Below are 115,343 nucleotides of genomic sequence, written 5' to 3' on the forward strand. Positions count from 1 at the left end.
ATGCTCGCCCTTCCCGTCGACTTCTCGCTGTACCTCGACGGGACGGAGCTGACCGGACGAGGCGAAGCGTATACCGTACGGACGGTCGCATTGGACGCCTTCCCCGATCCGCGTGCGTCTACCGTCGTGTGGGTCGATGCGAATAGCCGGCCTCATTACATCCCGTCGACCTTCCGTCCGACCGAGAACGGAGGCGGCGAAGCGGAATTTTACGCGCCGCATAACAGCCTGTACACCGTCATTCGAACGGAGCGGACGTTCTCCGACGTCCAAGGGCATTGGGCTCAAGACGACATCGAGCGGCTCGCGAACAAGCTGATCGTCGCGGGAGCGGCGGAGAACGCATTCCGTCCCGAGGATCCGGTCACTCGCGCCGAATTCGTCGCCTTGCTCGTTCGATCGCTGGGGCTGACCGAGTCGACGCGCGGCGCGCGCTTCGCCGACGTCTCGACGCGCGACTGGTACGCCGGGGCGGCGGGCGCGGCGGGCGAAGCGGGGCTGCTGACCGGGTACGAGGACGGCACGTTCCGACCGAACGCCCCGGTGACGCGGGAGCAGATGGCGGTCCTGCTCGACCGGGCGATGGCGTTCGCTTTCGGCGACGCGAGCCCGACAACGTCGTCGATTTCGGCGGCGCGATTCAAGGATGCCGAAGACATCTCCGGCTGGGCGGGCGCCTCGATCGCGAGGCTGGTCGAAGCGGAAGTGCTGCAGGGCGGCCCGGACGCGCTCTTCCTGCCGCAAGCGACGGCTACGCGCGCGCAGTGCGCCGCCGCGCTGCGGCGTATGCTGCTGACTCTTCAATTTATCGACGCGGAATAAACATAGAAGCGGGGCTGCAGGCATCATGCGGCTCCGCTTTCTTTCATGTGTAGGTCAAACCGGAGACAATGTCGTATATATCGACTTCACGTTGCTATATAATGGAAAGGACGATCAAGAGGTTAGGAGGGTTCGCCATTGGATTGCAAACGCCACCCGGGCGTCGCCGCGGCGCATGCCTGTCGGCAATGCGGAACGCCCCTGTGCGAAGGCTGCTTCGATCCCGCGACGGGCGCCTGCCGGGACGGCTGCAAGCGTACCGGCACCGCGGGGGGAATGATTCCCGGACGTAACGTCTGGGTGAAGACGCTCGTCTCCATTCTTGCCATCATCGGCGCCATTACAGTGCTGCTTCTGGCGTTGTGCGCCGGAATCCTCTTTACGAATTTAGGCTGAGTTGGAGGCGGATCGGTTGTCGTTCCCTGTATACATCGCCATCGGCTCGTGGCAGCTGCATCCGCACGTCGTCTTCGAGTCGCTGTCGTACTTTATCGGCTTCCGGGTGTATTTATGGACTCGGACCAAAGGCGGCATCCCGCCGCTGATCGGCCTGCAAATCATCGCCGGCGCCATGGTCGGAGCGGCGGCGGGCTCGAAGCTGCTGTTCTGGCTGGAAGATCCGCTGCTGACCGTCTCGCACGCCGCCGCCGGCGATTGGACCGCGCTGCTCGCGGGCAAGACGATCGTCGGAGGGCTGCTCGGCGGGCTGATCGGCGTGGAGCTCGCGAAGAAGCTGGCCGGTTGGAAGTCGTCGACCGGCGACGACTTCGTGCTGCCGCTCATCGTCGGCATGTGCATCGGGCGCGTCGGCTGCTTCTTGACCGGGCTCGAGGACGGCACGCACGGCACGCCGACGAGTTGGCCCATCGGCGTCGACTTCGGCGACGGCGTCCCTCGCCATCCGACGCAGCTCTACGAGATCGCCTTCCTGGTCGGGTTGGGAACGGCGCTGCACGTTATCCGCGGACGCATGCGGCGCGGCGACGCGTCTCTCCCTCCGGGAGCGGCGTTCCAGCTGTTCATGGCCGCTTACTTGCTGTACCGATTCGCCATCGATTTTATCAAGCCCACGCCTCACTTCTATCTGGGGCTTAACAACATTCAGCTCGCTTGCGCGGCGGGGCTGACGTACTACGCCGCGCTGCTGTCCAGATGGATCGATCCGAAGAAACGGGGGATACGCCATGCCCGCTAATCGACCTTATGTATTCCACGAACTGACGAACAGCATCTGCTCGACGTGTTTCCGGAAGGTAGAGGCTAAGATCGTTATCGAAAACGAGAAGGTGTTCATGCACAAGCGCTGCTTGCGGCATGGGCCGGAGAAGGTGCTTCTCTCGATGGACGTCGAGTACTACAAGCGGTGCCGCGACTTCAATAAGCCGTCGGAGATGCCGCTGCAATGGAACACTCCGATCCGTTACGGCTGCCCCTACGACTGCGGGCTGTGCCCGGATCACGAGCAGCACAGCTGCCTCACCTTGATCGAAGTCACGGACCAATGCAATCTGCAATGCCCGATATGCTACGCGGAATCGGGACCGCATCGGGCGACCTACCGCTCCCTCGAGCAGATCGAAGCGATGTTCGACAGGGTCGTCCGTAACGAAGGAGAACCCGACATCGTGCAAATCAGCGGCGGGGAACCGACGACGCATCCGAACTTTTTCGAAATCCTCGATCTTGCGAAGAAGAAACCTATCAAACATCTGATGGTGAACACGAACGGCATCCGCATTGCGCAGGACCGCGAGTTCGCCAAGCGGTTGGCTTCCTATATGCCGGGATTCGAGCTGTATTTGCAGTTCGACAGCTTCGAGGCGGATACGCTCAAGGAGCTGCGAGGCGCAGACCTGCGAGGCATCCGCGCGAAGGCGATCGAGCATTTGAACGAGTTCAACGTCTCGACGACGCTCGTCGTTACGCTTAAGAAAGGGCTGAACGACCGGGAAATCGGCGATATCATCCGGTACGGACTGAAGCAGCGGGCGGTGCGGGGCGTCACCTTCCAGCCGATCCAGGCGGCCGGGCGCCTCGACGAGTACGATCCGTCGAAGGACCGACTGACGCTCAGCGAGGTGCGCCGCGGCATTATCGAGCAATCCGGCGTCTTCCGGGAAGAGGATATGCTGCCGGTGCCCTGCCACCCGGACTGTCTGGCGATGGGCTACGCCCTGAAGCTCGGCGACGAGGTCGTTCCGCTCACCGGCATGATCGATCCGGCCGTTCTCCTCGAGGGCGGGCGCAACACGATCGTGTTCGAGTCGGACGAGACGCTCAAGTCGCACATCTTCAAGCTGTTCTCGACGGCGCACTCCCCGGAATCGTCCGCGCTGTCGCTGAAGAGTCTGCTCTGCTGCCTGCCGATGGCGGCCGCGCCCGACGCGATCGGCTACGACAACGTATTCCGCGTCATCATCATGCAGTTTCTAGACGCGTATAACTTCGACGTCCGATCCGTCAAGAAGTCGTGCGTGCACATCGTCCACCCGGACGGCCGCGTCATTCCGTTCGACACGTACAACATGTTTTACCGGGACGATAAAGAGCAGCTTCTTGCGGAACGAAAGGCGGAAGTCGCCGAGGCGTTCGGGCTTGCCGCTCCGAAATAAGACGATGATCGCCCCTTACGGACAGCTCGCGGCTCAGCTCGCGGTCGTGCTATTCTTCGTCAACCTGAGCTTGGCGTTCCTCTTCTTCGTCATTAAGCGGAGCGCTTGGAAAGCGGTCAAGGTCGCCTCCGTGAAGCTCGCCAGAAAGCTCATGAAATCGCATATCTACGTCGGCATCGCCGGCACGGCGCTCATCGTTATTCACGCAGGCGTTATGCTCGCCCAGCTCGGACGTTACGTCGGTTATGTTCATCCGAAAATGGTCAGCGGCTACGCGGCGATTCTGCTGCTCGCTATAACGGTAGCGGCAGGGTACCTGCGCAGCCGAAGGGCTTCCGGCTTCCGCCGGAAATTCCACTTAACGGCTGCGCTCGTCTTCGCCGGATTGTTTCTGGCGCACATCTTCGTCCGCTAAATCGAAAACGCCCCCGTCCGGACGCAAGTCCGGCGGGGGCGCTTCCTTTTCCAAATCTACCTTACACGCTTTGCCCGAAATCGCTTCCACTGAAAATACATAAAGCAGCCGACGCAAAACCCGCATAACGCGGCGACCACCGCGCCGGTCAGCATCGCCAGGCTCGCGTAAGCGACCGCCTTCGCTTGCAGCAGCCAGGCGATCAGCGCCGTCGCAAGGAAGAGAATCGCCAGCAGATTATTGAATCGGAGGAGCTCTCGGCTTTCCGTTCGGGTGCTCTTCGGGAAGAGCGGGGACAATAAGCGAACGAAAGGATTGTACCGAATGCCTGCCCAACGTCCGATCAGCTGCACCGCTAACGGAATCGCAAGCACCCACGCTTGCTGAGTAAGCACGCTTGCGACGACGCTGAGCAGAATGCCGAGCTGATTCCCTCGAACCCGATGCAGCGGAACTTCATCTATGCAGTCGTAAGCGGATGCGGCGTTCTTGGACATGGCGAAGCTCCTTCCCGAATATTGCCGTTTGCGGTTATTGTACCACAATTCCGAGTATTACTTCTTGCCATCGTCGCCGCCGAGCTGCAGCTTCTTCAGCGCCTCGGCGAGCGCGTTGTTGATCGGCGCTTCTTCCTTCTCCTGAGATTGGAGGAACTTCTGCACCGACCGCTTATCCATCTTGCCGCCGCCCGTCTCCTTGGCCCGCCGCGCCTCGAACGCCGACAGCTTCTCGCGGTAACCGCAGCCGACGCCGACGCAGACGAAAATTTGCCCTTCGCCCTCGCCGCGAAGCTCCAGCTTCTTCTTGCATTGCGGACAACGGGCGTTCGTCACGCGCGAGACGTTCTTCCGCTTGCCGCATTCGCGGTCTTGGCAGACGAGCATCTTCCCCTTCTTCCCGTTCACCTCGAGCATCGGCTTGCCGCAATCCGGACACGCCGTCCGCGTCACGTTGTCGTGTTTGTATTGCTTGTCGCTCCCCTTGATTTCCGAGACGACGGTCTTCGTGTATTGCTTAATCTCGCTAATAAAGACGTCCTTCTTGAGCTGCCCCTTCGCGATCCGTTCCAGCTTCCGCTCCCATTCCCCCGTCAGCGCCGGCGATTGGAGATCGGCCGGGACGAGCTCGAGCAGCTGCCGCCCCTTATTCGTAAGGTAAATCTCCTTGCCGCCGCGCTTCTCGATCAAGAACGAGTTGAACAGCTTCTCGATAATGTCCGCTCGCGTTGCGACCGTCCCGAGACCGCCCGTCGACTTCAGCGTCTCGCTAAGCTGCTTCTGATCCTGCGCCAGGAACGGCGTCGGATTTTCCATCGCGGACAACAGCGTCGCTTCGTTGAATCGGGCCGGCGGCTTCGTCTGGCCCGACGTCTGAGCGATCAGGCGGACGGAGAGCGTCTGCCCCTTCTCGATCCGCGGGAGAACCTGCTCCCGGATGTCGTCCGGCGCGTCCTCGTCCTCGAATCTAGCGTCGTATACTTCTTTCCAGCCCGCCTGCAGCACCGTCTTGCCCCGCGCCGCGAACGACTCGCCGCCGATCGCCGCGTGCACGGTCAGCTGCTCGTACTCGAACGCCGGGAACAGCACCGCGAGGAATCGCCGCACGATCAGGTCGTAAATTTTCCGCTCCTTCTCGCTCATCGCGGACAAATTCACCGGCTCCTCCGTCGGCACGATCGCGTGGTGGTCGCTCACCTTGCTGTCGTCGATGAACGCGGCCGACGCCGACACCGGCTTATTCCAAACTTTCGCCGCGAGCGCGCGATACGGTCCGACGCCGCAGCCCCGCAGCCGGTCCGGAATCGTGCCCGCCATATCCTTGGACAGGTAACGCGAATCCGTACGCGGATAGGTCACTGCCTTGTGCTGCTCGTACAGCTTCTGCATGATGCTCAAGGTTTCTTTCGCCGAGAAGCCGAACAGCTTGTTGCCGTCCCGCTGCAGCTCCGTAAGGTCGTACAGCGCCGGCGCATGGGACTTCTTCGGCTTCCGATCGATCGACGTCACGACCGCGTTCTGCCGCCCGAGCTTGTTCACGATCGCGGCGATGCGCTCCTGGTCGAAGCTCCGGCTGTTCCCGCTCGCATCCTGCCACGTCAGCGTTACGTTGTCGGTCGTGCGCGCTTCGATGCCGTAATACGTCTTCGGTTGAAAACGATGGATCTCCTCTTCCCGCTGCGCGATGATCGCCACCACCGGCGTCTGGACGCGGCCGCAGTTCAGCTGCGCGTTGAACTTCGTCGACAGCGCCCGACTCGCGTTCAGCCCGACGTACCAGTCGGCTTCCGAACGAGCGACCGCCGAGTGGTAGAGGTTCTCGTAGTCTTTCCCCGGCTTCAGCTGGCGGAATCCTTCCAGGATCGCCTTGTCCGTCACGGAGCTGATCCACAGCCGCTTGATCGGCTTGTCGACCTTCGCCTTCTCGAGAATCCAACGCGCGACGAGCTCGCCCTCGCGTCCGGCGTCCGTCGCGATGACGATCTCGTTCACGTCGCCGCGGGTCAGCTGCGACTTCACCGCCGCGAACTGCCGGCTCGACTGCTTGATGACCGTCAGCTGCAGCCGCTCCGGCATCATCGGCAGATCCTCCAGCCGCCACGTTTTGTATTTGTCGTCATACGCTTCCGGGTCCGCCAGCGTCACCAAGTGACCCAGCGCCCAAGTGACGATGTCGTTCGCCCCTTCCAGGAAGCCGTCGCCTTTCTTATCGCATCTCAGCACCCGCGCCAGATCGCGCGCCACCGAGGGCTTCTCCGCCAATACCAACCGTTTCGCCATGATGAAACACTCGACTCCTTTTCCGAAGAACTATGAACACTATATCATAATTCGCTTGCATAGACCGGGGGCGCCCGATGCGACCGTGGGAAGCTGAAAGCCCGCTATCGCACCGAACGCGCGATAACGGGCTTCTGTAATACTTCCTTAGGGGATGGTCACGGCCAACGCGCGGACATCCGCATCAAGGATGCTGCGCGCATGTTCCGTAATTCGGTCGGCCAACGGTTGATGATTCAAGTGCATGAGGAACCGGTCGAGATGGAATGCAGCCTGCTCCGAATCGCCCAAGTTCACGAAATGGGAGGCTTGCTCCAGCGAATTCGTAAGCTGAGAAGACATCGCGTCGGAGATATCGCCAGTCCCGATGAATTGCTGCAACCGGCCGCTCACCGAATCGAGCGTCGCAACGACGGACACATGCGCCCGGTTGCTTTCGTAGGTAACGCCGTTGAAGGTAAACTCGCTCCAAACCTCGGCCGAACCCGGATTCGCCGCTATAAACTTGCCGTTATCGACTCGGACGACAGAAGGGTCGCTCGAGAAGTATTGCGGGTTCCTCCTCTCCAGCTTATCGACCGCCCCGTCCTTGGTAAGCAGCAGCTTCACCGAAGGCGCAGCGGCCTGATCGCGGACCAGCGACGCCGAGGAAAGCGCGAGTTCCAAGCCGACCGGTTGACGAACCAGCTCCGGAATCGTAATACGCAGCAGGCTCGACTCTTCCGTCAAATAGAAATTGCCGAAATCGTCCATCGCCATCCAGTTCCGAATGCCGACATCCCGGATGACCGTCATTTTCTTCGTTACCGCGTCGATGACGAAAAATTTGTTCGCCTGTGCGCCGTATACGTTGCCATCCGTTCCGATGACGAATTGAGCGTCGCGCCATACCGCTCCCGAATAATTCCGAGGCATCAGCGTTTGGATATGAATGACTTGGCGGGTATTCGGGTCGAAGATGAAGAGTACGCCTTCCGCCGAACCCCAGATGTTACCGTCCGGACCGACGATCAACTCGGTAATCCCTTTCTTCCCCGGGACCGGAACCGTCTCGAACACCTTCTCCCGCTTCTCCATATCCCAGATGAACAGCTTCGCTTCCGTCTGCGTCGGATCGACGCCGAGCCCGCCCCAGATGTTGGAACCGGCGTAGATCAGCCCGTCCTTGTAGGTCACCGCCGTGACGCTCTGCTGGTCGATTACATTATAGTAAGTTTCGCGTACGTTCGTCTCCAGATCATAGATGATCAGGGCACCGCCCAGTTTCCCGTACTTCGGAACCGTACCGATGACGAGCTTGCCTGCCTCCTCGATCACCGTCCCTGCAAGGCCTCGGTCCTGTTCGCCCGCGTCGAGCGCGGAGAACAGCAGCTTCGGGTTCGACGCGTTCGGATCCGCCGTGCGTTCCCATGGCTGATATGGGTCGAACTCGTAAACCTCCATATTCGGGTAAGCCGCATAATAGATTTTATCCTTATAGCTATAGATCCGGTCCGTCTGCGGCAGCTTCTGCCCGAGGCCCATCGTTTCGTTCGTGTATTCTTCGCGCTCGCCGGTCAACGGGTCGTAGATCGCATTCCCGCCCGACAAATATCCGCTGACATGCATACGGCCGTCATTGCCTAAGGCGACCATCTGCAGCTGGGTAGGCTCGCCTTCGATCGGGAGGACCGTATATTTGGACGCCCCCGTCTGAGGGTTGTATTTAAACACGCGGCCTTCCCTAGTAATCGCAACTAACGAAGATCCCGGGTAATCGGAATCGGAAAGCTCGGCGAAAGTAAAGCCGTACGCCTGACCGTCCGTATCGATATGCTCCATCACCGCATATTGCCGCGTGTTCGGATCGTAGTATCCGAGATGAGAATGGGACGTGAAATACACCTTGCCGTCGATCGGCGACGCCGGGGAGACGAGCCTGGACAGCTGGGCGCCCGATGCGACGAAGACGTTCTCCTCGAACCGGCCGCTCGCTAAATCGTAAACTACGACGCCGCCCGGCGAGAAGTACACGAACAGCTTATCCCCCGCGACCGCCATATCGAAAATAAAGTTCGTTTCCGCGAACGGAGCCGGTACCGCGATTTCGGTTTTGACCCCGGTTTCCCGATCCAGCTTCACCAATCGGGCGTTCGCGCCCATCCCGAAGTAAATATCGTCTCGGACGCCGTCATAGGCGACGGAGTATGCATACTGTTCGTCATCCAGCACTCTGCCTAGACTCTTATACTCTCCGGTGATCGTGTTATATTCGAAGGCTTCGCTTTGGTTGTAGGAGCCCCCGATTAAAATACCGTCCGGACCGGCCTTCATATCGAACACTTGGGAGCCCGCCACTCTGCGCACATACTCTACTTCCGAAGCGCCGGGCGCATATTTGAACATATAGCTCGGCGAACCGGCCATATACACCGTGCCGTCGGGCTGAACGACAAGACCTCGGACGTATGTAGAAGAATATTCCGTGCCGTTCACCGTGTCGCGGATCGGAATTTGAGCGATCAACGTATCGGTTTCCACATCGATCACCAAGAGATTGGCGGGAATCCCGACCATCGTCGAGTAAGCGAGCAGCCGGCCGGAAGCATCTCTGCCGAATGCCGCCCGATGCGTGTTGATCGTATGTACCATGGAACCTAGGTTTGTCATTTCGTACTCGATGCCCCCTCCTTGATCGGCGGGCTTGAGACTAAGGTGCAGGTCATCGAAGTAGGCGGCGCCTGTCGTCGCCGATGTCGTGTAAAGCAACACTCTCGCATAGTTCGCTTCGGCCGGGGCGGTTGCCTCGAGCGGCGTCTCCATCCACGTCGGGGAAGGGGAAAGCGCGACGAAGTTCGCCCTTGGGATATAGCCTGAAATGACGTTGTCCGTCGCTTGCTTGTAGTACCGCAGGCCGACGTAGATCGTGCCGCGGGCGTCCTTCGTCTTGACGGTCAATCGATAGGTTTGACCCGCCGTGACTTCGATCGGATCGCTGTACAAGACAATGGCTGCATTCGTTAGATCGTCGGCAAGGTATAGGCTCCTGCTTCCGGAGCTGGCGGCCTCTTCGGTAACCTCCGCCGCAAGCCCGGGCTTGAGCGCCGCCGCGCCGCCGTTGATCCTCCAATTCGGGATGGCGCCGTCGTCCTCCGACACCGCCTCGAAGCCGGGGTTGGCCAATAAGTTCGGCAGCGGTCCTTCCGCATATGCGGATGGCGCCGGGAAGTACGAGGTCGACATCGCGATCAGGGCGAGGAGCAAGCAGATAGTTTTCACGAAACGCTTAGCCACGCGATAACCCCCTTGGGAAGAGATGGATGGGTCGATATCGAATTACCCCTTCTCGGAACCGAGCATGACGCCTTTGGCGAAATACTTCTGCGCGAACGGATAAATGATAAGAACCGGAATCATGGAAATGAAGATCGTGGCGTTCTTTAAGGATTCCGGGGTGAGCGCCTTCGTTCCTTCCACCTGGGTTTCCTCCGCGTAGGCGAAAATAAGCATCTCTCGCAGGACGACCTGCAGCGGATATTTTTCCGTATCGTTCAAATAAATCATCGGAACGAAGTAGCTGTTCCAATGGCCCATAAAATAAAACAATCCGATGGATGCGAGAGCCGGCTTGGACAGCGGAATGATGATGCTCCTCAGAATGCGGAATTCCGACGCGCCGTCGATCACGGCCGACTCCCGCAACGATTCCGACATGTTTTCATAGAAGCTCTTAAGGATAAGGAGTTCAAGCGTCCAGATGGCGTTCGGCAGGACGATCGCCCAGATGGAGTTGATCAGCCCGAGCTTCTGCACGATGATATACGTCGGAATCATGCCGCCATTCAGAAACATCGTCAGAACGATGGCGATAACCCAAAATTTACGCCCGAACAAATGAGTGCGGGATAACGGGTATGCAGCTACGGCGGTCATCAATAAGTTGATGAAGGTCCCTACTGCCGTATAGAGAATCGTGTTCAAATACGCGCGAGGAATGCGGTCTTCAGAGAAAATGTGTTGATAAGCATCCAAGCTGAACCCTACCGGCCATAAAAACACTTTCCCTTGAGCGACGGCGGTCGTATCGCTGAACGAAATGGAAACGATGTAAATGACAGGGTAGATCGTTACGACAGCGACTAAGGTAAGGATGATCGTGTTCAAGACGGTAAACAGGGTGATTCTCTTCTCTCCTACCATAGGCTCTTACCCCCGAATCTTCTGCTCAGCACATTGGCTCCAAGCAGCATGATCAATGCAATCAACGCTTCGAAAATGCCTACGGCAGCCGCATAGCTGTAATCTCGCTCTAAGAGCCCTTTCCGGTAGACGTAGGTAGAAAATACGTCCGCAACTTCGTACGTCATCGGGTTGTATAGCAATAGAACCTTCTCGTAACCGATCCGGAACATCGATCCCGCTTTCAAAATGAACATAACGAGAATCGTCGGGAGGATCGCAGGGACCGTAATGTACCGCATCGTGTGCCACCGCTTCGCGCCGTCCACCTTCGCCGCTTCGTAGAGCGTGGGGTCGATTCCGGCGATGGCCGCCAGGTATATAATGGCTTCATAGCCCATGGAAGCCCAGATGTCCGATGAAATAAAGATCGTTCGGAACCATTCCGGAGCGATCATAAAGTAGGTCTTTTCGAACCCGAGGAACGAGATGAACTGGTTGATCAAACCTCGACTCGGGGACAGAAAATCGATCACCATACTGCAGATGATTACGATCGACAAGAAGGCGGGAAGATAACTGAACGTCTGAATCGATTTCTTGAAACGCTGGTTTCTTACTTCATTCAGAAGAATCGCGAAGACGATCGGGAACGGAAAACTCCATAATAAATTATAAAGGCCAAGCAGCAAGGTGTTCTTAAAAAGAAGCCAGAAATCAAAGCTGTTAAAAAATTTCCGAAAGTGCTCCAATCCTACCCATTCGCTGCCTAATATGCCGTCATATACGCTAAAATCCTTAAAAGCGATAATCAAACCATAGATCGGCCCGTAACGAAAAATGGCGAAAAACGCGATGCAGGGGAGCAGTAAGAGCAAAAATTGGCGATCTCGTTTGATATGCTGCAGCATGGAGATCCACTTCGACGTTTGGCCCCGCTTCGGATTCAGCATAGCAGTGTTCATCTCCGGATTTGTCAACGCCGCGATTCCTCCTTGAACGAATGAGGCAGTACACCGGATTCGAGTTCGTCGCGTCCGGATGTACTGCCGTCTGTATTTGGTTTAGCAGCCTTTATTCGGCGTCGAATCGAGCCTGCGCAGCGTTGTACGCGCCGACGAAGTCGTCTTCGCCCAGCTTTTTCGCTTGCTGGAGCCATGCATCCCATTCGGCTTGACCGTAAGAATCCGTAAGGACGTACTTCGCGCTGAATTCTTCGCCCGCCTTCTGCAGCGTCGCGGCGAGGTCGGCGATCGTCGAGTTTTCCTCATCCGTAAATTTCAATACGGGGTCCAGCGGAAGCTTCATGTCCTTCATCATGTCTTGCGCTTCTTGTTCCTTCTCCGTGTAGTTATAGTACACGCTGCGACGGTCGGTACGCGTGTAGAATCCTTGTACCCACATGCCGTACTTATCTTCCAGCACTTTGATCTCGATCAAATCAAGATCCTTCAGCTCCGGATATACGACTTTGCCGTCGGCTCCCAGCTCATAATTTTCGCCTTGTTGGCCCACCGTCATGAGCTCGGCGCCGGACGGGCTGGTAAGGTAGTCCATCAGCTTCATCGACACTTCCGTATTTTCGTTCTTCGCGATCGCGTGGCCGTAGCTGGAGATCATCGGCAGGCTGCGAATTTTGAATTCCGGTCCGACCGGGTTGCCGTAACGCAGGTCGTATTCCGGATTCGTCTCTTTCACTTGGTTGTAGAACATATCCAATCGGCCGATCCAGTCGAACGTGACGAACGATTGATCCGTCGTCATCTTCGCCGTCCAGTTGGCCGAGGTGTCGGTCACGAATTCCGGATCGAGCAGTCCTTCTTGGCGAAGCTTCTTCATAAAGTCGAGCATTTCTTTATATTCCGGCTTCGTGAACGCCAATTCCCATTTGCCTGTATCTTCATTGTAATTGTGCGGATAACCGGCGATGTTCCAACCGTATCCCCAATCCCGGAAAATCCAGGCTTGCGTCTTCGAAGCGTAAGGAATCGAATCCGGATAGAGCTCTTTCAATTTCTTCAAGGCTTGGTAGAACTCTTCGGTGTTCGTCCATAACGGAATGTTATGTTTATCGAAAATATCTTTGCGGTACAGGAAGCCGTGGTTCACCTCGCGGTTCAGTCCGTAGATCGGCCACGTATAGATGTTGCCGCCGTCGTCCGAATACGATTTCATGACCCAGTTGTTTTCCGCGTTATCTACGTACATCGCTTTAAAGTTAGGCAGCTGATCGAGGTAATCGTTAATCGGAGCGAAGGCGCCTTTGCCTCCCAATTCGTTAATTTCCGCGAGGCTCGGCCCGTGAATAATGTCCGGAAGGTCTCCGGAGGCCATGATCACTTTGAGCTTTTCCGCATAAGTCGCAGTAGAGTAAAACTGGAGATCCACTTTCACGCCGGTTCTTTCTTCCAATTCTTTCACGACCCACTTGTCGTTCAGATTGGAAGCATCGCTGGAGACAAGCATTTTGATCGTGGTCGGTTTGTCTACAAGCGGTAGCTTGAGGCCGCCCGTATCGCCGTATTGGGCGGACAGGTCTTCTTCAGGGGCTTTCTCGGATCCCTGAGCCGGAGGGGTTTCGTTTCCGGATGTGGCAGGCGGAGTTTCGTTCCCGTTGCCGTCGGTGCTGTTTCCGCCGCTACATGCCGCAAGCGTTGTAGTGACAAGTACAGAAGCTAGAAGCGTTGCTAAAACCTTTCTTGACATGCGTTCTCCTCCCTTTTTTGGAAAAAAGTAATACCCTGAGAGCAATTGACCATTTATGTGGCGGTGCACTCCCATCCCCGAAAAACAAATCGGCGAAACCAAAGAGGTGTCGGACGATGTCAACTTTATGAATTAGATATGTAACACAAGTTGTAATCCGCATGGGTTGACACCGCTTACCTTCTAAAAATAAAATGGTGTTGTCAATTAGATAATATGCAGGACGCTTTCGTATGTCAAGATAAAAAAAGGGGGGCGGCGGGTAATTTTATAGGAACCACCGTGTTTTTTAAGGACCGTACACGCGAAACAACGAAGGAAGAGGAGGAAAATAAGTTGGCGAAATGGCTCAAAAAACTTAAGTCGTTCATTTGCCTGCTGATTTTTATTAGCCTTGCGCTCTCGTCTTTGCAGCCGGCATTAGCCAATCCGTTAGAAGAACAAGACGAATTCGATCGGCTTCGAATGAAGTGGCGGTACTATCTTACAGGCGAAGATCGGTATGAGCTGCCCGTAACCGATCCCGATCTGGCGGCCCGGATCGACGGAATTACAAGCAACGGCCAGTCGGCCTGGAGCACCATGAACAAGGAGGCGGATCGTACCTATTTATGGGTCGATGCCGTCCCGTCTCGTTTTCCGGATTCCTCTTATATCTATGAAAATATCAAACGGTTGTACCGAATGGCGTTGGCTTACACGACCAAAGGATCGTCGTTGGAAGGGAACCCGGAGCTGTTGAACGACACGATCCAGGGCCTGGATTGGGTATATGAGAATCAATACAATGAACGGTTGGACTGGAAGGTCAACTACCATCATTGGGAGATTAATATTCCTACGACATTATCCAATATATCGACGCTTCTCTATGACCGCTTGGGAGAAGCGAGAATTTCGAACTATATGAATGCAGTGCACAAGTTCGCGAACGATCCGACCACTTATGCCCTGTCCACCGTTCCGTCCTACGGGGCCAACCGGCTCTCCGAATCCCTCCCGATCGCGCTCAGAGGCATTCTGGTCAAGGACCGAAGCCGTCTGGCGCTCGTCCGCGACCGCTTAGGGGATTTCGAAGCGTTGATCTACCCGTTCGTGATGGACGGCAACGGCTGGTATCGGGACGGTTCCTTCATCTCCCACGATCGTCATGCCTACAACGGAACCTATGGGTTGGAGCAGTACAGCATACTCATCTCGCTTATGTATTTGCTGGACGGCTCTTCATGGGAAATTACCGATCCTCGCGTGGACAATGTATATCAGTGGACGAACGACGGGTACCTTCCGCTCGTACACCGAGGGCGGATGATGGATATGGTGAACGGGAGATCGATCGCGAGGCCGGGCTCCAGCGACCATGTTCAAGGCAACAAATTGATCGATTCTTTGTTGATCTTAAGCGAATTTGCGGACCCGCAAAATGCGCTCCTTTATAAGCAGGTCATCAAGGAGTGGGTCCAGGGGAAAACGGGGACCGGCTACGATTACCGCAAGGGCGCATCGATCCCCATGCTTCTCCGAGCGAACGCCATTCTGAAGGACGATACGGTTACCGCAGCCCCCCCACTCTCCTATACGCAGTATTCGGGGATGGACCGGGCGGTTCAACAGCGGCCGACATACGCTTTCGGCGTAAGCATGTTCTCGAACCGGGTGTATGATTTCGAAACGGTGAACGGCGAAAATCTGAAAGGATGGTACACCTCCTCGGGAATGACATACGTCTATGATCGGGATATCTCGCAGTACAACGAAAATTATTGGACGACCGTCAATATGAAGCGGCTGCCGGGAACGACGGTGGATGCGGAATATGGCCGACCGGAAGCCGACAGCAATAAGCTGAGCACGAAAAGCTGGGTAGGCGGGGTGGAAATCTCCGACCTGTTCGGCGCCTCGGGCATGGAGCTCGAGGGGTACAGGACGACTCTGAACGCGAAGAAATCCTGGTTCGCCTTCGACGACGAAATCGTCGCTTTAGGTTCCGACATCGACAGTACGGACGACCGGACGATCGAGACGATCATCGAGAACCGCAGATTGAAGGCCGAAGGAGAACATCGGCTCACCGTAAACGGGGAAGTCCTGCCGACGTCCGACGGGTGGAGCGCGGAGCTGGGCGGCGTACGCGACATTCATCTCGAAGGCCGGACGGAAGGCTCCGATATCGGCTACGTGTTCCCGGACGGCGGCGCAACGGTCCAAGCGCTTCAGGAGGTAAGAAGCGGAACATGGAGCGACGTATCCAGACTGGCGACGGATCCCAAGGTATATTCGAACCGCTTCTTGAATCTATGGTTCGATCACGGCAAGAGCCCGGCAAACGCGAAGTATTCTTACATCCTGCTCCCGGACCGAACGGCGGAAGAGGTTTCCCGATACTCCGCGCAGCCGGATGTGACGATCCTCGAACAGAACGAATACGTTCATGCCGTTAGAGAGAACGACTTGAACGTGACTGCGGCTTTATTCTGGAGCGACGTAAAGCGTACGGTGGATCGACTGATCACGGCGGACAAAAAGGCGGCGGTTGCGGTTCGCGAAACGGACGGCCGGCTGGAAGTGGCGGTTTCCGATCCGACGCATGAAAACCGCGGGATCATCGAGGTCGAAATCCATAGAAGCGCCGCCGGCGTGGTCGAATCGGACGCTTCGATTAAGGTGCTGCGGCTTGAGCCGACGATCCGGTTGGCGGTGCAGACGAACGGCAGCCTGGGCCGGACGCAGAGCATTCTCTTCGATCTGGTCAACGAAGAGAAGCCGTCCGCTCTCATTCTGTCGCCGGTCGCGGACGCTTCCGTTCACGGCGGCGACGCGGCGACCGAGACGTTCGGCGCCTCTACGACCATGTCGGCGAGAGATGCCGGGGATGCCTCGAAAAACCGGAAATCGTACGTAAAATTCGATTTGGCGTCTGTGGAGACGGTCGACCGCGCCGTACTGCGGGTCAATACCTTCCATCCGTCCGGCGCCTTCGCCGTATTGAACGCATACGGGGCCGGGAACGGTTGGACCGAGCAGGACATCCGTTGGGACAACGCGCCGGCCGCCGAAACCGGAGCGCTCGATTGGACGTTCGTGAACGGCATGGAGCGATATTACGAGTTGGACGTCACGGAATATGTCCGGGGGAAAGCCGCCGACGTCGGGACGGCGACGTTGATGGTGGCGGGAACGGATTATGAAGACGTCAATCTCGCGTTGCACAGCAGGGAACATTCTTACCGCGGACCGCAGCTTGCGATCGAAGGAACCTTCGCATCGGGGACGCCGGTCGCGGTTCCCGACTCGCCATCCTACGGGAACGCAACGACCGTCGCGGCCGATGAAAGCTTTGACGGCGACGCGACCGGCAGTATGCCGGAAGGGTGGTCCGTCCGGCCGATCGGCGGGCAGGCGGCCGTATATGAGCAGCCCGGCTCGATGAATGACCGGGAACTGCTGCTGACTTCCGACGCAGAAGGATTGACCGCCTCCTTCCCGTTCGAGCCGCAGCAAGGTTTGGTTTTTGCCGAATTCCGGGTGAAGGCGCAATCCTCCGCGGTACCGTTCGAGATCGCCCTTCTGGAATCCGCCGGCGAAGAAGCGGCGGTCAAGATCGCGCTGAACGGCAAAGGGCGAATCACCGCAACGGACGGAGGCTCCGTCTCTTATCTTCAATCGTATGCCGCGAACGTCTGGTACAAGATCAAGCTGGTATTGGATACGCAGACGGACGCGTACGATATCTACATCGACGAGGCCAGGAAAGGGGCCCGATTGGAACTGACGCGGCCCTCGGAAGCCTTAAGCGCGATCCGATTCGCGGCCGCGCCGACCGGTCGCTTCTACGTTGACGATGCGACGGCGGGAATCGCAGACGCTATGGAGCCCGCGCCGACGGAGCGGGACATTCTGAACCGCGACGCCGCCGACGCCGTTCTGCCTCAGTACACCGTTAACGATCATTTCAACGTTTCCGGTACGGACTCGCTTGTCGGGTGGGCGTTCAACCAAGCGGGCGGTACGGTGCGTCTGACCGACCAGCCGAACGGGGTGAACAAAAGCCTAAGCATCGTCAAGTCGGGGACCGGGCAGACGGCAGCCACGAAGTCCTTCGGAGCGTTAGGCGGAAAAACCGCCGTTGAATTTTGGCTAAGGCCGGAGCAGACCGATCAAACGTTCGGCGCGCCGTATGTCAGAGACGCGGGCAACCGGGACATCGCCATCGTTCTATTCGGTAATAACGGCAACATCACTGCATTTCACGGATCGTCCGGCGTTAGCATTATGCCTTATCAAGCCGGCGAATGGTACCATATGAGGCTTGAGATCGACCCAATCGGGAAGATGTACGACCTTTATATCAACGGCAAGCTGGCGGCGGACAATTACGCGTACCGGAATGCCTCCGCTTCGGGTGTGAGCAGGCTGCTCTTCTTTAGCAACGCAACGTCCGGCGCGCTGCAGATCGATAACGTCCGGGTCGTCTCCGAGGAAGACGAGATGGCGTCCCCGGCTCCCGGAACGACTCCCTCCATTACGCTTCAGGCGCCGGAGGAGGCGCGTCCGAAGGAAGCGGTTCAAGTTCGGCTGGACCTGCAAAGCATGGGATACGAAGTCCGGCCGGAGCGGATCGTCGTCGCCTACGACGAAGGCGTCCTGTCTTTCGAAGGCTTGGAAGGCGGAGCGCCGGAAGCTTCCTACGTCGTCGCCGCCGAGAATCCCGGCCGGCTCGCGCTGACTTGGACGGAAAGCGTACCTATTGCGGATAGCGCGGATCTCCCCCGCTTGAATTTCAGGGTGAAGGATCAGCCTGACGCGGAGCGCGCGAGAATCGAATTGTTTACGGCCGAGATGTTCTTGCTTCCGGACGGGGTATCGGTAAGGACGCCGCGGGAAGAGGCGGTTATTTCCATTCATGCCGACGTAACGTCGTTTTACACGGTTAACGACGATTTTAACGGATCGGAATTGCCGACAAGCTGGCTGTATAACGAAGCAGGCGGGACCGTTCGTCTGTCCGATATGCCGAACGGCGCGAACCGCAGCTTGAGCATCGTCAACGCTCGATCCGGCCAAACGGCGGCGATCCGGGAGTTCGATTCGCTTACCGGGGAAGTGACGGTGGAGTATTGGGTGAAGCCGGCGCAGCGGAACCAGACGTTCGGCGCGCCGTATGCGAAGGACGCCGCAGGGCGCGATAATGCCGTGATTCTGTTTCTTAACAACGGCACGATTCAGGCGTTTAACGGGAGCGCGCCTTCCGCGACGGTCCTGATGTCGTACCAAGCCGACGAGTGGTACCATATGAGGCTGGTCCTCGATACCGATTCGAAAACGTATGATTTGTTTATTAACGGAATGCCGGCCGCCGATGACTTCGCTTTCCGGAACGCAAGCAGCGCGGGAATCGGCAGGCTCCAGTTCTTTAGCAATGCAACGGCGGGAGCGCTGCACCTCGATAATGTTCGGGTGATCTCGGAGGCGGACCTGTCGGCAGGCCCGAATCCTGCGGAAGTTCCCGCACTGACGCTGCAGGCGCCGGAGGAAGCGCCGATCGGCGAAGCGTTCCACGTGCAATTGAATATGGAGAACAGAGGTTATGAGGTTCGACCGGAGCGAGCGATTCTCGCTTATGATCCAGGGGTATTTACCTATGAAGGCCTTGACGAGACGGTATCGTCTTCGGTCTACGACATCAATGACAGTACCCCGGGGTACATTGCTTTCACTTGGCTCGACGCGGCTGCTTTCGCCGCGAACGAGCCGCTGACGCGACTGAATTTCAAGGTGAACGAAGGAGCGGCGGCGGAAGCGGGAAGCATCCGGTTGTTTGCCTCCGAGTTATATCTGCTCGCCGAAGGAGCTTCCATACGTACGGGCCATGATGACGCCACCGTCAACGTCTTGAGAGATACGACGGCGCCGGTGTCTTCCGCGACGCTTTCTCCCGAATCCCCGAACGGAGGAGACGGATGGTACACCGTTCCGATGAGCGTCCGTCTTGAAGCGGTCGACGACTTGTCGGGACCCGACCGGATTGAAATCCGGTTGAACGGCGGCGTTACATGGGATGTGTATCGCGCCGATTCGGTCCATCTCCTCTTCGCCCAAGACGGCGAATACACGCTGGCCTATCGGGCGGCCGATAAAGCGGGCAATGTGGAGGAGGAGCGCTCGATCGCATGGAAGCTGGACCGTACCGCCCCGGAAATCGACTTCGGTATCATTCCGAATGCGGTCTATTCCAATACGGGAGAACTTACGTTGCAAGTCTCCGTAACGGATCAAGGATCCGGTGCGGATGCCGGGCAAACCGTAATCATGCTGGACGGCCTGCCGGCGGAGCCGGATGCGGCGATCCCGCTGTACCGTCTTCCGCCGGGGGCGCATACGCTTACCGTCAGCGCGAGCGATCGCGCCGGGAACACGTCAAGCGGCGCCGTTACCTTCTATACGGAGACGAGTCTACAGGCTTTGAAGGAGCTCGTCGAGCGCTTTGCCGAAACCGGCGCGATCGAGAATAGAGGCATTGCCGTCAGCCTGCTTCAGAAGCTGGAGGCGGAATCCTTGCAGTCGTTCGTGAATGAGGCGAACGCGCTGAGAGGCAAGCATATCGCGACCGAGGAAGCGGAGATTCTGATTCGCAACGGAATATACCTTTTGAATCAATAGTGAATTAGAATAGAGTTTATAATGTGTTGACAGTACTCGAAATAAGTAAATATAATAGCTTATGTAAATTAGATGTCATGTACAGAACAAGTTGGATCGGATCGGAGGAGTTTTTATTGATGCGGAGCGTCGTAAGTCATGAGCAACAGGTCAAGGTGATTGATAAGGAACGCCCTGTCATTCAGCCTAACTACGTCTTAATGCATACCCGGTACTCCATGGTCAGCCCGGGAACCGAATTGACCTCGATCCGAAGAAGCGGATCGGTTCCTTCTTCCCTCGGGTACAGCGCGGCAGGGATTGCAGTGGAGGTCGGAGAACAGGTCGACCATATTCGAATCGGTCAGCCCGTTGCATGTTACGGAGCTCCTTATGTGAATCACTCCGAATATTTGTTGGTTCCTAAGCACCTGGTCACCCCGGTGCCGGATCACGTCCATCTCAAAGAAGCGGCGTCGGCCGGGCTCGGAGCCATCGCCATTCACGCATTGCGACAGTCCGGGTTAGTCTTCGGCGAAGTCGCAGTCGTGATCGGACTCGGAATCATCGGTCAGCTTCTCGCCCGCATTGCGCATGCGGCCGCCATGAAAGTGATTGCGCTTGACCTGATCGAAGAACGCAGGAATGCGCTTCGGGAGGTGTCAGGGATCGCCGTATGCTCCACCAATTCCGAATTGGAGGAAGCCGTTGCCCGGATGACGGGCAATATCGGTGCGGACGCCGTATTTCATTGCGCGGCGGGCCGGCAGAAAGAGCTCCTTGACGGCAGCTTCGACTGGATTCGAGATCGAGGCAAGATCGTGATCGTCGGCGACATGGTCATGGAATTTACCCGGTCGCAGATGTTCAAGAAGGAAGCCGACGTCATCATCTCCCGGGCCGGGGGTCCGGGTCGATATGACGCCTCCTATGAGAAGGAATGCCGCGATTACCCGATCGGCTATGTTCGATGGACGGAAGGAAGAAATACGCAGGAATACGTCCGCCTCTTATCCGAACGGCGGATAAGCGTAAGTTCGTTAATTACGAGGCAGGCCTCCTTGATTGACGTAGCGGAAATGTACCGCGATTTTGTAGATAGACCGCAGCAAATTTTGGGGGGCGTCATTTCCTTCGACGGACCGTAAGTACCGCCCCCTATTCGAAAGAGGCGTCTTACGTTCGGCGCCTCTTTCCTGTTTATTGAAAATGAGATCAGGATTGTGTACGATGCTAATTGAACAAAGGAATGGAGGCAAGCTAAGGTGTCCGATAAGCAAAGCCGGAAAACGTTTCGCCATCGATTGGAAGAAATGATCAGCAAAATACGGGAACAGATTCTGTCTGGCCATTACGCCGTCGGCGATTACTTGCCTTCCGAATTGGACCTTAGCACAGCCTTCCAGCTGAGCAACAATTCCATACGCAAAGGATTAGACGTGTTGGTAGCCGAAGGTCTCGTCGAGAAAATCCCGAGAGTCGGCAATCGGGTGAAGGCTCCCGACGAAGATGCGCAGACCGTCATTCGGTTCGGGTATCATCCGATTTTGGATTCTCAGACGGAGCTGCCTTCCTTGTTGGCCGAGTTCCAAAGAAAACATCCGCATATCCGGGTTCAAACCGTACAAATCAACAACTCCCAAGGATATGTCCGGAATTTCTTGGAGAACGAGCTGATCGATCTCTTCACGGTGAATTATTATTTGTTCCAGGATCTCGTAGAGAATGCGCTAGATTTGCTAGAACCCCAGGAACCGTTCGAGGAGATGTATCCTTTTCTGCGGAGAGGGTTCGTTCAGGATGGGGTGATGTACGCCCAGCCGTTCGTTTTTTCGCCTGTCGTCCTATGTTACAATCGCGAGCATTTCTCCCGGCAGCAGGTCCCGGAACCGGACAGCAGCTGGACGTGGGATGATTTGCTTCATAATTCGTCTAAGCTCGCCATTAAGAATGAACAGTTCGGGTTTTACTTCCATCTGGTGAATCAGAACCGTTGGGTCATCTTCTTGCTTCAGAGCGGAGCCGCTTTCGAGAAGGACGAGAAGGGACGTTATCGAGTTCAAGGAACCAAGCTGCTGGACGGAATCGAGAAAGTAAGGGAGATCCTGTATACTCCCGAGGTGTATCCGCTCATGCTTTCCGCAAGCAATGCGGATGCCGAGCGACTGTTCCGGGACGAACAGGTTTCCGTCATTTTAACGACGTATTTTGCTATGAATCAGTTGAAGGACGTAAAATTCGAATTCGACGTCGCGCCGATTCCCTACTTGCATAATGTCAGTACGCTTCTCGTAACGATCGGCTTGTCCATTCACAGACAATCGAAGGTCAAGTCGGCGGCCAAACAGCTCGTGGAGTTTCTCGTCTCCGAAGAGGCCCAGAGGGTGATTCGAAGAAAAACGTACACGATCCCCGCAAACAAGCAGATGTCCCAACGGCTGGAAGAGATGGAGCTGAACCGGCCTTCCCGTTATCAGATGTATAAAGAAATCATTCCAAGCTTCCGATTATTTACGGAGACGAATCTCACCTTGAAGCAGCTGGACGATGTGCTCGCCGAGTGTAAGCTGTACTGGTCGGGATTACGGAGCAAGGAATCGTTGGCCAAGAACCTTGAACAAGTACTAAACCGGGAAGCGGAGTGAACGGGATGGACGGCTTTCGCGCGGAATGGTCGAGCGCTGAACTCACCTTCTATAAGCGGCACCTCGAAGCCCGAATTCTCCCGTTCTGGAATCGGGCGATCGACAGCGTGTACGGTGGCGTATTTACCTGTTTCTCCAATTCCGGCGAACGGCGGATCAGCACGGATAAGTTCACATGGTCGCAGGGGAGATTTCTGTGGTTATGGTCCAGATTGGCCTCATGCTGTTCGCGAGGACTTGTCGGAGGGGACGCCGAGGAGTACAAGGCAATCGCCGCGAAGACGTTTGGCTTCATCGACCGCCATGCGTTCTTGCCGGACGGGAGCTGCAGCTTCCTGCTGACGCGAGAAGGGAAACACAAGGAAGCTATTCCGGGCTTAGGCTATGATATAAGCTTCTACGCGGATTGCTTCGTCATTTTGGGGTATACGGAGTTTGCTCGAGTTACGCGGGATGCAGACGTCTTAGAAAAAGCTCTCGCTCTATATCGTCATGTCGAAGGTAGATTACAGTCGGGGAGCGTTCGCAGCGAACCGTATCCGATCCCGCCGGGTTACGAGGCGCACGGCTTCTCCATGATCATGCTGAACGTCAGTCAGGAGCTGGCCGATGCATTGGAGGAGATCGGCGACGCAAGGCATGCGGTCATCCGCGGCCGAAGCCTACAGTTCATGGACGACATTCTGGAGCGGTTTTGCGGCGCGAACGATCTCGTCATGGAACTGATCCCAAGCGACGACAAGGTTCCTTCGGCATCCGATTCGCTGCTTGCCAGACACGTCAACCCAGGCCATACCTTGGAGTGCATGTGGTTCGTCCTGACGGCGGCGAAGAAGCTGCAGCGGGAAGATATCATCGCCCGGGCGACGACCGTAACGGCGAAGGCGATGGAGATCGGCTGGGACCGGGAGTACGGCGGGTTGTTCCGATATGTCGATCGCGAGGGCGGCGCGCCTAAGGGCTCATTGACGGAGGGGGATCGGCGGTTCGAGAAGCTGGTCGCCGAAACCTGGGACATGAAGCTGTGGTGGCCGCATTCGGAGGCGCTCTACACCACATTGCTTTGCCATCGCGTTACAGGCGATTCCGCATTCTTAGATTTGTATTCCCGATTGAAAGACTATACGTTCCGCACGTTTCCGCATCCTGATCCTTCGGTCGGAGAGTGGGTGCAAATCCGCGACCGGAAGGGCAACCCTGTCGATGCCGTGGTCGCGCTTCCCGTGAAGGATCCTTACCATATTATGCGTAATTTGTTGTTGCTTATCGAAGTACTTAATGAATAAGGAAGAATAAGCCCCCCGGCAAACCGCAGCCTAAACCGGAAAACCTCCCGTCTATTTCGGTCATCAAGCGCATCTTTCGCGTTTGACCCCGAATAAGCAGGAGGTTTTCCCGTTCAATCGTCGATTGTTCGTTTGTGGTCGGACATAAGCGGGAGGTTTTCCCGTTCGCGCCGCGAGCGCCGGATTACAGTCTCGCCATCGCCAGCAGCGCAGCACGAATTTCCGCTTCGACCGCCTCGCCCACGATGTCGCGGTGCGGGTCGTAGCCCTCGTCGACCGCCGTCGAGTCGCCGTCCAGCGCCAGGATGGCGCCCGCGCGCATCCCGCGCAGCATCGCCACGACGTACAGCGCGGCGATCTCCATCTCCACCGCGAGCACGCCCGCGCGGCGGTACGTCTCGTGCGGAAGCTCCACGACGCCGCTGAAGAACGCGTCCATCGTCAGCGTGACGCCCTTCCCGATCGAGCCGGGCGCGCCGGACTCCAAAGCCGCTTGATACAGCGCCTCGGTTACGGCGCTGTCCGCCACCGCCGGGAACGCGATCGGCACCAGCTGCTTCGTCAGCCCCTCTTCCCGGACCGCTGCCGTGCTAATGATGAGGCTCCCCGTCTTATGCTCCGGCGACAGCGAGCCGGCCGTGCCGACGCGAATAATCGTCTTGACGCCGGCCTTCGCCAGCTCCTCGAAGCAGACGGCCGCGCCGGGGGAGCCGACGCCGTGGCTGACGACGGCCAGCCGAACCCCTTCGTATGTTCCTACGAACGTACGGTACTCTCTCGCATGCGCCAGCTCGACCGCATCGGTCAGCTTCGCGGCGATCGCCGCCGCTCGGAACGGGTCTCCGCATACGATCGCGCGATCCGGCATATCGGCCGGGTCGACGCGCAAAATCGGCAGTAGATTCATTTTCTAATCGAACTCCTTCCGTACCCACTCGTCTTCGGGAATCGGCAGCGCCTCGCCGGAAAACCGCTCCTCGCGGAACGGATCCGCCACGTTGTGGAAGCCGTTCCGTTCCCAGAACCCCGGGCGATCCTCGCTCATAAACTCGATGCCGCGAATCCACTTCGCGCTCTTCCAAAAATACAGATGCGGCACGACCGCCCGCAGCGGGAATCCGTGCTTGTCCGTCAGCGGCTTGCCGTCGTACCCCCACGCCAACAGCACGTCGTCGCGGAGCAAATCCTCGAGCGGAACGTTCGTTTCGTAGTTCTCGTCTGCGTGGAACATGACATACCGGGCCTCCGGCTTCACATCCAACAACGCTAAGAAATCTCGAAAACGAACCCCCTCCCAAGCCGTATCGAACTTGGACCACCGCGTCACGCAGTGAATGTCGCACACGACGCGGGTTCGGGGCAGCGCCTGCAGCTCCTCCAGCGCGAAGGATCGCTCCGCGCCGACGAGACCGAACACGTTCAGGCGCCACGCGCTCAAGTCGTATTCCGGAACCTCGCCCTCATGTAAAATGGGAAATCGATCGGTCAACATCTGACCGGGCGGCAGCCGGTGCTTTAATTCGTCGCTGACGGCGACTTGCGGAATTTTCGACTTCTTCAGCTTCTCCGCCTTGTCGTGCATAGCCATCTTCCTCTCTTACTGTCCGCCGATCCGGCCGGATTGACGTAAGTATGCTTTGTCCTTAAACAAGAACATGACGATAATCGTCATGACGTACGGGAGCATCATCGTGAAATGGGTCGGCAGCGCCAGCCCCTGCAGCCGAATGCTGATCGCGTCCGTGAAGCCGAACAGCAGACTCGAGGCGGCGACGCCGAGCGGATTGTTCTGTCCGAGCATCGCGGCGACGAGGGCGATGAAGCCGCGGCCGGACGTCATGTTTTCCGCGAACAACGTCACTTGCCCCAAGGACAGCTGGGCGCCGGCCAAGGCGCACAGCACGCCGCTCGCCAGCACCGCGCCGTACTGGTACCGCTTGACGCGAAGGCCGAGGCTGCCGGCCGCGGACGGGTTCTCGCCGACGGCGGTCAGCCGGAAGCCCGGCACCGTGCGGTACACGACGTATTGCAGCGCGATCGCGAGCAGGAAGGCGAGGTATACGAGCGGCGAATGCCCGGAGAGCAAGTCGCCGAGTACCGGAATGTCCTTCACGATCGGGATATGCCATACCGGCAATCCCTTCATGTTCGGGTCGTAATATTGGCCCTTGTTGCCGAAAATGACGAACAGCGCGAACGCCGTCAATCCGAGCGCTAAGAAGTTAATCGCGATTCCGACGATAATCGCGTTCGCCTGCAGATGGACGCTTAAGTAAGCGAACAGCAGCGCGACGACGCCGACGCATAGACAAGAGAACAGCACCGCGACAAGCACGTTGCCGAACAAGTAGTTGCCTAGGATCGCGCTGAAGGCGCCGATCAGCATCATGCCCTCCAGCGCGACGTTGAACAGTCCGACGCGGGCGCAGAGCGCGCCGCCGAGCGCCGCCAGCAAGAGCGGCGCGACGATGCGGAGCGTCGAGCTGAGCAGATTGAGGTCAAACAGCGTTTCCATCGGCGTCCCTCGCTTTCCTGCGTCGGATGAATGTGAACGTAATTTTCGCCGAGACGAACAAAATCAATGCCGCTTGAATAATGTTGGAAATTTCCAGCGGAATCTCCGTGTTCCGCTCGACGCCCATGCCGCCGGTTTGCAGCGCGGCGAGCAGGATAGCCGTGATCGCGGTTCCGATCGGATTCGAGCCGGCGATGAGCGCGGCCATAATGCCTGACCATGCGAAGCCCGGCGAGCTTAACATGTTGTCGATGTATCGGTACTGCGTGCCCAACACCTCGAACGTGCCCGCGAGGCCGGCGAACGCGCCGCTCGTGATCATGCTCAGCAGCATGACTCGGCCGCGGCGAACCCCGCCGTAGGCGGCGAAGAGCGGATTGCTGCCGAGCATGCGAATTTCGTAGCCCTTAACCGTGTAGCGCAGAAACAACGCCAGCAACATCGCGGCCAAGGCCGCGACGGCGAACCCGACGTGCAGCGTCGAGCCGGAGAGGAGCTTCGGCAGCCACACGTCGCTTGCGATCATCGCCGTCTGGGCCCCGCCCGAGCCGCCCTTCTCCTTGAACGGGAACGACACCATGTACCCGGCGAACAGCACGGCGATATAGTTGAACAGCAGCGTCGTGATGAGCAGGTTCATCCGGAACCGCGTATCCAGCCAGCCGGCGAACGCCGACCACAGTCCGCCGACGAGCATGCCGGACAAGAGCGCAAGCAGCAGCTTCAGCGCGGCGGGTCCGGGCGCATGCAGCGCCACGAGCGCCGCGGACAACGCGCCGAGAACCATCTGCCCTTCGGCGCCGAGGTTGAACACGCCGGCGCGGAACGCCAGCGAGACGCCGAGGCCGATCAAGATGATCGGCGTCGCCCGGGCCAGCGTGCTGGCGGCGAAGAACGAATTGCCGAACGCGCCCTTCCACATCTCCGCATACGTCTCCGCGACGGAGCCGCCGATCGCGGCGATCAGCACGGCGCCGACGAGGAGACCGAGTACGATGGCCGTCAACGGCTGCAGCAGCGCTTGAAGAAATAAGGTTCTCTTAAGACGGCTCATTACGCGTAACTCCTCCCGACATCAGCATGCTGATCCGCTCTTCCGTCGCCTCGTCCGCCGTCAATTCGCCGGCGATCTTACCCTCGTACATGACGAGGATGCGATCCGACAGCTGCAGAATTTCCGTCAGCTCGGACGAGACGAGCAGGACGGCGCCGCCTTCGTTGCGCCGGCGGAGCAGCGCTTCGTGGATCGCCTCCATCGCGCCGATGTCGACGCCGCGCGTCGGCTCCGCCGCTATGAGGAAGGGCGTGCCGTGCGCCATCTCGCGGGCGACGATCAGCTTCTGCATGTTGCCGCCCGACAAATGTTTCGCCTTCGTCTCGAGCGAGCCCGCTTTGATCTGGAACGAGGCGATGAATCGCTCCACCGTCTCCCGGATTTTCCCTTCCCGGAGAATCCCTCTGCCGCTGTGCGAGCGCGCGTGCCCCATAATGCCGTTGTCCGCGACGCTCTCTTCCTTGGCGGAGCCCCACATGTACCGGTCCTCCGGAATGTGGGCGAAGCCGGCTCTCCGGACGTCGAGCGGCGGCGCGTTCGTAACGTCGTTGCCCTGAATGGAGATGCTGCCGTCATCGACGCGTCGAAGTCCCGAGATCGCTTGCAACAGCTCGGATTGGCCGTTCCCCGAGATCCCGGCGATGCCGACGATCTCCCCGGCTCTGACGCGGAAGTCGACCCGGTCCAGGAGCGGCTTGGCCCCCTTCTCCCCGCGCACGGTGACGTTCCGAACGTCCAAGATGTCCCGGCCCGGTTCGATGTCCGTCTTCGTCCTCCGCTTCAGCTCCCGGCCGACCATCAGCCGAGACAGCTGCTCGACGTCGGTCTCGCCGGCGTTCATCACGCCCGTAATGCGGCCGTCGCGGAGCACCGTGATCCGGTCGGCCGCTTCCATGACCTCCTGCAGCTTATGGCTGATCAAAATAAAGCTGATCCCTTGCTTCGCAAGGTCCCGGATCGCCTTCAGCAGCCATTCCACCTCGAGCGGCGTCAAAGCGCCGGTCGGCTCGTCCAATATGACGATCTTCGCCCCTTGCCCCAGCACCTTCAAAATTTCCACGCGCTGCTGAATGCCTACCGGACAATCCGAAATTTTCTGCCACGGGTCTACGGGCATGCCGTATTGTTCCGATAACCGCTTGACTCGTTCGGCGGCCGCCTTCCGATCGAAGGAGAGGCCGGCTGTCGGTTCGCGTCCGATGACGATGTTCTCGGCGACGGTGAACGCCGGGAACAACATGAAATGCTGGTGGACCATGCCGATCCCCGCTTCGATCGCGTCCGACGGGGAGGCGAATTTCTTCTCCTGTCCGTTCAGGACGATACGGCCCGAAGTCGGCTGCTCTTCCCCGTACAGCATCTTCATCAGCGTCGACTTCCCGGCCCCGTTCTCGCCGACGAGCGCATGCACTTCGCCCTCGGCCAACGAGAAGCTCACATCGTCGTTCGCGGTCAGGGCGCCGTAGCGTTTCGTAATGTGTTCCATCTGCAGCAGCAACTGCTCCGCCTCCTCGCTATTTCCCCGCCCCTGCCTTATGGAAGGCGGAAACAAGAGAAACCGGCTGCGGGAAGGCAACCGGTTTTTCGTTCTTTTCGCTTATTGCGCCAACGGGTTAACTACTTCGATCGCGCCCGAGACGATGTCGTCGCGAATTTTCTTCAGCTTGTCCACGTTGTCTTGACCGATGAAGTCGCTCAACGGGGATGTCGATTCCGCCGTAACGAACGTCAGGCCGACGCCGTTCTCTTTAAGACCGTAGCTGACCGGACCGTACGTGAAGTTGCCTTCCGCGAAGTCCTTCGCCGTCTCGTAGGCGACCGTATCCGTCTCTTTCAATTGGGAGAGGACGACGTGTTCCGGATCTTCCACCGTGCGGTCCGTATCCTGGCCCGCCGTGTAGAAGCCCTTCTCCTTCGCCGCTTCGAAGACGCCGTTGTCGCCGACCGCCGCCATGCCCGCTACGAAGTCCGCGCCTTGCGACTGCTGCAGCAGCGCGAGCTCCTTCGCCTTCGCCGGGTCCGTAAAGCCGCCGACGTAGTTCACCAAGAACTTCGCGTCCGGGTTCACCGACTTGAGGCCTTGCTCGAAGCCCTTCGTATACTTCGACAGCAACGGCACGTCCATCGCCACGACGGCGCCGACCGTGTTCGTCTTCGTCGAGAGGCCTGCGGCCGCGCCCATCAGGTACGCCGCCTCGTGCTCGCGGAACTCGATGCTGCGCACGTTCGGCGCGTCGACGACGACGTCGATGATCGCGAACGCTTGGTCCGGGTTCTCCGCCGCGACCTTCGTCAAGGCGTCGGCGGCGCTGAACGCGGCCGTGATGATGAGGTCGTAATCTTCTGCGATGGCTGCGCGAAGGTTTTGCTCGACCTGCGTCGGATCCGCGGACTCGATCACCTTCGTCTCCAGGTTAAACTCTTGTCCCGCTTTCTCTAAGCCTTCTTGCATCTGGGTGAAAAATTGGTTGACGCCGATCTTCTCCGGCGTAACCAGGACAACGCGCTGCTTCTCGCCGGAAGCCGCTTCGCCGCCCGTCGCGCCTTCATTCGCGGCGTTGTCTCCGCCGCCGCCGCATGCCGCCAGCAAGCCGGTCATCAGCAGAGAAACGACCGCAAGGATGGTCCATTTTTTCAATTCCGTTTCGCCCCTGTCGAATAATAGTGTGACAATACTCACAATTCTAGTTGCGGTTGCGCTTTCATGTCAATTGATTTCTGCGCGTTTTCGACATGTTTCGCGACGGTTCACCAATGTGCCTTCATCCCCAAGTTTCTCCAACTTTCGGGGGAGGAAACCCTCTGTCTCGCCGCACGGAGCCGGGGCGCCGGATGGAACTTCTTTTCCTTTGTCGTCGTCTACTTTAGTAAGTGATGAAGAAAGTTCATCGAAAGCGAAAGCGAGGTGGCGGAAATGAATCTTTACTTTCGGGATAACTTTTTCAGTGCGGGCATGACGGAAATTTTGAACGAACGGGAACAACGCGTCGGTCATGTAGATTTGAAGAGCGCCTTCGGCTCATCTATTGAAGTATATGGACAGGACGGCCGGCTGCTGTATCAAGGGAGTTTTCCGATATTCTCGAACAAATGGCAGGTCACCGATGCCAACGGCGGGCAGGTAGGCGTACTGAAGAGCAGACTTACGTTTTTTTCGAAGAAATACACCTATGACACAGCCGGTCGGGGCAGCTATGAGATTGTGTCGCCGGCATTCTCGAGGGAGTACGACATTACCGACGGATCCGGCATGGTCGCCCGCTTCGAGCAGGTGAACGGTTGGTTTTCCTCGGGGGCGTTTCTTCTGAACAACCGATGCGTCGACTTGGATTCCTACGAACTCGTGGCGGTCATTCTGGGCATGCATGCGATTCAGAAAAGGCAGCGGTCGGCCGCAAACTAACCGCGTTTCGACGGCAGCTGCCGCAAGCGTTCAAAGAAAAAGCCGTCGTTGCCGCCCAAGGTCTCGGTCTCATTTCGGGCGGCAAAGACGGCGCATTTCATATTTTTCGGTTCAGTTTTCCTCGTCCCCTGCCGGAAACACCGACAGCTCCCGAATTTTCGGCTCTCCTTCGCTTTCCAGGATCTCCAACGCCACGCCCCGAACCTTCACGGCCGGAAGGCGTATGATCCGCTTGTGTCCGATGCTTCGGCCTTCGTACAAGCGAATCCGCCGCCTCGTCTTCGCGGTTACTACGGTCAATACGAAGCTCCGCACGCACTCCCCGTCCGTCAAATCTTCCCCGATGACGATATGCTCGATGAGCCGCGGTTCGCGCAGCGTGACCTCCCACTTCCCGTCGCTCTCCGCGAAGTCGGGCAGCGCGGCGATCGGAGCTCCGAATCGGCGGCGAATTTCCGCGCCGAACGCAAGGAGACGGTCGGTATCGGCGGGCGGCAGACGCCCTTCCCGGTCCGGTCCGATATTGAGCAGCAGGTTCGCTCCGCGCCCGACCGAGAGGGAATAGAGACCCATCAGCTCTCTCAAGCTCTTGAGCGTATGCAGGTCGTTGTCGCTGTAAAACCAATTCGACCGCAGCTGCACGTCGCATTCGGCCGGCAGCCACAGCCGCTCGGCCAACCGATCCGCTTCGTCCGTCAGGATGGAAAATTCGGTGGCGTCCACCGTGTTCCAGCACGGATCCGGCGCGATCCCGTCCTCGTTCCCGACCCATCGGAAGTCGGGATCGCCCATATTGAAAATGAGGATGTTCGGCTGCATCCGGCGGATTTCGCCGATGATCCGCGGCCAGTCGTACTCGTGATCCTCCGAGCCGCAGCCGTCGAACCATAAAATATCGATATCTCCGTAATTCGTCAGCAGCTCCGTAATCTGATTGACGAAGTAGTCGTCGTACGCCTTAGCGTCCTGCGTATAGAAATCCGCCGAACCGTCGTAAGGCGAATAGTAGAGTCCGGGCTTCACGCCGTATTTCCGGCAAGCGTCCGTAAATTCGCGGATGACGTCCCCCTTGCCGTCCTTCCACGGAGAATGCTCCACGGAGAAGGTCGAGTAACGGGTCGGCCAATTGGAAAAACCGTCGTGGTGCTTGGCGGTAAGCACCGCATAGTTCATGCCCGCTTCCTTCGCCGTGCGAATCCATTGTTCGCAGTCCAGAAGCGCCGGTCGGAACGCGGAGGGCGACATCGGCCGCTCGTCGAAGTCGACGTAGCCTTCATAGAAAGTGCGCAGTCCGAAATGCAAAAACAATCCGAACTCCCATTGCTGGTACTCCAGCTGCCGGGCCGTCGGTTTGACTCGGATCGGATCGGTCATAGGTAATCCCCCCTGCTAAAATAATCCTGTTCAAAGCGAGGGCTGTCCTCGGGCTTCGCGCCGCGGGACAGCCCCGTCGAACTTATTGGTTCGCGTCGATCGCCTTCTGATGAATTTCCAAGTATCGAGCCGCGTTCAAACCTTCGAACCCCTTCACGTACGCGTCCCAATCCTTCTCGATATTCTTGCTTCCCGTAATGAATTGGGCCATATTCGAACGCACGTAGCTGGCGATGTTCGTCTGGAGCTGCGCCGCTTCGCTCGCGTCCTTCGAATCGATGAACACACTGCTCGGATACACTTGAGTAGATTTGTACGGCTCGTATTTCTTCGACTCCAAATACAATCTAAGCTCATAGCCGCCTTCCGCCAGCGGATCCTGCGGCACGGCCCACGAAGCGCGGTATTCCGCGGTCCGGAGGGACGGACCGATCTGCTCCCAGCCGTCGTTGTGCGTCGGCGGCGCCGGTTGATCGCTCGTGATGCGCGCGTACTTCGCAGGCTGCCCGTCAAGGCCGAGCTCTCCCGCTTGCGCTTCCCGCCACTTCTCGTCCTTGGGGCCGAATTCCTGCCGCGCCACGGCTTCTTCCGTAAACAACAGATCGACCAAGCGCATCGCGGCCGCCTGCTGCAGCTCCGACGCCTTATTCGTAATCGCGAATTGCGAGTTGCTCACCCCGCCGTAATAGCCGGCTTGCTGCACGCCGTTCGGCCCCTTCAGCGGCGGAACGGTCGCATATTCCTTGTGGACGGGATGCTTGTCGTCCGGGGAGTACGCGTAGCTGATCAACGCCGTCGTAATGGAGCCCAAGACGTTCGGATCGCGGTTCGCCAGCTGGGATACGGCGTCGGCGTTTTGCGTGAACGCCGCCTTGTCGATCAAGCCTTCCGAGAACAGCTTGTTCATGTATTCAAGCCCTTGGCGCCATTCGTCCTTATTCGCCGCCAGCTCGACCTTGCCGTCCTTCACCATCAAATACTTGGTCCCGTCGTTATAGATGAACGGCGCCATGAGATAGCCGTCGATATTGCCCTCCCACATCGTCTCCAGCGTCGCGCCGGTCAGCGGAATTTCATCCGCCTGTCCGTTCCCGTTCGGATCCTTCTCCTTGAACGCCTTAAGCACGGTATACAGCTCATCCGGCGTCGTCGGCATCTGCAGGCCGACCTTCTCGATCCACTTTTCGTTAATCCAGTATTTCTGGGCATAGGTGCAGTGGAAGCATTCGTTAATTTGCGGAATCGCATAAATATTTCCGTCCGGCGCCGTGATCGACTGCTTCAAGTACGGAATGTCTTCCATCGCCTTCTTTACGTTCGGCGCGTACTTCTCGATCAAGTCGTTCAACGGAAGGAATACGCCTTGCTGGCCGTATTTCATCTGCTCTTCCTTCGTCAGATTGCCGTGCAGAATGACCTCCGGATAGTCGCCGCTGGCCATCATGAGCTGCTTCCGCTCGTTCAGCGCGTCGTTCGGCGCCAGTTCGAAGTCAAGGTCGATATTCGTCTTCTCTTCGATCCACTTCGTGTACAGGTTCGTCTCCATATCTTCGATGGACGGATATTGCGGCGCGAATACCTTCAACTTCAGCTTCTCGGCGACGATCGGGTATTGTCCCGGCGGCGAGACGGCCGGCCCCTCGGCCGCGCCCTTGCCTTGATCTCCGTTCCCGCTCTCGCCGGACTCGCTTACGACGCTCGGCTCTTCATTCGAACCGCTGTCCCCGCCCGTCGAGCAAGCGCTAAGCGCCAGCATCGCCGCAAGAAGCGGCAACGCCATCGTACGAATCGACCATTTCTTCTGAATCACATAAACCCCTCCCGTTTGATTCGCATCCTTTTCCGTGTTCCAACTAAGAGTCTTCATATATCCAGTCCTAGAGGCCGGTCAGCCCTTCAACGAACCGATCATCACCCCTTTGACGAAGTGCTTCTGCACGAACGGATAAATCATTAAGATCGGAAGACTCGCGACGACGATCAACGAATATTTCAGCAAATCCTTAAGCCCCGTCTGCGCCAGCATCTGATCCGCGTTCGACAGCATCGTCGGATCGACCGTATTCAAAATCAGGATGTTCCGCAGGACGATCTGAAGCGGGAACAGCTCCTGGGACTTCAGAAAAATCAAGGCGTCGAAGTAGGCGTTCCAGTGCCCGACCGCGTACATCAACGTCATGACGGCCAGGATCGGCTTGGATAACGGCAGGACGACACTAGTCATGAATCGGATATCCGAGCACCCGTCGAGGGACGCCGCCTCCCAGATTTCCTCCGGGAGGGAGCTTTGGAAGAACGTCTTCGCGATGATGACCTGAAATACGGCCAAGGCGCCCGGAACGATTAACGCCCAACGCGAATCGATCATGCCCAAATCCTTGACGAGCAAGTAGAACGGGATGATTCCGCCGTCGAACAACATCGTGAACACGAGCAGCATCATGATCAGATTCCGCCCGTAGAACGTGCGGCGCGACAGCGGGTACGCGATCAGCACGGTGAGCAGCACGTTCACGAACGTCCCGACGACCGTGTAGTAGACGGAATTCGCGAAGCCGCTCCAGATGCTCTTGCTGTCGAACACCGCTTTATACCCCTCTAGCGAAAACTCGACGGGGAGGATCCACACCTTCCCGGATACGACCGCTTGCGGCGAGCTGAAGGACGAGCTGACGATATGCAGCAGCGGAAGCAGCACGGCGAGAAGCACGAAGACAAGAAATGTGTAGACTCCTAGTAAAAACAACCGGTCGCCGGCCGATTCCCGGATTCCTCTTACGGACAGCATGTTTTTCGCTCCTTCCCTGCTACCATAGACTGCTTCCGGACAACCGCTTGGCTAATGCGTTGACAAGAAGCAGCAAGACGAGATTGATGACCGAGTTGAACAATCCGACGGCGGCGGAGAAGCTGAAGTCCGCGCCGATGAGCCCGACCTTGTACACATAAGTGGAGATGACCTCCGAGGTGCTTAAGTTCAACGGATTTTGCATCAAGTAAATTTTCTCGAAGCCGAGCTTCATGACGTTGCCGACGTTCAGGACGAGCAGCACGACCGTGACCGGAACGATCGACGGAAGGTCGACGTTCACGATTTTCTGAATGCGCGACGCTCCATCCACCCTAGCCGCCTCGTACAACTCCGGATTCACGCCGCTGAGGGCGGCCAAGTAGATGATCGCTCCGTACCCCGTATGCTGCCAGACGTCCGACCACACGTAGATCGATTTGAAGAAAGCGGGAATCCCCATGAAATTGACGGTTTCCCAGCCGAACGCCGTATACAGCTTACTGACCACCCCGACATTCGGCGACAAGTTCACGATCAGGATCGATACCATAATGACCGTAGAGATAAAGTACGGGGCGTACGTAACCATTTGCACAGACTTCTTAAACAGCCCGTTGCGAATCTCGTTGAGCGCCAACGCGAGCAGGATCGGCGCCGGGAAGCCGACGGCGATGCCGTATAGGCTGATGCCGAGCGTATTTTTGATCAGCAGCCAGAAGTTCGGATTCTGAACGAAGCTTCGGAAATGCTCCAGCCCGACCCACTCGCTTCCCCAAATCCCTTGGATGACATTAAATTCCTTGAACGCGATTTGGACGCCGATCATCGGGTAGTACTTGAATAGCAAGATGTAGATCATCGACGGCAAGACGACCAAGTACAGCTGCCAATGCTTCTTTATTTTTTTCACCGCAACAGACAATCTCGTTCCTCCTCTTCTCCGGGCTTGTCGCGAGGCTTCGATGCCCCTTCAGCGTAATCGTCTCCGCCGGCGCGCGCCACACGCAAAAATCATCGGATGTACGATTTTCTCTTCCCCGTCGTCGCGCAAAAAGAAAGCGCGGCGCTCCCGGATCGGGAATGCGCCGCACGGATTTCCGTTTCGGGCAATATTCAATTTTCTAGCGTGACGCATTTTTCACCGCGTCGTACCTCTGCCGATTCCGATATTCGCCCGGGGGCACGCCGACGGATTGACGGAACGCCCGATTGAACGAATTCATATTCGCGTATCCGACCCGCTCCCCGATCTCCTTCACGCTCATGCCCGGCTCCTCCAACAGGAGCGTCTTGGCGCGGCGCATGCGCAGCTCGACGAGGAAGTCGATGAAATTCATGCCGAGCGCTTCTTTGAACAGCTTGCTTACATATTTGGAATTCAAGCCGAATTGCTCGCTTAACCGCTGCAGCGACATATCCGGCTCGGTCGCATGTCGCTCGATGTACTCTCTCACGTTCCGCATCAGCTCATGGCTCGCCCGCTTGCTGCGCTGCTCCTTCATCCTCTCCAGCAGGACGGCGATCGTCAGCGACACGTGCTGCTCCAGCTCGTCGATCGTATCGAAGCTCGCAAGCGCCGCGCTCCAGCCCGCGGCGCCTTCCTGCCGCCACCCCTGGTACAGCTCGGGCGAGATTTCCATCATGACGCGATCGATTTGATACGCCAAATAATTCGCCAGGTTGACGATATCCTCGCGGCGCATCATCGTCATGCGCATCTGCTCGAATAGCGTTCGCAGCCGTTCCGCCGCCTCGTCGTCGCCCATCCGCAACGCATCGACGAGAGAATGAATGTGTTCGATATGGGGCTGCCTCTCGTATTCCGCTCCTTCGGTCTCCTCGACGCTGATGAATCGATTGCTCCCGATGACGGCTTTATAATGAAGCGCCTCGATCGATTGTCGATACGAACGGGCTAATCCGCCGACCTCGCTCGCGATCCCTCCGGCGCCGATCGTTACGGTAAACTTGAGATGCTTCGCCACCCATTCCCGGTACGATTCGAACAGCGCGAAGACGGCTTGATGCGTGAGCTCGGCGTCCGACGGGAAGTGCACGATGCCGGTCAGCCGATTTCGTTCCGTCCATTCCGGCCACGCCCACGCCTCCGATTTGCCTGCGACTTCTTGCGCCACGCTGCTTAATATAAACTTCAACAGGAATTGATCCCGATCGTCGTACCTCGACTGGAAGTCGGCGTAATGGTCGATCTCCAGCATAAATACGATGCCTTGCCGAAACTCCTCGGGCTGGCCGAGCTTGGTCATCATCTCCCGCCACTGCTCGGCGCCGATGCCGCGCTCTCCGGCGAGCAGCTCCCGAAACCAATACTTCTTGCGTAACCCGACGTCCTCTTCGAATTGCGTCTGGTTGCGGTTCGATTGTTCGATCAGATGGTCGAGCGCGGCTCCGATGAAGTCGAATTCATTCCGGTGCTGACTGCCGAACATGTGGCTCCTGCGCTCCGCCGCATAGCGCTTAATGTTCGAGACGATATGGTCGATGGGCTCGTAGTGCTTCCAAGTAATGAAGACGAGGGAGAGCAGCCCGAGCAACACGATGACGACGCCGATATAGGTCCACGCTTGATTGAACTCCAGCAGCAAGCCGATCACCGGCTGCAGCATCATGCCGCTCTCTACCGTCCAACCGGTATAGCCGGATACGTAGGTCGCCATTCTCTCCTTCTGCAGCGTAGGTTTCTCCCGTAACGCGCTCCCGTCCGCCGCATTCATCAGGTTCGCGCCATTACGATCGTACAAGTTGACGAAGCTGACCTCGGCGTGATACAGCTCGTTAATCTGCATCCGCAGTCGTTCGACGTTCACGTTAATGACCACCAGGCCATGAGTGCCTCTCGAGAAGGGAAAGCCTCGAACGAGACTTACGACCTCTCTGCCCGGCTTGGCCGGAAACTCTTGGAACGTTCGAACGTCGGACCATTGGCTGTCCTTGATCGGGAGTTCATCCCCCAGGAACGCGCGATCCGGGTACGTTCCGAGCGGGCTGGAGGTTCTGTTGCTAAGGACATGCCCGTCCCGGTAGCGTACGAAATAGATGGAATCGATCAACGGATAGCTGACGGTTAAGTCTTGCATCAGCTTGACCGAGCGAATGTCGGTATACACATGATTCGGGTCGTTCTCCTCGAAGAAGAGCCGATACTCTTCGTTCGTTAACAGCTCGCGGGTCAGCCGTTCGTCGATCGACTTCAAGGAGAATTCGACCGCCCGGATCGCTTGCCTGGCTAACGTCTCGCTCATCGTCACCGCCTGCCGTTGGCTGTGGAAGCTTAGCACTTGGAAGAAGGCGAAGCACAGGAAGGAGAGTACGACGATAAACACCGGAAGGTACGTCAGCAGCATCCGGTAAAACCCTTTTTTCTTCATGGCTACCCTCCCGAAACATTCGTTCTCTTAGCTTAAAGCGCTTACATAAGAGTTGGCAATACCTTGTTCTTGGGAGTTGTCGAGCGAATCGACGCGATCGAAACTGCTTGCAAAACAGCAAATGCTCCGGACAGAAAATTGTCGCAGAGCATTTGCTCTTACAGCCTTATCCGTTCTTGCGGGCGGCGGCGATCTGTTGATGGAAATCCGGCGTCGCGCTCAGCAGCCAATTCCGGTGAAGCACGGCGGTATCGTCCTGCTCCAACGGACCGTAGCTCCAGCTCCCCCCCGAACCTTCCACATATTCCTTCATAATGATCAGGAAGGCGTTGCTCCAAGAGCGGTATTCCTTGACCGCGGGTACGAGGGGGTAATACTCGTCGTAAGCGCTTCGGATGACGGTGTGCACGACTTCCTGCAGAATGCCGGGAAGATCGGCTTCCTTCACCTTCGCGGCCAGCGCTTCCGGCAGCTCCTTCTCCTCGGTAGCGGCGAAGCGTTCGTACTCCTCCGCCGCCACCGCGCCTTGCTCCTTGGCCATCCACAGAAGCATGCGATCCAAGGCGGGCTTGTACGACGCAGGAACCGAGATCGTAAGCTCCGGCTTCGGCGCGTTCAGGTCGACGACGAACGATTCGCCCATCTTCTGAAGGCGCACATTGCCGCGCACGCCGAGCCATCGCAAGGCGAGCAGCGCATGCGTTCTCATTTTCCCCGGGATTCCTTCGTCTCGACATACCCGGCGCAGCAGCCGTTCGCTCCGCGGATCGGGCAGCAGGCAGAGCATGCGGACGGCCGACAGCACCGTGCTCTCGTCCTTGAGCCATTCCTCCGCTTGGGCGAAGAGCGCGTCCGCCGCTCCCTTCAGCGCCAGGTCCAACTCGATGACCCTTGCGGCGAACTCCTCGAGCGTCAGCATCCCTTGACTCTTCAGGACGTCTTCCCCGCGCTCCTCGACCATCTTCCGATAAGATTCCTCGATATCCTGCGCCATCGCCTCGAACGACTGCCGCTCCTGCGGGGTGACGCCGGGGCGGTTCGCGATCGCACGCGTCCATCCGACCATCGCCGGCGGACTGTTGCGGAACATCATGAACGCGATCGGCACCATCTGCTTGTCGTAGGGAAGCTGCGGCTGCAGCGCATACCTCGCCAAGATCGTCTGCGTGTCGTGTTCCCTGCGCATCAGGCTCAACGCGAGCACCAGCCCGTTCCATGCGCCCGGGTTCGCCGGTTGCTCCTGGATCGCCCGGTACATACAAAATGCTGCAACTCCGTAAGAATCGTTCTGCAGGTGACGGCGGCCTACCCCGCTCATATCTTGGCTCATGTATGCTCATCCTCTTGGCAGTTTTATTCATTACGCCTAGTATACAACATTATCGGGCGCGAGCGGCATATTCATGCTAACGAAATAGACGGCTCACTTCCGCAATCAGTCCTTCGAAAATGAAAGAGCGAGCCGACTCGCCGAGCCTGTACGTCGCGTTGTCCGCGATTTCCTCGTCGGCGAACCGGAACACGGTCACTTCCTTCGCGAACGGGTTCACGATCCAGTATTCTCTCACGCCGCACTTCATATATAGGTCGCACTTGCGAATCATATCCTTGCCCCTCGTGCTCTCGGACAAAATCTCTACGAGCAAAGACGGCACACCCTTGTAATACCCGTCGTCGGAGAGGTGCTCTTCTAGATCGCAAATCATCATCAAGTCGGGCTGTACGACGTTCGCCTGATCTTGCCGCTCCGAACGGCGCAGTTCGATATCGTATGGCGCGACGAACGGCCGGCACGGCCGACCTTCGGACCAACGGTGGAACATGACGGCCAACTCCATTAATGCTACCTGGTGGTCGGTCTTCGGCGACGCGAGGTTGTATATTTCGCCGTCGATATACTCGAACCGTTCGTCTCCCTTGCCCTTCCTAAGCGATAGAAACTCCTCGAACGACGCCTTCCGTCCGCCATAGTTGCCGATAAGATCGTACGGCACCCCGCGTTCCGCGACGATGCCCGCTCGGCTCCGTTCTTCCACCGCCGTCAACTTCGCGATCGCCCGACCGTTCCGCGTCACGATGACGTCTTCCTGCGCAGCGAGGAGTAAATATTTCCCGAAGTTGTTCTGTACCTCCGTCGAACTGACCTCCATGGCCTCACCCCCGGAAACGAATCGACCGATTAGCTAATTTAGCTAATTTCAGAATATCATTCCCTGCGATTCGAAACAAGGTGCGTCCGCTGCGACTTGTCCAGAAATTCCTTCAGCACCCGCGCGTGATTCCACTCGCCGGTATTGGCGGCATAGAGCAGCGTGACCTTCCCTTCCTCGGCCCATGTCCGCAGCCGCTCCAGCGAGCCGCGCATCGATGCGTCCGCTAATTCCGCCTCGTACCGCGCCTTGAACGTCTCGAACCGATCCGCCATGTCCTCCGGCTGCCGGTGGTACCATTCGCGCAGTTCCGCGCTCGGAGCGACCTCCTTCATCCAGAGCGTCAGCTGCGCACGGTCCTTCGACACGCCTCTCGGCCAGAGACGGTCGACGAGAATGCGCCGCCCGTCGGCGGCATCGACAGCATCGTAGATTCGCTTGACGGCGATCTTCTCCATCTTTCCACTCCTTCAGCGAAAAAGACCGCCCGCCAAGCCAGTCGGTCACGGTCTTCCCCTGCACAAACTACATCCCTAATACAAGAACGGAATCAGCTTCTTCGTCCGAGCCGCGTACGCCCGAAACTCCGCGCCGTACTTCGCTTCCAAGTATCGATCCATCGAGGGAATGTGAACCCCTATAAACATAATCGCCATCGCCAAGGGAACCCAACCGGTCAGCCACTGCCCCGCGATCAGGCACATGCCCGCGAAGAGCGCCAGATCGCCGAAATAATTGATGTGCATGGAATAGCGGAACAGTCCCCCGGTATACAGCCGCCCCTTGTTTTCCTCCCGGCGCTTCCACCGATGCCTCAACCATTCCGAGCCGGTATTGAGATCCGAGCCGACCAGGTAGAGCAACGCCCCGGCCCATACCCATCCGTCCGCTTCCGCCGGATTCGCGGCGCCGAGGACGGCGAACGTGGCATGAATGAGGAACACCCAAGCCGACACCCCGAATACTTCCTTCCAAGGCATCGCGCGCCGCAGCAAATACAACGTCGTAAAGCAAATCCGGAAGAAATACAGCCATAAGCAGGCCGTCAGCAGCCCGGCTCTGATCGGCGCCGCGCCTTGCGCGGGCGCGTCCTGCAGCAGCCACAACGTCGCCAGTCCGACGGAAACGAGATGAAGCAGCAGGAAGACGATCCGCTGCCGGTACGAACGCTCGGTCAACGCAGACATGGGCATCCCCCGATCCCTTGGTTTGCATCCCGTCCCGACTGGAACCTTGCTCGCATCCTCGGCCCGAACGCGTGCGAACGGGAAAACCTCCCGCTCACTCCCGCCCCAGACGTCCGAAACGATCCTCGAACGGGAAATCCTCCCGTTTATTTCGCCGCATTCGACGGTTTTCTGCCATTTCCCGCCAATAAGCCGGAGGTTTTCCCGTCCATGAGGCGGATGCCGGCCCGAACGAACCGATAAGAGGGAGGATTTCCTTTTCGCGTTGGAAATTCACAAGAAACGGAATGCTTTCCATCATTGTACCGAAGGGGAATCCCCGAGTCGAGTCATTCCTCCGCCTCCTCCGCTTCCTACGCTTAAGCTTCCTCCCACAATCGGCGCAAGTTGTCCATGGCGATCTTGGAGGCGGATTTGCACTCCTCCATACCTTCGAACTCCACGGTAATGTTCCCGTCGTAGCCCGACGCCTTCACGAGCCTCACGATCTTGCGGATCGGGAGATCGCCGTGCCCGACGATCGCGCCCCGCAGGAAGTTGTCGTTCGCCGTTCGGAACCAGACGCCGTCGCCCGGAGGCTCGTCGAACGGACGAATGTAGAAATCCTTGAAGTGAACCAAAGACGCGTAAGGCAGGTTCTTCTTGACGCCGATGACCGGATCCTCGTCCACGCACAGGAAGTTGCCGATATCGAGCGTCGTCTTGAAGTTCGGACGGTCGACCGCCTGCAGCACGCGCTGCACGCGATCGCTCGACTGCACGCTGAAGCCGTGGTTTTCGATCGTCGTCGTAATGCCGTACTGCGCGGCGTAATCGGCGATGATCCGACTGCCCTTGACGATCAAGGGCAAGCTCTCCTCGAACCAGCGGATCGTCATCTGTTCCTTCGGCAGCGTGAACGCCGTCACGTCGTGCCGCATATGCTTCACGCCCATCCGAAACACGACGTCGACATGCCGCTTCACCCGCGCCATCTCCGCCTCGAACGCCTCCTCGGTATCCTGCACGAAATTCGCGGGCATGGAATAGTTGGACAGCTCGATGCCGACCGCCTTCGCCTTCTCGCGAATCGCGTCCGCCAGCTCGGGGTTGTCCTCCACCGTGTACCCGTAAGGAACCATCTCCATATGTTCGCCGCCGTTGTCCGCGATCCACTCGATCGCGTCCAGCACCGTCATCTCGCCGGACTTCAACGCGTTCAACAAGCTGTACGTGCTTAACCCTACTTTCATCGCCTACAATCGCCCCTTCCTCGAAAATGAAAACGAATCACCGCAGCGCGCCCCGCACGACGGCCATCTTCCTTGCGTCGATCCGGGTTCGGAACGTGCCGTCCTCCCGAACCCCCGACCCGAAATGAACCTCGGCCGCCCCGGTCTCCCGCACGAACGCCTCCAGCCCTTCCGGCGTCAGGCCGTGCCCTGCAAGAATCCGCAGATGGGTCCGAGCGGCCGCGTCGACGAGCTCGCGGATGCGAGGCATCGCCCGCGGGGCCGGCGCTAAGCCTCCCGACGTCAAGATGCGGGAAATCGAAGGGAACGCGGATAACGCCTCCAACGCTTCGAAGAGGTCCCTCGCCTCGTCGAACGCCCGGTGGAACGTCGCGTCCAATCCGGCGCTGGCCGCTACGAGCCGCTTCACCGCATACGCGTCGACCTCGCCCCCCGGCGTCAGCGCCCCGAACACGACCCCCGCGGCCCCGGCGCGGCGCACGAGCTCGATGTCCCGTTCCATGACGGCGAGGTCGAATTCGTCGTAGACGAAGGAGCGAGCGTGGGGCCGGATCATGACGTTCACGGGAACCGCGCCGGCCACCTTCACCGCCCCCTCGACGAGGCCGGCGCTCGGCGTCAGCCCGCCTTCGCCGATGCCCGTCACCAGCTCGATCCGGTCCGCCCCGAACCTTACGGCATCCCGAACGTCCGAGACGCTCACCGCGATCACCTCTAAGAGCACGAAGCTTCCTCCCCCGTCGTCCGCAGCCGGAAGACGCTGCGATTTTCTCCGATAACAACCCCATTGTCATTGAAAATGTCCTTCGGTCCGATGCGCCGCATCCTTCGAATCGTCTCTTCGTTGCCGTAGCCGATTTGCTCGAGAATCGACGCGACGATCGAAGGCCACTCCTCCTCGGAGCCGTCCGTCACCTTCAGCGCGAACGCGAGCCGCTCCTTGCGCAGTCCGAAGCAGTAGATGCCCTTGGCGCCGCCCTTCGCGACGATGTTCGGGTCCTTCAATAAGTTCGGACAGATGAGATAGTCGGCCGAGATCAGATCCGGGTTCGCGTTCATGAGCGCGCCGACCCGCTCCGCCGCGCGCCGCAGCGCCGCGTCGGCGATCAAGTCCGGGCAAGCGAGCCTCAAGAACGCGTTCGCCATCGCGGAGAGCGGCATCCCGAAGACGGGGAAGCCGCAGCCGTCCGTGCCGATGACGATGTCCTCGACGCGGCACCCCGACAGCTCGGCGGCCAGCCGCAATATCCGCTGCTGCGCCGGATGCTCCGACCGCTCGTAGCCGTCCGTCGGCAGCCCCGTCGCGATGCAGTACGCCAGCACGCCGAGATGCTTGCCCGAGCAGTTATGGTAGACGCGCCGCGGCCCGGAGCCGCCCGCGACGAGCGCATCTCGGGCCGAAGCGTCGAGCGGGTACGTCGGCTTGCAGACGAGCGACTCCTCGCTTAGCCCGAGCTTCCGCAGCATCCCGTCCAGCGCCGTCACATGGTACGGCAGCGCCCGGTGCGACGCCGTCATGACCGTCAGTTCCTCGTCCGCGAAGCCGAGCTTCTCGTCCAGCCGCTCCAGGAAGAAGGGCAGCGCCTGGATCGGCTTCGCGGCGGAGCGCAGGAACGTCGCGTACGCCGGGTCGCCGACCGCATAGCGCACACGCCCGGTTTCGTCTACGCCGCAGATGTGGCCGTAGTGGACATTTTCCAGCATCCCGCCTCGAAACTCTTGGACTAACGCCTCCGTCATGGCAGCAGCTCCAGCTCGATGACCGTATCCCAATCGTCCGGCAGCTCCGCTCCCTTCAGCGTAATGAACGCGCCGCTCTCGATATCGGAATAGTGATCCGCCATCCACGGCACCGACACGATCAGCTCGCTGCCGTCCTGCAGCAGCCGGGCTTTCTTGATCTTCCCCTTCAGCCCTTGGAAGTAGATCGGCCCGACGCCCCGGTCGAACACATGCGCGTACAGCTTGTTCCCGTTCTGCGTGTACCGTCCCCACTCCGGCTTCGGCAGCGCCGACGCCCCGCAGCCGTAGATGCTGTCGCCGTTCCGGCGCAGCCATTCGCCGACGCCCTCGAGGATGTCGAGCGAAGGCTTCGGAATTTCCCCCTTGGCGTCCGGGCCGACGTTGAGCAGCAGGTTTCCGTTCTTGCTCACGCATTCCACGAGCGTCCGAACGACCTGCTTCGGCGACTTGTACGCGCGGTCCTCCGAATGATACCCCCAGTTGTCGTTCAGCGTAATGCAAGCCTCCCACGGGATCGACTTGCCGTTCTCGTCGACGATGCCGCCCGGCGGAATGATCTGCTCCGGCGAGTAGAAATCCCCCGCGTACACTTCCGGCTCCGCCGCCTTGATGTTGCCTCCGAGCCGATTGTCGATAATGATGTTCGGCTGAATCGATCGGATCATCTGCACGAGCTCCGTCGCTTTCCACTTTTCCCCGGTCATGTCGTCGTAAGAGAAATCGAACCACATAATGTCGATCGGGCCGTAGTTCGTCAGCAGCTCGCGGACTTGGCCGTGCATGTAGGTCAAATACCGTTCGAAGTCGATCGGCTTATCCTTGAACGCCGGATTGTCCCGCTCCGGATGGATGCGGTCGCCGTACGCCGGGTAATCGTCGTGATGCCAGTCGATGATCGAATAATAAAACCCGACGCCGAGCCCCTCCGCCCGGAACGCGTCCACGTATTCTCGCACTAGATCGCGCCCCGCCGGCGTATTCGTCGCCTTGTAGTCCGTCAGCGCGCTGTCGAACAGACAGAAGCCGTCGTGATGCTTCGTCGTCAGCACCGCATATTTCTGCCCCGCTTGCTTCGCCGCGCGCGCCCACGCCTTCGGGTCGTACCGGCTCGCGTCGAACTCCTCGAAGTAAGGCTGATACGCTTCGTTGCTGATCTTCTCCACGCTTCGAACCCATTCTCCCCGCGCGGGAATCGCATACAGCCCCCAGTGAATGAACATGCCGAACCGGTCTTGCAGAAAATGCTCCACGCGCTCTTCCCTCGTACTCATCGTCGAAACGCCTCCCTATTCATAATGGAAGGACCCGTTCGAAAGAACGGGTCCGCCCTGCGAGCCCACGAATTACTGCATCGCCGTATAAGCTTCTTGGTAAATCTCCAGCAAGCGGTTCAAATTCATCGTCTCGAGCGTCTTCACGTACGTGTCCCACTCCGCTTCGATGTCGGCGTCGCCGATAATGAACCGCGCGAGCATCTCGTCGACGTAGTCGTTCACCGTCTTCGCGATATCGGCCGATTCCGTCGCTTGCTCGTTCGTCATGAACAGCGGCGGCACGGTCGCGACGTCCTTCGGCAGGTACGGCTCGTAGTTGTTCTTCGTTTCATTGTACAGGATTACCTCCAGATCGTCTTCGCCCTTGCTGACCGCGCTAAGGCGGAAGTCGTTGGAGCGGAGCGCCGGGCCGGTCTGCGCCCAATGCACGTTCTGCACCTCGCCGAACGACTTCAGCTCCGACCACTTCGCCGGCTGGCCGTTAATGCCGAGCTCGCCGTCCTTCGCGTCGCGCCATTCCGAGTCCGGGCGGCCGTAGTTACTGCGCAGCGTATGCTCGTATTCGTACAAGCCGTCCGCCCAGCGGAGCGCGACCTCCGGGTTTTGCGCTTTGTTCGTAATGATGAAGGTGCCCGTCGTCATGCCCGTCGGATCGTTCGGCGCGTACTGCACGCCGTTCGGCCCTTTAAGCGCCGGCACCGTCACGTATTCGGCCCAGCGTCCGCTCTCGCCGAGCAGCTGCGTGAACACCCCTTGGTGACCGCCCGTCGACGCGCCGAGGAGAACCGTGTCCGGATTTTCCCCGACTTGGATCAGCTGATTATCGTCCTGCGTGAACGACTCCGGCGTCAGCAGCCCTTCGGCGTACAGCTTGTTCAGATACTTCAGCCCTTCCTTCCACTCCGGCTTGTTGAACGCGGCGTCGAGCTTGCCATCCTTCACGTACAGGCGCTTCGTATTGCCGTAGGCCGGGTTGTAGATGAAGGCGTTCATCAAGAAGGCGTCGATCGAAGAGCGCCACGACTTCGGCGAGATCGAGAGCGCAATTTCGTCCGCTTGGCCGTTGCCGTTCGGGTCCTGCGTCTTGAACGCTTTCAACACTTCGTAGAACTCGTCCGTCGTCGTCGGCATCGACAAGCCGAGCTTCGTCAGCCACGGCTCGTAGATCCACATCTTCTGGCTCTGCGAGCAGTGATAGCACTCGTTGATTTCCGGCAGCGAATAGATGTTGCCGTCCGGCGCCGTGATCGCCTCTTGGATGTCCGGGCGGTCTGCGAACAGCTTCTTGGTCTGGGACCCTTGCTTCTCGATCAGTTCGTTCAGCGGGAGGAAGACGCCCTCCGAGCCGTAAATCATCTCTTGCGCGGGCGATACGTTCAGCCCCATGATGACGTCCGGGTAATCGCCGCTCGCGAGCACGAGGTTCAGCTTCTCCTGCATGCTCTGCTCCGGCACGACCTCCCACTCGATATGCACGTTCGTCTTCTCTTCGTACCACTTGGTGAATTCGTTCGTGGCGAAGTCTTCGACGAGCGGGTTGCCGCGCACCATCACCTTCAGCGTCGTCTTCTCGTTCACGATCGGGTACGTGCCCGGCTCGGTCAGCAGCTCTTGAGGCGCTCCCGCCGATTCGCTCGACGCCGGCTCGGCGCCGCCCTCTTCGCTCGCCGTGCCGGCGCAGCCCGCCAGCACCGCGGTCGCAAACAACGTTAACGCGAGTATGCCGATCCCATATCTTCTCTTCATGGATGGATATCCCCCTTATTGAATCATGCGTATGTCATGTACCTTCTTGTACCTAACCTTTAATCGAACCGATCATAACGCCCTTCACGAAGAACTTCTGCACGAACGGGTAGACGATCAACAGCGGGACCGACGTCACCACGATAAGCGAATACTTGAGCAGCTCCCTGAGACCTTGCCGCGCGGCCGCCGTCTTCGCGTCGCCCAGCATCTCGATGTTGACCTCGTTCTGAATGAGAATGTCCCGCAGTACGAGTTGAAGCGGATACAAATCTGGGTTTTTCAAATAAATCATCGCGTTGAAATATTGATTCCAATGCCCGACCCCGTAGAACAGGGCGATGACCGCCACAATCGGCCCGGATAACGGAAGCACGATCCGGAGCAGGAAGCGGAAGTCGTTGCAGCCGTCCAGCTGCGAAGCCTCCAACAGCTCGTGGGGAATCGTGGTCTGGAAGTACGTTCGCATGATGATCACGTTCCACACCGACAGCGCCGTCGGCACGATCAAGGACCATATCGTGTCGAGCATTGACAGCTCTTTGACAAGCAAATACGTCGGAATGAGGCCCCCGTTGAACATCATCGTGAACACGAGCAGCAGCATGAAGCCGGCCCTCCCGCGGAAGTCGCGGCGTGACAGCGGGTATGCCGCCAGAATCGTCATGATGACGTTCAACAGCGTGCCCGCGGCCGTGTACAGGAACGTGTTGGCGAACCCGGTCAGGACGTTGTTGTTTTTGAAAATCGCCTTATATCCTTCCAGCGACGGCTCGACCGGCCATAACCATACCTTGCCGGACATGACCGCATACGTGGAGCTGAAGGAGGCGCTGACCACGTAAACGAGCGGGTACGCCACGATGATCAGAACGAGCGTTAACAGCAGCGTGTTGGCGACGTTGAACCACCGGTCGCCGCCGGATTCTTTCATGACGGTACGACTCATCGTTGCGCCCCCCTCACCATAAGCTCTCCTGACCCATCTTCTTCGCGGCTCCGTTGACGACGACGATCAAGACGAAGCCGATGACGGCTTTGAACAACCCGATGGCGGTCGCGTAAGAGAAGTTAAGCGCCTGCGAGATGAGGCCGACCTTGTACACGTACGTGTCGATCACTTCGGACGTCCGCAGATTGAGCGAATTTTGCATGAGCAATATTTTCTCGAACCCGGTTTCCATAACCGTCCCCGTGTTCAGAATGAGCAGGATGACCGCGATCGGCATAATGCTCGGAATGTCGATATGCCAGATCCGCTGCAGCTTGCTTGCGCCGTCCATGACGCCCGCCTCGTGCAGGGAAGGATCGATACCCGCCAGCGCCGCCAAATAGATGATGCAGGCGAACCCGACGTTCTGCCACACATGCGACCATACGTAGATCGACTGGAACATCGACGCTTCGGCCATGAAGTTGATCGGTTCGACCCCGAACCATCCGAGCATCGCGTTCAGAATGCCGGTCCGCGGATCCAAAAATTGCAGGAGCAAGCCGACCAAGACGACGAGCGAGATGAAATAAGGCGCGTACGTGACCATCTGCACCGTCTTCTTGAATCGTTCGTTCTTGGCGTAATGCAGTCCGATGGCTAACAGGATGGGGAAAGGGAAGCTGGCGATCAACGTATAGAAGCTGATCGACAACGTATTGCCCAACAGCCGCCAGAATTCGTACGAGCCGAAGAACCGCTCGAATTGATCGAACCCGACCCACGGACTGCCGAACAACCCTTTCGTTACCGAAAACTGTTTGAAAGCGATCACATTTCCTAACATAGGAACATACTTGAACAGAAGGACGTAGATCAGCGGCAATGCGAACAATGCGTACAGCTGCCAGCCCTTCCTTAGATCTTGCAGCGTTCTCAGGCGACGCCCCCCTCTCGTATCTCTCCTCACCCGGCCGGTGTGATTCGAAGTATAGGATCGATGAGGGGCGTCCGTAAATATGATAAATTCCGGCGTTATGCCGAAGTTTAGATCGGGGGAGTTCGGCGCATTATGCACGAATTATGCATTGTGCAATGCTTTAGAAGCCGCTTCCGTCTTGGGGTTTCCGGGATTTGCGGTATTCGGTGGCGCTGAGGCCGTTCGCCCGTTTGAAAGCGCGGCTGAACGTGTTCAGCGAATAATAGCCGACCGCGACGGCGATCTCGTTGACCGGCGCGTCGCTCCCTTCGAGGAGGGTACGGGCGTGCGTCATGCGCAGCCGCTCGAGATAATCGGAGAAGTTCACCCCGGTTTGTTCTTTGAAAAAGTAAGAAATATACGCCTCCGACGTCTGCGTATGCTCCGCCAGCTTGCCGAGACTTAGATCCGTACGGTGGTAATTCTCTTCGATGTACCGGATCAGATCGTCCTTCAGCTGCAGGTTGTGGCTCTTCTTCCGGTCGTTCTGACTCCGGCAGATCGAGAGGAAGGCGCCCGCGATCTCGTCGAACGCGGCCTTCGGCGGCTTGCCGGTTTCCACCGCCAGCAGCGCGCGCTCGATCTCCTCGCGGTGCGGATCGAGGCCGGAGCCGGCCTCCCCGATGCACTTGAGCAGCGTCCCGGACAGCTCGCCGAGCAGGATGCGGCCGACCGCCGCGGGCAGGCTCTGCCGCACTAGGTTGTTGTCGCGGATTTGTTCTAACAACGCGTCCGTCTCCGTCACGTTGCCGGAGGCGACCAGATTGACGAGCCGAAGCTCCACGTCGGGCGGGTAGAAATACGTCGGCATCGCCGGGCTCGCATCGTCCTGGAAGACGATCGCGCGCTCGCTCGACCAGCTCTCCCGCTGCATCAGCAGCCGCGCTTCCTCGAACGAACGGCTGATGTCCGTCAGTCGGCGGCAGCAGCCGCCGACCGAGACGTGCACGGCGACGTGAAGCTCGTTCGCGAACCGTTCGCGGAGCTCGCCGAGAATGCGGCGCAGCTTGTCCATGAACGCCGCCGCGGAATCGGCGTCCCCGTTCATGAGCAGCGCGATCTGGTTTTCGCTTAGGTCGTGAGCCGCGATCGTCCGGCCGTAGCTCTTCGCCAGCACGTCCCGTACGCCGAGCTTGCGAATATCGAGCTCTCGCAGCATCTCCTCGTTGTAGCCGCCGTCGTAACCGGAGATCTCCAGCAGTCCGACGGCGTGGAACTCCCCTTCCCAGGAGACGCGCGCATGCTCCATCGCGACGGCGATATCTTGATTCGAGGCGTAGTAGCCTCGCAGCAATCTGTCGTAAAATCCGCTGCGGAGCAGCGGCATCTGCAGCTCGAGCTTCTCCTCGAGATCGCCGTTGCGATGCACGAGATTCGTCACGGAGGAGCGAATCTCGTCCCAGGCGTTCCGCGCCGGCGCCGCGGTTTCCGAGCCCGCCGTCCGTCCGGCCGTCGGCAGCGTCCGCAGCAGCATCCAGAGCGGCCGGCTGTTGCGGTACGCGAACAAGAGGGCGGCCGCCATTCCCGCGAGCAGTCCCAACGCCAGAATCGTCGAGAGGAGGCGTCTTAAGTACTGCACCTTCTCCAGCACGGCCGCCTCCGGCTGCGCGGACACGTACGTCCAGCCGTTGTAGTCCGACGTCGACCGGGTGACCAGCATGCGCCGCCCGTCGATGTCCGCCTCGGAGAAGCCGTCGCTTAAAGCTTCGGACCACGACGTATCGCCGACGACGCCGGATTGGCTGATCGTCTGCCCGTGCTCGTCCTGGATGAACGCGAAGCCGCCGTCGCCCGAGCTCAATCGGCGCAGCATGTTCTGGATTTGCGTGTTATCGATCAGAAACAGAACGAGCGCCGGGTGCTCCTTCGTGCCGAAGGAACGCAGGTACGTCACGACGGAGTGCTGCTTCCCCTCGTACGTGACGATCTGCCCCTGCAGGAACGCCTTCGAGCGGTACCGATCGGCGAGCGCGCCGACCCACGTCTCGTACGATTGTCCCTCGTATCGGAATTTCAAATCGTAAAACTGCCGCAGCTTGTACATCGCGTTCGGCGATACGATCATCTCGCTGTCCGGGTAAACGACGAAATAGTCCAAGATGAAGTGGTTGAACAGCGGGTAGTCGAACAAATCCTTATGAAGCTCGAGAATGCGCACCGGGTTCGTCCCCGCGAACGGCTGCTCGACGTATTGGAACGACCGCGCCTTCGTGCCGCCGGCCACCTGCTCCGCGATCGTCTCGATCTCCTCGAAGCGCCGATCCAGAATGTCCTTCGTCTGTTCCATGACGGTGAAGGCCGTCTCTTTCGTTTGGCTTTCGATGAGCTGCGACGTTCGTTCATACGCGTAATAGCCCACGCTCAAGAACCCTACAAGCAACAGGGCGTAGGGGATAAAGAAATGAAGCAGCACCTTTAGATCCTTGCGGCTGCTTCGGAATGACCCTTTTCTAGTAAGCATATGTGTGTTCATCTCCATAGGTGTTCGGAATGCCGAAGAAGTGAAACCGTTTACTTAACAGTGTAAAGGAGTTAGGGGAAGGTGGCAATGTTTATGGCCCAGGAAATATGTGTCCGTAGGACGATCAACAAACAAAACCTCGACGTAGGCCATCCGATTCATATTTTATGTAGGCATGCGGCCCCCTACTCGCCTTATTCCTGGTACAATAGTAATATTTGTATAGGAAGGGGATGTCCGACATGTTCAAGCGGCATCCGCAGATGATTCTGCCGCTCTGTACCTGCGAGAATGGAACGGGACGGAAGGTGCACAGCAAAGTCTCTTCTTAGGGGGTAAGCATGAGGGCTACATTACACGTAAAACATTACAAGCAAAGTTTGGAAGGCTATTTGTTGTACAGAAAATACTTGGATTGGATCGTAATGCTAGAAGCCATGGCCAAAGCCGGAGATCTGACGGGGCCGAAGCTCCACGAACATATAAGAGGAAACTATGCAGTGGGGCTGCTCGAAGACAAGACCCTGGGGCGTCGGAAATTTTATTATTCGACCACCATGGTGAAGACCGAAGGCAAATACAATGCTTTCATCAACCGGGTGAAAGGAAGTAAAGCATATGCCTCCTGGTGGGAGGGGATGCTCGCCGATCTGTATTATAAGACGCCCGAGTTTTACCAATACATAGAAGTCGATCGTTCAAGAGGCGTTCGTACGCCGGGGGCAAAGAGAAGAGTTCATGACAGCGAATGCATCATTCTCGAAAATATTAGCGAATTCATCCACCACCAACGATTACATGATTACAAAGTATACATTTATTCGCATAAAGAACCCTGTCTGAATTGCGATCTGGTGTTCCAACAGTTCCTAGAGCGGCATTCCCAGTCCGAATTAACGATCTTTTATCATCATACCTATCATCAGCCGCTGCCGTCGAAGTACAGTTGGAGGTATTAGGAATGGAACGAGAGCCGAATGTAGAGAAATTGATAGCATCCATTCAAGCCGACGAGAAACGGGTGGCATTGGAGAACCTGTTCAACGACGATGAATTGATACAACACACTATCGAAGAGATCCAAACGAAGTTAGCCGAGTACGAGCGACATGTCGTGAAAGCGCTCGATGATACGATCGAGTCTATGCACTTGTTATATCACGGAACGCTCAAGACTCGCTTTATCCTCGTCGCCGCTTGTACCTACACTTTGCTCGCGCGCGTCGATCCAGAGGCATTTTCCAACTTCCAGTCCGGTCACATCCGAACCGACCGCAAGCGAGTTACCAGTACGAATACCGTATTAACGTTCTTTACCAAATACGCCAACGGACGATCGCAGCGGCGAATCGCAATGGAGAAGCGCGACGATTCTCATGAGTTCGACTATCTCTTGCAGTTGATCGACGAATTGCTGCCCCTGCTCCCCAAACGAATGAGCAACAGCTTTCGAGAGTTGAACGAGATGGTGTTGAAGCCTATCGGGGAAGTCTTTCCTAACGACCTCGTATAGCCCGCGTTTGTTGCCCTTCCATAAATATCGTTGATCATTGAATTGGGGGATGAAATCCATGGGATTTTGGGATATTGTCGGCAAAGTGGCTTCTACCGTTATAGAAATCGGAGCAAGATCGCATGCAGACTTTCAGAGGAATGCGGGCGAGAAAATTCGCGATTATGAACGGAAGCTTGCCCAAGCCGAAGGATCATCGCGAATGAGAGACCCTGAATACGCCAAGAAGGTCGAGGCCGCTAGGCAGAAGTTTGAGGCCGGGAAGCAAAAGTTTTATGGTGTTTCCTCACCTAATACTGTAGTTAAGGATGGCGTTACCTTAATAGGCGGTTTATCGGTGGATCAATGGGATTCCCGATGGCAGAGACTTGGAATACTGGGAAGTCTTACTTTAAGCGATCTAAGTAGATACAATCAAAGCATAGGGCTATATAAAGCGGAGTTAGGCGGAAAAACCGTCTACATCGGCAGAGCGGTCGAATATAATAACGGCGGCTTCAGGAAACGGCTGAGGGATTATCTCAGAAGCAGCGACAGCGGTCGCACCCATACCTCCGGGGGAAAGATGAACCAATATGCGGACCGTATCACGTTATCGATCCTAGTCGTGGGCACATCAGAAAAGGAAGTCGGCCTAGTCAAAGAGCTGGAAGTAGCGATGATTATGAAACACGGTCCCGCGTGGAACGTTCAATTCCGCGCGTAGTTTAGAATGGCCGGTATGCTCCGCCGCAAACCGGCCATCGACCTTGCCTACTAACGACGGATCTTTTCCAGTTCCTCCCGAAAGGCAGGTTTTCTCGGAAACTTGAACAAGAGTCGTTTCACGACCTCGAGAGCTTCCTCCTGCCCTCCGGCCTTTTGCAGCAACGGAATGATTCGGCATACGTTCACGTAAGCTTTCCTTTCCTTGGATTCATCCGCCCGATGCTCGATAAGGATCAGGAGTAGCGCTCTGACCTCATCGGGGTAATGCGGCAGCAATGTGCCGTAGAACGATTCGATACGATAAGGCTCCGTGCGGACGAAATCCAAAAGGCGAGCGAACAGCCTCTCTTCCAATAGACCCAGCTGCCGCAGATGCTTGACTTGTCCTGCGAGATGATAAGCTTCGAATTGATGCTTCCTCCAGCGATGGACAAGTCCTGGCAGCCCCCTCGCTAAGTCCTGGGCTTCCCCCGACTCCGCCAATCGAATCGCTTCCTCCGTATCGCCGCGCTCCAGCGCCGCTCGGATCGCAACCTCTCGAAGCTCCGGGCGTGCAGATGCTCGTTTAGATACGTTCTCGCTTGTTCTGCGCCGACGGTTTCCGTAATCCGATCGTACCGAAGCACGGCGACTCTCTCGTCTACGTACTCCAGTCAAGACTCGATCACCATGCCTACGCCGCCGTCCGAATCGCCTGCCGATTACAGCAATTCGGTCATCTCTTCGATCACGCAGCAGTGAATGTCCAATCCTCGCAACCATTGCTCTTGATCGAACGCTTTGTTCCCCTTCTCGGCAACCGCAGTGTATTTATTATCGCTTTACGCCCTCAAGATTTTTACGCGACCTTCTACCGCATATTCTTTGCCTCTCGATAGTATGACGCTATCGATAGAGCCGGAGAAATCAGCAGATTCATGCGAGCCGCTCCCCCTTCAAATAGTTGCAACATGAAAGCAGCCCATCACCGACTCAGGGGATGGGCTCATTATGAAGAAACACTTCGTTCTACGACGCGAACTCCTCCAACTCCGCGATCATTCGCGGAGGGTTTGCTAGCGTTCGAATGTTTTCGGCGCCTAGCACGTTCAAGTGGGCGAGCCAATTCCGAATGCGCCTTAGTTCGTTGACGTACGATACCAGCTGCGGCGGGTGGTGAGCGCCGCCTCGGCTCAGGAAATAATAGATATGCCGAAACTCCAACTCGAACAAATCGTTCACCGCATAGCCCTTCTCGTCGTAAACCGGAAGCGCAATTTGCGGACCGATCAGCTCCAACAGCTTATGACGGAGCAGCTCCAAGTGCGGGAACAACACGGCTACTTGCGCGGCCCACATTCTTCGCCTCAGCTGAGCCAGGTCGCCGTTCATCGCAAGCCACGCCGAGTGCCATTCCAGGCGCTCTTCCACGCGGAAAGCCATTCCCTTAGACCAGGCCAGCTCGAGGTCGACCGCGCGCGGCTGCCAGCCCCTCTCGCCCGCGTACTCGACGAGCGCGCGTTCCGGATGAAACAGCTCCTGCTCCGACCGGCCAGCCAAAAACAAGGCCAAGTCCCGATCCCATAACGATAATTCCGCCATCAAGTGACGGGCTACCTGCTGCTCCAGCTTCGACTCCCCGTACGCTAGCTGTAGAGAGCCGATATACATCTGCATATCCAAGCGTTCCACCGTATCGTTCCAGCGCACGGTCGAGGCGTAGGGCGTGTTTTTCATTTTTCGATGCGCGCCCCAAGCGGCGGCGTCCGGCACCAGGAATACCGGATGGTGCCAGTCGGGGTTCGAACGGCAGAGCGTGCCGTACTTTTCGAAGAAATCCGCCCATGCGGGGGCATCCCCCTCCGCGATTTCCTCAACCCATACGATCAACATGCTGAATCGGTCCCCGGTCGGCAAGCTTTCCATTGTGCGAAGCGCGGACGGCGGGTGATCCGGAAGGAACAGGTCGTACATAAGATCGAGCGGCTTGTCGTCGGACGCAAACAGGTCTTCCCAGTGCAGCGACGACTCCGAGAACCGTTCCGCGACGGCTTCCCGCAACCCGCTCGGACGCTCCAGAGGCAGCTCCAGAAACACCGAATGGCCGTCCCGAACGTCCCGTTCCACTCGATCCACGAACCGAGACGGACCCGGCAAGTTCCACCAATGCTCCTTCATCCCATTCGCTCCTCCGCGTTAACCAGGCGCCGGACGAACGGATCCATTACCCAGGCATCCTTGCCGTTCATGCGCACCAAGCAAATCTTCTCCGCCCAGCGCATGTACCGGCGCACCATCTCCTTCGGGAACTCGTCGTCCGCGAGCTGAGACAAAGTCGCGTTGCCATCCGCGGCGAGTAGCTGCATCATGGTTTTGATTTCTTCCCTCAGGCCGAAGTCCTGCCATGTTCGGACGACCCACTCCTTATCCTGGAACCGTTCTTCCAGCTGCGTCATCGAAGAGCGAGCCTTCGAACGCTTCGCGGCGCGGTAATCGTACAACAGCTTAGGCCAGTAGCCCGTGGTGTCCATCAACTTCGCCATATTCGTATCCGACACCGTGTCGAGGTTCTGTTCGTCCATCCACTTTTTGACCATGCTGTCGTGCCACGGGCTCAACGACAATTGCGGAACGCTATCCAGCAGCTCTAGGACCGCCTCGTCCTTCTCCAGCGACCACGTCTGGCCCGGATCGCTGACGAAGACGATATGGAGCAGCTTCTGTAACGGCTTTTGTTTCGCCATCAGCTTCTGGGCGGCCTCGATCCACTTCTCCGACCAACAGCTCGTATGGGAAACCAGAACGTAGACCGGAGTGTCCGTCGTTTTCTTCGCAATTTTTTGCAGCTGCTTATCGAAATCTTGCAGGGTCGTCGTTTCCTCCCCGATGACGACGGAAGAGGAGACGCCCGCCTTCGGCAAGCTGTCCTTCATATCGTCCAGTCCGGACGCCGCGGTGCCGTGAACGATCGAAATCAAATGGTTCCGAAGCAGCTCCGCTTGTTGGACCGTAAGGACGCTTCGCTTATAAGGAATCCCATCCGCCTCGGCGCCGATCGTTGGCCGGTAGAGGGCAGGCTCGTATACCGTCGCTTTCGTACGGCTTCGCGTCAGCTTCTCCTCGATGATCTCCTCGGAGCCCATCAACGAAGCCAAGCTGAGGCTGCGCAGCGTGAAGCCCCCGCTCGACGTCTCGCGAAGGATGCCTAGTCCGACCATCTCGCCGAGCAGAATGCGGAAGTCGTCCATGTTGAGCTCGGCTAGCCCTTCCGGCCACCATGCCGTTGCGAACTCTCGAATTTGCGCCACCTTGAAGCCTTCGTTGTACACCCAGCGCTTGTCGAGAGCTTCGTGAGCGATGGAATACGCGATGACTTCGTAGCGGTCGTCCAGTTGGAGCGTCCAGTTGATCCGCTGCGAGATTTCGCGCCTTAAGTCCTTGTCCTCGTATGCGCGGTCGATATGCTTCCCGTTTAACTTGAACGGCGGGCACCGCTTCGGGTCGAAGCCCGCCCGACGGTCCAACACATGATATAAGAGCTGTTTGCAGTACAGCTGGATCAAACTCGGATAGTAATTCGTCTGCGACAATATCCGCGTGACCAGATCCTCGGACTCGAATCCGTATCCGCCGAGCTGCATCGGAAGCGTGACTAAATCACGCGCCGTCGTCCACTCCTCGTGGAGCGGACCGATGCACAGCGCCGCGCCGAAGTGGGCAAGCGGATTGTTCTCGTTGCGCGTCGTCCGCTGAACGTTATGCAATCCGGCAAAGACGACGTGGAATCGGCGGCGAGTCACGTCCATCAGGTTCTTCAGTAAGCGGCAACGATGGAAACCGACGCGATCGTCGCCGGCCTTGTTGCCGCCACCTAAGAAGTCCTTCCCGTCCAGCTCCAGGAACCGGTCGGATTCGTCGAGCAGCAGCAAAATATTCCTTTGGTCGTCCGCATCGAGCCATTGCTTGATTTCTTCGAGCACTTTGTGATTCCACTTGGACTTCCGCTGCAGGATGCCGGCCGACGATAACCTCTCCCCGACGACATTCCAAATATAGTCGATCTCCGTAAGATCCGTCCCCTGAAGGTCGATCCAATAGGCATGGTTTCCATCTTCGGGACGATGAAACTGCCGCTCCGCCTCCCGAAGCAAGGCCGTCTTGCCGAGTTGGCGGCCGCCGTAAATAAAGCCGGCTTGGCGGTTCATGATTAACTGGATTTCCCGCTTCCGACCGAAGAACATCTCCGGCGCGACCACGCCCGGCTGCGACGTGTACGGCTCGATATACGTGAACGGCAGCGCGCACTGGAACAGAACCGGCATCCTGTCGTTCCGCACGCCGCATAAGTAAAACATTAGCAGCTCGTCGACGATCAGCGCCGTCCGCCGTCGTTCCCGGCACTTGTTCGCAAGCTCTCGGGCTTTCGCGGCGGTCATCCGACCGAAGTGGAACGCGATCGTCGCCGCTTGGCCGTGCGTCTCCCCGATCGACTCGAGGATATGATCGCTCGTCTCGCGATCCCAGAAGCAGAAGATTCGATATTTCCCGTTCGCCTCCGACCCGAACGCCGGCAACGGACAACGAATCGCGTCGATGATCGGATTGCACTCCGCTTCGAAATAGTGGACGTTGGCCCGCTGCTTGACCGTCACCGACTTGACGATAAAGCCCAATTGCTCAAGAATGATCTTGGCTTGAGCGGCCGTCTGCGGACTCGTCGTCTTCTTCGTCTTCATCGCGTACCAAGCGGCCATCATATTCGAGGCGTTCTGCGCCTGCTTGCTCGACACTTGATTCAGGTTGAGCGAGATCGGACCGAGGGAGCCGCGATTCTTTACGTTTTCGATGACGTAGTTGGCGCTGCGGCCGTTCCCCTCTACCGAAAACTTATACAGTGCTTCGTATTTATCTTCGAAGAAGTCCGAGAAATAGTTGTGCCTCTCCTCGATTTCGGGCAGCTCGTTGTTTTCCCGGAAGTAGTTCAAATATTCGTCCGCGGTCGGAATGTCGCCCTTGTCGAGCACGGCGCGGAACCGGCCGAACCTCTCGTTCGATACGTCGATGCCGGCCTCGCCGAGCGTCTGGAGGAAATGCTCGACCTTCTCCTCCCGCTTCGCGTTCAGATGAACATCGATGTCCCGAAGACGTGCACGTGGCTCGACGAATCGCTCCATTTCCTTGATGCGTCCCTGCAGCTCCTCCAGCTCGTCGATGAGGTTGAATCGCTCGTTTTCCGAAATCCACGTGAATCCGTACGCTTGTTCAATCTGCTTCACGGAATAATCGTGCGTGCGCTGCATCGCTTCGCGATGCTGGTACAAACGCTCCTGGAGCGCCTGCATCGCCGCATCGATCGCGCCGGCTTCATCCTTCTCTTCTTGCGGAACGTTGTCCAACACCCGGCGGGCCGCGCCGAGGTCCTGGAACTCTAAGAAATATTCGAAGAGCTCTTGCCAGCCCCATTCGCTTCGCGACACGATCTGGTCGATGTGGGCCTCCTCTACCGGGGCGAGCGGCTCCCACGAATCCGGATCGAGCGGGGCGTCGGACCGGACCAGCGAGGCGTTCAAGGCCGCGTGAAGCTGCGGTTCGTTGATGTGTCGCGCGTCCGAGTTCCGAATCAGCTGATGTAAGCCGTCTAGGGCGTTCGTCAGGATCGTCGCAGCGATCGAAGCCCGTTCCGTGCTTTGCGCGGCGGCGTAGGCGACGACCTCCTCGCATGCGGCCGGAAGCAGCGTGTTAAGATTGCTTCGCAGATCGTCGATTTGCTTCTGTCGATAGCCGCTCGCGCCGTTCGTACGCCTTGAGGCCAGCTCGTACCAACGATGGTAGAACTGGAGCGCGGCATCAGACTTGTTCCGGAGCTGCACGATCGCCTTGCTCCGGATGTTGCTTCCCCGCGTTCGGCCTAAGATCTGGGAGTCGGTCTTATCTACCTCGACGACGAAGCCGCCCTGGTCCGCGAACCGCTCGGCGAAAGCGAACAACGCCTCCTCGTCGATGTCGACTTCTTCATGCAGGATCGGTTGAAGCAATTGGAATACGGCCCCTTGCGGCTCGCGTACCCAGTACCGCCAGACGTCCGTCGCCGGCTGGAAGCACGTCGTCGCGATATAAGCCTGTTGGAGCCAAGCCTGAACTTCTTTCCGAAGCCTTGCCAACTCGTCCTCCCAGGAGGACGCGGATTGGATCTGGGAGATCGCGTACGAGCTAAGTCCCATATTTTCGCTGGAGAACCGCACTACCTTGTCTCGAATCGTCTCTAGTCGTTCCAGCCCGTACAGAGGGATTTGCTGCAGCAGCATCGGCGCGCCAGTCGTCGGAGCGAAGAGCGTCGGGGCGAGCGTGGCGGCCGCGAGCAACAGCCGCATGGCCGAATCCTCTTCGATCGCCTGCTGCAGTACAGGGAACTGATCGTTCAACTCGTTCCGCAACGCGCGGGAAAGCTCCCCTGTAGCCGAGCGCAACGGGGCGCCGATCAAGACGGCTCGAAGCAGAGCCGAGTTCGGTCGAATCGAGCCCGGGCCGCACTCCGCTTCGGCCAAGCTCGCCATGCGGTACGCCGCTTCCAGGTGCCCTTCTTTCATTAAGCTCCAAATTCGGTCGTTAAATCGCGCCGCGTCGGCCGTCCCGGCTTTTCGCAGCGGAACGACCTTCTCGACCGCAGCCATCGGTTTGTCCGGCGCCGGCGCCGACTTCTTCGGCGTCACGGGCGGCTTAGGAGGGAGCGTCTCGGACGAGCCGGCGGCGGTTTCCTTGTACGCGGCCTCCGCCTCCGCCGTCGAAGCGACCGAGGCGATGTCCGCCTTCCCTTGTCGAACAGGCTGCGGGTCAGCCACAAGCTCTGGCTCAGGCTTAGGTTCAGGTTCAAATTCTACCGCAGGCTCAGACTCGTGCTCCGGTTCAGGCCGATCGGTTCCGCCCTCGCCCGCCGCGACCGACGGCACGGCCTTCGTCGGGTAGGCTTGCTTCTTGAACGTAGCTTTCACTTCCGCCGCCGGACCCGACGCTTTCGGCAGAAGGAGCTCTTCCCCCTTCGGCAGCCGAAGCGAGATGTCGAGAGGACGTTGCTTTAATTGTTCTTTGAACGTTCGAAGCGGATCCCGCACTAAGGCCGGCTCGAGCCGAGCCTCGTCTTCCTCGTCCCGCCCGGAACGCGAATGTGACTCCCTCTTCGACTTCGGCTCCTGTTCCTGCTCTTGAGAAGGCTTCTTGGGCTTCGACGCCGGTACGAGATCGGCATCGGGACGCCGCTCCGTCGACGCTTCGGAGGCCGGAGCTTCCCCGACCGAAACCTTCGCTTCCTCGACCGTCTCCGCGACGGGGACGAATTGAATTTTATTGCGAAACAACGCCTTTTCGACGTCTCGATTGTACCGCTGCACTTCGTCCCGAAGCTCGTCCGTCAGCTCCTCGTTGTCCAGCACCTCGGGGATCGTTAACCGGTACACGGCCGACCAAAACGAGGCCGTTAGCGCAGCCGGTTCCGGCTCGACGCGGAAGGCATCCAATTTCCGCTTGGATTCCTCCAGCAGAGGCGCCCACCACTCGGGCTCGGGATCGGCAAGCAAACGTACCTGTCGAAGTAACTTATAAGCTTCCTCGAATTTCTTCGCTTCTTCCAGTTCGACCGTAAGCCACCCGGTCAACGCCCCGATCGTACCTTCGTACTTATCGTTCCAAGTAGGGACGGCTTTCGCCGCGTCCAGCACCGCTTGATACGACTCCTTCAACGCCGGCAGCGCACGAGCCGCCGCATCGTCGGGCAAGAAGCCCGCCTCTAACCGTTCCAGCGCCGCCGCAAGCGCTTCTTTCGCTTCCTTCGCATGAAGCTCTACTCGCTGCAACAAAAGTAAGAGATTGTTGTTCTGTTTCATCCCGAATCCCTTCCGCGTGAACAATTTGTCCTATCATTACATTCGATAGTATGAAAGCACCACCCGAAAAATGGTACATCTTAACTATGATTCAACATAAAAACATAAAAAACCTGCTCCATGATCCGCGGCAATCCTACCAATTTTTTCCCCACAATCGAGAATAAGCGCCTTGCCTCGTACGGGAGAGGCGCTCGGGCAACCGTACATTCAGTTCCCTCTGTCTCGGTATGCGACGCGCAAGCCGACCTCGGAAGCCTAACCCCCGGATGGAACGGCTGTCTTCGATCCGGACGAACCTTAGATTAATAAATAAAACATTATAACGTTATATTGATTAATCAGAATGGTATGGTATCGTAAGAGTAGAATCGAAGGGAAGCGGGGGGGGCGCGTGGGGGAGAAACTTCTATTACATAACTTGAAAACGATGGACGATCGCGTCGTCGATATCGCGATCGAAGACGGTCGGATCTCCGCCGTAACGGCAACGGCGCCAGGGATCGTCCGCGGGGCGCCGGCGTTCGACGGATCGGGGTTGTACGTCTCTAGCGGCTGGATCGACCTGCACGCGCACACCTTCCCCGAATTCGATCCGTACGGGGATGAGATCGATGAAATCGGCGTTCGCCAAGGCGTCGCCACGGTCGTAGACGCCGGAAGCTGCGGGGCGAACCGGATCGCGGAGCTCGCCGCCAGCGGCACGCATGCGCGAACGAATCTGCTCGCGTTCCTGAACGTCTCCCGCATAGGGCTCGCGCGGATCGACGAGCTGTCCGATCTCGCCTGGATCGATGAGGCAGCCGCGGTCGAAGCCGTTCGACGGCACCCGGACTTCGTCGTCGGGCTGAAGGCGCGCATCAGCCGAAGCGTCGTTGGCGGCAACGGCATCCAGCCGCTTCGCCTCGCGCGCAAGCTGTCGGACGCGACGCGTCTGCCGCTCATGGTGCACATCGGCTCGGGACCGCCGGCAATCGGAGACATCCTGCCGCTGCTTCGCCAAGGCGATATCCTGACCCATTATTTGCACGGCAAGCCGAACCGTCCGTTCGACGCTCTGTCCGGGCCTCTGCACGCGCTGCGGGAGGCGGTCGAACGCGGCGTGCGGCTGGACGTCGGCCACGGTACCGCGAGCTTCTCCTTCGCGGTCGCCGAAGCCGCCCTTCGCCACGGCATCGTGCCCGATACGATCAGCTCGGACATTTACCGAGGCAATCGGATCAATGGCCCGGTGTACAGTCTCGCGAACGTGATGACGAAGTTTCTTGCGCTCGGGTACCCGCTTCGGGACATCGTCGCGGCCGTCACTTCGCGCGCTGCCGCAAGTCTCGGACGACCCGAGCTCGGCCGGATCCGCGAGGGGGACGCCTCGATGCTCACCCTGTTCGAGGTCAAGCGGGAATCGATCACCTTATACGATTCCGAAGGCGCCGTTAGAAAGGCGGAGCATCGAATCGAACCCAAAGGAGTTGTCATTTATGGATCATTCTTTCCTTGCGAAATACGGGCTTAAGCGTGTCGTGAACGCCAGCGGCCGCATGAGCGTCATCGGCGTGTCGGCGCCCTCCGACACGGTGATGGACGCTATGAAACTCGGCGGGCGGCAGTACGTGGAGATGGCCGAGCTGATCGAGGCGTCCGGGGAGCATATCGCCCGAACGCTCGGGGCGGAATCGGCCGTCGTCGTCAACTCGGCGTCGAGCGGCATCGCGCTGTGCGTCGCGGCCGTCGTCACGCGGGGGGACCGGCGGAAGAGCTTGCGCCTGCACCAAGAGCCGCTCGCCCGGAACGAAATCCTCTTGTTCAAGGGGCATAACGTGCAGTACGGCGCTCCTATCGAGACGATGGTGTACCTCGGCGGCGGGCGCGTGAGAGAGATCGGGTACGCCAACGAAGGCCGAGCGGAGCATCTGGAAGAGGCGATCTCGGAGGAGACGGCCGCCGTCCTGTACGTGAGGTCGCATCATTGCGTCCAGAAGAACATGCTCTCCGTCGAGGAAGCTTGGGAAGTCGCAAGCCGGCGCGGCGTGCCGCTCATCGTCGACGCCGCGGCGGAGGAGGATCTCCGCAAGTATCCGGCGTGCTCGGATCTCGTCATCTACAGCGGTTCGAAAGCGATCGAAGGTCCGACGTCCGGCATCGTCTGCGGGAAGCGGACTTACGTCGAGTGGGTCAAGACGCAGCTGTACGGCATCGGCCGAGGCATGAAGGTCGGGAAGGAAGCGATCTTCGGCCTGCTTCAGGCGCTCGAGGAGTACGTCGCCAAGGAAGACACAAGCGAGCGGGAAAAGGAGGCGCTGCAAGCGTTCCTCCCGCTGAACGAGCTGCCGGGCGTCGGCGTGACGATCGTGCAGGACGATTCGGGCCGCTCCATTTTCCGGGCGCGGGTGCGGATCGATCCGGAGTCTGCGGGCACGACGGCCGAACGCATGGCCTTCGCGTTGCGGACCGGACCGGTCGCCGTCTACACGCGCGATTACGGCGTCAAGCAAGGGTACTTTGATCTGGATCCCCGGTCCTTGCAAGGGGACGACATTCAAGTGATCGCGGCGCGGATCCGCGAGCTGGCAGGAGGACGCTGACATGGCGGATATCGGAAAGCGATTGTATAGAAACCGGGCGGCGCTCAATGTGCTCGCGAACGGCCCGGACAACGCCGAAGAAGTGTTCCTCGCCGGGGACGGCTTCGTGTTGGTCGGCATGTTGTCTAAGAACTACGCAACCGTCGAGGACGCCGTCGCCGCCATGCGCGAAACCGGGCGCCGCATCGACGGTGCGGTGTCCATCGGTCTCGGCGCGGGAGACAATCGGCAGGCCGGCGTCGTCGCGGAGATCGCGAAGCACTACGCGGGCGCCCATATTAACCAGGTGTTCCCCTCCGTCGGCGCGACGCGCGCCAACCTCGGCGGACGGGAAGGCTGGATCAACGCGTTAGTGTCGCCGTCGGGCCGGCCCGGTTATGTCAACTTGTCGACCGGACCGGCGAGCGCCGCGCACCCCGAGCCCGCCGTCGTCCCGGTCAAGGCGGCCATCGCGCTCGTCCGCGACATGGGCGGCAACGCGTTGAAGTTTTTCCCGATGGGGGGTCTCGCGATCGAAGACGAGCTGCGCGCCGTAGCGAGAGCGTGCGGCGAAGAACGGTTCGCGCTCGAGCCGACCGGCGGCATCGACCCGGACAACTTCGAAGCGATCCTCCGCATCGCGTTGGAGGCCGGCGTGCCTCAAGTCATTCCGCACGTCTATTCGTCGATCGTCGACGGCGCGACCGGCCGCACGAAGCCGGAAGACGTCAGGAAGCTCGCGGATACGATGATGGCTTTGGTGGATCGCTATGCCTAAGACAATTGCTTGCTTCGGCGAAGTGATGATGCGACTGCAGGTGCCAGGGCATGATCTGCTGACGCAGGCCGACACGCTGCGGTATTCGTTCTCGGGCACGAACGTCAACGTCGCTTCTGCGCTGTCCCGCTTCGGCCATACGGCGCACATTGTCACCACGCTGCCCGCAAGCCCGCTCGGCGACGCCGCGCTCGCCCATATTCGCAAGCTCGGCGTCGCCACATCGCTAGTGAGGCGCGGCGGCCGCTGGCTCGGTATGTATTTCCTCGAGACGGGCTTCGGTCCGCGGCCGAGCCGCGTCACGTACGCGAACCGCGCGGAGAGCAGCTTTAACACGGCGCCATCGGATGCCTATGACGTCGAGAGCATCGTCCAGGCAGCGGACGTCGTCCACTTCTGCGGCATCTCCCTCGCGATGAACGACGTCGTCCGGGCGCAGACGAAGGCGCTCGCGGCCGCGGCCAAGGCGGCGGGCCGCCTCGTGTCGTTCGACTGCAACTACCGTCCTTCGCTCTGGGGGGAGGACGGTTATGCCTCGGCAAAGCCTCACTATGCCGACATGCTGCGTCTCGCCGACCTCGTCTTCATGAACGAGAAGGACGCCATGCATATTCTGGGGATGACTACGTCGCGGCAAGACCGGCGAGAGCGTCTGCTCGAGCTCATCCCCGCCGTCGCGCGGACGTACGACATTCCCGTCATCGCCGGAACGCATCGGACCGTTCATCCGGATTCCACGCATTCGCTGCAAGGGTATTTGTACAAGGAGGAGGCCTTCGCCTTTTCCAAAAAGCTCTCCTTCCCCGTCTATGATAGAATCGGTGCAGGCGATGCGTTCGCCTCGGGCATCCTGCACGGCGTATTGGAAGACCGCGCGCCCGAGCGCATCGTGAATTTCGCCGCCGCGGCCGCGATGCTCGCGCATACCGTCTCGGGCGATTCGCCGATGGCGTCGGAGCCCGAAGTCGAGCGCGCCCTCGCGGAAGCGACAGACGATATAGAAAGGTAGCTGCTGCCGAGATGACTCTCTCCCGGAACAAGCGCCCGTTGTATTTGCAAATCAAGAACATCTTAAAGGATCGCATCCTGCACGGCGTCTACCCGCTCGATACGAACATCCCTTCCGAGCCGCGGCTCGAGGAGGAGTTCGGCGTCAGCAAGATCACCGTCCGCAACGCCGTCAAGGAGCTCGTTCAGGAGGGCTACCTCGAGCCGAGCAGCGGCCGAGGGACGCGAGTCGTCCGCAATACGGCGACGACGAAACGCTCCACCTGGCAGCGGTTCACGGAGGTGCTCGTGGAGGAAGGCCATCGGATGCGCAAGCGGCTGCTCGGCGTCAAGACGATCCGCTGCGAGGAAGGAACCGAGCCGTACCGGCGCTTCGGGCCGGAGTGCCTCCGCGTGGAACGGTTGTACTTTCTCGACGACGTTCCGTATATCCATTACTTTCATTACCTTCCCTCCCGGTTCGCGAACGCGGAGTCTTCCATTCTCGACGCGCAATCGCTGTACGAGTGGCTCGAGGAGCAGGACGTCGCGCTCATTGCGTTCCGAGACGAGTTCGCCGCGGCGTTCGCCCCCGCCGACGTCGCCGCGACGCTCGCGCTTGAGGACGCCCGCTCGCCGGTGCTAAAGCGGCTTCGGTTCGCCGTCGACGCGTCCGGGCAGACGGTGGAATACAGCGAGGGCTACTACAATACAGCGCTGCAGCATTATATCGTCAAGTCCGATGCGTAACCCGCCATAGGGAACAGCAATGTCCCTATTTCGCTCGGAAGTCTTGTTTCGGACCGATTCTACCGAGAATAAGGAACCGGCGAGGACGGCGGCAACGCACGCGGATTCGGCGGCGGGCGAAATAAACCGCGCAGACGACCTCACCCTTTAGCACTTGTACGCAAGCATCTCCTGTTTCCATGATTCGAGTCTTTTTCGACCCAAATCAAGAAAATCCTTCCTATTTCTACATCATTCGAAAAATCTCGACACAACCCATTCCCGCCGCCGATCAATTCCATCCTAAGGCAGCACGACGCTTGCATGGTACAGCAGCGTAAACCGCAGCCCGTCGCGCAGCTTCCGTTCAGTTCGGTTGCCCGTCGCGATTGTGTCCACCAACTCGTCCCAATACGGAATCTCCCGATGAAGCCGCGAGAAGATCTGTCGTACGTAGACGGAAGTGACCGGACTCCCTCGCGAGGTCGCCGGGAGCCCTTCGGCGAGCTCGCCGCCCTGCAGGAACTTGTCCGATGAGAACAGCTTCCGCAGCACGAGGAACGACAGCTTGTCGAGCTGCACCGGCCGCATGGACCCGAACTGCAGTTCGAACGCTTCCTCCTCCGCGCATAAGAGCACTTCGTCCCGCGGCGCCTTCACCCGATACTCGTCATATTGGTCCCTTGAGAGATATTCCGTCGCGCCTTCCGTCGTCTTGAGGAACATGTGACGTTGGAGCATCTGTTCGCTCTCGATCAGCATCCGCTCCTCATACCGTTCGACCACATCCAAGTCGTAATCCGCGTGTTCGTTCCCGCTCAGATACTCGATTTCCCGCATCGCTTCTCTCGCGATCAGTACCCCGCAGTTAACTAGGAAAATGTTCGCGATATACGACTGCTGATCGTTCAACTGCAGCGTCAGCGTAGGCGTAAGCGACTTGTGGAAATGCATCGCCGCCTCCGCGTATGCCTTCTCTTTATAGAGGAGATGCGCGTAGCGGTAATTCGCGACCGGATGCTCGGGCTGCAGACGCAGCGCTTCCCTGAGGCAGGTCATCGCCAGCGAGGGGTCCGGACGGTCGCCGAACTTGTATGTCTCCCCGTGGTGGACATACAAGGAAACCAACCGCTCCCGCCATCGGTCGGCCTCCGCGAAGTCGCGCTTCGCGAGCGCCTCCTTCCGCCGTTGCTTATATACCCTCGCCTCATTCGAGGGAATGAACGATTCCTCTACTTCTTCCCACATTTCCGATCCCGCTCCTCTTCTTCGCCGTGACAGCCTTTCACGCTTCGGTTTGTATGCTAGGTGCATATCATCCGAAAGGGGCAAATCTTCTATGAACACAGTTACAGCCGCAGTTCCAGTAAACACGCTCTTATCCCGTTACGGCTTCCGCGCCTCCGACCTGGTAACACCGGACTCTTCTTACGGTGCACTGCTCGACCGCGCGCTGCACGAAGCCGGTATCGGCTTGGATGAACTTCCTTCGATTTCGGAACAGGACTGGCAGCTCGCCCTCCGCAAGGCCCGCGACCGTTTCGACGGCCCCGGCGGCGAGACGCTCGTCGACCCGCGCCGCGCCCCGCTCCCATTGTCGAGCATCGACTTCTACATGGCGGGCGTCGTCCGCTGGATGAACGAGCTCGGCATTCATACCTACTCCTGCTGCGACGGGCACGGCAAGCGGCTGCCTCACGCGAATATGATCTCGTATCTCGGCACCCAGCAAAAACACATCCTGCAGGTTAGCGCTCCGGAAGGGATGTCGCTGCGCGCGCAGGGGCGCCGGGTCCAATGGGAGATGAATCCCTCCGAGCCCGAGCGGCTGCTTCAATTCGCAGAACGATTATACTGCATCGTCTCCGAACCCGCCACGCTGTTTCGCTACGAGGCGGATCGGTTCGCGGAAGGCTTGGTGGAGCTGTTGGAGATTCCGGGGGAGAGCGGCTCCGAGGAGCGGATTCGACGCGCGGCGATCGCGAAGCTGCGTCGGCATGCCGACGATCTGTTCGTCGATCGCGCGGGGAACGTATGCGCCGCGATCCTCTGCGGCGAAGGTCCGACCGTGCTGCTGTCCGCTCATATGGACGTCTTCAGCGAGATCGAGCCGGAGCGGCGTATCGTTCGCCGCGGGACGGAGCTGTCCAGCTCCGAGGGGATCCTCGGCGCCGACGACCGGGCCGGGATGGCCGTCATCCTGGAGCTGTGCCGCCGCGTGCACCGGACGAACTTCAACGGGACATTGAAGGTAGCGCTCACCGTTCGGGAGGAGATCGGACTGGAAGGTTCCCAAGCGTTGGACGCGGCATGGCTGGAGGACGTGCGTGGCGCGATCGTCGTCGACCGCCGCGGCACCCGAGACATCGTCACCTCGTGCGGCCGGGTAATTCCGTTCTGCAGCGAAGCGTACGGCCGATTGTTCGAAGCGGCCGGCGCCCTCGCCGGCATGCCCGACTGGCGCGTCACGCCGGGCGGCTCCAGCGACGCCAAGGTGCTGGCAACGGAGTTCGGCATCCCGTCCGTCAATCTCTCGGCGGGGTACCGCCACGAGCACACGTCCAGCGAAACCGTCGATTACCTCGCGACGTACCAGACCGTCAAGCTGATCGAGTGCGTGCTTCATCGGAATATGATTCAGTAAGCACGAAGTTACGACAAATAGACCGCGACCGAATCTTCCCCACGTCGCGGTCTATGATTTATTTTACGAACTTGCTTGGCTCATCTTCCGCAGCAGCTCTTGAATCCGCTCCTGATCGTTGTTCGCCATCGCTTCCTGCAGACGTTCGTTCAACTCGTTCAGCGAGCCGTGACTCTCTCGAATGCGCTGCGCGGCCTGCGCCTCGAACCGTTCCCGCTCCCGATCCAACGCTTGAATGACTTGTTGCTCGGTCCGATGGATGCGGTCCCGTTCCAGCCCTTCTTCGAAGTCGGTCTTCGAGACTTCCTCGGCCGCGTGCTGCAGACTCTCTTGAATGAGCTTCTTCGCTGTCTCGGCTTCCTGTTCCTTATTCGACTCGCTCATGAAACTACACCGCCTATTAATCTTCGATGAAGGTACGAATCGGCTTAAGCACATCCATCTGGATGCCTTGCGATACGTCCTTAAATCCATCGAGAGGATTCTTGTTGTACACGTTTAACATGACCTGGGAGGCGAACTTGACCGTTTCGAGGTCGTTGGTTTCGAGCCCCTTCTGAATGACGGCGTCCATCGACTTGTACAAGCGCTCGCGCTCCGCGAAGCTGGTTTTCAAGAACGTTTCGAAGTTACTCCGGTCGGTCTCCATCTTCTTCGTAATAGCATTCAGGCAGGCGATGATGCGTTCCCGCTCCGTCTTTTCAACTTCCTTAGCCTTATAGTAGCTTGTGAAAGAATCGATCGCGTTCGAAACCATATTGGCTACATCCATAGTTACTAGGTTCGTGATCGGATTGCTCATATCGTTTTATAGTCTCCCTTGTGATAGTTTCTGCTCCATCTCGACCAATCGCTTCGTCAGGTCCTTATACTGTCGCGTGATTTCCGCATTGCCCTGCAAGAACTGCGTCGTTAACGTCTGCTCAAGCAGTTGAATGATCGCGATCGCCTGCGTCGCTTCTTCGAGCTCCCGTTGTGACGGATTCTTCGATCCAAGAATCTTGGCCGTCTCCCTCATCTTCAGCTCCAGCGGCTTCAGCAACCGGTCGATAAGCTTGCGCTCCTCGTTCACCGACATCTCGATATAAGTCAAGTTGCTCTTGACTTTCCGAAGCTTCTCGCATTCGGCATCGATTCGGGCCCGGTACTCTCTTGCCTCGTCCAACATTTCATTGGCTTCCCGCACCCGCTTGCGCTGACTGATCAAGTCGGTCAGTAACACGCCGCCTAGGAACGCGACCGGATTCACGCGGGTTGCCATGGTTAGGGCAGACGAGGCGACCGACGCCGCAAACAACGTCCCGACGACGGTTGCGGTATTCGCTCCGCGTTCGCGGCGCTCGAATTCCATTCTGGCGATGTACTTCTTCACTGTCGGGGCGTAATCGCTTTTCAGCTTATCGTACTTTTCGCCTTTATACGCATAATGGGCCTCGACGAGCTTCTCCGTCTGCTTGATCTTCGCCTCGACTTCCTTAAAGGTATCATTGTAGCGGGATCTAGCACTGGAAATAATACCGCTCGCTTCCTCCCGTTTTTCGAACGACGTCTTATAGTCGCTCTTCCCCTGTATCACCATTTCCTTGAAGCCGTCCGTCATGATCTCGGTCAATTCTTTTCTTCCGTCGCTAAGGATTTGACCGAACTCCTTGCCCAGATCGAACATCTCTCTGAAAAAGCCCAAAGACCGCACCTTCTGCCTCTTCGAATTCATTCTTGCAAAAAAACAGTTCCAACTTTCCCATTTTACAGTAAGTTTCATAGATTTATCTACATATTTATTAGTTCTACAGACCCATCAGACACTCTCATTGTCAGGGATCGTTCGTTCCTCTCTTGAAGCATGCAAAAAAGCGGCCCCCGATGAGAGCCGCAGGACGTGTAAAGATCCATCTACTTCCCCTTCATCTGCCGGTACTTCTGCGCGTGCAGCTTCTTGCGGGCCGCGCGGTCATAAGAGAAGCTCTCGAGCTGCTCCGACAGGAGCTCCGATTCCGCCGCCAGCGACGGCGCGTTCAGCGCGGACGCCATCTCCCTCAGGCGCTCCGCCTGTTCCCGCAGCAGCCGCTGTCCCTCCTCGCTCCGCCCGCCGTCCAGCGCCGCCATGGCGGACTCGATCGCCAGCGCCGACCGCGTCAGCTCCGCCTGCTTCGTCACCTCCGGGTCCCGCGGAAGGCTCAGCAACGCGCCGTCATTCGTAAACTCTACCGGAAGCTCCGCGGCGAATCGGCAATGCTCGGCGCCGTCCGTCACATCCGCGTACTCCCAAGCCAGCGCGAGCGCCGTCCGCCGCCCCGGTCGCCCGGACTCTATCGACAGTTCTACCAGCAACGTCTTCACCGCCCCGTCGCCGAGGTCGCCTAACGAAACAATCGTTCCCCGCGAGTCCGACTCCGACGCTGCCCCGTACACGTTCGTCACGCTCGTCCCCTCCGCCGGCCGCAGCGTCAGCTTCAGGTTGTGCGCGACCGTAGAGAGAAGACCGTCCAGTTCCCTCTCGAAAATGCTCGGAATCTCCTCCGCCGTCCCGATATAATAGAACCTTCCCCCGCCCAGTTCGGCGATCGTCTCGAGCAGCTCCTCGTCGAAGCCGTCCCCGACGCCCATCGTCGTCACGGACACGCCGGCGGCCAAGTACTCCTTCGCGATCGCGCCGAGCTTCGGCTTGCTCGTAATCCCATGGTTGGCATGGCCGTCCGACAACAGGATGACGCGGTTCGTCGTCCCGCTCGCGACGGACCTCCGCACCTGCTGCGCCCCTTCCATCAGACCTCCGCTAAGGTTCGTGCTGCCTCCCGGTTGAATGGCCGCGATCCGCTCCTTCGTCGGAGGATCGATCGTCTGCACCTCGTCGTCGAACGCGACCAGACGCAGCCGGTCCCCCTCCCGCATCTGGTCCGCCACGAATCGGCATGCTCTCTTGCTATATTCGATCGGCGCGCCGGCCATCGACCCGCTGCGGTCGAGGACAAGCGCCAAGTTGAGAGGCGGCCGCTCGCCGCGGCGGGTGCCGCTGCCGCGGACCTCGACGAGCAGGTACGCTCTCTCGAGCCCGCCGACGGGGATGTAGGGCCGCTCCCAGGTTGTTTTCACGGATACGGTGCGAATGGATTCAAGCATTTTCCGAAACCCTCCTGTACTCAATTCTGGTATGATTCGAGTATAAGAGAGTCCGAACGGATGCGGGTTGCAAGCCACGCAACATGGAGGAGCGAAGCGGAAGCGATGATGATGAAGGAAGCGTTCATGCACTATTTGCAACACGAGCATATATTCCCGGGCGAGGCTCCCGAGCTGCTCAGCTATCGGGAGATCTCCTACAACGAAATCGCCCTGCCCGCGCAGGCGCCGCCGCCGGAGCTCCAGCTGGACGATCTGCTGAACCAAGCGAAGGCGTCCGGGACGCTAGGGACGTACATCCGGCAGCTCGCCCTCTCGCGCGACATGCTGACCTACCGGGCGGCGCGGTTCGAGTCGGGCCAAATCAGCCGGGATTACTGGAGTCGCTTGCTGAACGACGAGGTCAACGCCTCGAAGGAGAAGCTGCTGCGGGTGGCGGTGCTGCTGCAGTTGAGCTGCGAGGAAGCCGAGGAGATGTTGGAAAAGGCGGGGTACTCGCTCAGCCCTACGATTTTGCGGGATGTTATCGTCGGGTATTGCTTGCAGCGCCGTATTTACGACTTCGCCGAGATCGAGGAGACGCTCGCCGACCGCGAAGTGCAGTCGTTGTTTAACGATCGGAAGGGGGCTTGATTCATGCATTTTATTGATCTGAAGCATTTCGCAAGCGGGCAAATCCAGGATATCTATGCGATTGCCGACACCCTGAGGACAAATCCGTGCAGGCCGTTGGAAGGAAAGACGTTCATTCTCTTCTTTCCGCAGACTAGCCTTCGAACGAGAACGACGTTCGAGAGCGGCATTCGGCAGCTGGGAGGGGACTGTATTCTCTTCCCGCCGGAGACGTTGGACCGAAGGGAAGAGCTGATCGATACCGTCAAGTATTTGGAAAATTGGGCGGACGGCATCGTGGTCCGACACCCGGACGCCGCCAAAGTGAAGCTTCTTGCGGAGCATGCCGCGATCCCGATTATCAACGCGATGACCTCCGAAAACCATCCGTGCGAGGTCGTCGCCGACTTCTACGCGTTGCGACAGCGGAGAGAGGACTATCTTGACCTTGTTTATACGTACGTCGGTCCCGTCGGCAACATCTTCAAGGCGTGGGCCGACCTTGCGGAAGTGATGAACCTCCGCTTCCATCACGTGTGTACGCCGGATAACGAATACAGGGAGCCTGACGCCAACTATCGCTTTCATTCCGATCTGGACGACATCTTGCCGCAGAGCGATGTCATCCTAACGGATTCGCTGCCGGACTCTTACCGAAACTCCGAATATATCGATGCTTACCAGATTACGCTGGAGAAGCTGCGCACCGCGAAGCCTCGCGCGATGCTCAATCCTTGTCCTCCCTTCTTTCGCTCGGAGGAAGTCAGCGAGGACGCGATCGATTCGGAATTCTTCGTCGGCTATGGCTTCAAGAAGGACCTCCTGCTTGTGCAGCAGGCGATTCTTGTGTATTGCTTGTTTGGTCGGTTATAAAAAAAACAGAACTAATGTTCGCATGTTTTTTTGAATTTTGATATACTGTAAGAGGTACTAGCTTGGCTTGTAAGGGCGGTCGGCTAATCTCCCGGAAGGGAGGTGATGCCCGTGGACGTATTCGAATCACTATACTTAATGATAGCCTTCGCTACATTGGTTGTGTTGATCCTGAACACGTCGCAACGGAAATAGACCGCCCACCCTGACAAGGTCGCGGTCTATTCCTGCGTCAATCTAGGGAACAAGCCAACCGCTCTTACAGCGGCTTGCTGTACCACTGGGGGCCGTAGCAGCGGCTCCCTTTCAATTAGTTTAATCATACCTCAGCGTAGAGATACCTGCAACGTCTGTTGTTTGCAATACCGCTCCGATTCAACGTCTCGAATTGTCCGATATCCCCTCTTACCGTTAAACCAACTGACTATACATATTTTCTCTTGCGCACTTCCCCCATCTGAAGAACGCGATCCTTCCCCCAGGGTTCTATAGAACTCCACATTCTTCACAGAGTCCTTCAATCATGGAATGTCCTCCGAGAGCATCTCAGGATTTTTCCGCACCCCACTACTTTACCTGTCGTAGTATTGATGCTACAATGGGGACTACTACGACAGATGAAGTAGGGGGCGACGAGTTGATCAGCAGCGACGTGATTCGCGGGTACAACGACACGATCATCTTATGCCTGTTGTTGGACAACGAATCTTACGGTTATGAGATTTCCAAGAAGATCAAGCTGTTGTCGGAAGGCAAGTACGTAATGAAGGAGACGACGTTGTACTCGGCCTTTACGCGATTGGAGAAGAACGGCTATATCGTTTCCTTTTATAAGGAAGAGGAGACGCATGGAAGGCGGCGTACGTACTATCGCATTACGCCTGCGGGAATAGAGTATTACCGTGAGAAATGCATCGAGTGGAACGTAACCCAGCACGTGATCAATAAATTTGTAAGGGAGCTGTGACCGGATGGAGACCATTATCAGTTACCTCGACAACATGTTTGCGGCATTCCCCCGAACGAGCCAAATCCTCAAGCTGAAAGAGGAATTGCTGACGACGATGGAGGAGAAATATTTCGAGTTGAAGCGCGAGGGCAAGTCGGAAAATGAAGCGGTCGGCATCGTCATCTCCGAATTCGGCAACGTCGAAGAGCTGATGCGCGAAGTGGGAGTCGCGCCGGAAGCGGAGCACACCTTCGGCCCGGTACTAAGCATGCCGGAAACAGAGCAGTATCTTGCTCATAAGAAGAGAGTCGGCTTGCTCGTCGGGCTCGGCGTCATGTTATGCATAACGGGAGCCTCGTTGCTCATCGCTTTAAGCAATCTGCTCAGCGACGTAGGAATGATGGTCGGAATGATTACTATGTTCCTCTTGGTAGCAGCCGCTGTCGGCTTATTCATCTATAGCGGCATGCAGTCGGAAGCGTTCAAATATTTGCAGTCCGATTTCATCCTGCCCGGGGACTTGCGCGCTTCGCTTCAGCGGCAGCGGCAAGCGTTCATGCCGACCTACACATTCGCGATAATCGTCGGCGTAGGATTGTGCGTCCTGTCGCCGGTGCTGCTGTTCGCTACCATGCTGGCGAGCGACGACATTACGACCTATGGCGTCGTCGGCATGCTGCTCATGATCGCCGCAGCCGCGTTCTTGTTCGTCTACGCCGGGAACATGAAACAGAGCTTCAGCGTACTGCTGAAGCTCGGGGAGTACTCCAAGGTAAACCAGGAGCAGAACAAGGTGATCGGGGCGGTCGCAGCGTTCATCTGGCCGTTGGCTACGGTGGTGTTTTTGCTCGGCGGGTTTCTGTTCAAGGCTTGGCACGTCAGTTGGCTCGTGTTCCCGGTGACGGCATTGTTGTTCGGCGCCTTCAGCGCGGTGTACAGTATCACGAAGGGAAGCGCTGGGAAGAGCGGCTAGTGCGCTTGGACGCAATTCCAACGACTCGAAAGGGCAACGGCCTTTTCGAGTCGTTTCGTTCGGAACTAATTCGTCATTCCGCCAACTTCATAAACAACGTCCCGTCGATCGACGTAACCGAGGCGCGTCTCTCGTCCACCAATTTCGATTTTCGAAGCCGGTAGGCGCGAACCTCATCGAAGAAGGGCTGACGCTTCCCGCTCGAATAGGTCCGGAACACCAGTAACGCTTCGTCCAACTTGCACATCGACTTTGCTATCTTTAAGAGCTCGTCAGCCCTAGCGCCGTTCCGAACGTTCAAGATCCCGATCGCATGCCGCGGCGTAACCTCCGCATCGGCGAACAGCTTGTCCAAGGTTTCCTCATCTTTCTTGAAGTAATTTTCCCGCTCCAAGTGCAAGGCGAAGTCGTGCCAGTAGTCATCCTCGTAGCTGTAGCTCCCCCACCACGTCAGATCCATGGCGCGCCGTTTTCCGTTGCATGTGTCCTCCGTGAACGGATAATAACCCAACATCGAACCGAGTCGCGAGAAATATTCGATCTCCGTCATCGTGAACGAATGCTTCCCGTGATGCACGGACAGATTGAACGTATGGTAGTTCCGAACATACCCTTCGAACACTCGTATTAAATCAAGCTGCATACATGAACCCTCCCTACAGCCCGGAACGGAAAAACCGATCCACAGCCCGCTCCAGCGCCTCGCTCTCGCCCTTCCCCGGAGCCAGCTCGATCGCCCCCATGCGATACCGCTCGTGATACCACTCCTGGAAATAACGAAGCTCATCCTCCGGTCCCCCGCGGGACGGCGTCAAGATAAACACCGCCTCCACCGCCGGGCTGTCGTTCTCCCTCGACACGATGCCGTCGCGATACTTATGCATCTCCCCTAGCGCCGTACCGACATTCGCCGGAACGCGATACTTCGGATCGAACACCAGCACGCGCTTGCCGTCTTCGATCGTAATATCCGGCTCCATTTGCTGCGTGAACGAATAGAGCGTCGGCGAGTTCCATCGAAATACGCGTTGGTAATACAGCGCATACCCCTCCACCAGAGACACCCGGCTCTCCCGATGCTTCGCAAGAGATAGGAACAGCCGCTCCCCCGCCGTTCGATATAACGCTTGCGTCTCCTGGAGCAGCCCTTTCCGACGGAACAATCGCACCAGCTGCATATAACACCAAATCTCATAGAGCGCGAACGTATCTTTCAGTGGAAAAGGAACCCCAAACCCCCATCGTGCCTTCCCATGTCGATACAGACGTTCGAACCAAAGATAGCCCAACCGATACACGGGATGCTTCCGAAGGATCGTGCTGACCTGAATCGGTCCGCGATGAGCCGCAATGCCTTGAAACAACTCCTGTCGCAACCAGTATTGTACGCGGTCCATGTATGTCCGCGCTTTCTCCTGCACCTCGGGCAAGCCGCAGACCATGTACTGTAAGAGCAGCCCTTGCAGCTCCGACAGGAACCGCTTCAGCAAGGCATTCTCATAGATCCCGTAATGCTCGCGCCGAATCGAGGTTACCACATGGGGCGGAATCGCAGCACCGCCTTCGTCATCCCCGTAATGGCGTTCCAACCATCGCGTCGTGGCGACGGAGACCGACTTCACCTGCTCCCGGCGCATGAGCACCTCCTCATTCCGCAGCCGTCGCAGGGGCCGTTCCAAAATACGCCGAACGATGCCGGCCAGCTCCTGAAAACCGTAGTCGACGTAATTCCACTGCGCCCAGGAGATGCGCCGATCCTTCCCCTCCGATTCCATAGGTAGCGTCAGCCCCGCATATTGGAAGCACACGTCGGCTTCTTCCAGAATGTCGGTCATCATGAGCTCGAATTGCGCTGTCGTCAGCTTACGCTCGTCGGGGTATACATAGTTGGGGTACGACTCCCGATTCAAAGCGAATTCGACGTGCCCGCTCTGGAAAGGCGTGATAAACCGGCCTTCTACGCCGTTCTTCCCGCTCCGATACGCAAGCGGCACGCCCCCCATGGCGAGCCGCTCGGGCATCTCCTCCGTCTCCCACGTCCACTCGTACTCCGTCGCCTCGCGGAGATACGCCTCGGCCAGCGGCGCCCACTCCCCGCCCGGCTGCCGGACGCGGAACTTATCGCCAGAACTGAGCGGCGCCATACCGGACGATCTCCTTCTCCATGCGCTCGACGATCCGGACGCTTTCGCTTCCCGCGCCGAACCGCTCCGCCAGCGTCCCCTTCAGCGCGGACAGCATGTCCGCGATCGAGTCGTCGCCACGGACTTTGGGGAGAACCTTCTCCATAACAACCCGTTCCAGCGCCTTCTCCTCGTCCAACCGAACGCTGTCCTCCAGCGCCTTATTCTGCAGCAGCTTACGAAGCATCTCCTGCATCGACCGGTAACCGAAGTGGAGGTGATGCTCTTTCATGATGCCGTACACCTTCCTCAGAAAATGAAACTCCCCCGCGACCCTCCCCTGCGTCTCCTCGTCGATCCGATCCCAGAATGAATCGAAGTCGACCTCGCTGAGCGTCATGACGAACGCGCGATCGAGCACCTTGTCTGAGATCGCATGCGTCGTCTCGTCCACGTTCACCGTCCCGATCACATACAAGTTCGGTGGGATCGTCACCGTCTTCGGAACTGCCTCCACGTCCTCGCGACTATGCAGCGGAATCTCCTTGCGCGACTCGACGCCGCTTAAGTAATCGCTGAGATAGTACTCGACGCGAGCCAGATTCATCTCGTCCAACACGATGAAATGCGGCTTCTCCCGCTCCTGCTGCGCCTGCAATACGACGCGCAGAAACTCCGGCACGACGTATCGCTGCTCGAAGGAACTGTAGTAGCCGAACAAGGCGCTCGAATCCGTCCAATCCGGCCGTACCGGAATAATAGAGAGGTACGGATTAGCCGCTTCATACTCCAAGCCGTACACCGCATTCGCATATAAGCGAGCCAGCTGCGTTTTTCCCGTGCCCGAGATACCGCTCAGAATGACGAAGTGCTTATCGTCCAACGCCGTTAAATTCAAATGGAAGTCGCGCACAATGTCCAGGGAGAAGGTGAGGCCGCTGCTCACCACCGTATCGAGAATCGGCGGCAGCCGGAAGCTGGCCGTGTACGTCTCCGGGTCGCCTCCCTCGTCGCCTCCGTCTCCTGCGCCGGCAGGTTTCGGCGGTTGCGATCCCCCCTCCTCCGACGTCGGCAACTGCAGCTTCTCGCTCGCATGTGCAAACAGCAGCGCCGACGCAATGAGCCGCTTCTTCACCTCCGCGGCCGGCTCCGTGAATGCGGCCGCATCGTTATCGAACACGCCCGCGAGGTACGTATCGGCGTCTCGCACCTCAATGCCGTGCTGCCGCAGCAACGTCATACTTTCCTCAAGCACCTTGGCATTGTCTAGGCTATGCGTCGCGAACGTTTTCCGAATCCACCATTCCTGGAGGCCCGGTCCTAGCAGATTGCGAATGTTCGTGTAGATATGGTTATGACCGTCCAGTTGGATCGCCAGCACTTCGTGCGGCGTCTGCTTCTCATGGTAACGGTAGTAGACGACGTACCCTTTCTCGATGAGCTGGTCCCCATCCTTCACCGTAAACGCCTGACGCGAAACGCCGGATTGCACCTTCTCCGCGGCGGACAGCTGCAGCTGATACGGCTTCTGGAACAGCAAGATCTCTTGTTTCTCATGCTCTTCCTTAAACAGCTCGAGAATGCGGCCGGCGCGATCGCTCAATCCCTTCTCATCCGCTAAGTAACTCCGGATCGAGCTCAGCTGCGCGTACGCCTTGTCCAGCTCCTCGAAGAGACGCGACTCCGACCATTCCTCTTTCAAAGGGTGAAGCTTCGCGAAATAAAACCACGGCCGCCTCCGCGGCTTAATACAGGACTTGATAAAGTCTTGTACCGCATCAAACTTCACGATCTCCCGTTCCGGCGCGTCTTGCCCGCTGCTGGAGGCCATTACAGTGGTGTCGGCGCCCAAGCCGCCGAGAATGTCCCCCAACCGATTCGTGCGCGACGCTTCCCACATCGGATAGAAGTTCGTCTCCACGTGGATCGACACCACTCTGCTCATTCCGTTGAATTCCAGCGTCAGCTCGTTGACCTGCGATTGGCCCACGGTGCGCATGATCTGAACGAAATACTTCCGGCCGATATTCGAATGCTTCTTCTTCAATGCGTCATGATACGTCGTCTGCAGCGTAGTTGCGTAAGTATGGATATGTAAGGAGGGATCGTTCAGCCTTCTCAAGTAGCTCTCTACTAGTGGCTTCACCGTCGCCTCGACTTGCTCTAGTACTAGCTTACAGCGTTCGCTCGTTACATTCAGGTCGAACAACGTCTGGTAATGCGATAATTGCAGCATGCGTCGACTAGACTCCTCTCGTTCCTTCGCTAGACTCATTATACTGCAAGAGGCACCTGCGATCCCTGTAAAACTGCGTCAACCAATCCCGCTCCCCCGGCGTCCACACCGGTTCCGACAAAATCGCCTTCGCACACGCCTCCCAGCTGAGGAACGCGATCCGCTCCCCAAGGGCTCTATAAAACTCTATATCTTTCCCGCTCTCTTTCAACCTCGGAATATCCTCGGCTAGCATCTCCGGATATCTTCGGTATTCCAGCATCTTATAATAGTAGAGCCGACTGCCCGGGGCTTTCTGATATCTGTCCGGCGTCAGCATAACGAAGAAAAATCGCTCTACTTTATCTTCGACGGACTGCAGCCCGATATCGATGCATCTCGCGATTTGATTCCGGTTCGTGCAATGCGTCGTATCGACGGAAATATCGGAAGTGAACTTCGCCTCGATGAAGAGACTCCGACCGCCGTATTCCGCCCAAGCGTCGAAATTCGTCGGCCCCTCCAGCCGATCTTTGCCCTGCGCGCTGTCCCGAACGTACTTCACCGGGTGGCGTTCCGCCTCCTCCCGCAGCGATCGCAGCACCGCTTCTGCGGGAGAGATCGCCTTTTCTAAAGCAAGCTCCGAAGGCAGTCCCGTCCACTCCGATTCCGGAAACGTCGAAGTCATTAGCCCTTCCCACGCCGACGGTCCGCAACGCCGCAGCGCCGCGAACGTCACCAACGTCATCGTTGGCTCGTCCTTATACGCTTGAAGCTCCTCCTTCAAGCCGTGCACGGCTTGCCCTTGCAGCGCTGTCGATGCCTTCGCGGCTTGCTGCAACAGCCTCTCGAAGTGGGCCGCTCTCGCTTCCTTATTCGCGGTGTACAAATCTAGCAATTCATCCCTCTTGAAAATGTGCATACAACGCCCTCCTACATTGTCCTGCTCCCATAATACAAAAAAGCTCCTGACAGTAGACTGTCATGGAGCATGTGTTCGTCCGCTTATTTCGGCAAAGCGTCGTAAGCTTTCTGATAGATGGCAAGATACTGCTCCAAGCCTAAGCCGTCGAGCCCCTTCACGTAGGCGTCCCAATCCGTGTCGAGATTTCGGTTGCCGGTAACGAACAACGCCAGGTGCTCCTGGATGTAGTCGTTAATCGTCGTGCGCAGTCGATTGGACTCTTGCGCGTCCGCCGGATCCATGAAGATGTTCAGCGGGTACACCTCGGCCGGCTTATGCGGCTCGTATAACTGCGTCGCGAGGAACAAGCGCTTTTCGTATCCGTCGATCGAGAATTCGTCCTCCGGCGTGGCGAACGATTCGCGGAACTCGCTCGTGCGGACGGACGGGCCGAGCTGATCCCAAGAGACGTTCCAAGTCGTGACCGTGGAGAATTCCTTCACGTTCGTATATTTCGCCGGTCGCCCGTGGAAATCGATTTCGCCCGCCTCCGAAGGTCTCCAGTAATCGCCTTCCGGACCGAAGACGGAGAAGATCGTCGCCTCCTCGGTCGCCATCAGGTCGGCCAGCTTGATCGCCGCGATGCGCTGCTCTTCGGTCGCCTTATTCGTGATCGCGAATTGGCCTCTGCCGATCGACGGATAATAGGCGGCCAGCTGCGTGCCGTCCGGACCTTTGAGCGGCGGAACGACGTGATAATCGGCGTGGTTGTTGTCCTCGAGCAGCTGGACGCCCATCGCGACATGCCCGGCGGCGTAGGCGCCAAGGATCGGGGCATTCGCGTTGTTGGCGATCTGCTTCAACGCGTCCTCGTCCTGCGTGAAGGCGGCCGGATCGATCAACCCTTCCGCGTACAGCTTGTTCAGGTAGCGAAGCCCTTCGCGCCACTGCTCCTTGTTCGCCGCGATATCGACCTTCCCGTTCTCGAGCGTGAAGTAATCCTCCGAATTGTTGTAGATGAAGGCGTTCATGAGGAAGCCGTCGATATTGCCGTGCCACGAATTTTGGAATCCGCTGAGCGGAATTTCGTCGGCCACCCCGTTGCCGTTCGGGTCTTTCTCCTTGAACGCCTTCAACACTTGATAAAACTCCTCCGTCGTCGTCGGCATCGACATGCCGAGCGCCTCCAGCCAAGCGGCGTTGATCCACATTTTCTGAGAAAACATGCAGTGGTAGCATTCGTTCACTTGAGGCAGAGCGTAAATGTTGCCGTCCGGCGCCGTAATTTCGCTCGTGTATTCTTCGATCATATCCATGGTGTTCTTAATATTCGGACCGTACTGCTCGATCAAGTCGTTCAGCGGGATCAATACGCCTTGCTGGCCGTATTTCAGCTGTTCCTCCTTCGTCAAGTCGCCGTGGATGAACACATCGGGATAATCGCCGCTGGCCAGCAGCAGCTGCTTCCGTTCGTTCGCGCCTTCGGAAGGCGCCAGCACCCACTGAATGTCGATCCCGACCGTCTCCTCCACATACTTGGTGAACAAGTTCGTGTCCATGTTTTCGATCCGGACCAGCTGCGGAGCGAAGGCAGAGAAGGAGACGACGCCTTGCGTCCCTTCGCCTTGTCCGGCGCCTTCTCCCTCTCCGCCGCCGCCGTTCCCTCCGCCCATGCACCCGGCGATCAGCAGCAGAACCATCGCCGCGCAAATCGTTACCGTCCATCTTCTTTTCATCATCACAACTCCCTTCGTATGTACCGCCTTCTACCCTTTGATCGAGCCGATCATGATGCCTTGTACGAAATATTTCTGGACGAACGGATAGATCGCCAAGATCGGCGCGCTCGCCACCACGATCAAGGAAAACTTCAACAAATCCTTCAGCCCTTGCCGGGCCAGCATCTCGGATGCGTCCTTCATCGCCGTCGTGTCCACGGAATTGAGAATCAAAATGTTCCGAAGCACGATCTGCAGCGGAAACAGGTCGGCTGACTTAAGGAAAATCAAGGCGTCGAAATACGAATTCCAATGCATGACCGCATACATGAGCACCAGCACGGCGATGATCGGCTTGGAGAGCGGAACGACGACCCTCCAGATGAATCCGATATTGCTGCAGCCGTCGAGCTCCGCCGCTTCCGTAAGCTCTTCGGGGATCGTCGTGTGGAAGAACGTTCTCGCGATAATGACTTGCCATACCGCCAGCGCTTGCGGAAGGAGCATCGCCCAACGCGTATCGAGAATGCCCAGACTCTTAATTGTAAGATAATACGGGATCAGCCCGCCTTCGAACAGCATCGTCGCCACGAGGATCATCATGATCGCCTGGCGTCCGTAGAAGTTCCGCTTGGATAACGGATAGGCCAGCATTATCGTTAGCGCGACATTCATCATCGTTCCGAAAAAGGTGTAAAACGCCGAGTTCATATACCCGACGATGACCTGATGATGCTCGAATACCGTCTTGTATCCGAGAAGCGTAGGTTCGACCGGCAGCAGCCACACCCTGCCCTCAATGACCGCTTGCGGCGCGCTGAAGGAGGCGCTGACGATATAGAGCAGCGGATAGAACACCGCCAGTCCGATCAAGGCGAGAAAGGCGTATATGCCGTATAGAAATAAGCGATCTCCGAACGATTCTCTTATAGTTCCGCGCAAGTGTTCCCCTCCTCTACCATAGACTGCTGTCGGACACCTTGCGCGCCAACGCGTTGACCAAGACGAGCAGCAGCAGATTGACCACGGAATTGAACAGCCCCACGGCGGACGAGAAGCTGAAATTCGCGCCGAGCAGCCCGATCTTATAGACGAAGGTCGGAATGACCTCCGACGTGCTAAGGTTGAGCGGGTTTTGCATGAGGTAAATTTTCTCGAAGCCGACGCGCATGAGCTGACCGACATTCAGAATGAGCAGGATGACGGCGGCGGGCAGCAGACCGGGAATGTCGATATGAATCATTTTCTGAAACCGCGACGCGCCGTCGACTCTGGCCGCTTCATACAGCTGCGGATTGACGCCGGCCAGCGCCGCCAAGTAGATGACCGCCCCGTATCCGGTCTGCTGCCATACCTCCGACCAGACGTAGATCGACTTGAAGTACCCGGGCTCTCCCATGAAGTTGATCTCCGGAAAGCCGAACCACGTAATGATATGGTTGACGAAGCCGAGCTTCGGAGACAAAAACAAGATGATCATGGAAACCATAACGACCGTCGAGATGAAGTAAGGGGCGAACGTCACCATCTGCACGCTCTTCTTGAACGCGCCGACCCGCAGCTCGTTCAGCGCCAGCGCAAGCAGGATCGGCGCCGGGAAGCCGACGCATAGGGCGTACAAGCTGATCCCGAGCGTATTCCACATCAGCTTCGAGAAATTCGGCGACGTAAAGAAGTCCTCGAAATGCTTGAAGCCCACCCAAGGGCTGCCCAAGATGCCTTGCACGACATTAAACTCTTTAAACGCGATCAGCGCGCCGTACATCGGTACGTATTTGAAAATCGCGATGTACAGCAGCGGGAGAACAATGACGAAATACAAGTCCCAGTTTCGTTTCATTTTCTTCGCGGGCAGCCATTCCCTCCGCACCGACGGCCGCGGCTTCGGCCGAGGTGTTACCGCTTTCAGATTCACGAATCTCGATCCCCCCATTCGGATGTTTGTTCGACGGTCTTATCGTAAGCCGAGTCGGCGGGGAATCCAACTCTCACTATTCCGACACGGGTCGATTTTCCTCCCGTTCCAGGAAGCCTTGCGGGACGCGGGGTTCCGGGCGGGAGCGATCCATTTTCCAGTCGACAATCAAAAATCCGGAGGTTTCCCTCCGGACGGTTACGCCCTAACTCGATTCGCCATGTCTTCGGAAATCTACAGGGGAAAAGCCGACGACCTTCTTGAACGCCCTTCGGAACGTCGTCGCATTCGGATACCCGACCTTATCCCCGACCTCCTGGATCGAATGCGACGCCTCCAGCAGCATCCGTTTGGCCTCCTCCACTCGCTTGCGGGTCAAGAAGTCGATGAAATTTTCGCCGAATTGTTCCTTAAACAGGTGACTTAAATATTTCGAATTGATCTCGAAACGATCGCTTAAATAATCGAGGGATAAATCCGGATTGGCGTAATGCTCCTCCACGTAGGTTCGAATTTCCTTCAGCAAGGCGCAATGGCTCTTCTCTTCCCGCAACCGGAGCGTGTGCGCCCGGAAGTCGTGCAGGATGTCCGTCAGATCGGCCTCCATTCGAGCCCACGTGTCCAATCGCTTCGCGGCGTCCAACAAGCCGGGCAGCGCCTTCCCCTTCCACAGCTGGCCATACTCCTTCGGCAGCTGCGTAATTTGCAAATCCAAATAGTAAATGAAGTAATGGACCAGGATCAGCAAGTCGTCCTTCGTCCGCAGACGGCTCCTGGCATCGGCAAAGAAGAGAGACAGCTTGTTCTCCCACTCCGGGTCGTCCAAGCGATAGGACTCGGCGAAATCGTGAATGAGCGCGACGGCCTCCAAGGAATCCCCGCGATCCGTCGTTCGCCTCTCGAGGACGTCCGCATACGCAATCCACCGGTCACTGCCTAACACCGCTTTATATTGAAGCGCTTGGACGGCTTCCTTGTACGAGTGCGCCACCTCCGCCCAACCCGACTTTTCCAGCCCGAGCCCCGCCGTTACCGTAAACTTCAAGTTGTCGTTCACCCAGCGACACAGCCGGTCGAAGGCTTCCCTGCGATCCGCGTCCGGCCGGTCCGCGAACAAGATGCCTGCGAACCGATCCTCCGAAATCCACTCCACCCACACGCGGGAAGGATCCGTCCCCATAATTTCCCTCGTCACGCTGTGGACAATAAACTTAAACAAATATCGGTCACGTTCCTTATACTTCTGGAACACCTCATCGTAGCGGTCGATCTCCGCGACGAAGACGGAAAGCCGCTCGCCGCCGGGATTCAGGCCATGCTTCTCCAGCTCTTGGTGCAGCCGGTCCGGATCGATGTCCCGACACCCGTTCAGGAGCTCGCCGAAGAAGCTCTTCTTCTTCAGCTCGGCCGTCTCCTCGATTTGTTTCTCGATATGCTCCGACTTCGCGATATAACGGTCGATCGTGCTCTGCAGCACGAAAAACTCGTCGCTCCGCATATCGCCTAACGATTCCGTCTCCTTATGCAAATACGTGTCGATCTTCGCGATTAACTCCTTCAGCGGACGATAATTCCGCCGGGTCACGTACACGATCGACACAATGCCTAAGCCGAACACGAACAGCCCGACGACCATCCAGACGTCGGACAACAGCGAAGTCGCCTGCAGGATCGTCCCGTCGACCATGCCGCTGTCGATCGTCCAGCCCGTATACCTGGAGGTCATGCTCGACATCACGGGGCCGCGCTGCCCGCCGTCGTCCGCGCTGCCGAACAGCCGCTTCCCTTCTGCGTCGCGTACCGTCACGAAGACGTTCGTCGAGCCGGTAATGTCCTCCAGCATCCGCTCGAGCGCCGACGCGCGCACGTTCACGATGAAGCCCCCTTGGCCGCCGATGTTGAGCGGGTACGGGTAGACGAGACTGAGTACCTCTTTATCCTCTTGGAACGGGTAGTGCTTGTATTTCCTGAGGCCCGTCCACTTCGTAAGGCGGACTCCCTCTTTCAAGGCGCCGATAAACTCGCGGTCCTCCGACTTGCGGATCGGATGAATCAAATTTCCGTTAAAGATCAATTCGTCTTCGAATCGCACGAGATCGATGGACTCGACCATCGGCAGCTGCTGCGTTAACAGCTTCAATTGCTTCGATACCCGGTAATGTAGCGCGACGTCGTGCAGATCGGTTTGATAGAAAAACTCCAAGTAGATCGGTTCGTTCATCAAATCGTTAACAACCGTCGTGTCGATCGATTTCAACGAGACGTCGACGGTCTGCAGAATTTGCGAGGTGGATACCCGGTTCGCCGAGATCGCGTTCTTGCGCTGCTGTTCCGACAGCATGTTGAAGAAGATGAAGAAAATAAAGGAGCATAAGATGAGGAAGATGGGGATGTATGACCAGATCATTCGGTGAAACCAAGAATTTTTCATTCCCTGCCCTCCCGAATCGATTATCTACCTCGGAAACGACTCATTGAAATGATATATTCACTAGTTTCGTTATAGAACTGGATTTTCCTTCCTGACCAAAGACATAATGAAGGCGATTTCATTCTACCCGCTGTAAAACTTGACCATGAAAAAAACTGCACCTCCAATGTTAGATGAGCGTCTAACCATCGGGGTGCAGTTCACTCTGACAGTAGCGGTCTATTACGATGCCTACTCGCAATCCGGTGAAGACTTCCAATGGGAGCATACCCGAAATCGGTCTGGAATGAACGCCCGTTTGGAAGGATGTGTCGGCCGCTTACAGCTTCTGAATTTTGGACGGGTTGTTGATTTTGTACGGCACCGGGTGACGCGTCAGTTTTTTGGCGGCGACTTTCGCTTCGAAGGTCAGCGCATCGCCAACTTGCAATTCCATTTTTTTCAGCGTGGCGCTGTGACTGGACCAGGCGGAGCCAAGTTCCACTCCTAGCTCTTCGATGACGACATCCCCGTATACGACCACTTCGTCATCCTCATCGGCGAAATGGTTCGGCACGGTCGTAAATTGCTCGACGACCGCCCGCATGCGCACCTTGTCCTCCGGCAGCTTGATTTTACCGGTCCCACTTCTTGACGACTTCGGGGCAGTCCGCTTCGCCGCAGCTTCGTCATCCGTCTGATCCGTTGCCGCTTCGCCATCTTTCCGGTTCGGTGACGCTTCTGTCGCAGCGTCCCCCTCCGGCCCGCCCGCTGTCTCCTTCGGCTCGTCCGCCGCCTCTGCGGGCTCGTCCGACGGAGCGGCAGGCTTCGTGCCGAACTGGGACGCTTGCATTTCCTTCAGATAGGACGGGTGGATACAATGCAACGTCCCATCGTCGAAGCTGATGACAGCCGTCACATCGTCGACGTAGCCGACAACGGTGCACGCCATGTTCAGCCCGTTCCCTTTATAATAAAACGTCTTCATCCTAGATGCCTTGTCGGTCAGCAGTCCCCATTCCTTGCATTTTCGGATTTGTTCGTCCTCGTCCGCAAACGTCAGGTGGCCAACCGGCCGGATGGCAAACGAATAAGCCATACATTGCACCGTCCTTTTCGCATATGCGCCCGAATTGGCGCTTTCGTCCATTGTACCACCTTGCTCCGGCGACGGAAAATGACATTACGATCTCGCGGGATTCACTGGGCGAAGCCGAAGGTACACGCTGGGCGCGCGGCAAGTCAACAGAAGCTGCAGGATCGGGAGCAGCAGTGGAAGGCAGCAGAATCGAGATGCCGGCTGAGCGACGAAGCAATTCGGATGGCGCGGTCGCGGCAGCAACGGAAGCTTTCACCCACATGTTTCTGCTTGATTCGAAGTTGACGTGACAGCTCATAAATCGCCAGTACGCCTTCCGAATGCAGCTGCTTATTCGACCCTGTCAGCAACTGAAAAACCTTCTCCGGCAATGCTCCAATATGCATCTGACGAAAAAACCACAATACGGGAACTTGCCGCATTGTGGTCTCAATCATTTTGATGCTGATGTCGGAGGGCTTCTATGAAACAAGTCTGTCTATCATCGGAAAACGAGTAATACACTTTGTAACGGTCGACTAAAATCCTATATGTCCCCTGCCAAGAGGGCTCTCTTGCGGGCATGGAAACCATGAGTGAAAGAATCTTGTCTTGGATGCTCCGGACCAAACGAATCCGGTATTCTTTCGTTTCTTCTTCCGTAAAATGAATGCTTTGAATATCCCTCAAGCTTTTCCTAGCCGAAGGGGTCCACTTCATATTCATTACAGCTGTCCCTTTTCAATCGCCTCAATGAGATCGTCGGTTGAATAGAGCGTGCCCTCGGCAATATCACGTTTGGCTTGCATAATCAATGCCTTAAGCTCACTGTCGCTTTCGATTTCTTCTTGGACAATGTTGCTTAATGGCTTCACCAGATAATGCTTACCCTCGACATCGACGATAGTGTCTTTATGCTCATATATCCATTCCTTGAAGAGCTCCGCATCATTGCCTTCGAGTTTTTTAAGCAACTTGGTGTCCCTCCTTAGATCGATCTTGTAAGTTTTATTATAACATTGATGACTGTAAGAAACAGCCTGAGATAAATCACTCGAGGAGAGCTTTATAACTCCTGCCTCCCCGCCCGCCGCTCGAAATGCACATGCAGCCGATACTCGCACACATCCCGCGTCCACCGATGCACGATTCTCCTATGCTCCGCCGCCGGTACATCCACTAACGAAAGCATCCCATCCTCGAACCGCGTCATGCTGCCGCGAGCACCGGCCCACTTCGTCAGCGGCATCCGCGCAATAAACCCGCTGACAGCCGTCTCGTCGTACGTCCACAGCCGCCGCGACTCCGCATCCGAGAAGTCGATCCGCTTCCGATACTCCTTCTCCATCAAGTAACGATGGAAGAACGGCGCCACCTCTTGCGGCGTCACCGGCTCCGCCCACCGTTCCGCGCCCAGCTCCAGCATGTACAGCAGCAAGACCATCTTATAGCTCTTCGCCATCGCCTCTTTTCGACATCCCGCAGCCACGCCTCGCTCGCCTCGTACGCAGCCTGCTCCTCCGCCGTCAGACAGCCCGCCCAGGACAAGAAGCTCGAATACGAACCGAACGTCTGCGCATACCCCTTGCTATCTTCACGCCCGTCGGGATGAAGCGGCACCGCCAGTCGTTCGCGGCAAGTGTGTAGATGGCGGCGACCACGCAGCCATATTTGTTTAGCTAAGTTAAATAAAGGAGCGGTTGGATCGGACTTAGGACTCATTCAAAAAAAAACATAGAATAGATCACTCTCAGCCTATCCAACAAAAGTTCGACAGCATTTATTCGACTTATTTCCCGGGAAAGCGAGTATGTGGCATCTCTTAAAGCAAGCTCCTTATCTTATATCGACAATTATCCAATCATTTTGGCAACGATTAATGCTGCTTTCTTCAGTTGATTCATGTCAAAGGAAGGTGGAATAAAAAGTCTACCCTTTTGTTAGACATGCAACTGTATGCGGGAGCATGTGGGGGTTGGATATGATCTGCATTAGTCGGATAAAACCCTTGATTTATAAGGGTTTTATCCGCGGCGTATTCTTTTTGTTCGCGTTTTGTTGCTTGCTGACGGTGTTCGTCAACAAGTCGTCAACAAATATCCAAAGACTACACAATCAAGAGGAGTCGGACACCAACTTGGGTGAGTCCTCATTGACTCGGTCGGGGTAATTATGTAGTCATCTTCGTTCAGTACCTTTACAATTCATTGAAGTTCCTCCTCAATCCTTTTAATAATCATCTCAGCAGTTTTGTTGTCAGTTGCCAAAGTAATGATGCTGAATATTTTTGAAATGAGCTTGCGTTCTGCCTTGTTGTATTGTGAAAGCCGGTCCGTGCGGCGTAGCATTTTAGGTTCTTCATACTCCTTATCTTCTTCAGGCGATATTACAGGTGGCACCGCAGCAGTAATCTTTCTCTTGGGGCGTTCAAGTTCAATCCGTTGAATTACTTTCTGCATTAGCCCATCTGATTTATTTTTCACTTTATCAATTTTTCCCAGTGCACTTTCTGCTGCCTTTTTTGTTTCTAGAACAGACTTAAGTTCGCGTTCGCGATGTGATGCATCCACAAAGAGACCTGCAGTTTCCTTTACTTTGAACTCAGTTTCCTTTTTTTCATATGTATCAATTTTTTTGTATGCACTGTTAATAGTAGAGCCGTCGTGGTAGATTTTGTAAAGCTCATCATTGAAATACCTTTGCAACTCACGCTCGAAATCAGCCCTTGCTGGATTCTCATTAAAATAGTCTCGTTGTGAGTTAGGAATAAGGTCCCTGTTCACTGCGAAAACCTCACCAATAAAATAACTATTGCCACGGTCTTCTTTGAATAATTTCTGGAGAGCGTCTTCACCACCGATCTGGATATTCTCTTTTCGCAATCGCAGGCCACGCATTTGGTTAATCTTTGGGATCGCTTTCTGGAATCTAGATATGCCGACCCACATCCACGCAATCAACTCACCATTTTTGTGGAAATCCTTAAAGTGGACACCAAATATATCATCGTACTTATTCCCCGTTGACGACTCTTTCAATATTGTCGTATATCTCTTAAAGATTGGCTCCCCATCAAGCGTAATATTATATTCGTCGATTTTCGTGCCGATTTCCTTAGCATGATTGTATATATCGGTTCGGTAAATGAAACTGTTTTGATAAGGAACAGGAGCAACAAAGGAAAGATAGTCCTTGATTTGTTGAAAATCGAGCAAGTCGGTGTTCTCCGAATTAATATAGTTCAGCTCCACACGAAAAAAATGCGAATCAATATTGTTTGTCTTTTTCCGCTCAAAACGATTTATGGCATTTAGCACTTCGTTTGCCGTGTGTTTCTTTCCACGTGCATTCTCATCGATAAGCCGGCGCATCTTCTTGGCATCGCATACCATAATGGACTCAGTTTCCTCACCTTTGACTGAAGAGCTGAAAATAAGTTCATTGCAGTACGCTAAGCCGCACAGCCTACCGATGCCCCTAAACCCTTTATCTTCACCGATTTTCTTATCGGAGTCAGCGATATTTCCCAGAGTTTCTTGAAAAGAAGCGGCAGGAATCCCTGTAGCATTATCCTCAATGATGATTGTTCGCTTGTCACGATCTAACCATATTTTAATGGTACCTTCATCATGTTTAAGAAGCCCTTCTTTAACGGCTTTATCGATCTGATCACAAGCATTCTGAATATATTCGCGGTAGATCACCTTGGAGTCTTGGTACATTCCTGTTGTTAGATTCTCAAGAATGTTTGCGCCAAAAATATAGTCTGCCATGTCTATATATCACCTACTTACTTGAACTGTTTGTAAACGGGTTTTGGAAAATGTATCTTCAAAAGGGAACGGAAGATGGGGTTCTGAACTAGATAATCACCCTGCTTAAAACGTGTTAACATATTTTGGTATGTGCTAGGAAGGCTTCTATAATCAGCGGTCGATGTTTCAATAGAGTTGGTCCTTCCATAAGCATGCGTTGCACAGTTGCCTGTTACACGCGGATGAATTGCAGAACGGAACTGCTCCGCCGCGAAAAGGACAACCCCTAATGAACGACCGCGCTCAGTGATATCGAGGATTTCACGGAGGATAGGTGACGACTTCGGTATCTCCTTTGACGCATACTTGTTGAGCTCATCAATGAAAATAACAATACGTGTCGGCGGCTCAACTCCAGACTCGGCATCGTATTCGCCTAACTTTAAGTTATAGATGGTCCGTACAGCGTCACCGAAGACAAACGCCTGCTTGTCTTCAGGTAGCTTGGCAATGTCAATTACATATACCTCGTTTTCCCGTATTTTCTTCAGCTCGTCGGCCAAGCGACATTCGTGCTTGCTTGGATCAGTGCGATTAGCAAACATATCGTCGTTCTTGGTAGCCTTATTAATGATGCGCTTGAACTTTCTCCAACTTAGTACAGAAATTTCATTGGAAACTCGTTGCTGGGAACCTCGCCCCGCGGGTTGGGAACGCTGAGACAGTTCATCGACTTTTTCCCTAAACTCAGTCCACGTATCAATATTGCCAAAATCCGGGTCAGTCTCGTCGATGATTTTGCTAATGATTGCTTCCATGGTCTGCTGAGGATCGTCAATATCAGCGAAGAGCATCTCTAGGCTCTCCTTATCGTCCTCATACGTGTACTTAAACTTTTGTAATTGCTCGTCTTCTATATACGCCTTCACATCTTCTGGAGACAGATATGTACTTTGCTTCGCCGACGCATTACTCGCGAAGGGGATATAATACTTCACATTTTTGAAAGGATCAGTAGACAACCCTAATGATTCGTATTCCTCGAAAATACGCTTCTCTTCGCCGGGTGCAACAGTTGAAAAGTCGTTCGGCCGGTCTATAGCCATTAAATCTCTTCCCTTAACATTGAATATGACAAAAGCAACGCTTTCGTTCATCTCGGCGTTAAGATACTGATCTTGTATGGCTTTCATTAGGAACATCGCATAAGAGGTCTTTGCGGCAAGCCCTGAGATACCTGATATATTGAGGTGTGCACCCTCCGGTCCCAAAATGAACTTCGAATTCAGATATACAGGGAGGGTAACCTCTTCCGTGGTACCTTCATACATCGTGAGAGACCCGCAGACAAGGGGATTTTCAATACGATCAAGTCCAAGTGCCATCGTAATTTCATCGGCTGTAGCAAGGTATACCTTGGCGTTATTATGGACTGGAGTGTATAGGTTTCTGTTATTAAAGGAAACCTTGGCTTTAGCATAGTTCATACCAACACGTAGGGTCGGCTCATCGATAGTTACATCACCGAAGTCACTAGAGATAAAGTTTGTCAAAAAACTCTGTGCATCAGTGATGTGTGAGATGTTCTCAATAACGCCAAAAGTATAGGAGCCTTCGATATGTTCTACTTTCACGATATCGAAAGCATGAAGTTTCAAGTCCGAGTTTGTCCAGAAATTAAACTCATCCATAGTTGTGGGACTTTTTTCGGTCGCTAGAACGCGACCAATCAATTTACTCATAAATTATTCTTCTCCTTAAAATAGATGCAAGAAACTCTCAGTACTAAGATAACGCGATTTCACAAAAGACTCTGTCAAGTATATAGGGTATATGTGATTCGCCCACCGGAGGTCCGAGCCATAACATACAGGATTACGTTCATTTATGAGGTAAGCGCTTAGTGTGTCTACTAGTTCGCTGTCAATGCCCGCCTCAATTTCTTCACCCGTAACGAGAATTTTTTCGATCTTTAGTATCCCGTCGAACGGCGTTCTGGTCTGCTTTTTATCTCTTAGGCGGATGTACCACACAGCGAACTTGATATCGCCAAGCATCGGATTCTCGTACTCTGCCACTGGAGTGCGATGATAGAGCGGCATATCCGCGATAAAACCAGGATTAGGTTTCCCATTAATATCCTCGCATACTTCTGGGTTGAAATTCTTTGACGCGCCTATTACCCAGTTATAGTTATTCTTGAAAGTTTGGTATCTCTTCTTGTCGGTTTTATCGTCTTTTGTTGGTCGATACTCTAGCGACCCGTCCTTGACTAAGTAATTGTTATGATTAAGCTTTCCCTCGCGTACAAGCTCAGCAACAAATTCTTTCTCAGCTTCTATCATTCTATCCTGAACACAGGCAGTAGCACGATCCTCGAACTTCTTATCTTCATTTCTAGATGTTTTATACGGCAAAATGGTGGAAAACTCTATCCCCAGTTTCTTTAATTCTATACACTCGCTTAATTTTTTTGTCGTGGCAGGCCAAAAACCAGATTTTCCATCCGCATCAGCTACATCTGGCATAGATAAAACAAACTCACGCTTAAACTTGGCCGGAGCTACTTTCTTATCGACGCGACGGCAGCAACCGACACCAATCTGTCCGGCAATCACAGGGTATATAACACTTCGGCCGCCAGATTGTCTGTATGCGATGTCATCCACCTTGAAAACCCTACGCGAACCGTCCAAGAAATAGCTAAGAATTTGATCATCCCGTGAGGCTAGCTTCTTGCACAGTCCTGACAGGTCGACGTAGGTCCTATGTTGAGTCGTTTCTGCTCTTCTTTTCCAGATAATCTCGCTATTTCCATAGTCGACTGACGGACGATCCGCATGATCAAGCCCATACTTATGACCCTTATAGCTCTTACCACCAGTAACTTCAGCAAGGATATTCATAACCTTGTCATGCTTTGGTTTAGAAAAATGTTCGTTGGTGCTACTCATCATTCCTTTGCCTCCTTGCTGACAGACCCTTCTGTTTCCTTGCTCACGTCTATTATCCATTTTTAATATACTTGCAATTTAGAATCTTTTAACGAAATGACCGGGGATCAATAATTAAAAGCCCAAGAGCATTCCTCCGTATTTAACTAAAGACTCTAACGGAGCTATTTATAATTACCTTGTTTAAAAACTTATCCGAAGGTTCCCTTGCTTAACCTCACACAAAATCCCAACTGTTCCCAGGCCTTTCACTCGTGACACCTAAAAAAAATTAATTAAATACCTTAATTATTATATTATCTTCAATGCCCATTGTTAAGAAACGATTTTCTGAAAAAATCTATTCCTCCGGTCCGTAGATTGTTGAATTAGGATGGAATTTTTTCACGATTAGTTACAAAAAATTTGATTAGTCCAAGCGCTATTATCAAAAACACCAACTACTCGATACTCTCCGGAGCATTGTGTCCCTAATTTTCTGAGATAAATCACAAAAACCGTCCGCATTAACAAAGGCATCAGGCCTTAGTTTGTAGGATACATGCTTTTCCATACTTCTAGTTCATAAGACCTTTAATTTATGTAATAATTTCTCCTCAAATCTAGCGGATCCCTCTATTTTGCATCATCCTTTTCAGATAAACCCAAATGGAACAAATAACAAAAAACCCCAGATTCACGATAATAGTGAATTCTAGAGGTTTTTGACGATAAATTATCTAATTTGTAACATGATTATTCCCCTTGCCACGCTGCCGCAACTTCCATCTCACCTAATAATTGCTCATCATTATCACATTCCATACTACTTAATAGGGATTCATACTCACTATACACCTTACGGAACGTTTGGGAAACGCGAGAGTCTGAGTAAATATTTACGGACTGACCATTTACTTTTGTATTAATACGTTGCATAAAACTTTCAACGCGGACGTAATCGCTTATATCCATTTTGCATTCGCCATGTTTGTTAATTAAGTCTTGTTTCAACATATCAAAAAACGGGAACAGCTTTCCGTTTAAATGTTGAAGATCAAACCCTTTGCTAATAATATAGTCCTGGTATTGTTCAAATACCTGTGTAGAAGGGACAGGTGTGAATAACATGGGGATGACCGAACCAACTCGCTCGCTGGCATATAGAGCGGTATCATAGATCTCTTCCAGGTCTTCACCAGGCAGTCCAAACATAACAAAAGCATTTACATTCTGTCTCCGCGTGTCGAACCCGACTTCCTCCAAAGCTGCTAACAACGATTCAAAGCGATGTAAATTACTGTTCCACGATCGATTCCATCGGGCGTTGGTTTCCTTTTTTATTGTTTCAAGGGGCAAGTAGATCTTTTCGAATCCGGCTAATTTCATTAAATATACTATTTCTGGAACGCCAACCAGGTATAATCCCAGTGAACTGTCACTTTCATTTTCATATACGATCTCATCCCTGCCGTTATCCTTTGGAACTTTACGTAAGATGACTTCTTCTCCGCCTATTTGCAGCTTTAGATACTCCTCGGGATTACTCTTGTCAATAATCTCAACTGATCCCTGTGTAAGGTCCTCTTCCAAAGTTATAAATGAACGTTTCTGCATTGATTTTTGGTTTTTATAGTTTTCGTATATCCCTTCTGTACCTGGCTGTTCCGGAGGCAAATCTGTATCTACCGATAGTGTAGCAAGTATCTGCCTATTCGATTTTAACTTAAGTAAAAAACGCTTATGGTCACTCAATGCTACTCCAATCTCAATTCCTTCCGGAGCATAAATCTTAATCCCGTATAACGACTTATCTGTAAGAACAGCTTTCAAAATACGCTTGAATTCTTTCATTTTCATTAATAAATTATCTTCATAAAAGCAAAAAACTCGTGTCCCTTGAACAAATTTTTCTTTAATCTCCCGTATTACATCCTCAAAGTCTCGATTGCGTACTTTTGTTCCATCGTTAAGAATGTTAGACGCACAGTACGAGCAAATATGCGGACATCCACGGGATGTAGTTAATATTGTGTAGGGTGGGCGCTCGCCCTCTTCATATAAGTCCGTCGCTAGTGCTAGGTTCGAGGCCCCTGGGATCTCATTTCGAACTACAAGATGCTGCGACATCAGATGCTCATCTGAGAGTTTTACATAGTCTCCTTTAATTACAAGTGCTTCAATTCCAAGCTTAGAGCCAGCATGCCCAGGTGCCAAAGTAGGATAAATGCCCCCTACCCTAATTTTTGCTTGGGGAAATACTTCCAGAGCAAGTTTAATTACATCACGAGTACTTTCCCACCAATAAGTCATAATTGAAGTTACCCAAAATTCAATAACTTCGTACTCTTTATATTTTATCTCTTCTTTAAGCTCGAATAACTGGTTTTCTAACGTTCCAATCGGACAACCAAACTCATATTTCCATTTCTCATTTGGTTTCAACTTATAACCAAATCTATCAGGAACGTACTCCTTGTTTGTACCTAAGACTACGACACTTTTCTTTTGCTTTCTTACTGCATCAAAACTTTCAAATTCTGTTACACTTTCAATGACGCCACTTTCTTTCCCGTATGGATTTAAGCAATCAAATAATTTTAAATCATATAAATTGCTTTCGCGCAGCCAAGTCGCAATCTTTAATAAGCCGTGAGGCATACTCCACCTAGCCCAGTATTGCGTGTCGTATATTGGTGGGTTAACTAATATCGCAAGTTTACGGCGTTCCATAACATCAACCCTTTTTCCCTAAACTTCTCTTTAAAGCAATAGAACAGTAATGATCATCAAAAAAATTAAATGATTGACCCAATCTCTTCTCATTCAGAAAGCTTGTATGCTGGTAAAACTCCTTGTACTCTTCCCTGGAAATTCCGTTTTTCTCCGATAACGGAAAAACATGAGGTGAAAGTAGGTCAAGCTTACCGGCTTTGGAGTATGATTTATATTCATCCGTATTAAAGGATGGCGTATAAGGCTTAGGTATAAGCGAACCACAAAGTTGTAACAGCTGAAAACTATGACGGAACATTGTCTCTAAGTCATCATCTTGTGTACCGATCATCAGAAAACCAGCTAGGTTCCCAGAACTAATTTTATACCTTTTTAATTCTCTATATACCCTTAGGTAATGATCAATTGCGAGATCATTACCTTCTTTTTCATACTCCAGAAAGAATGAACGAAATCCTGCTTCGTACATGTCTTGAAAGATCCCCGGTGGAGCATCTTTAATCTCAACTCCACACAATCCGTAAAGGGACAGTTGTATTTCTTGTTTCTTGAGTTCCCTAATAAATTCTTTCAGTATTTCACCATTATTTACGAATAGGTTGCCCTCAAAAATAACCACATCTTTTATATTATTCCGTTTCAATACGTTTACTTGTTCCAAAAGCCCAGGAACTGGGTCCAAGGAAAACTTTACCCCCCCAAACTGGGGGAGTTTTTCTGAATTCAATTTTCTAGTGATTGCCTTGTAGTATATCTCAAAATCCGGCAAACAAGATTTCAAATCAATGAAATCCGTAACCAAGAATGTGGCCCCAATTCTTTGAGCATGCTCGGTTTCTATCGCCGCATATGGACCAATAATGGAAATCTTCACCCCAGGAATCAGGGTTTTTAAATAAGGGATCAGCGTTCGTAACGTTTCGTACCAATATGAGGTAAGGGTATTTATAACAATATGATCGGGTTCCCATTCTTTAAGAACGAGACGAAGGTTCTTAGACGCTTCATCCATAGGCATCCCATATGTGCGTGCCTTATATGAGGTGTTATCAATTATTTTTTGCTTTGCTAAATCTCTGACAGCCACACGCCCAGACTCCGTTGGGAGCATAAAATCAAGTAGTTGAACATCGCAATGCATTTGGTCTAATAGTGTACTTAACATAAGGAGGGTTGTTGGTTGGTTCCAACGTACCCATGCATATCTAACCTCTTGTACAGGAGGATTTATAAGTAATACCTTCGTGTTTGAAATAAATTCCTTTAGCCACTGGTTTGCTTGTATACAAATGCCCATTTTTCGTCCCCTGCTAAATTTTGTTAGTTACAAGTTTGATGTAAACCTCCATTTGGTCTTGCGGGAGGTTAGAAGCAACTGTTGCCAAGCAATGCTTGATGAACCCCGCATCTCCCATTGTGCTTCGAATCGGATGATCCCAATTTAAGTAGATTTTATTCTGACTTGGATTCACCTCACAAAATGCTTTCACATGCTTCCCCTGTTTGTAGATAATCTCGAAATCTTCTCCACCAATTGAAATATTACGTTTCCAGATATCAGCACGTTTATTTAACTTTAATGTCTTGGACACATAATCAATTTGATAATCACCTGTTACTTCTTCCTCAACTGAAACAGTAAAGGATGCTAGTTTCCCTTCGGCTTTAAAAGGTGCCGCAGGGGCCAACTGAAGCTCATACGTCAAGCTTCCTTTGTAAAAGTGGTCCATCACCTCAGGATCCTCAAAAGAGAGTTCCATTATGCCGGCACTAGCTTCAATAATTGCATTACGTTGAGCTTCATGACGTTTTATAAAATTCGTCATACTGGCGTTAATATCACTTCGGTTTATAATAGCATCAATCAACTGTTTTAGTGGGCCCTCTAATCTTTCCGGATTGTCACCGATCAACAGTTGCTTTAACCGATTATATTGCTTGCTTTCCTTATAAAACCCATCACGCCCGGGGTTTATATCATGAATTGCATCAATACCTTTTGTGATATTAATTTCACCTGATATTTGGGATAAGGCAACTTTAGATGAGCCCGTAAGTAATTGGTCGAGTCCAAGGAATGTGGGGTCCCCTATTGCCACCCCTTTTACTCGGATCAATATCCCACGGCATTCAGCAGGAAAAATAGTTGTCGATTGACCAATTAAAAATCCTTTTGCCTCAAAATCGTCATTAGTAAACCGTAATATTTTTATTAGGTCAGCATCTGTATTTTCATCTAGCTGCCGTTCCGGTTCTATTACTTTACGATGCAGATTTTCAGTTAAACCACCATTAATGGAGTATGAGATAGTTATGGGGTAATCTAAGTTCTCCCCGTCCATCTCAGCCCGGATAAAATCGCGAACTCCCTCAGGAATGTTATTGTGGAGATTTGCCTTTATTGGGATAATACGACTAAGATTCCAAAGGAACTGTTCATCTCCGCCAAAACTCTCAATATTCCTAGCCCGTTTTTTCGCAGGTTTAGAGAGGTCCCTCACAACAAAATCTTTTAGCTCTTTTAATGTTATTCTTGTGTAAGAGCCTTGCTGTTCCGACGGCTCAACTACTCGAATGGTAGTCGTGCAAAAATTATCAATATCTTCAAGGCTACGATTAGATTCAAGCGAGAATAAAGCTTTAAAGTTTATCGTCGCAACAAGCTCAATTTCAGAAGCTCTTAAGGTGTACGCTACCTGTGCGTAATTTAGAGATTTCTGAGTCGTAACAACACCATGCTCTTGAATATCAAAAGCAACTGGCTCACCGTTTTCATTCGTTATACTAATAACTTCAATACGTTCCAATAATTCACGCCCAAGACCACCTGGAACAATAACTCCCAGATCTAACCTTCTTTGACCATTGGCTTCCCAATGAAACACATGTTGCGAGATTGACCCTTTCTTTGTTCTAACTTCTACTTCATCACAGTATCTAGCAGGAGCGAGAAAACCAATTCCTTTACCACCAATCCGAGGCCTTTGCTTTCTCGAAGTATACTCATCCTTTTGGGAGCTTTTTCCGATCCTAATATAATCCCTTACGAATTCTATAGGGTCCATCCCACAGCCATCGTCTGATATGGTCAACAAGCGATAATTCTCGATAAAATCTAAATGAACGCTATCAGCATCTGCATCATAAGCATTTGATACCATTTCTTTGACGGCCTTTACGAAAGGTTGATATACACCAGATAACTCTCGTAATACTACAGGGCTAATGCCGCCGAATCGCAAGTTAGAATGTGCGGGCTTCAAATCAGTTTCAAAAGTGCTCACTCAATAACTCCTCCAATGCGTACAAGGCCAGAGTTCCTGTACATTGTTCCTCATCAACTGTCAATAGCATCACGTACTTATCGTTTATATCTACTAAAAACTGATTATTTTGCTTTGTGAACTGTGCTTGCCTGCCCGTCGGAATATGATATGCACAGAATTCATCATATTTCGTCGACCATACCAATATCTCTTGGTTAATAACTATATCTGCAATAAAGCTATTTCTGGCGTATGTTTCATTATAGGAATCAAACGTCCCCTTGGTTCGTCCCTCATTTGTGACGTTATCTAATTGCACCTGCCATAAAGAATCTCCAGTTCGTTTATCGATACAAACCATTTCGTCATTGGGCAGGAGAAATATAAGCTTGTCCCCCAACGCACCTCGATACTGACTGCCAGAGAAGTTGTTTAATTGCCAAGCCGTTCTTCCTTCTTGCTTGGCGATAAGCCCCTTCTGGTCAGAATTTTGTACCATCTGCATTTGTCCGAGAGACCATATCCCAGATATCGGCGAAGCCCTTCCCAATGTAGATGCGGTACCCGATGTTAAGTCAATTTGTAAGAGGCCGCAGCTATAGGTCCTCGATGTATTATCTAATGTATACGGAATTGAGAATTTCTCGACTAAAGCAACTTGATTGATTTCCCATTCCATTTGGAAGGTGGATAATGTAAACCAGCCAAAGCGACTAAGTTGGTCATGGGTTCTAGCATCTTGTACTTTGGATAATAAAACATTAGCGCCCACCGCTCCAATTATTACATTATAAATGGTATTCGTCTCACGAACTTTCTTTTCGTTTATAGAGACCACTTGTAACTTGCGGCGATTTGTTTCCAACTCGCGGGAAAGCACCACCATGTGTTTATCGGTCAACAACGCCCAGTTTGCAACTGACCAGTATGCTGGTAATTTCCCATACCATGTACACTCCATCAACAAGCTCCTGTCGGCGAAAAAATCAATGCATCTAATTGTGTTTTTACCATGTCTGAAGCTTGCCGGCTGGAATACCCTTTAAAGTCACCATCACTCATCCAATTAACGTGTTTAGCACGCATTAAATACTCGTGAAGTTGAGCTTTATCGATCTCCCCCAATTCCCGCTTAAGCACAAGCGGGATAAGGTAACTACCCAGTTTACTTACGGCTAGTGTTCCCATTGACTTTTTTAATAATGAGTTTCTTGTGGCGCTCCAGGCCTCGGGCCAAACTTGTGCAACAACATCCCAAAAATCTATAGCTAATCTATATTGCTTTTCAAGGTCAAGCATCTTTACTTCCCCTGATTGAAACAATTCCTCTAGCGATGCCCTTAAAGATTGAAGCGAAACTGGCCGTTTTGTACCACGGGCGCCCACAAGGTTTACGTTATGGTACCAGGGACTGTCTGGATCTGATTCTAGCCTAATTACAAGTTCTGAAAGAACATCATTTTTATGCCCTACAAAGTAAACGTGACTCATAGAAACTTTTTTCTGCTCTCGGTTGATAGTAATAAATAGGTCTTCTTCATACTCCGTATCTAAATAATTAAATAATAAGAAAGGAATCTCAATCCCTTGCTCAAAGTGCTCTAGTATTCCAATGGTCCGATGTTGTCCATCAATAATTGATAAGTTCTGCCCCCCGTTTATAGAAACATAGCCAAAAGAAGATGATGTAGATGTGTTGAAAGGGAAAAATCCCAACTTTTCGCGTGAGTTAAGTAGAATTGGTGTAAGAAATCCCGCTGGATTTTTATTTAAATACGCCGCGAAATCAATAGCCCTTTTCTTCTCGGGCGGGCGTTGATACCCTAACCGATTTGGTGCCGGAGGGTAATGGTCGCAGAAAGTCAAAGACTGCGCTAACTCCTTTGTCAGAAAACCAGTGAAAATCTCTTGATTCTTCTGTATGGTCCTCATGACTTCAAGTCTATACGTAGTCATGACATCACCTTCCCGTTGCAAATGTAACAGTTACATTATAACCTATTACATTGTTAAGTTTCTATCTTGTAGTGTCATTTTCTTTCAGCCATTAAACACAACAATTCAATAAACGCCGAACCCTTGTCGCTTTGTTTAGTTTGATTAGTGCCAGGCAAATGGTTTTAATACTAAATTAAATCTGAGTGATAGCGTCTGGACAAGCAAAAGAGGGTTTATCTTTGCTATCGAATCCTCATCGTCGAGGAAGTCGGAAGGATACCTTCTACTCGATCCGCCGGCCTCTGTGCTCATTACGGGAAGAGACAGTATGGTCATTACCAGTAACAAGAGCTGGGAGTGGGACGAACTCATGAGCGACGCAGTTCTAGCGACAACCGTGTTCGATCGCATCCTCCGCAATACCCATTTAAGGGGAAATCCACCAGCAAAAAGATAAACAAAAAACCGGAATCTAGTCTGAACCAAGCGCACAGGGGGGTAAAATTACCTTGGCGCTAATGGGTCAAAATAATTCCGGAGTTTACAGTAATAACCAATCGTTCTCCATCAACCTAAACTGTGTACCCTGGTCATGGAATTAATTCGCGAGTAAAAGTTTAAACTGCCCCATACAGTTGATCTAGTTTGTTCTCCAAAATAGATTTCATCAGATCTAATCATTGATGTTAATTGTGTCATGCAGGGTTTCAATTACAGGTATCCATACCGTTTTTACCAGCCCTGTTTTTTCGGAGAAGAATTACATTTAAAAGTTTTTCGGATAAGAATTAGTGGTTTTAGGGTACCTGCTATTTTTTAATGATCTACAACAAGGATTTTCGCAAGTTGTTCCTTTAATATCAGGGGAGTTAACTCTAAGATCTCTTCATTTTTCATAAATAAATAGTTACAAATGTATATAATGTTATCAAATGTTAGAGGTAACGAAATACTTATTTTTGACAACGTAAAAAGTACCGTGTCGCGGTCAACCCTATACAACTTTTTTACTAGTTCCTTGTCACTTTTTAAAACTTCTTCCATATCGTGATCCAGTGGTTTATTTGCAAAACGAAGCCTAAATTTATTTCTTATCATTGGGATTAGATTATTATCCTTGTAGTTCCGGTATGAAAGCTCTGTAAAGAGTTGAACTATTGACCAATCACATGTCTCGAGCGTTGCTACCAACCCGTTTAATGTACGCGAGTGGTCAACGTAACCTTCCCACTCTTCTTTACATTTGTATCTAAGATCATGTTCTACCTCATGCCAGCCTTCTGAAAACACAGTTCTCAATTGCAGTTCAAAGGTGTTGTCAATAAAATGCTTCCTCGTTACTGGTTCAATTAAGTTACTGGTTTTTTCGTCCAACCTAAAAATAAGGTTAGTACGTGTTGGTTTGAAGGTCGAAGAATCTGGATGATCCCTTGATTCGTCAATCTTTTGGAATTTTCTAGTTACGACTGTTTCGCATATTTCAATGTCATCGTTAAAGTATAGTACTATTCTGACTCCAAAAAGGTCTTGTAGTTTCTTATCTGGTCCGTACTCCTTCTCTTCCATCTTATAGAGTAAAGACTCAGTTGTTTTTACCCTTGAAAAGATACGGTAAAATAAACCTATCTTATCCAGTTCATTTTTTATTTGCACCTCAACATCTTTTAGTAGAGAATCTGGTGGTAGTTGCAATAACTGCACAGTATGTACCTCCCCCTAATTATTGTTACGAATCTGTTTTATTTCATAGGATTTTCCGTAATTTAGAGAATAAATCTCTCCCTCGCGATGTAAAATGTCCCTTTTTCTTAAGCGCTGAATGGCTTGTTCAATTAATGGGTGCAAATTATGGTCAACACCATAAAACAATGTTCTATAATGTCTTTTCGGCTGCCCGCCTGCTTTCCCTGATGGCCAAAATTGTTCTATAACTATTTTCTCAAATTCAAGTTCGATGATTTCATCTATTGATGTTATAACACTATGCTGCTTGTCGATAATGTCAATGAATGAGTCTGAGTCACTTCCACTACAATTAATAAATTGAATCTCTCTTTCTTCATTTATGTCATTTTCAAATATACAGTTGTAAAATTTGCAATCAATGAAAGAAGTTTTGGAAAAAGTTGATTTCTTGAAATTCATGTTTGAAAAAGTGCTTGAATAAAAGACACTGCTAACTATCTTATATGAATCGAATTGGAATTCCTTAAGATTGATCTCGTTTTGCATCATATCTCTGTAATCTCTTGTTAATCTGTTCATTAACCTTACATCAACATCAAAATTCTCCTCATTGGAAAAAGCCAGGGAAATAGATTGAATTTTTTTATAAAGCAGTTCCCTTTGTTGCTGGTCACGTATTGAATAAGAAGTGCATGCTAAGTCAATAAATTTAATGTCCATAATATCTAGTTCATCTTTTTCACACATAGCGTTACCCAACAAAATCCCAAACACAAACTCATTAATGAATGCAACCTGATCAAAGGACCCATTCCGGTCAAGTAATACATGACCTGCCAATGTATTTGCTAATCGATCGGAATCTGGCCTATCAACACTGTAGTACCTTTTCCTAGACATCTCCAGGACGTCCAAAAAGTCAGTAGAAATAATTCGTTTGATATTTTCTCGTAAATCAGAAGTAATTCCTAATACGGCCATCTTATACGCCAGCCCTTGAAATATTTCCAACTGTTCCCCTGTTTCTAGCTTCAAATTTTGACGATCTCTTTCCCTCTCTAAAAGGCGAGAGAAATATTTATCAATTAATTGATCAGCATTATTACAGATCGGAACAAACTCTTCAATTGATAAACTTCGAATAAAAGCGAGAATAACAGGATTTAATAATTTCTCAATGCTGCCATCCAACCTGTTGATTACGCTATTTTTTTCTCCACCAATCCAGTCACGTATTGAAGGCTCGTTCAAAATAAATCTTGAAACCTTGAAATCATTTTCTCTATTCTCAATCCACTGATAGAATTTGTCACCAGATAAAAGTGCGCTCTTTCTTGATGTAAGAATTATTTTTGCATTATCCTTTAACATATCACCAATGGTATCAAGCATTGATTCAACTTCGTCAAAGTCAGCATCTGCTTCAGCATGACTTCTAATCATTAATTCATCAAAACCATCTACAATCAAAGGAATTCTACCATTATATATTTCCATTTTAACTAAATCAGAATTTAGATTAGGGAAATTCTTATCAATTTCATCTAGTAATATATATCGGAAAATTTTGGCTGTCCTATTTCGCGATAATTCTGACATCACAGGGACACTATTGTTATTTTCCTGTGAGACAAATTGATTAATAATTTCATAAACTGTGCATGTCTTCCCAAATCCCGCAGCTGCCTCCAGAACTATTAGACTGGGCCCCTGTTCAACTAAGAGAGAGAGTATATGACTAATTAAGTCATCATGCCTTTGGGTATTTTCAAACAAATAATTCCCTTTTATATACTCATATTGAATACCTAGTAGCTTCTTTTGATTTTCTGCGAACTCACTGTACGTTTTTTTTACTCTTTCCCTGTAATAGTTAACTTGAAAAAAGCCGTTAAATAATCGGTCGCGAATAGTTTGCAAAGACACAAAGTGAGTTTCTTGGGGATTATAACCTAGTCGTCTTAGTTGCTCCATTGTTTCTGTCATGTCCGAATTGGATAGATTGACCAATTCCGCATTCTTAAAATATCCCACTTTAAAAGCGAATACTAAATATCCAGGTTTTTCTTCAATCAATTCAAACCCGTATAATTCGTATATCTTTTTAATATCTTCTCGATCCACTTCATAGTTCATATATACTACACTCCTTTAATATTATTTCATCTAAATTTATAAAATATCAAATATGCTTTCATCCCCTCACCGCTTCCCGCAATACAAACGCCGGCAACGGCTCACGCATAGTCCACTCCATACTAGTCGGCGCGGACCCGTGGTGGCGCCGATAGTCCGCCAAACCAACACACGTGAACGGCAGCGTCACGCCGTTGTTGCTCTTCTTCTCCCGGACGAAGAACAGGACTGGATGCTTCGTCTCGCGCTGGCGGATGTAGCGTTGGCCGGTAGGCGATGTGGCCGATGTCCTGCTCTGCGATTGCCAGTGGAAGACGCGCTCGTTGATGGCGTAGTCGTGGTACATCGTCGTCGGCGAGTAGTCCTTCTCGGACTTGTTCAACGTGATGAAGAAGACGTCCAGGTTGTGCTCTTGCATGTAGAGCACGCCTTCGCGAAACTCGGAATGCTTCCATGACTTGTGCTTGCCCAGCGCGGCCAACAACTGATCGACGGTGTAGTTGCAGTACAGGTCGATTGGCACGTCAGGTCCAAGCTCCGAGATCGGTCTGCCGACGATGTCGATTTGGTCGAGCTGGCGCTGCAGCATGTCGCGTAATTCGTCGTAGCATAGCGGATGCTGAACGATCCAGTGCAGGGCCGACTCCACGCAAGGGAAGGAGTGCTCCTTCAGATCGGACAACCCGACGCCCCAGAACGTGTAGTACAGCATTAGAAGCAAGCTACACTCCTCATCCGTTAACCCCTGCAACGGCTGACCGTCGGAGTCGAGAATATCATCGATGAGCCGGAGCGAAGTACGAAGGAACCGATGGGAGTTGGCGAAAGTGAGGCGCTCCAAGCCTTTGGCAAGTACCCGTTCCCGCTCTTTATCGAGTCCAGATTCGTACACAACGACGCCTTCCTCAAGGGCTAAGCTATACAAGGTCACCTTCGGAGATCGCCCATACAGCTCCACCGGCTCCACATGCTGTTCCTCGAAGAACCGTCCGATCGGCGCGTCCGGCTGCGAGGTGAAGAAGTCCCGAACCTTCCGCCGCAGATTGCGAATGTTGTTGATCGAATTCTTGATATGATTCAGCACGATCTCCTGCGCCTGGCGTTCGAGTACGATGGAGCAACCCCGAGGCACATTCGGGAAATGGTGCTCCATCTCCTTCACCACCGACCGCCGTTTTCGCGGCAGCAGCGCCTTGAAGCGGTCCTCGAAGCTGTACTCGCGCCGCGCGTGGCCGACGAAGTCGAGCACCGTGAGCGCGTCCTTGCCTTCACATAGCCGCAGGCCCCGTCCGAGCTGCTGCAGGTAGACGGTCAAGCTCTCCGTCGGTCGCAGGAACAGCACGGTGTTGACCTCCGGAATGTCGACGCCTTCATTATAGATGTCGACGACGAAGACGAAGTTGATTTCCTTCGAGACGAGCCTCCGCTTCACGGTGTCGCGCACGTCGTCGCCCGACTCGGCCACGAGGAAGTCAGACGGCACGCCCATCGCGTTGAACTGCTCCGACATGAACGCCGCGTGCGCCTTCGACACGCAGAAGCCGATGCCGACGACGTCCCGAACATCGGTGCAGTACCGTTCCACGGCCTCAAGCACGTACCGAGCCCGGTTCCGGGCGCGTTGGTGGTCGAGGACGTAGACATTTTCGAGATCGGCTTGGGCGTACTTCCCGTTCTCCCACCGTACCTCGCGCAGATCGACGCTGTCGGTCACCCCGAAGTAATGGAACGGCGTCAGCAGCTTCCGCTCGATCGCCTCGTACAGCCGTATCTCCGCCGCGATGCGCCCGCCGAAATATTCGGTATGCACGCTCTTCCCGTCCGCCCGCTCCGGCGTCGCCGTCAGCCCGAGCAGCACCGCCGGCCGGTAATAGCCGAGCAACTCCTGATACGTCGGCGCCGCCGCGTGATGGAACTCATCGACGACGATGTAGTCGTAGAAGTCCGGTGACGTGCGCGCCATCAGCTCCTGCGAGTGGAACGACTGGATCGACACGAACAGATGGTCGAGGCTCGCAGGCGTGATGCCGCCGACGAGCAGATCGCCGAAGTTCAGGTCGCGCAGAATCATGCGGAAGGTGTCTAAGCTCTGGCTCAGAATCTCCTTCCGATGCGCCACGAACAGCAGTCGGCTCGGCCGCCCGGGCCGCGACTGCCGGAACCGGCGATAGTCGAACGCGGAGACGACCGTCTTCCCCGTGCCCGTCGCGGCGACGACGAGGTTGCGCATATAGCCGTGGATGTCCCGCTCCGCCTGCAGCTTATCTAGAATTTCTTGTTGGTAGTAGTAGGGTTGTATCTCGAAAATGGCCCCCCGCCTCTCCCCCTCGCTCCCTCGCGTCCGCTCGGCGAGCAGCGCGCGGCGAAGCGTCGAGGCGTGCAGCTGCGGCACGTAGGTGACGAACTCCGCATGGTTCCAATAATGTTCGAACGTGACTTCGACTTTGCGCACGATGTCCGGCGCGTCCTGCTGCGACAGCTTCACGTTCCATTCGAGTCCGTACGTCATCGCCGACTCGGACAAGTTCGACGAGCCGATGTACAGCGTGTTGAAGCCGGTATTGCGCCAGAACACGTACGATTTGGCGTGGTGGCGGGTCGTTTTCGTATCATAGGAAATCTTGATCTCCGCACCCGGTAGCTTCGCCAGCTCCTCGACCGCCTTCGGGTCCGTCGCGCCCATGTAACTCGTCGTGATGACCCGCAGCACCCCTCCGCGTGCCGCGAACGCCCGCAGCTCCTCAAGCAGCAGCCGGAGGCCGCTGAACTTCACGAACGACACAAGGAAGTCGATCCGGTCGCTCGTCGCGATCTCCTTGCGCAGCTCGGCGATCATGTTCGGCTCGTGCGCGTCGCCGGTGAACAGCGTGCTCGCCGCGAGTGAGGTCGCGGGCCGCACCGCCGGCCGCCGCCGCGTCCGCTCCGCAACCTCAAGCAGCTGCTGTGCCTCGGCGTCGATGAGCGCCCCGCGCAACCGCACCGTCAGCGCCGGATCGAGCCGTCCGCCGAACGCGTCGCCGCCGTCGAGCAGCCTAACGATGTGGCGAATGATTTCATTACAAAACGCCACCCGATCAGCCACTTGACGCTCTTCCTTGCTATCTATGTATTCCAGCACTCGTGTCAGCAGGCGCCCCATATACGCGCCGAGCACCTTAGCGGACTCCGCTCCGTCCAGCGGCCGCAGCTCCGGCTCCCACGCCTCGCTCAGCCCGCGCAGCTCCGCCGCGACCAGCTCGTTGACGACTTGCTCATAGATGCCTAGCGTTAGCGACATAGCGTGCTGCGCCTCCCTGTCCGGAATAGAAATTAGCGAGGAAATCTCACTAGTAATAAGCCTAGCCTCACTAATAGCGAGATCTCCTCGCTATTCAGCGACCGGGCACCGTCAGATCCCCTTCGTATGCCGGCACGCCGGGAAGGTCGAGCAGCCCCAAAACGGCGTGCCGTCCTTGCCCTTCCGCTTCACCATCGGCGCGCCGCACCGGCAGGCGACCGCCGAGCCGGCGGCGGCTTCCCGCTTCGCCTGAGCCGCTGCTCGAACGGGAGCCGGAGCCGCAGCTCGAGGTTTGGCGTTGCGCGGCGAACCGGGGGACCATTTTCCCCAGGCTCTTAGTTTCTGTTCGACGATGGCGCCGTGCCAGTACTCTACCTTGCGGTCGTCCGCTTCCTTCTTAGCCGGTCCCGTCAGATCGGACGTGGTGACCAGCAGCGCCAGAATGCAGTCGTGATTCCGCTTCGCCCCGACGAGCTCGCGTACGGTCTGGACGGGCACCATGTTGCCGTCGGCGTAACATTTGGCCTGGACGGCCGTCTTCTCCCCGCGACGATCGACGATGACCAAGTCGACGCCGCCGTCGTTGCCGCCGACGCCCACTTCATGCACCGTATACCCCTGATCGCGAAAATAGAGCGCAAGCAGCCGCTCGAACTCCGGGCCGGATAACCGATCGAGGCCGCTGCCGAGGATCTCCTCATCCGACCGAACCGCCGTCGATGTGCGTTTCGAAGCGGAGGCCGCCTTCCGAGGCGCCGCCGACTTGCTTCGGGGCTTCTTCTCCGCCCGACGCTTCCGGGTCCATGCAGCGCCCGCGATCTCCCCGACGATCACGCCGCCGATCAACAAACCTAAGAACACGCCGAAATGCATCTTTGGGAAAAGATAATACAACCCGAGCGCTCCCAAAACTACGATTCCTCGCAAGAAATACGCCAATTGCCGCCCTTCGGCGCGATATGTGCGTGCCAATGCTCTCTCTCCCCGCTATCTATCGTAACCGTATACGACTGTTAATCTAGTAAATTATTCCCACCTCTAGTGTACCCCCTAAAGCACTAGAATTCTAGTAGAAATTTGGCTCTACCGTAACATGTCGACGTGACAACCGCTCGTCAGCGAACCTATGTTTCATACTCCCTGGACAAAGGCAATCACCTCGGAAAAGGATCCCGGAGAGGCTCCTCCCCTCCAACCGCCGCAGCGTCAAAAAAAGGAGGACCCGCCGAACCCCCGGCACATCCTCCATACGATTGTTCCATTCGTCCTTGGCGAACGATCTGAATCCGCAGCCCCTACCCACGCAATTGATCATCCTTCGGAAGCCAAGCCGTAAGCACGCCGAATAGAGGAAGGAATCCGGAAATGACCATGACCAGCGTTATGCTTGTCATGTCGGCCAACCATCCGAGCGTCGCCGCGCCGAGCGCACCCATCCCGAAGGCGAGGCCGAAGAACAGCCCGGCGACGAAGCCGACCTTGCCCGGCACGAGCTCCTGCGCATAGACGACGATAATGGAAAAGGCCGACGACAAAATAAACCCGGCGAAGACGGCAAGCACCCCCGTCCAAAATAAGTTGGCGAAGGGCAGCAGGATCGAAAAAGGAGCCGTCCCGAGCACGGACGCCCAAATAATGTTGCGTCGGCCGAAACGATCCGCCATCGGCCCGCCGACGAACGTCCCGACCGCCGAGGCGGCAAGGAAGGCGAATAAAAACCATTGCGCATTAGCGATGGACAGACCGAATCCGTCGATCAAGTGGAACGTGAAGTAGCTCGACATGCTTGCGATGTACACGTTCTTGGACATGACGAGCAGGATGAGGATCGTCATCGCCCAAGCGATTCGACCCCGGGTGAGAGGGCGCGCCGAAAGCCGGATCGGGCTCGCCGCCGCCTTGCGCTTCTTCTCCTCCTCGAGCTGCGTGACCTTCTTCCCGTACCATCGAGCCACATAGGTTTGGATTGCGATACCGGCAATCGCGGCGAAGGCGAACCAGATGACGCCGAATTGCCCGACATGGACGAAGAGCACCGCCGTCATGATCGGTCCGAGCGCGCTTCCGAAGTTGCCCCCGACCTGGAAGATCGATTGGGCAAGCCCTCGTCGTCTCCCCGCTGCTAAGTAGGCGACTCTCGACGATTCCGGGTGGAAGATGGCCGAACCGACGCCCATCATCGTCACCGCCAGCAAGATCAGTGCATAAGTCGGCGCCAAAGCGAGCGTAATTATCCCTGCAAGGGTAAAGCACACGCCCACAGGCAAGATGATCGGCAACGGGCGCTTGTCGGCGAAGAGGCCGATCAACGGCTGCAGGAGCGAGGCGGTCAAGTTCATCGCCAGGGTGATCATGCCGATCTGCGCATAACTCAGGTCGAGCTCATCCCTAAGAATCGGGAAAATCGAAGATACCGTCGATTGCATCGTGTCGTTCAACAGATGTACGACACTGACGGCTAACAGGATCGGAAACACCGTCGCTTTCGCGGTGTCTCCAAGGGTCTCAGTATTTTGTTGTTTCGGGTTCTCACTCATTCGTCAGGTTCTTCCTCTCCACGGTCATCTTGTTTCTCTACATGACACCTATTGCACGATATATATGAAAGCCCCGCATCAAGGCATTCCACCGTAACGGGCCGGTCTATCGCCATGGACTTTTCCCCGGCCTACTCCCCGCCGAACCGCCATGAAACCAATCCCCTCCCTCTCGAAAATGCTCCATTCCCCCAAGTCTACCGTTCCTTCATCATTCCTGCCACATCCAAGTTCGAAAAAGGATACCCGATGAACTCCGTTGACGATCGCTCGCGGGTTTGAGACTATTTTCCATATCCTGTATCGCCCTGGAGCTCTCGCCATGACGTTGCTGCCGATTGCGCTTCTACTGGTTGTGGTCTATCTGCTCATCGCCAGAAAATCCCGCGTAAGCTTGTTCCGCCGCCTGCTCGTCCCGATGCTGTTCTCGCTGTTCGTCACGCTGCATCTCAAGCATCAATTATGTCGTCAGCCTCATCCCTCACCCGGAGGGCATCAACCTCCCGAGCTCCTACTTACACTTGAACTTCGGCGACACGAACTGGTCGGCGGAGCGATTCCGCGGCGCGTCCCAGATCTCCAGCTGGGTCTCCTTCGCATGGCTGTGCGCGACGGCCGTCGCCGCCTTCGAACGGAAGCGAAGCTAGTAAAAGATAGTTAGCATACTTAAATTTATATAGCTCCGCGAGCGCCGATGTAGTATTCTATCATCCTAGGTATTTCTAACTATTTCATACCGAACCTCAGGGGGAAGACATCACGATGTTTCGAACACACACGAAACGATTGACCGCGCTGCTCGCGGCGGCAGTAACCTTTTCCACACTAGTATCGGGAACCCCGGCAAGCGCAGACGCAAGCCCGAACCCGCTGGAGGGCATCGTCCTCACGAAGCATGATTACCTCGGCTCCGAAGGGTTTGCCAACATTAATTACGAGGACGGGATCTTCTACCTGACCGGAAGGTCCAACCGGGTATACTCCGACGATGGCGGATCGAGCTGGAAGCAACTGTACGGTAACAATACCCAGAGGGACACGGCCGGCGACGGCAACGGGAACTTCCTCTCCGTGACAGGTTCGGGAGGTTATCTTCTTTGGGATACGACCACGCGGGCATTGGAATCGTATGATAAAGAGATCGATTACCCGGGATATGGGCCGTCCATGGCAAGCGTGACTTACTTCAACGGGTCTTATTATGCGGCAGGCTACGAGATGGCCACGATGCCGCAGCTCGGTAGAATCTTTAAACTAAACGACGACGGCGAATCCTGGCAACACATTGCGGTTCAAGGTCCTGCGCTGGAGAACAAGCGTTTCAATAAAATCAGAACGAACGGGACCACGATGGTCGCCGTCGGGGAATACGGTCTGATCGCGACCTCGACGGACGGCGTTACGTGGATCCAGAGAGCATCCGGATCGAGTCAGCACTTGGAGGACGTAACGGTCCCGGCCGACGGCAGCCCGATGATGGCTGTCGGGATGAACAATACGTTCACGATCTCCGAAGACGGCGGGATAACCTGGGAAGCATATGGCTTCAGTTATGATATGGCCGATATCATTAGCGTGACCTATGCTCGCGGGTATTACGTCGTCTCCACCGAGTACGGACAGATTCTCTATTCGACCGATGCTCGGAATTGGACGGAATTCGATCATGGCTTCGGAAGAATCTCGATCCACGCCATTAATATCGACCTGCCGGGGCAGATGGTTCTCGCCGGAGGCGGCGGCCTGGTCTATTCTGTAAGTAAAGCTTCTACCTCCACGGCGTTAGCGAGCAGCGCGAATCCGGCCTCGGCAGGGCAAGAAGTCGTGTTTACCGCGACCGTGTCGAAGCCGTTGAATTCCCCGGTTACGGCCTCGCCGACGGGTACGGTCACGTTTAAGAACGGCGAGTCGGTATTGGGCAGCGTTCCGGTCACGGTAGGACAAGCGACATATGCCGTCTCGGATTTGAGCATCGGCACGCATCAAATTACAGCGGTATATAGCGGCGACGGGGCGTTCGGTACAAGTACATCTGCGCCGGTATCCCAAGTCGTAACCGAAGCTGCGCCTAAGAAGGCCACGACGACGACCGTGATGAGTTCGCGAAATCCGTCTACGGCAGGT

Annotated in this window: 89 protein-coding genes (2 of these 89 running past the window's edge); 27 read left to right on the forward strand and 62 right to left on the reverse strand. The window is 55.3% G+C overall.

From position 1 onward, the window contains the following. From FE782_RS01545 to FE782_RS01565, 5 genes are all read left to right on the forward strand, one after another. Window positions 1–822, forward strand: the 3' end of a protein-coding gene (locus FE782_RS01545; RefSeq protein ID WP_138191794.1) for an S-layer homology domain-containing protein. It extends 2,787 nt beyond the left edge of the window; only the last 822 of its 3,609 coding nucleotides appear in the window; the start codon falls outside the window, past its left edge; the stop codon is at window positions 820–822. Window positions 823–960: 138 nt separating this feature from the next. Further along, a complete protein-coding gene (locus tag FE782_RS01550) occupies window positions 961–1,218 on the forward strand; it encodes a hypothetical protein (RefSeq protein ID WP_138191796.1) in 258 nt (85 codons plus the stop codon). A gap of 16 nt (window positions 1,219–1,234) precedes the next feature. Beyond that, window positions 1,235–2,017 (forward strand): prolipoprotein diacylglyceryl transferase, encoded by a 783-nt coding sequence (locus tag FE782_RS01555; RefSeq protein ID WP_138191798.1) that lies wholly within the window; start codon window positions 1,235–1,237, stop codon window positions 2,015–2,017. Further along, window positions 2,007–3,434, forward strand: a complete 1,428-nt coding sequence (locus FE782_RS01560; protein ID WP_138191800.1) for a radical SAM protein — start codon at window positions 2,007–2,009, stop codon at window positions 3,432–3,434. The genes FE782_RS01555 and FE782_RS01560 overlap by 11 nt, the downstream gene beginning before the upstream one ends. Continuing rightward, complete coding sequence (locus tag FE782_RS01565) at window positions 3,418–3,849, forward strand: hypothetical protein (RefSeq protein ID WP_138191802.1); 432 nt, start codon at window positions 3,418–3,420, stop codon at window positions 3,847–3,849. Before FE782_RS01560 ends, FE782_RS01565 begins: the two co-directional genes overlap by 17 nt. A 56-nt stretch (window positions 3,850–3,905) precedes the next feature. Here the strand turns inward: FE782_RS01565 and FE782_RS01570 are convergent, their stop codons facing one another. From FE782_RS01570 to FE782_RS01595, 6 genes are all read right to left on the reverse strand, one after another. Beyond that, a complete protein-coding gene (locus tag FE782_RS01570; protein ID WP_138191804.1) occupies window positions 3,906–4,346 on the reverse strand; it encodes a DUF4395 domain-containing protein in 441 nt (146 codons plus the stop codon). A 57-nt stretch (window positions 4,347–4,403) separates the two neighbouring features. Then, window positions 4,404–6,626 (reverse strand): DNA topoisomerase III, encoded by a 2,223-nt coding sequence (locus FE782_RS01575; protein ID WP_138191806.1) that lies wholly within the window; start codon window positions 6,624–6,626, stop codon window positions 4,404–4,406. Between the two features lie 147 nt (window positions 6,627–6,773). After that, window positions 6,774–9,899: an FIMAH domain-containing protein gene (locus FE782_RS01580; RefSeq protein WP_138191809.1), complete on the reverse strand. Its 3,126-nt coding sequence runs from the start codon at window positions 9,897–9,899 to the stop codon at window positions 6,774–6,776. 42 nt (window positions 9,900–9,941) lie between these two features. Next, on the reverse strand, window positions 9,942–10,805 hold the full coding sequence (locus tag FE782_RS01585) for a carbohydrate ABC transporter permease (RefSeq protein ID WP_138191811.1): 864 nt from the start codon (window positions 10,803–10,805) through the stop codon (window positions 9,942–9,944). Then, on the reverse strand, window positions 10,799–11,749 hold the full coding sequence (locus FE782_RS01590; protein WP_138192402.1) for an ABC transporter permease: 951 nt from the start codon (window positions 11,747–11,749) through the stop codon (window positions 10,799–10,801). Before FE782_RS01590 ends, FE782_RS01585 begins: the two co-directional genes overlap by 7 nt. A gap of 109 nt (window positions 11,750–11,858) precedes the next feature. Then, window positions 11,859–13,250 (reverse strand): extracellular solute-binding protein, encoded by a 1,392-nt coding sequence (locus FE782_RS01595; protein WP_238392299.1) that lies wholly within the window; start codon window positions 13,248–13,250, stop codon window positions 11,859–11,861. Between the two features lie 576 nt (window positions 13,251–13,826). On the opposite strand from FE782_RS01595, the gene FE782_RS01600 reads away from it, so the two are divergent. The 4 genes from FE782_RS01600 (at window position 13,827) to FE782_RS01615 (ending at window position 24,060) form a co-directional block, all read left to right on the forward strand. Further along, window positions 13,827–20,150 (forward strand): polysaccharide lyase family 8 super-sandwich domain-containing protein, encoded by a 6,324-nt coding sequence (locus tag FE782_RS01600; RefSeq protein WP_158299203.1) that lies wholly within the window; start codon window positions 13,827–13,829, stop codon window positions 20,148–20,150. Window positions 20,151–20,269: 119 nt separating this feature from the next. Then, window positions 20,270–21,277, forward strand: a complete 1,008-nt coding sequence (locus FE782_RS01605; protein ID WP_138191817.1) for a zinc-dependent alcohol dehydrogenase — start codon at window positions 20,270–20,272, stop codon at window positions 21,275–21,277. Window positions 21,278–21,394: 117 nt separating this feature from the next. Continuing rightward, on the forward strand, window positions 21,395–22,774 hold the full coding sequence (locus tag FE782_RS01610; RefSeq protein WP_138191819.1) for an extracellular solute-binding protein: 1,380 nt from the start codon (window positions 21,395–21,397) through the stop codon (window positions 22,772–22,774). A gap of 5 nt (window positions 22,775–22,779) precedes the next feature. Further along, a complete protein-coding gene (locus FE782_RS01615; RefSeq protein WP_138191821.1) occupies window positions 22,780–24,060 on the forward strand; it encodes an AGE family epimerase/isomerase in 1,281 nt (426 codons plus the stop codon). Window positions 24,061–24,244: 184 nt separating this feature from the next. Here the strand turns inward: FE782_RS01615 and FE782_RS01620 are convergent, their stop codons facing one another. From FE782_RS01620 to FE782_RS01645, 6 genes are all read right to left on the reverse strand, one after another. Continuing rightward, window positions 24,245–24,967, reverse strand: coding sequence for a nucleoside phosphorylase (locus FE782_RS01620; RefSeq protein ID WP_138191823.1), 723 nt, complete (start codon window positions 24,965–24,967; stop codon window positions 24,245–24,247). Window positions 24,968–24,970: 3 nt separating this feature from the next. Next, entirely contained in the window at window positions 24,971–25,642 is a 672-nt protein-coding gene (locus FE782_RS01625; protein WP_138192404.1) for a sulfite oxidase-like oxidoreductase, read from the reverse strand. A 15-nt stretch (window positions 25,643–25,657) separates the two neighbouring features. Continuing rightward, the gene (locus FE782_RS01630) at window positions 25,658–26,575 is read right to left on the reverse strand and encodes an ABC transporter permease (RefSeq protein WP_138191825.1); all 918 of its coding nucleotides are present in this window, start codon (window positions 26,573–26,575) and stop codon (window positions 25,658–25,660) included. Beyond that, window positions 26,559–27,629 carry an ABC transporter permease gene (locus tag FE782_RS01635; RefSeq protein WP_138191827.1) on the reverse strand — a complete coding sequence of 357 codons (1,071 nt, stop codon included), beginning with the start codon at window positions 27,627–27,629 and terminating at the stop codon, window positions 26,559–26,561. The genes FE782_RS01630 and FE782_RS01635 overlap by 17 nt, the downstream gene beginning before the upstream one ends. Next, a complete protein-coding gene (locus FE782_RS01640) occupies window positions 27,616–29,127 on the reverse strand; it encodes an ABC transporter ATP-binding protein (protein WP_138191829.1) in 1,512 nt (503 codons plus the stop codon). The genes FE782_RS01635 and FE782_RS01640 overlap by 14 nt, the downstream gene beginning before the upstream one ends. A 99-nt stretch (window positions 29,128–29,226) precedes the next feature. After that, complete coding sequence (locus FE782_RS01645) at window positions 29,227–30,267, reverse strand: BMP family lipoprotein (RefSeq protein ID WP_238392300.1); 1,041 nt, start codon at window positions 30,265–30,267, stop codon at window positions 29,227–29,229. Window positions 30,268–30,543: 276 nt separating this feature from the next. Between FE782_RS01645 and FE782_RS01650 the strand changes: the two genes are divergently transcribed. Further along, complete coding sequence (locus FE782_RS01650; protein ID WP_138191831.1) at window positions 30,544–31,032, forward strand: LURP-one-related/scramblase family protein; 489 nt, start codon at window positions 30,544–30,546, stop codon at window positions 31,030–31,032. A 111-nt stretch (window positions 31,033–31,143) separates the two neighbouring features. On the opposite strand, the gene FE782_RS01655 is transcribed toward FE782_RS01650, so the two are convergent. The 17 genes from FE782_RS01655 to FE782_RS01735 all read right to left on the reverse strand — a co-directional run bounded on the left by FE782_RS01655 (window position 31,144) and on the right by FE782_RS01735 (window position 52,289). Next, window positions 31,144–32,406: an alpha-L-fucosidase gene (locus FE782_RS01655; RefSeq protein WP_138191833.1), complete on the reverse strand. Its 1,263-nt coding sequence runs from the start codon at window positions 32,404–32,406 to the stop codon at window positions 31,144–31,146. Between the two features lie 82 nt (window positions 32,407–32,488). Beyond that, window positions 32,489–34,216: an ABC transporter substrate-binding protein gene (locus tag FE782_RS01660; RefSeq protein ID WP_238392301.1), complete on the reverse strand. Its 1,728-nt coding sequence runs from the start codon at window positions 34,214–34,216 to the stop codon at window positions 32,489–32,491. A 78-nt stretch (window positions 34,217–34,294) separates the two neighbouring features. Further along, window positions 34,295–35,194, reverse strand: a complete 900-nt coding sequence (locus FE782_RS01665) for a carbohydrate ABC transporter permease (protein ID WP_202914463.1) — start codon at window positions 35,192–35,194, stop codon at window positions 34,295–34,297. Between the two features lie 19 nt (window positions 35,195–35,213). Then, entirely contained in the window at window positions 35,214–36,119 is a 906-nt protein-coding gene (locus FE782_RS01670; protein ID WP_238392302.1) for an ABC transporter permease, read from the reverse strand. Between the two features lie 199 nt (window positions 36,120–36,318). Then, on the reverse strand, window positions 36,319–38,586 hold the full coding sequence (locus tag FE782_RS01675; protein ID WP_138191835.1) for an AraC family transcriptional regulator: 2,268 nt from the start codon (window positions 38,584–38,586) through the stop codon (window positions 36,319–36,321). Between the two features lie 166 nt (window positions 38,587–38,752). Beyond that, the gene (locus tag FE782_RS01680) at window positions 38,753–39,916 is read right to left on the reverse strand and encodes a HEAT repeat domain-containing protein (RefSeq protein ID WP_138191837.1); all 1,164 of its coding nucleotides are present in this window, start codon (window positions 39,914–39,916) and stop codon (window positions 38,753–38,755) included. 76 nt (window positions 39,917–39,992) lie between these two features. Beyond that, window positions 39,993–40,736 (reverse strand): type II toxin-antitoxin system prevent-host-death family antitoxin, encoded by a 744-nt coding sequence (locus FE782_RS01685; RefSeq protein ID WP_138191839.1) that lies wholly within the window; start codon window positions 40,734–40,736, stop codon window positions 39,993–39,995. 56 nt (window positions 40,737–40,792) lie between these two features. Beyond that, entirely contained in the window at window positions 40,793–41,194 is a 402-nt protein-coding gene (locus FE782_RS01690; RefSeq protein WP_138191841.1) for a DUF488 domain-containing protein, read from the reverse strand. 75 nt (window positions 41,195–41,269) lie between these two features. Further along, window positions 41,270–41,923, reverse strand: a complete 654-nt coding sequence (locus tag FE782_RS01695; protein WP_202914464.1) for a DUF1295 domain-containing protein — start codon at window positions 41,921–41,923, stop codon at window positions 41,270–41,272. A gap of 359 nt (window positions 41,924–42,282) precedes the next feature. Beyond that, window positions 42,283–43,155: a sugar phosphate isomerase/epimerase family protein gene (locus FE782_RS01700; RefSeq protein WP_138191845.1), complete on the reverse strand. Its 873-nt coding sequence runs from the start codon at window positions 43,153–43,155 to the stop codon at window positions 42,283–42,285. A 37-nt stretch (window positions 43,156–43,192) separates the two neighbouring features. Further along, window positions 43,193–43,879, reverse strand: a complete 687-nt coding sequence (locus tag FE782_RS01705) for a copper homeostasis protein CutC (RefSeq protein WP_138191847.1) — start codon at window positions 43,877–43,879, stop codon at window positions 43,193–43,195. Further along, window positions 43,870–44,895, reverse strand: a complete 1,026-nt coding sequence (locus FE782_RS01710) for an asparaginase (protein WP_138191849.1) — start codon at window positions 44,893–44,895, stop codon at window positions 43,870–43,872. The genes FE782_RS01705 and FE782_RS01710 overlap by 10 nt, the downstream gene beginning before the upstream one ends. Continuing rightward, complete coding sequence (locus tag FE782_RS01715) at window positions 44,892–46,169, reverse strand: alpha-L-fucosidase (protein WP_138191851.1); 1,278 nt, start codon at window positions 46,167–46,169, stop codon at window positions 44,892–44,894. The genes FE782_RS01710 and FE782_RS01715 overlap by 4 nt, the downstream gene beginning before the upstream one ends. A 72-nt stretch (window positions 46,170–46,241) precedes the next feature. Beyond that, window positions 46,242–47,918, reverse strand: a complete 1,677-nt coding sequence (locus FE782_RS01720) for an ABC transporter substrate-binding protein (RefSeq protein ID WP_138191853.1) — start codon at window positions 47,916–47,918, stop codon at window positions 46,242–46,244. A gap of 52 nt (window positions 47,919–47,970) precedes the next feature. Beyond that, window positions 47,971–48,867 (reverse strand): carbohydrate ABC transporter permease, encoded by an 897-nt coding sequence (locus FE782_RS01725; protein ID WP_138191855.1) that lies wholly within the window; start codon window positions 48,865–48,867, stop codon window positions 47,971–47,973. Window positions 48,868–48,880: 13 nt separating this feature from the next. Further along, on the reverse strand, window positions 48,881–49,753 hold the full coding sequence (locus tag FE782_RS01730) for an ABC transporter permease (protein ID WP_138192413.1): 873 nt from the start codon (window positions 49,751–49,753) through the stop codon (window positions 48,881–48,883). Between the two features lie 196 nt (window positions 49,754–49,949). Next, window positions 49,950–52,289, reverse strand: coding sequence for a helix-turn-helix domain-containing protein (locus tag FE782_RS01735; protein WP_158299204.1), 2,340 nt, complete (start codon window positions 52,287–52,289; stop codon window positions 49,950–49,952). 341 nt (window positions 52,290–52,630) lie between these two features. Between FE782_RS01735 and FE782_RS01740 the strand changes: the two genes are divergently transcribed. Genes FE782_RS01740 through FE782_RS01750 form a run of 3 tightly spaced genes read left to right on the forward strand, consistent with a single transcriptional unit; the run spans window position 52,631 to window position 54,508 of the window. After that, a complete protein-coding gene (locus tag FE782_RS01740) occupies window positions 52,631–53,248 on the forward strand; it encodes a deaminase domain-containing protein (protein ID WP_138191860.1) in 618 nt (205 codons plus the stop codon). 2 nt (window positions 53,249–53,250) lie between these two features. Further along, the gene (locus tag FE782_RS01745; protein WP_138191862.1) at window positions 53,251–53,802 is read left to right on the forward strand and encodes a hypothetical protein; all 552 of its coding nucleotides are present in this window, start codon (window positions 53,251–53,253) and stop codon (window positions 53,800–53,802) included. A 58-nt stretch (window positions 53,803–53,860) separates the two neighbouring features. After that, window positions 53,861–54,508, forward strand: a complete 648-nt coding sequence (locus FE782_RS01750) for a GIY-YIG nuclease family protein (protein WP_138191864.1) — start codon at window positions 53,861–53,863, stop codon at window positions 54,506–54,508. A 50-nt stretch (window positions 54,509–54,558) separates the two neighbouring features. On the opposite strand, the gene FE782_RS01755 is transcribed toward FE782_RS01750, so the two are convergent. From FE782_RS01755 to FE782_RS01765, 3 genes are all read right to left on the reverse strand, one after another. After that, on the reverse strand, window positions 54,559–54,993 hold the full coding sequence (locus FE782_RS01755) for a hypothetical protein (RefSeq protein WP_138191866.1): 435 nt from the start codon (window positions 54,991–54,993) through the stop codon (window positions 54,559–54,561). Between the two features lie 525 nt (window positions 54,994–55,518). Further along, entirely contained in the window at window positions 55,519–56,667 is a 1,149-nt protein-coding gene (locus FE782_RS01760; RefSeq protein WP_138191868.1) for a hypothetical protein, read from the reverse strand. Next, window positions 56,664–62,366 (reverse strand): ATP-binding protein, encoded by a 5,703-nt coding sequence (locus FE782_RS01765; protein WP_138191870.1) that lies wholly within the window; start codon window positions 62,364–62,366, stop codon window positions 56,664–56,666. The genes FE782_RS01760 and FE782_RS01765 overlap by 4 nt, the downstream gene beginning before the upstream one ends. Window positions 62,367–62,760: 394 nt before the next feature. Here FE782_RS01765 and FE782_RS01770 point away from each other — a divergent pair, with 394 nt between their 5' ends. Genes FE782_RS01770 through FE782_RS01790 form a run of 5 tightly spaced genes read left to right on the forward strand, consistent with a single transcriptional unit; the run spans window position 62,761 to window position 67,442 of the window. Beyond that, a complete protein-coding gene (locus FE782_RS01770; protein ID WP_138191872.1) occupies window positions 62,761–63,879 on the forward strand; it encodes an amidohydrolase/deacetylase family metallohydrolase in 1,119 nt (372 codons plus the stop codon). Next, window positions 63,845–64,948 carry a DgaE family pyridoxal phosphate-dependent ammonia lyase gene (locus FE782_RS01775; RefSeq protein WP_138191874.1) on the forward strand — a complete coding sequence of 368 codons (1,104 nt, stop codon included), beginning with the start codon at window positions 63,845–63,847 and terminating at the stop codon, window positions 64,946–64,948. The genes FE782_RS01770 and FE782_RS01775 overlap by 35 nt, the downstream gene beginning before the upstream one ends. A 1-nt stretch (window position 64,949) precedes the next feature. Beyond that, the gene (dagF, locus tag FE782_RS01780) at window positions 64,950–65,705 is read left to right on the forward strand and encodes a 2-dehydro-3-deoxy-phosphogluconate aldolase (protein ID WP_138191876.1); all 756 of its coding nucleotides are present in this window, start codon (window positions 64,950–64,952) and stop codon (window positions 65,703–65,705) included. After that, window positions 65,698–66,714, forward strand: a complete 1,017-nt coding sequence (locus FE782_RS01785; protein WP_138191878.1) for a sugar kinase — start codon at window positions 65,698–65,700, stop codon at window positions 66,712–66,714. The genes dagF and FE782_RS01785 overlap by 8 nt, the downstream gene beginning before the upstream one ends. An 11-nt stretch (window positions 66,715–66,725) precedes the next feature. Further along, window positions 66,726–67,442: a GntR family transcriptional regulator gene (locus FE782_RS01790; protein WP_138191880.1), complete on the forward strand. Its 717-nt coding sequence runs from the start codon at window positions 66,726–66,728 to the stop codon at window positions 67,440–67,442. 282 nt (window positions 67,443–67,724) lie between these two features. On the opposite strand, the gene FE782_RS01795 is transcribed toward FE782_RS01790, so the two are convergent. Continuing rightward, window positions 67,725–68,669: a tetratricopeptide repeat protein gene (locus FE782_RS01795; protein ID WP_138191882.1), complete on the reverse strand. Its 945-nt coding sequence runs from the start codon at window positions 68,667–68,669 to the stop codon at window positions 67,725–67,727. Window positions 68,670–68,760: 91 nt separating this feature from the next. Here FE782_RS01795 and FE782_RS01800 point away from each other — a divergent pair, with 91 nt between their 5' ends. Continuing rightward, window positions 68,761–70,065 carry a M28 family peptidase gene (locus FE782_RS01800; RefSeq protein WP_158299205.1) on the forward strand — a complete coding sequence of 435 codons (1,305 nt, stop codon included), beginning with the start codon at window positions 68,761–68,763 and terminating at the stop codon, window positions 70,063–70,065. Window positions 70,066–70,128: 63 nt separating this feature from the next. Here FE782_RS01800 and FE782_RS01805 read toward each other — a convergent pair whose 3' ends face one another. The 4 genes from FE782_RS01805 to FE782_RS01820 form a co-directional block, all read right to left on the reverse strand. Next, on the reverse strand, window positions 70,129–70,449 hold the full coding sequence (locus FE782_RS01805) for a hypothetical protein (RefSeq protein ID WP_138191886.1): 321 nt from the start codon (window positions 70,447–70,449) through the stop codon (window positions 70,129–70,131). Window positions 70,450–70,465: 16 nt separating this feature from the next. After that, window positions 70,466–70,867, reverse strand: a complete 402-nt coding sequence (locus FE782_RS01810; RefSeq protein ID WP_138191888.1) for a hypothetical protein — start codon at window positions 70,865–70,867, stop codon at window positions 70,466–70,468. 6 nt (window positions 70,868–70,873) lie between these two features. Next, window positions 70,874–71,749 carry a hypothetical protein gene (locus FE782_RS01815; RefSeq protein WP_138191890.1) on the reverse strand — a complete coding sequence of 292 codons (876 nt, stop codon included), beginning with the start codon at window positions 71,747–71,749 and terminating at the stop codon, window positions 70,874–70,876. Window positions 71,750–71,958: 209 nt separating this feature from the next. After that, entirely contained in the window at window positions 71,959–73,185 is a 1,227-nt protein-coding gene (locus FE782_RS01820; protein ID WP_158299206.1) for a vWA domain-containing protein, read from the reverse strand. 60 nt (window positions 73,186–73,245) lie between these two features. Here FE782_RS01820 and FE782_RS01825 point away from each other — a divergent pair, with 60 nt between their 5' ends. The 5 genes from FE782_RS01825 to FE782_RS01840 all read left to right on the forward strand — a co-directional run bounded on the left by FE782_RS01825 (window position 73,246) and on the right by FE782_RS01840 (window position 76,592). Further along, on the forward strand, window positions 73,246–73,818 hold the full coding sequence (locus FE782_RS01825; RefSeq protein WP_158299207.1) for a hypothetical protein: 573 nt from the start codon (window positions 73,246–73,248) through the stop codon (window positions 73,816–73,818). A 3-nt stretch (window positions 73,819–73,821) separates the two neighbouring features. Then, window positions 73,822–74,670: an ornithine carbamoyltransferase gene (locus FE782_RS01830; protein WP_138191896.1), complete on the forward strand. Its 849-nt coding sequence runs from the start codon at window positions 73,822–73,824 to the stop codon at window positions 74,668–74,670. Window positions 74,671–74,775: 105 nt separating this feature from the next. Then, on the forward strand, window positions 74,776–74,865 hold the full coding sequence (locus tag FE782_RS33235) for a putative holin-like toxin (RefSeq protein ID WP_369127147.1): 90 nt from the start codon (window positions 74,776–74,778) through the stop codon (window positions 74,863–74,865). A 442-nt stretch (window positions 74,866–75,307) separates the two neighbouring features. Then, window positions 75,308–75,637, forward strand: a complete 330-nt coding sequence (locus tag FE782_RS01835) for a PadR family transcriptional regulator (protein WP_138191898.1) — start codon at window positions 75,308–75,310, stop codon at window positions 75,635–75,637. Between the two features lie 4 nt (window positions 75,638–75,641). Next, entirely contained in the window at window positions 75,642–76,592 is a 951-nt protein-coding gene (locus tag FE782_RS01840; protein WP_138191901.1) for a permease prefix domain 1-containing protein, read from the forward strand. Window positions 76,593–76,665: 73 nt separating this feature from the next. On the opposite strand, the gene FE782_RS01845 is transcribed toward FE782_RS01840, so the two are convergent. From FE782_RS01845 to FE782_RS01940, 20 genes are all read right to left on the reverse strand, one after another. Then, window positions 76,666–77,235, reverse strand: coding sequence for a hypothetical protein (locus FE782_RS01845; protein ID WP_138191903.1), 570 nt, complete (start codon window positions 77,233–77,235; stop codon window positions 76,666–76,668). A gap of 13 nt (window positions 77,236–77,248) precedes the next feature. Continuing rightward, a complete protein-coding gene (locus tag FE782_RS01850; RefSeq protein ID WP_138191905.1) occupies window positions 77,249–78,736 on the reverse strand; it encodes a DUF2357 domain-containing protein in 1,488 nt (495 codons plus the stop codon). Then, window positions 78,711–80,951, reverse strand: coding sequence for an McrB family protein (locus FE782_RS01855; protein ID WP_158299208.1), 2,241 nt, complete (start codon window positions 80,949–80,951; stop codon window positions 78,711–78,713). The genes FE782_RS01850 and FE782_RS01855 overlap by 26 nt, the downstream gene beginning before the upstream one ends. Before the next feature lie 7 nt (window positions 80,952–80,958). Beyond that, entirely contained in the window at window positions 80,959–81,852 is an 894-nt protein-coding gene (locus FE782_RS01860; protein ID WP_138191909.1) for a hypothetical protein, read from the reverse strand. 83 nt (window positions 81,853–81,935) lie between these two features. Then, entirely contained in the window at window positions 81,936–83,570 is a 1,635-nt protein-coding gene (locus tag FE782_RS01865) for an ABC transporter substrate-binding protein (RefSeq protein WP_138191911.1), read from the reverse strand. Between the two features lie 30 nt (window positions 83,571–83,600). Continuing rightward, window positions 83,601–84,494 (reverse strand): carbohydrate ABC transporter permease, encoded by an 894-nt coding sequence (locus FE782_RS01870; protein WP_138191913.1) that lies wholly within the window; start codon window positions 84,492–84,494, stop codon window positions 83,601–83,603. A 13-nt stretch (window positions 84,495–84,507) separates the two neighbouring features. After that, window positions 84,508–85,392, reverse strand: coding sequence for an ABC transporter permease (locus FE782_RS01875; protein WP_238392320.1), 885 nt, complete (start codon window positions 85,390–85,392; stop codon window positions 84,508–84,510). A gap of 280 nt (window positions 85,393–85,672) precedes the next feature. Further along, window positions 85,673–87,898, reverse strand: a complete 2,226-nt coding sequence (locus tag FE782_RS01880) for a helix-turn-helix domain-containing protein (protein ID WP_138191917.1) — start codon at window positions 87,896–87,898, stop codon at window positions 85,673–85,675. A 319-nt stretch (window positions 87,899–88,217) separates the two neighbouring features. Then, the gene (locus FE782_RS01885; protein WP_138191919.1) at window positions 88,218–88,976 is read right to left on the reverse strand and encodes a hypothetical protein; all 759 of its coding nucleotides are present in this window, start codon (window positions 88,974–88,976) and stop codon (window positions 88,218–88,220) included. A 429-nt stretch (window positions 88,977–89,405) separates the two neighbouring features. Beyond that, a complete protein-coding gene (locus FE782_RS33240; protein ID WP_138191921.1) occupies window positions 89,406–89,681 on the reverse strand; it encodes a type II toxin-antitoxin system RelE/ParE family toxin in 276 nt (91 codons plus the stop codon). Next, window positions 89,681–89,929 carry a hypothetical protein gene (locus FE782_RS01895; RefSeq protein ID WP_138191923.1) on the reverse strand — a complete coding sequence of 83 codons (249 nt, stop codon included), beginning with the start codon at window positions 89,927–89,929 and terminating at the stop codon, window positions 89,681–89,683. The genes FE782_RS33240 and FE782_RS01895 overlap by 1 nt, the downstream gene beginning before the upstream one ends. A 92-nt stretch (window positions 89,930–90,021) precedes the next feature. After that, the gene (locus FE782_RS01900; protein WP_138191925.1) at window positions 90,022–90,417 is read right to left on the reverse strand and encodes a hypothetical protein; all 396 of its coding nucleotides are present in this window, start codon (window positions 90,415–90,417) and stop codon (window positions 90,022–90,024) included. Between the two features lie 742 nt (window positions 90,418–91,159). Next, entirely contained in the window at window positions 91,160–92,728 is a 1,569-nt protein-coding gene (locus FE782_RS01905) for an ATP-binding protein (protein ID WP_138191927.1), read from the reverse strand. 17 nt (window positions 92,729–92,745) lie between these two features. Then, the gene (locus FE782_RS01910) at window positions 92,746–94,452 is read right to left on the reverse strand and encodes an ATP-binding protein (protein WP_138191929.1); all 1,707 of its coding nucleotides are present in this window, start codon (window positions 94,450–94,452) and stop codon (window positions 92,746–92,748) included. Between the two features lie 15 nt (window positions 94,453–94,467). Next, window positions 94,468–95,664, reverse strand: coding sequence for a hypothetical protein (locus FE782_RS01915; RefSeq protein WP_138191931.1), 1,197 nt, complete (start codon window positions 95,662–95,664; stop codon window positions 94,468–94,470). A 735-nt stretch (window positions 95,665–96,399) separates the two neighbouring features. Further along, window positions 96,400–98,376 carry a radical SAM protein gene (locus FE782_RS01920; RefSeq protein ID WP_138191933.1) on the reverse strand — a complete coding sequence of 659 codons (1,977 nt, stop codon included), beginning with the start codon at window positions 98,374–98,376 and terminating at the stop codon, window positions 96,400–96,402. Window positions 98,377–98,380: 4 nt separating this feature from the next. Then, entirely contained in the window at window positions 98,381–99,466 is a 1,086-nt protein-coding gene (locus tag FE782_RS01925; RefSeq protein WP_138191935.1) for a hypothetical protein, read from the reverse strand. Between the two features lie 223 nt (window positions 99,467–99,689). Beyond that, on the reverse strand, window positions 99,690–101,663 hold the full coding sequence (locus FE782_RS01930; RefSeq protein WP_138191937.1) for an ATP-binding protein: 1,974 nt from the start codon (window positions 101,661–101,663) through the stop codon (window positions 99,690–99,692). Continuing rightward, a complete protein-coding gene (locus FE782_RS01935) occupies window positions 101,650–102,606 on the reverse strand; it encodes a hypothetical protein (RefSeq protein WP_138191939.1) in 957 nt (318 codons plus the stop codon). Before FE782_RS01935 ends, FE782_RS01930 begins: the two co-directional genes overlap by 14 nt. Next, window positions 102,606–103,601 carry a DGQHR domain-containing protein gene (locus FE782_RS01940; RefSeq protein ID WP_138191941.1) on the reverse strand — a complete coding sequence of 332 codons (996 nt, stop codon included), beginning with the start codon at window positions 103,599–103,601 and terminating at the stop codon, window positions 102,606–102,608. Before FE782_RS01940 ends, FE782_RS01935 begins: the two co-directional genes overlap by 1 nt. A 310-nt stretch (window positions 103,602–103,911) precedes the next feature. On the opposite strand from FE782_RS01940, the gene FE782_RS33245 reads away from it, so the two are divergent. Beyond that, the gene (locus FE782_RS33245; protein WP_138191943.1) at window positions 103,912–104,040 is read left to right on the forward strand and encodes an ATP-binding protein; all 129 of its coding nucleotides are present in this window, start codon (window positions 103,912–103,914) and stop codon (window positions 104,038–104,040) included. Between the two features lie 359 nt (window positions 104,041–104,399). On the opposite strand, the gene FE782_RS01950 is transcribed toward FE782_RS33245, so the two are convergent. The 5 genes from FE782_RS01950 to FE782_RS01970 all read right to left on the reverse strand — a co-directional run bounded on the left by FE782_RS01950 (window position 104,400) and on the right by FE782_RS01970 (window position 113,219). Next, window positions 104,400–105,284 (reverse strand): RelA/SpoT-related domain-containing protein, encoded by an 885-nt coding sequence (locus FE782_RS01950; RefSeq protein ID WP_138191945.1) that lies wholly within the window; start codon window positions 105,282–105,284, stop codon window positions 104,400–104,402. A gap of 15 nt (window positions 105,285–105,299) precedes the next feature. After that, window positions 105,300–107,405 (reverse strand): NACHT domain-containing protein, encoded by a 2,106-nt coding sequence (locus FE782_RS01955; protein ID WP_138191947.1) that lies wholly within the window; start codon window positions 107,403–107,405, stop codon window positions 105,300–105,302. A 58-nt stretch (window positions 107,406–107,463) separates the two neighbouring features. Beyond that, window positions 107,464–110,682, reverse strand: a complete 3,219-nt coding sequence (locus tag FE782_RS01960) for a DEAD/DEAH box helicase (RefSeq protein WP_138191949.1) — start codon at window positions 110,680–110,682, stop codon at window positions 107,464–107,466. Window positions 110,683–110,793: 111 nt separating this feature from the next. Then, entirely contained in the window at window positions 110,794–111,654 is an 861-nt protein-coding gene (locus FE782_RS01965; protein ID WP_238392304.1) for a restriction endonuclease, read from the reverse strand. 323 nt (window positions 111,655–111,977) lie between these two features. Then, complete coding sequence (locus FE782_RS01970) at window positions 111,978–113,219, reverse strand: MFS transporter (protein WP_138191950.1); 1,242 nt, start codon at window positions 113,217–113,219, stop codon at window positions 111,978–111,980. Between the two features lie 322 nt (window positions 113,220–113,541). Between FE782_RS01970 and FE782_RS01975 the strand changes: the two genes are divergently transcribed. Together FE782_RS01975 and FE782_RS01980 are read left to right on the forward strand one after the other, a co-directional pair. Further along, window positions 113,542–113,880, forward strand: a complete 339-nt coding sequence (locus FE782_RS01975; RefSeq protein ID WP_138191952.1) for a hypothetical protein — start codon at window positions 113,542–113,544, stop codon at window positions 113,878–113,880. Window positions 113,881–113,981: 101 nt separating this feature from the next. Next, window positions 113,982–115,343: the 5' portion of an Ig-like domain repeat protein gene (locus FE782_RS01980; protein ID WP_138191954.1), read on the forward strand. Its footprint extends 1,092 nt past the window's final position; the window shows 1,362 of its 2,454 coding nt (coding positions 1–1,362); the start codon lies at window positions 113,982–113,984; the stop codon falls past the right edge of the window.

The sequence above is a fragment of the Paenibacillus antri genome (genome assembly GCF_005765165.1).
GTDB classification, from domain to species: domain Bacteria; phylum Bacillota; class Bacilli; order Paenibacillales; family YIM-B00363; genus Paenibacillus_AE; species Paenibacillus_AE antri.

Coding starts and splice junctions, on each gene's coding strand:
- FE782_RS01560 (WP_138191800.1), top strand. CDS start 2,007: ATGCCCGCTAATCGACCTTATGTATTCCACGAACTGACGAACAGCATC.
- FE782_RS01570 (WP_138191804.1), bottom strand. CDS start 4,346: ATGTCCAAGAACGCCGCATCCGCTTACGACTGCATAGATGAAGTTCCG.
- FE782_RS01575 (WP_138191806.1), bottom strand. CDS start 6,626: ATGGCGAAACGGTTGGTATTGGCGGAGAAGCCCTCGGTGGCGCGCGAT.
- FE782_RS01585 (WP_138191811.1), bottom strand. CDS start 10,805: ATGGTAGGAGAGAAGAGAATCACCCTGTTTACCGTCTTGAACACGATC.
- FE782_RS01590 (WP_138192402.1), bottom strand. CDS start 11,749: ATGAACACTGCTATGCTGAATCCGAAGCGGGGCCAAACGTCGAAGTGG.
- FE782_RS01595 (WP_238392299.1), bottom strand. CDS start 13,250: ATGCTTGTCTCCAGCGATGCTTCCAATCTGAACGACAAGTGGGTCGTG.
- FE782_RS01605 (WP_138191817.1), top strand. CDS start 20,270: ATGCGGAGCGTCGTAAGTCATGAGCAACAGGTCAAGGTGATTGATAAG.
- FE782_RS01615 (WP_138191821.1), top strand. CDS start 22,780: ATGGACGGCTTTCGCGCGGAATGGTCGAGCGCTGAACTCACCTTCTAT.
- FE782_RS01620 (WP_138191823.1), bottom strand. CDS start 24,967: ATGAATCTACTGCCGATTTTGCGCGTCGACCCGGCCGATATGCCGGAT.
- FE782_RS01625 (WP_138192404.1), bottom strand. CDS start 25,642: ATGCACGACAAGGCGGAGAAGCTGAAGAAGTCGAAAATTCCGCAAGTC.
- FE782_RS01630 (WP_138191825.1), bottom strand. CDS start 26,575: ATGGAAACGCTGTTTGACCTCAATCTGCTCAGCTCGACGCTCCGCATC.
- FE782_RS01635 (WP_138191827.1), bottom strand. CDS start 27,629: ATGAGCCGTCTTAAGAGAACCTTATTTCTTCAAGCGCTGCTGCAGCCG.
- FE782_RS01650 (WP_138191831.1), top strand. CDS start 30,544: ATGAATCTTTACTTTCGGGATAACTTTTTCAGTGCGGGCATGACGGAA.
- FE782_RS01655 (WP_138191833.1), bottom strand. CDS start 32,406: ATGACCGATCCGATCCGAGTCAAACCGACGGCCCGGCAGCTGGAGTAC.
- FE782_RS01665 (WP_202914463.1), bottom strand. CDS start 35,194: ATGCTGTCCGTAAGAGGAATCCGGGAATCGGCCGGCGACCGGTTGTTT.
- FE782_RS01675 (WP_138191835.1), bottom strand. CDS start 38,586: ATGAAGAAAAAAGGGTTTTACCGGATGCTGCTGACGTACCTTCCGGTG.
- FE782_RS01680 (WP_138191837.1), bottom strand. CDS start 39,916: ATGAGCCAAGATATGAGCGGGGTAGGCCGCCGTCACCTGCAGAACGAT.
- FE782_RS01685 (WP_138191839.1), bottom strand. CDS start 40,736: ATGGAGGTCAGTTCGACGGAGGTACAGAACAACTTCGGGAAATATTTA.
- FE782_RS01690 (WP_138191841.1), bottom strand. CDS start 41,194: ATGGAGAAGATCGCCGTCAAGCGAATCTACGATGCTGTCGATGCCGCC.
- FE782_RS01695 (WP_202914464.1), bottom strand. CDS start 41,923: ATGTCTGCGTTGACCGAGCGTTCGTACCGGCAGCGGATCGTCTTCCTG.
- FE782_RS01700 (WP_138191845.1), bottom strand. CDS start 43,155: ATGAAAGTAGGGTTAAGCACGTACAGCTTGTTGAACGCGTTGAAGTCC.
- FE782_RS01710 (WP_138191849.1), bottom strand. CDS start 44,895: ATGACGGAGGCGTTAGTCCAAGAGTTTCGAGGCGGGATGCTGGAAAAT.
- FE782_RS01715 (WP_138191851.1), bottom strand. CDS start 46,169: ATGAGTACGAGGGAAGAGCGCGTGGAGCATTTTCTGCAAGACCGGTTC.
- FE782_RS01720 (WP_138191853.1), bottom strand. CDS start 47,918: ATGAAGAGAAGATATGGGATCGGCATACTCGCGTTAACGTTGTTTGCG.
- FE782_RS01725 (WP_138191855.1), bottom strand. CDS start 48,867: ATGAGTCGTACCGTCATGAAAGAATCCGGCGGCGACCGGTGGTTCAAC.
- FE782_RS01735 (WP_158299204.1), bottom strand. CDS start 52,289: ATGCTTACTAGAAAAGGGTCATTCCGAAGCAGCCGCAAGGATCTAAAG.
- FE782_RS01740 (WP_138191860.1), top strand. CDS start 52,631: ATGAGGGCTACATTACACGTAAAACATTACAAGCAAAGTTTGGAAGGC.
- FE782_RS01745 (WP_138191862.1), top strand. CDS start 53,251: ATGGAACGAGAGCCGAATGTAGAGAAATTGATAGCATCCATTCAAGCC.
- FE782_RS01750 (WP_138191864.1), top strand. CDS start 53,861: ATGGGATTTTGGGATATTGTCGGCAAAGTGGCTTCTACCGTTATAGAA.
- FE782_RS01760 (WP_138191868.1), bottom strand. CDS start 56,667: ATGAAGGAGCATTGGTGGAACTTGCCGGGTCCGTCTCGGTTCGTGGAT.
- FE782_RS01765 (WP_138191870.1), bottom strand. CDS start 62,366: ATGAAACAGAACAACAATCTCTTACTTTTGTTGCAGCGAGTAGAGCTT.
- FE782_RS01775 (WP_138191874.1), top strand. CDS start 63,845: ATGGATCATTCTTTCCTTGCGAAATACGGGCTTAAGCGTGTCGTGAAC.
- dagF (WP_138191876.1), top strand. CDS start 64,950: ATGGCGGATATCGGAAAGCGATTGTATAGAAACCGGGCGGCGCTCAAT.
- FE782_RS01785 (WP_138191878.1), top strand. CDS start 65,698: ATGCCTAAGACAATTGCTTGCTTCGGCGAAGTGATGATGCGACTGCAG.
- FE782_RS01790 (WP_138191880.1), top strand. CDS start 66,726: ATGACTCTCTCCCGGAACAAGCGCCCGTTGTATTTGCAAATCAAGAAC.
- FE782_RS01795 (WP_138191882.1), bottom strand. CDS start 68,669: ATGTGGGAAGAAGTAGAGGAATCGTTCATTCCCTCGAATGAGGCGAGG.
- FE782_RS01800 (WP_158299205.1), top strand. CDS start 68,761: ATGAACACAGTTACAGCCGCAGTTCCAGTAAACACGCTCTTATCCCGT.
- FE782_RS01805 (WP_138191886.1), bottom strand. CDS start 70,449: ATGAGCGAGTCGAATAAGGAACAGGAAGCCGAGACAGCGAAGAAGCTC.
- FE782_RS01810 (WP_138191888.1), bottom strand. CDS start 70,867: ATGAGCAATCCGATCACGAACCTAGTAACTATGGATGTAGCCAATATG.
- FE782_RS01820 (WP_158299206.1), bottom strand. CDS start 73,185: ATGCTTGAATCCATTCGCACCGTATCCGTGAAAACAACCTGGGAGCGG.
- FE782_RS01825 (WP_158299207.1), top strand. CDS start 73,246: ATGCGGGTTGCAAGCCACGCAACATGGAGGAGCGAAGCGGAAGCGATG.
- FE782_RS01830 (WP_138191896.1), top strand. CDS start 73,822: ATGCATTTTATTGATCTGAAGCATTTCGCAAGCGGGCAAATCCAGGAT.
- FE782_RS33235 (WP_369127147.1), top strand. CDS start 74,776: ATGCCCGTGGACGTATTCGAATCACTATACTTAATGATAGCCTTCGCT.
- FE782_RS01840 (WP_138191901.1), top strand. CDS start 75,642: ATGGAGACCATTATCAGTTACCTCGACAACATGTTTGCGGCATTCCCC.
- FE782_RS01845 (WP_138191903.1), bottom strand. CDS start 77,235: ATGCAGCTTGATTTAATACGAGTGTTCGAAGGGTATGTTCGGAACTAC.
- FE782_RS01850 (WP_138191905.1), bottom strand. CDS start 78,736: ATGGCGCCGCTCAGTTCTGGCGATAAGTTCCGCGTCCGGCAGCCGGGC.
- FE782_RS01855 (WP_158299208.1), bottom strand. CDS start 80,951: ATGCTGCAATTATCGCATTACCAGACGTTGTTCGACCTGAATGTAACG.
- FE782_RS01860 (WP_138191909.1), bottom strand. CDS start 81,852: ATGCACATTTTCAAGAGGGATGAATTGCTAGATTTGTACACCGCGAAT.
- FE782_RS01865 (WP_138191911.1), bottom strand. CDS start 83,570: ATGAAAAGAAGATGGACGGTAACGATTTGCGCGGCGATGGTTCTGCTG.
- FE782_RS01875 (WP_238392320.1), bottom strand. CDS start 85,392: ATGAAACGAAACTGGGACTTGTATTTCGTCATTGTTCTCCCGCTGCTG.
- FE782_RS01880 (WP_138191917.1), bottom strand. CDS start 87,898: ATGAAAAATTCTTGGTTTCACCGAATGATCTGGTCATACATCCCCATC.
- FE782_RS01885 (WP_138191919.1), bottom strand. CDS start 88,976: ATGGCTTATTCGTTTGCCATCCGGCCGGTTGGCCACCTGACGTTTGCG.
- FE782_RS33240 (WP_138191921.1), bottom strand. CDS start 89,681: ATGAATATGAAGTGGACCCCTTCGGCTAGGAAAAGCTTGAGGGATATT.
- FE782_RS01900 (WP_138191925.1), bottom strand. CDS start 90,417: ATGGCGAAGAGCTATAAGATGGTCTTGCTGCTGTACATGCTGGAGCTG.
- FE782_RS01905 (WP_138191927.1), bottom strand. CDS start 92,728: ATGGCAGACTATATTTTTGGCGCAAACATTCTTGAGAATCTAACAACA.
- FE782_RS01910 (WP_138191929.1), bottom strand. CDS start 94,452: ATGAGTAAATTGATTGGTCGCGTTCTAGCGACCGAAAAAAGTCCCACA.
- FE782_RS01915 (WP_138191931.1), bottom strand. CDS start 95,664: ATGAGTAGCACCAACGAACATTTTTCTAAACCAAAGCATGACAAGGTT.
- FE782_RS01920 (WP_138191933.1), bottom strand. CDS start 98,376: ATGGAACGCCGTAAACTTGCGATATTAGTTAACCCACCAATATACGAC.
- FE782_RS01935 (WP_138191939.1), bottom strand. CDS start 102,606: ATGGAGTGTACATGGTATGGGAAATTACCAGCATACTGGTCAGTTGCA.
- FE782_RS01940 (WP_138191941.1), bottom strand. CDS start 103,601: ATGACTACGTATAGACTTGAAGTCATGAGGACCATACAGAAGAATCAA.
- FE782_RS33245 (WP_138191943.1), top strand. CDS start 103,912: ATGGTCATTACCAGTAACAAGAGCTGGGAGTGGGACGAACTCATGAGC.
- FE782_RS01955 (WP_138191947.1), bottom strand. CDS start 107,405: ATGAACTATGAAGTGGATCGAGAAGATATTAAAAAGATATACGAATTA.
- FE782_RS01960 (WP_138191949.1), bottom strand. CDS start 110,682: ATGTCGCTAACGCTAGGCATCTATGAGCAAGTCGTCAACGAGCTGGTC.
- FE782_RS01970 (WP_138191950.1), bottom strand. CDS start 113,219: ATGAGTGAGAACCCGAAACAACAAAATACTGAGACCCTTGGAGACACC.
- FE782_RS01975 (WP_138191952.1), top strand. CDS start 113,542: ATGACGTTGCTGCCGATTGCGCTTCTACTGGTTGTGGTCTATCTGCTC.